The organism is endosymbiont of Galathealinum brachiosum, assembly GCA_003349885.1.
GTDB lineage: Bacteria > Pseudomonadota > Gammaproteobacteria > SZUA-229 > SZUA-229 > SZUA-229.
In genome coordinates this window covers 1-115,343 of record QFXC01000002.1, presented here as the reverse complement: position 1 = coordinate 115,343, position 115,343 = coordinate 1, and the positions used below count along the sequence as shown (strand labels likewise).

Sequence of the window (115,343 nt, the reverse complement as noted above, 5' to 3'; positions counted from 1 at the left end):
TATTATTGAAGAGCTAAATCGAAATAAAGTTAGTTTTGGCTTCGATGAGGTAAGTATTCAGACAGCTCTCAGTAAAGCGCTAAATATTACAGGGCAACACCCTGTAAGCTGTGTATCAGATGTGGTAGTGGCTAATGGTCTGGAGTCTGAACCCTGTAAGGATGCCAAACTCATTATCAGTCTTGATAAAAATACTATTGGTGCCGAGATTCATGGCGGTTACATTGATTATCATGAGCAAGGTTATCCCTGGAATGTGAGTGAAGGTGACAGGGCAGGATACTTACTGAAAGCTAAACCAGGTGTTGAAGGAAAAACAGTACGTGGTGTTGCAATAAAAGTAAAGAAACCCAGAGAAATAAAATTAAAACTGCAAGGATTGCACATAGACGAAAAAGGCCGTTTGGTTGCAGACATGGACGGTGCATTAATCGTGAGCAATTTCACGCTAAAGGTTATCGATTTGTTAGTTATCGATAAAGTAGATTATGAAAAAGGTAATATTAATAGCAATATACCTGTCCATGTAAAAGGTTCTATCCGACCTGGCTTTATAATCGAAAGTGATGATAGTGTCATTATCGAATATAACGTAGAAGACAGCACTATTCGAGCTGAAGGTGATATTGTTATTAAAGGAGGTATTAGAGGCGTTAAAAGTCGAGTTTATTCTCCTTCAAATATAAATGTCGGTTTTATAGAAAACGCGAAAGTTTTTGTTAATGGTGTGCTCACTGTTACTGGCAGTATTCTCAATAGTACTGTTGCTTCTAATGACACTATTAGAGTCGGCGTGGGTAATCCCAAACACAGTATGGTTGCTGGAGGCGAAATTACGGCTAACAATCATCTGGAAGTTTCTGAGTTAGGATCAGATGGTTTCGTTAAAACAGTTGTTCATATTGGTGTCGCCCAGGAAGAAAGGCGAAAAATTCGGCTCATTGATGATGATATAGAGAAAAATATATTAAACCTGAAAAAAGTTGATCAGCTTGAAACACGTCATCGAATAATGCCAGTCAAAGAAACAAAGGATATTATTTTTAAACTTCAGATAACACGTAAAGCTCTGGTCGATACTAAACAGAAACTGGAAGAAAAAAAATTAAAATTAATTGAAGAAATAAAAGATAAAAATGTTGGTAATGTTCGTGTCAACAAATTCACCTATCCTGGAGTGATTATATTTATTCAGGATAAAAGATATAAAGTGAGTAAAAAACTGGAAGCAGGAAGTTTTGTGTATGACAGGAAAAGCGACAAGGTAAGGTTTATTAAAGATTGAAAACTGGTGTCAATTAATTTTCTGATTATTTATTGTATTAAAAAATAACCCGCTGCATGTATGGGTAATGCTTAATAAATCAAATGTTTTTCAGGCTATCTAGTCGTTCATCAAGAATATGTTCAAGTTCAATTTCTCTTAGGGATGTTCTCAGGTGTGTTTTAACCCGGGCTAATAATTCCTGATTGTTGAATGGTTTAATTACATAATCGGCAGCACCACTATTCAGGGCTTTTACAATATAATCTTTATCTGAGATTGATGAAATAACAATAACGGGTATTTTTTCAATATCTTTATTGCTTTTAATTTCATTTAAAACATCAAAGCCAGACATCTCAGGCATTATCAGATCGAGTAGAATTAAATCTATCTGTTCATTTTTAAGAATGCTAAGAGCCTTTTTTCCATGGTCAGCTAAAATAACGGCCATATTATTTTTTTCAAGAAGTTTTTGAGCATGCATGAGGATGAGTTTATCATCATCAATAACTAATGCTTTAAGACCTTTAGGTTTTATATTCAGGTGTTTTTTAGATTTTCTTTCCCTGTTAGATTTAAACAGGTTGCTTTGTAATCTTTTAAGTCTAATTCTTAATCCATTGATGTTTTCAAACAGGTGCCCCATTTCCCCAATGGACTCAGAGGAAACACGATTATCAAATCGACCATGAGATATCATTTGAATTTTATGAGTCAGTTTTTCAAGTGGTCGTGAAATGACTTTTTCAAGTAACCATGAGAGTAAAACGCTAGAGATAATTACTATTAATGCAGATATTGCGGTTATTTCAACAACGCGTCTGGCCAGATAGTTTTCGATTTGTTCTGTGGACAGGCTAATTCTTACAAAGCCGACTTCCGTTTTATTGTCAGGGGAGTAGATCGGAGATTTAAAATATTTTAATGTTTCAGGTCGTAGCTTCTCTCTTATTGAACCACTATTTATTGTTAGAAAAGGCGTGTTGTTTTTGTAAAATGATACGTGATTAATAATTTTCTTATCGGCTATCAGTTTATTGGCATAACGGGTTAATAAATCGTGATCAGCTGTGGAAACAGGTCTGATAGCATAAGCAGATAGTGATGAGGCGATATTGTCTCCCTGATAATTAAGTTCATTTATCAGGCCTGACTTTTCTGAATTGTACAGGCTGATACCAGTAACAATACTTATTATAGAAAGAGATATCATTACTGGAATAATGATTTTAGATTTTATGTTTGCATCCTTCCAGTAGTTATGTAAGAAAGTCATAACAGCTCCGATTTATCTGCAATAAAATTTGTCTTTATATTAATGTTAGTAGAATAGTGATTAATTTAAAGCACTATAAGCCTGTTTATCTGATTTTTCAGCTTAGTTATGATGATTGAGCTGGAAAATAAATGGCACAACACTATTTCTAAATATGATCAAACGAGTTAGTGATACGGTTAAGCAGTAATGCAGTGAAGAAAAAAGGTGTTTATATATCCTGGAAGTTATTTACAGTAAGAAACTAATCTATATCAACTTCATTAAATTGATAAAATCTAATATAGGTATAACGTATTGAATTCAAAGTTTATTTCAAAAATTAAAATCCAGTTACTTAATCTTAGCATTTAAATCATTTTGATCAAGATCAATTAAGAAATTCTTATGTAATTAAATGAACGAAAATGAACGAACAAATGACTAACGCTATTTTTCCAGCCGTATTAAAAATGTACCTGTAGCAATATAAAAATTAACTACCAGAACAACCCAAAAGGCCTGGAGGAAAAAATGAAAAAAATAGCATTACTTATCTTTAGTCTGGCTTTCAGCTTCGCACTACCCACGAGTGTTGTTGCTCAAAGTAAAGCGCTTGCTGATGTAAATAACGCATGTGGTTATGAGGTTATTGCAGACTGTTCCGGATGTCACTACGGTGATATTTCACCCACATGGGAGCAAACGACATATCAAACAGAAGGTGCCTGTGCTTTCTGTCCTGAAGTTGCCAGTTGCTCTGCAACACCTCCAACCGAGGCAGAACTACTTGCTGATGCACGTAGTACCGCCAGTGATTATTTTAAATCGTTGTTTAAAAGTTTCATTATGGCAATGAAGGGCACGGGAATGATGAACCCAGATGGCAGCATCAATAATCCGAATATATTTGCGGAAGTGTTTCCACGTTGCCCGGAGTTAGGTCCCGAAATTGCCTCGAACTTTTCCCGTTCAACAGGTTATCTGGTAAGGCGTGTTACTGAACGCACTCGTAATTCACGAAACATTCCAGATGAATGGGAATTGAAACAGTTGAAACAGTTTGTAGAAATGGCTGCTGATGGCGATACACGAACCCAGTTTGATATCCCCAAACCAGATGGCACTATTTTGCCAACTAAAGAGTTCGAGTCCTACGCTATGGTGACAGAAGGAAAGGGTAACGATACTAATAGTTATTTCCGTTATATGCGTTCCATCACCATGCCAGGTATGCCAAGCGAGGCACCATTCCTGCCTTGCCTGAAATGCCATGGTACATATGATCAATTAGGCCCCGGAGTTGCAGATGCAGTTCAGACAGAATATCCACATGATCTGTCTATGGGATACAAAAAAGGTGATGTCCGAGGTGCATGGACAGTTAAGATACCACTTGATTTCAGAGTGCATGGGAAATAAAGCAACTTAGCGTTAAATATAAAGGGGGGAGGTGACATAAGGTAATTAGTAACTTTTTGTTGCCGACTTCTTTTTATTTTATTTAATACTATGAAGCAACTATTTAAGACAATAATGGGAGATGCTGCTAAATAATTTGCTAATCACAACAGACCCAATAAATCGACGAAAAACCGCGCCATATATCGATTGTTTCTAATGTTCTAGGCGTCTTTGTCCCTGATTAATACTGGATAACGACGAATGTGACTATTCAGAACGTTGTAATTAACCCTAATCCTCTAAGACCCACACAAGGAGGTATTAACTTATATTGGAATTGTTATATTTATTAAGTTATTATTTAATACTATGCGACGGAGTGTTAAATGATCCAAAACAATTCTAAATCCATATTTACTTCTCTTTTTTGGATTGTTGTAGTCGCATCGCTGTTTATTTCCTATCTTCTTTTATCCCCTGGTAATGGCACTATACATATCGGCCTCAATGACTGGACCGGATATGATCCTTTACGTATTGCTGAACACAAGGGCTTTTTTCTCAAGCATGGCGTAAATGTGAAAGTTGATCGATTTAAATCGGCTGAAGATGAAATGCAGGCCATGCGAGAAGGTCGATTACAGGGGGCTGGCTTTACATTAGATGAGGCGGTTAACCTGCATCAATCTGGATATCCTCTTAAAGCGGTATTGGTGGTCGACTTTTCTATGGGGGGAGACATGATTATTGGGCAGGAGTCAATCGAAAGAATCGATCAAATTAAAGGTAAACGTATTGGCTTTGAAGGAACCTTAGTCGGTGAGTTTTTGCTGCATCGAGCGTTACGGAATAACCTGATCAAATCATCAGATATAGAACTGGTTCAAGTTAAGGGTGAAGACTGGATATCCGCTTTTAGTAATAAAAAAATTGATGCTTTGGTATGTTATAACCCTGATGCAACAACATTAATTAATCACAATAAGGCAAATCTTTTGTTTAGTTCTAAAGATATTCCTTATGAAATAATTGACGTGCTTGTATTTGAAGAGGGTTTTTATAATAAAAATAAAAAAGATGTCATTAATATTGCTAAAGCCTGGTTTGATGCGGTTGAGTTAGATGTTGATGACGCGGCAAAAATTGTTGCTGCTGAAAAAAACATTACTGTTGAGGAGTATAAAAGAGGTTTGACTCAGTTGATTGCTCCAGGTTTGCAACAAAACAAAAAAATATTCAAGCCTGAAAGTAAGAGTAATATCTATAAGTACTCTCAGGTGATTATAGATTTTATGCTTGATAGAGGGTTAATAAATAATAGAGTTGATACTGATAGTTTTTTTTCTAATGAAGTGGTTGAAGGAATAAAATAATAAGAATGTTTTCAATGTTTAAATTTAAATCAATACGTTCTCGCCAAATGTTTTGGCTGTCTATTGTTGGGATTTTACCGGTTATTTTATTTTCTACAGTTTTTTTCTTGCAACATCTTAATGCTATAAAAGCTGAAAATTTGTCGCATCTTGTTGCGATTCGAGATTTAAAAGTTCAACAAATAAATCAATGGCTTACTGAAAGAGTAGGCGATGTTTATGCTATGTCTTCAGTCACGCAACAATATTTATTTGAAAATAAAAATACATCTTCTCATATTAAAAATGATTTAAGGAATATATTGAAGGTTTATCGTGATAAGTATGAGTCATACGAAGAAATATTTATGATTGATAAAAGATCTGGCAGTATATTTGTATCAACGGATTCTGATCAAGAAAATAAAAATAAGTCTGATGATTTGTATTTTTCTGAGGTTATACGTACTAAAAAAGAATACATTAAAGATGTTTATTATTCGGACACGCTAAACAAGACATCGATGAGTTTTTCTATTCCTGTATATAATAATGATATTGATAAAGAAATGAATTATGTTCTTGTTGCGAGGATATCGCTTGATTATTCGTTGTTTAAAATTATCAAAGAAAACACAGCAATGGGAGCTACAGGTGAAATATTAATTGTTAATAGCAGCGCTCTTGCTTTGAATGAATTGAGGCATTCATCAGAGTCATCTCTTAAATTAAAAATAACTGCCTTACCCGCTGTGAATGCAGCTAATGGTAAAACGGGAGTAATTGAAAGTAATGACTATCGAAATATTCCTGTATTGGCAGCATATACTTATTTACCCAGAACTGGCTGGGGGGTAATTTCCAAAAAAGATTTAAGTCAGATCTATGGGCCAACTTATACGTTTGTTAAATACGCATTTTTTATAACATTTGTGTTTTCTTTGTTCATTATAGCTGCTGCAGTATTTTTGTCAGGGAAATTGACATTGCCTCTCATACGCATGGCTGATGTTGCTAAACGTATACGAAGAGGTGAATCGGGTCTTAGAAATGAAGTTTCTGAGATGGATGAAATCGGTTATTTAGCTTTGTCATTTAATGAAATGTCAGAGGCACTTGAAAAAGAGAAAAAATTATTAAAGAGTCATTTACAAAATACAGTTGATTCAATGCCTTCTGTATTGATTGGTATTGATGTTAATAAGAATATTATTATCTGGAATGAGCAGGCTCAGGAATTATCGGGTCATACTGAAGAGCAGGCGGTTAACCATAATCTCTATGATGTAATGTTATTGCTTAAAGAATATGATAATCAAATTAGTGCTGTAATTTTAGGTGGTGATCCAAATATAATACGCAAAGTTAAATTTAAAAAAGGAAGTTATAAAAAAACATATGATTTGACTATCTATCCTTTAAGTGAAGGTGAAACAATAGGTGCTGTAATAAGAATAGATGATATTACTGCACAACTGGATAAAGATGAAATTATTCGTCATTCACAAAAAATGGATGCATTAGGGCAGTTAACAGGTGGTGTAGCTCATGATTTCAATAATATGCTGGGTGTTATTCTTGGTTATACTGAATTGTTGAAACTTGGAATAGATAAAGAGGATAAGTTTTATAATTATGTTTCAGAGATTTATGTGGCTGCTGAAAGGGCTAAAAATCTGACTTCAAAATTGCTTAATTTTTCCCGTAAAGGTGGTAGTCAGGATGTGGTTGTCGCCAATATTAATGACCTGATTCTTGGCGAGCGATCAATGTTGGAAAAAACACTGACGGTAGCAATTGAATTAAGGGTCGAGTTGGCTAATGAAATATGGCCTGTTTGTATTGATAAAAACTTACTTGAAGATGCTGTTTTGAATATGTCTATTAATTCTAAACATGCCATGCCAGATGGTGGGGTGTTGACCATCACAACTCAAAATATTTATATTCAAAATCAAAATCAAAATCAAATTGATATAAAACCGGGTGAATACGTCATGTTAACCATAAGTGATACTGGTCATGGCATGTCTGATGATGTGCAGGGTAGAATATTTGACCCTTTCTATACAACAAAAGGGCAAGGTGGAACGGGGCTTGGTTTAAGTCAGGTGTATGGTTTTGTGCAACAGTCTAAAGGAACTATTCATGTATATTCAGAACCAGGAATTGGTACTCGTATATCGCTCTATTTCCCGCGTAGTGACAAAGAATCAGGTAATGATAAAAAAGAAATTGCGGATTTTATAGAAGGAGATAGTTTAAATGGGAATGAAACTATTCTAATTGTTGATGATGAGAAATCATTGTTAATTCTGGCGTCAAATATACTTGAGTCAGTCGGTTATAAAGTGTTTACAGCTTTAAATGCTGATGAAGCGCTTAATATATTAAGTTCTAATTCTGAATCAATAGAACTGGTGTTAACCGATGTAATAATGCCAAAAATGAGTGGTTATGAGTTGGCCTGGGTAATAAAGGATAAGTACCCTAAAATAAAAATCCAGATAGTGAGTGGTTTTATTAATAAATCAGAGGAAAATTATTTTGATCAGGATTTATATAATGAAAGGCTGACTAAACCCTACAATAAAAATGAATTATTGAGAAAACTTCGTAATCAGCTGTCGTAAAATAATTTAATTTTGAAAAACTGAAAAACCAGGTCAGATCTCTAATATTAGAAATAATTGAGATTTGATTCTGGTTTTTCTGGTTTATATATACGGAATATTTCTGATATAGAGCTAAAAACTGTTTAGGATGTATCAGGGCATTTTTAATGCTATTAACAATACACCTGATGGGGTACAGGCAGGTGATACCATCAGTTGCAATCAATTATTGCCTGAAGGTAATGTAATAGATAGTGATATTGGCTGTGCAATACCCGATTCTGATGGTTTGAGAAATGTTTTTATTCCTACTACGCTATGGTTATTTGGTCAGGCTTAATAGCTTTAGTAGGATTTACGAGGCGTAAAATCAACTAATTAACAAGAGGGGAAGTCCAATTTGTCTTCTTCTTACTATTAAGTCATTTCCTTGAAATAAAAAATAAAAGATATGTTCTTATTGTTAATGCTTATGTTTAACTGGACTTTTTATAAAGAGGGGATTACTCTTCCTGCTCAAGGACGGTACAGATGATTGTAATATCATATTGTCTTGAGTTTTGTCATGGAAGTCTGTCCCACTAGTTATAAATTTTACTAATGAGACTTAAAGATAATAAATATTATTTCTCAGTTTCTTAAACTGAGCTCCATTCTTCTCTGATATTTTTGTCCTGATCAAATTACTTCGATTGATATGATCAGTGAAATTAATGTCTTGAATATTGGGGGTTCAGTCAATGTTAGTTTATATTACCAACAGAACGTTAAAGAAAACGCCAAAAACCGGTGTAGTGACACTTAGTCACGAGCAGATACTTACAAAGCTTCGTAAACCTGGCAACCAGAAGGATGCTATTTACACGGGTTTAGCTGAAGGTGATTATCAAAAAATCAATTTTTACCCTAAAGGTAAAGAGCAAGATTTATTTAACTCTATTTCTGAAGAAGAGCTAGCTAAGCCCTGGGTTGTTTTTTTACATGGCTTTCATCAGGATGTGAGTGAAACAATTGAAAAAGCGCATAAGCTTAATAAAATTCATGGCGTCAATGTGGTGTTGTTTTCATGGCCATCCCGTCCTAATCCCATTAAGTCATTCGATAAAAAAGATATTAAAGCACAGCTTAAACAATATCTTATATCAACTATTGGTTACGCTGCCCGACCCAGCTTAGTTAGCTTTGCAGCGGGTGAGTTGAAAAAAATGCTTGATGATTATTATACTAACTATAAGCCGGCGCGAATTAATGCTGAAGCTTCAACAACTGATTTTTATGCTGCACTGAAATTAATTAATACTCATCTTCGCCCTCATGTGAAATCATCGCAGATGACAATGATTGTTCATAGCATGGGTAACTATTTACTAAAACGAACAATAGCTGATAAGGGTGCTCTTCCGCTTATTTTTAAAAATATCATTTGTCATCAGGCCGATATTAAAGCGTCTGATCATTCATCATGGATACCTGTGCTTTATGGTTATGTAACTCAGGATCTGTATATAACAATTAATAAGTATGATGTGGTTTTAGGTGCGTCTTCTGTTTATCGATTGTCGCAGAGAATACTTGATATCGAAAGAATGGGGAGTTCGACAACAATTCGTGCGAAGCGTAATCATCAGGGATATATTAATAACACAGTTAAATATATTGATTTTACAGATGGACGTGGCATTGAGAATAAGCATGAAATATTTACCTGTCCTGGCCAGGGTAGAGATTATAAAGGAAGTTATGACCCGCTAGAAATTGATCAATATGTAGTAGATTTATTTACTCGAATTCTTGCTGGCAAGAAGGATGGCTTACCTAATAAAAAAGGAAATAAAGCAGCAGGTTTTGCCTGTATGAAGACCATCCCTAATATTTATAAACCAGATCTTATTGTCGAAGATCCAGATTTATGCCAGTGGTCTGATGAGTGGGATTGCCTGATTTCGTCGTTGAAAGCATTTGTAGACCCTTATAGAGATGGAATAGATGATGGACCTGATCCTGATTTTGACGATTTTTAGACTTAATTACTAGATACTTTATTGCTTCTTAATTCAGATAAATACTATTACTTGTGAGTAAAATAAAAATGAAAAAAATTGAACTGTTTTATGCAACTAACCGTGCTCATACCGGTAAGAAAAGAAATAACCCAGATAGCTATGGATCAAAACCGAGTAGTGATGGAGGCGAGAATTTACGTTTTGGTCGAGTTACACTTGATAATCTTGACGATAAAAAAATAAATGAATGTTTAAAAGATAAATTAGATTACGGTGTAGGTAATGGTGTTGACCTTAGTGATTATTATCTTTCGCAAATAAAAAATGTAACTATTCATGCTATTGAGGATGGCCTTGATACAGATATACCTGATATTTCGCAAAAGAATAATAAATTGGGTTCAGTGCAAACATTTCTTTCATTAAAGAAAAAAATGAGTAAAAGTTGTGATGTGGTTATATATATCCACGGATATAGTGTTAGTTGGGAAGATGCCGTTGCATCAGCTATGGCATTACAAACTACGTTAAATGTTGATAGTAAAAAGGTTGATGGTAAAGAAGTTGTTGTAATCTTATTCTCATGGCCTTCCGATGGTCAAAAATACCCTATATATTCTTATAAATCAGATCGTGCAGATGCGGAGTTCTCTGGCAGCGCCTTTGGTCGAGGCATATTAAAATTACGAGATTTTCTGATGAAGGAGAGAACACGTGAAGATGGTGTGATGTTATGTAATCAGGAAGTGCACCTGTTATGCCATTCTATGGGTAATTATGTGTTACAAAACACTTTAAAGCGTTTAATCGAATTTAATCATGGCATGAGACTGCCTCGACTGTTTGATCAAATATTTATGTGCTCACCTGATGTAGATGATGACGCATTAGAAAAAGGGAAACCGTTAGCAAGGCTGCAGGAGCTGGCTACAAATGTAAATATTTATCATAATAGCGGTGATGTCGCTATGTACATATCTGATTATACCAAACAAAATTCTGATCGACTTGGCTTAAATGGAGTTGAAAAAGTGGCTCAGCTTAGTCAAAAAGTACATCAGATTGATTGTTCTAAAATTGTGACCGGTATGGTTGAGCATAGTTATTATTTAAACGGAAATGTAAATGAGGATATCAGGCATAGTATTGCCGGTGTAAATCAAGATGACACTATTACTCGACAGAGAACTGCTCGTCAAAATGCATGGCCAAATGTATGGGTGATGAAATAATCAAATATAGATGAAATATGAACTAATTATTTATAATAGTTTGAACTTCACGCAATAAAAAGGAAGATTTAATACAGGCATACTTTTCTTCATGTTTTTCAGGTGTTACAAAGACAGGTGCCAGAGCATAATTGTTTCTAATATTAGAGAGTATTGTGCTCTGGCACCATTTGTTACAATTGGTTACAAAATCCGCTTCAGAAAACATACCCCCTAATATTAGAGACAATTGTTCTCTTACCCCAATGAGTTTTCTGATTAATATTATCTATTTAGGCGTTCTATGAATATGGGCGTTATCTCTTTGATTTTATTGGTTTTAATAAGGTATAACAGCGCCCCTGATGTTGGTTTATATACGTTTGAATTAAGTTAAGATTAAGTTCTCAAAATAACCATAACCCGAGTATTAACGGGTGGTTTGACAGGTACAGTTGCGAGTTATTAGTTACTCTTCAAGTGGTTATTTTTTATAAGTAAATGAGTTACGGTGAATTTACTACTAAAGTGATCTATTATTAATAATGATGACTGTTTATTGGGGGCTATAGAGCATAAACATCAAATATTTGTAGTTATTGCGCGATTTTAAAAAATAATGCTAAATAGAATTAAGATTAACCCGGCTTCATTCATAACGCCCTTATTCCTTGTATTGTGTCTATCAGTTATTCGTTTGCAATATGGCGTTTTATTATTTCATACCCTGGCAGAACTCTTTTCAGTTATGGTCGGAGTGCTCATGCTAGTAATAGCATGGAACACTCGAAGATTTACGCATAATGATTTTCTTGTTTACCTTGGAACGGGTTATTTTTGGGTGGCTATGCTTGATACATGGCATACCTTCACTGTAAATGGGATACCCTTTTTTAATATTACTGATTCAGAGGTCACGCTTCATTTTTGGATCTATACCCGTCTTTTCGAAGCCTTGCTCTTGCTATCAGCATCAATATTTTTAAAACGAAAGCTTAAAGCTAAATTAGCCTTTGTTTCAGGTGGCTTACTTAGCCTGGTTATAATCTGGGTGTCATTTTCCTTAACATCACCCGTTATGCTTACCTCTGAGGGCTTAACAGCATTTAAAATTGGGGTTGAGATACTGGTTATTGTCTTGCTGCTGCTGGCTATTTTTATCTATTTTTCTAAAAAAGAGCTTTTAACACCAAGGGTACTTCATTATTTACTGGCTTCATTAACGCTAACAATATGTGCAGAGTTATTCTTTACTCTTTATACCGATTTTCATGGTGTACCATTTGTTATTGGTCACTTATTTAAGTTTCTATCATTCTGGATGATTTACCAGGCTATAGTTCAAACCACTTTAAAAGAACCATTTTCAATAATGGCACAAGCTTCAAATAGTTATGATGCTATACCTCATCCTGCAATAGTGGTTGATAGGCATGGGTTAATTACACAGGTTAATAATGCAGCTGAAGATATGGCGAATAAATCAGCTCAGGCATTATTTCAAAAGCCTGTTCATCGTTATTTTCATGCACCTAACGTTACAGAAGAAACATGTGAGCTGTGCCAGGCTATCAAAGATTGTAAAACATTAAATAACCACGTTGTGTTTTTTCCTGAAACTGAGAAATGGTTTATTGTTTCACTAGCGGCTATTAAGTTAGGAGACAGTATTGATGGAATGGTTCAATCTCTCACAGACATTACAGAACGTAAAAAATCTGAAATAGCTTTTCGTGATAGTGAATCTCACATGAAAACATTAGTGCAGACTCTACCTGATTTAATCTGGTTGAAAGATCCTGATGGTGTTTATTTATCCTGTAATGAGCGTTTCGAGCTTTTATTTGGTGTTAGTGAATCAGACCTCATTGGGAAAACCGATTATGACTTTGTTGATAAAGATATTGCCGATTTTTTCCGAAAACATGATAAAGCAGCGATGTCAGCTGGTGAACCGACAATAAATGAAGAGGAGTTGACCTTTTCAAATGATGGACACAAAGAGCTGGTTGAAACGATTAAAACACCCATGTTTTCACCTGCTGGAGAGTTAATAGGCGTTTTAGGAATAGCGCGTGATATAACTGATAGAAGGCAAGCTGAAAAATCACTGATTCGTGTTCAGAAAATGGATGCTATAGGTCAACTTACGGGTGGTATTGCTCATGATTTTAATAACCTTCTAGGTGTCATACTTGGTAATCTTGAATTACTTGAGCTTCAAATAGAAGATCATGATAAAGCGCATAAACGAATTAAAAGTATTTATGAGTCAGGAAAACGTGCAGCAAACTTAACAAAACAATTACTCGGTTTTTCTCGTAATCAGGCATCTCAATTATCAGTTGTTAAAATTAACGATGTGATTGAATCAATGACTGATATGATTTCACGATCAATTACACCTGAGATTAAAATTGAACAACATTTTTTCGATGAACTGTGGAAAACGGAAATTGATGCAGGAGAATTTAAAGACAGTGTGCTTAATCTGTGTATCAATGCTCGTGATGCAATAACTGGTCACGGAAAACTTATTATTGCAACAGAGAACGTAACACTGAATAAAGAATATAGTGAGCATACTCCCGGCTTGAATCCCGGGAAATATGTGAAATTAACAGTTACTGATAATGGCGTAGGTATACCAGAAAATTTAACAGAACGAGTTTTTGAACCATTTTTTACTACTAAAGATCAGGGTAAAGGTACGGGGCTTGGGCTGGCGATGGTTTATGGATTTGTTAAACGTTCAAATGGTTATATAAAGTGCAATTCAGAAGAAGGTGTTGGTACTTCTTTCATAATATATTTACCTAAATCAGAATTAAAAGAGATACCTGTAGTAGAAAACATTATATCAAAAGAGAGTACTCCCCGGAGCCACGAAACTATCCTGGTTGTTGATGATGAAACTGGGTTATTAAATCTGGCTAAGGATATATTGGAAATGCAGGGTTATAGAGTGTTAACTGCAAGCGATGGTATAAAGGCGCTAGATATTCTTGCTAAAGAACACTCTATCGACTTACTATTTAGTGATGTTGTTATGCCAAATGGAATGAGTGGTTATGAGTTAGCGGAACAGGCAACGAAAAACAACCCTAAACTCAAGGTGCTGATGACTTCAGGGTATACGGAAGATGTTATACCTAATAAAGAACAAACTCAATTTAGTGATACCTTGCTTCGAAAACCATATACACACGCTGAGCTGACAGGAAGAATACGCGCGCTAATAGATGAGTTAGATGAAAAATTAGAGATTAATTAAGTTATATGATGCTATAAATAGCCACACTATTATTGGCATAAACGCTTGATAGGCAGGGGAATTACGAGAAAAAACATGTTTTCAGGGTAATTTAAAATAATTTAAGAGGGCGGTGACAACTGGGAGTTATTAGTATTTCGAATGGTCGTCAACCCAATTAATATTTTTCATTAAATCACCCAAACGAGTGATGCTAATAAGCTAAGAAATAACGATAATTAAGTTATAAATATAACTAAGAATATATAAAGTAATAATAAACGCTAATACATGTTCAAATTGTTGATTATTTTTAATCGCAATTGCGCATAAATGAATAAAAGATGTAGATATAAAAATGAAAGAGTTTAATCAACGTGCTCACGCTCGGGTGTCATACCCTACAGCTGATCGACCTTCTTTAGTTTTCGATATTGAAAGCTATGATGTGGTCGATATATCAAAATATGGTCTTAAAGTTTTCACCGATAATGATCTTGCATTCTTAAAGAATGATAGTGTTATTGCCTTAATTGTTTTTCTGGATGGACGAGAATTTAATCTTACAGGGCATGTTGTCAGGTTAGGTCATAATTATGCCGGATTGCAATTAGATACACCGTTACCGCTGGACGTGATTGAGGCTGAGGCGATGCACTAAATTAACAAGAAAAAATAAGGTCAGGGAACAATTGTCTCTAATATTAGGGAGTATTGCTGTCTGACCCTAATAATTTAATAATTCATGAACGATTTAATCGTTGATTCTGGTTTGTTCTTTTAACAAACTGTTTTTCTTATCGCACGTATACTTTACTTGAATCATATGGGCGCTATAAATTATATATAGCGTTGATTAAATTCTTAAAAGAGTTATCTAGCCTTTTCTTCGTTGCTCCCTGTTACCACTAAAGAGAATACAAAATGAATAAACAAAGTTATGACATTATTGGTGATATTCACGGCCAGGCAGATGAGCTGATTAGTCTCATCACACTTCTAGGTTATAAAGATGATGGTAAAAGTTATACGCACCCTGAAAGAAAAATAATATTTCTGGGCGATTTTATAGATCGAGGTTCAAAACAGCGTGAAGTGCTGGATATTGTAAAAGCGATGATTGAAAATGGATCGGCATTATCCGTAATGGGTAACCATGAGTTTAATGCGATAGCTTATTTCACAAAAAACAGCGCGACCGGTGAATATCTTCGTAAACATAGCAGCAAAAATATCAAACAACATAAAGCCTTTCTGGATGTTTATGAAACCAATGATAAAGAGTATGCGTGTGTTATTAACTGGTTTAAAACATTACCGCTCTGGTTAGAACTGGATGGGCTTAGAATTGTTCATGCCTGTTGGGATTATAAATGGATTAATAAAATACTGGATATCAGTAATGGAAGTACATATTTAACGGATGAATTATTAAATAAAGCCACAATAGAAGGTAACTGGGAATTTGATGCTATTGAAACGTTACTCAAAGGAAAAGAGATACCACTAAAAAATGGTTTTAGTTTTAAAGATAAAGACGGAAATGAGCGCCATAACATTCGTGTGCGCTGGTGGGATCAAAGTGCATCTACCTATCAAAGTGCTTTTATGGGGCCTGAAAGCGCCAGAACGCATATACCGGATGATGAAATAGAAGGTGATCACCTAATTGAATACACACATAGTGAACCACCTGTATTTCTCGGGCACTACTGGATGGAAGGCGAGCCAAAGGTTCTGTCTAAGAATATAGCCTGTTTAGATTTTAGCATAGCTAAACCAGGTGGAAAACTTGTTGCTTATCGCTGGGACGGTGAGACGGAATTGATTGATGAAAAGTATGTATGGGTAGAGCGAAACTAATATCCTTCTGTTATTGGTTTATTTGTGTCGATTAATTTATATTTTTTATAAGATTGGTACTCAGCTCAGGATAATGATAGCTGGGAACGAGTCCTGCTTAATTATTCAGGGGGGGGCATTTATATGCATAATTTTATAAACAGATTTCTATCTGTAGGTCTGCTCAGCGGGCATTACGTGATACTTAGCATGAGTTTATAAAGAGTTCGAGATGGAGTCACCCATTTTACTGGGCACCCTTTGTAGTGGTAGGCAAGGGTTAGTGAATAATAAAGACATTATTTTCAGTAAGCTCTGATTCATCTTATTATGTTCGAAAATGCCGGGTTTTAGTTTGAATAAAGCGAATAGTGTTATATGGTCAGTTGTTAAATCAATTAATATCTGCCACTGATTATCATGGACTGAAATCAGGATTTAACCTGATATTTTTTTGTATCTATTATAATTGGCTGTTCTGGTAAACAGTCTGTCTAAATTTTAGCTGGTTGATAAGAATGAAAACAAACAAAAATAAGGCATCTCACCGCCTGTTGTTATTAATATCTATCTCACTATTTTGTGTGTTTCTGATATTCAGTTGTACGACACAGCTTAATGTTGTTATGCCCGGTCACTCGTATAACGGTGCATTACCATTGCTGACACTAGAACAGCAGAAAATAAAAAAACAACTTCATCGTCATGTATATGAATTGAGTGAATTCATTGGTGTTCGTAATATGCATGAATACGATAATCTTTTACGTGCAGCGGACTATATAGACATTGAACTGTCACAAATGGATTATAAAGTTACGCGGCAGCAATATATGCTTAATAATAGAGCAGTTGACAATATTGTTGCTGAAAAAATTGGTATTGATAAACCCGATGAGATTATCATTATTGGTGCCCATTACGATTCACTTCAGTACACCGTAGGAGCAAATGATAATGCTTCCGGTGTGGCGGGGATTCTTGAAATTGCACGTCTGTTTAAATCTATGCAGTTTTCACGAACGGTTCGTTTTGTTGCGTTTGCAAATGAAGAGCCGCCTTATTTTAAAGAAGAAAGCATGGGGAGCTATCAATATGCCCAGCATGTCAATTCGATGAATGAAAATGTTATAGCGATGTTTTCTATAGAGTCTATCGGCAGTTTCTCATCTAAAGCCAAAAGCCAGCGCTATCCCGTTTTATTTAATCTGTTTTATCCTGATACAGGAAATTTTATCGCTTTTATTTCAAATCCCGCTTCACGTCATTTAATGTATCAATCTCTAGAGATATTTAGAGAAGAGGCAAAATTTCCTACTGAAGGTCTGGTTGCGCCAGAATACATCCCAGGGGTGGACTGGTCAGATCACATGTCTTTCTGGAATGAAGGTTATGCAGCGGTAATGATTAGTGATACGGCTATATATCGTGACAGGAATTATCATACTTCTTCTGATACTATTGATCACATTGATTTTGAGAGCACCACACGTGTGGTTAGCGGATTGAGTGCTATGTTTTCGAAACTGCTTGGGCAAATAGAAAATTAATTAATTTTGGAGTAAATGTGCGTAATAAAATTATTTTTGCTGTTATCGTATTGATAGTTACAGCTGTAATATTAATCAGTAATACGTTTTTTAAACATCCAGACCCATTTCAGGATGCTTTACTACCTTCTGGCGAAGCCATACCACTTAATGCTGGGATGGATAGTTATGTAGGTTCACCCGACACCATAATGAATCTTGGTGCAACCAATGTTGATGAGCTGTTGCCTGACTCAGGATTAAAAAATATACGCCCCGGTGAATTGTATGTTGCAAAATCTGTTGTCAATATAAAACGCCTGTTTGAAAATTTTGCACCCATTATTGAGCAACGCGGTGAAACAGATCGAGCCAGGGCGATGCGTGTTATTGCAAACTCCGCAACTGATAAATACGTATTTCAACGACCTGCGCATCAATTTCGAATTAATGGTGAATTAGATAATCGTGTGCTTTTCTATGGCGCAGACAATGAACTTGAAAACGGCCCCGGGCTGACTCATATAAACAGCCTGACTCATGACATTGGTTTACCTGTGGTCAAGGTAATGACAAAATTCAATCTGGCTCAGGGAGGTGATTTACTCCAGATATTGAAATCAGGAGGTGGCGCCAAGCATGTAGGCGGTTTTACTTCAGGCTGGTATAAGGGCAATCCTGTCGCCATACTCAGTGACTGGCCGTATGACTACGGCGTGCTGGGGGATGATAATCGATATTACAATGCACACCTTCTGGCGATTGACTATCAGGCAGGAACACGCAAAACAATTCCAGATAATGTACTGCAGGCCTATACCGATAACTACAAACTATGGGATGTGTTCTCGGGTATGGTTATACCTTTTGCCCTGGCTTCAAATGTTAAGGAGTATCAGGATTACAGTCGTAACCCCCTCGAAGTGGTTGATCGTGAATCTCTGAATAAGCTGGCTGAAATTAGTGCAACACTCGACACCAGTCGTATTAAATTTACCAGTTACTGTGCAGAGGGTATCTGGAATGTTGGCAATCTGGCCGTTAATCATCTTATTTTTCGAGGCCGTTACCCGGCTATTGATAAGTTAATAGAAACATTTCAAGCTGCACCTGCATATCGTGATATGCAAGAAGGTGAACGTAGAAAACAACCGCAAATTGGCTGGAACTGGTTATACAACCAGGGGATGATAACGGGAGATCAGCACCGATCTATGATGTTAACTCGTCGAGTTGCAACTTATCTGGACTGGGTGCCAGAGTTGCCTAACTGGTCTGAATATGAGCCTTATCATGCAGAAGGCCTGATAGGCGAACCGTTCAATCTTGCGCAAATGGTTCGCATGGTACTGCGAACATTTTATCCACGTGAAGCGGTATCAAAAGCAATCATTGATGAAGTTACGCAACTGTATAAAACAGATGATGCGGATCTGAAGCAGGCTATTGAAATTTTTCTTTCAGGTCGTTCGCCTGATAGTTTAATTGGAGGTAAGGAGCTTGCAACGCGTGCTCTTTATATGGCCAGCGGAGAACTGGTTTATGCGCTGAAATCTAAAGAATTCAAAGATTTGATTTTTGATCGTCTGGGTTATGAATATATTATTGAGTTAGAAGATCAGGAGAGGGTAGATAATATGTACGAGGAATATCTCGAGGCTATTATGGACCCGGAGTTATTTGATCGTGATGACCTTGATGTTCGAATGGAAGAGCTCAGTAAACGTATTTCATTATTGAAGGTTAATATGCAGGTTTATGGACCTGATGACACAACCAAACGCACCGCTGAAAAGGTTATGCCATTCTTTATCTGGGCGCCACCACAGGGCTGGGTATTTTGGGCGCAGCATCCACAACTATATAACTCTCAGGCTATTCGTTATATTGCAACTGCACAGCATTTCGAACAGAGCGAACGTTATGCTGAAGAAAATGCTGAGTGATACTTAAATAGTTTATTTGTGGTAGAAAAAAGGGGGCAGGGAACAATGGTTCTGATATTAGGCTGTATTGTTCTCTGACCTGGATTAATTTCCCAATTTTGTTAAAGATAAATCTACGGGTACACGTTTTAACTCACCCATTTCATCAACAGACTCTTCAAGGCAGCTGAGTTGACTATCATCTTTAAAATTTGCCTGCTGGCAATATTCTTTCTTATATAATATATTATTTTTATTTATGTTATATACATATACCGTGTGAATATAATGATTAGCTGCCATACCGGTCATGCATTGAAATGTTATAAGCTGTTTATTTTGATCAGTTGCTTTAAAATCCCAGCATTGCTTTAAGATGAGCTGTTTATTGGTTGAATTTTTATTAATAAAATATATAACAGATTGCCTGCCTTCAACTTCATTGTTGATGTCACCATTAAACTGTTTTTCAATTAAAAATGATGAGTTGTCGTTTAGGCTAACAAGTTCAGATTTCATGTCGTCAAACGACCAGTTAATTACATCATCAGGCAGATTAAATATTGATGAATGTATAAAAGAGTAATGCTTGCTTAATAGTGAGTTTTCTTTTATATCGCATTTTCTAAGATAAGCATCGGGCACCCTTGTTTTGGTCTCTTTTAATGCTTTTTTAGCAGCGGAGTTATCATTGGATAGCTGGCTCACATACAAGACCAGACCGGGTTTTAAATTAGTGCAATCATTACTACTTATCACTTTCAGGTTTTTAAACTGTTTGCTTAAGGCAGTGTGTTTGTTTATAGCCCTGATTTCTTCAGTTTCCGTAGCAATAATACTTAAGTAAACTAAATCATCCCGGTTGTCGGGGGCAGCGCTTAGTGCGATGCCTGACACTGGAAAAATAATAGAGCAAATAATCAGCTGTTGTATTCGTTTTATAACTAAATTGTCTTTAATAAAATTCACATGCTTTCCGCTTGTTTACTTTCAAGTTTAATGCTTTTTAGTTTACTGTTGGGGTGCATTTGAACGTGTGCCCAATCTTTAAAGGACGTCCAGTCGCCACCCCAGTACAGATTGTTGTCTTTTGCTGCTTTACCCAGTGCTTCCCAGAATTTTTTAGTCTCAGGTTTGTCAGACCAGGCATAACGTGAATCAATAATATCAACTGCATAAGAGTTGGGTATACCACCTTTTAACGTTGCATTATGAAAGCTAAATTTAACTTTAGATCGCTTCTTGTTGTATAACTCTAGTTGAACAGCTACAGATCGCCACCCATAAAATATTTTGGGTTTAAATCCTTCGTTTTTAAGCGCTTTAACCACGGCTTTTACTTTGGTTCTAAACTGAGCGTTTAAGCTTTGCAGCTTTTTATCCTGTGACCAACGAGCACTATCTCCCTCCCAGTATTTCATTGTGACTTTGGGTGTGAGTTTATGTGGTGTCACTTTATAGTTCTCATAGAGTGATTTAAATGTTTTACCACCTGAATCAACTCGGCCATCAGGTTTTTTCATTTTAAGCACAATTGACTGATACTTCGTAATTAGTTTAATTGTCTTTGGGCCTATTAAACCATCAACAATCAGACGTTTTTCACCAGGCATGCGCTTAATTTTATGGTTAAGAAGGTCCTGAATAAGATGAACGTCTTCGCGAATGTTCTTCCCAGATTTACCTACAGAACTCAGAATTCCTTTCATTTGATATCCCTCATATTAATTTTCAATGGTTTTTTCTTATATCGTTATGGATAAAACAGGTAGCCATAAGCTGATTATTGTATGTGTATAGTAAATGAAAAGTCATGCCCTTGTGTATCAGATTAATCTGAAATTACTAAAAATGTGAATAAGTCAGTAGAAATTCACAAACCGTCCCACCTCACGCTTTATGGTGAGAGCGAGCACTACCGTGATACAGTCAATTCTATGGGTGGCTTTTGACTCTGCATAACAGCCAATAGTGAGGCGTTTTCTCATATATTAAAAAAATGACCCTAAACACATATATTTATACCCACCTGGTTTAAAATCACGGCTCTTTTTGTATGGATATATATAGCCACCATTGATGCCCCGGGTCTATTAAAGGCCGTGCTTGCAACCGTGAGGCAGCAGTTACTGCAAGGTAATATTAAAGATGAACTGTTGCTACAGTAGGAAATAGATGCTGCAGAATATAAAAAATGGAACGATAATTTAAAATGAGAGTTTACAAAATTAAAAATGATCGTGAAAATTATTATTCACTCATCATTAAAAACGTTGAACTAGGCAGTAAAATGCCTAATTACAGCCCAGGATTTGATGCTACATCCCGTATTAACGACTGGGTGAAACCAGGTGCTTCATTTTATGAGAGCAGCGGTTATATTGGCGATGGTATTAAATTTCCCGATGTTTCAACCTGGATAACCGGTAACCTTGTGTTAAATGAAAAGGCTTATAATCTCTTAAATGAGAACCTGAGGGTATCAGGTGAGTTTTTGCCAATATCGATAGAAGGCATTGATTATTATGTGTTTAATACATTAAAAGTGATTGATGATAATTTAATCAATACTGAAAATTCAGAAGACAATATTGAACTAGGTGTGAACATGGGCTTAAAAAATGTATCTTTTAAAGACAGTGATTTAGATGGAGCCGTTTTATTTAAATCGAATATAGATAAGCTAGTAAGTACATATTGCACAGAACAGTTTAAAGAATTATTAATAGTAAATGGTTTTAATGGCCTGCTGTTTGAAGAGGTTATGAGTAGTTAAATTACACTAGCATTCTTAAATGCATCAATTATGAAAAATATGATAGGTAAAAAGTTTGAGGTTTCCGGTATGGTTATAGAGATACTTTCTGACCAGGGTGAGAAGTGGGAAACACTGAATAACACCACGAGAGAAACCGTGTATTTTGATAAGAAATTTCTTCTAAATGCTATAAAGCTCGGAAAAGCTGAAGAGATACCCGTTACTGATGTTAATAAGTGAGCGAAACCTTCTTTAAATTACATTGAGTCTTTCCACATTGCATAGGGGCGATCTATAGTCTGTGCTAACTGCTTTAAACTGAAAGAACGAGCTTCTTCAGCGATTTTCATTCCATCGATATACACTTTCACAACGGGCAGGGTAAATACGCTGTGCTGTGCACAGATCTCCGGTGATTTCTCGCAATCTACATAAACACCAGACATATCTGGAAATTGTTGTTCGAGCATCGATGTTAACTGTGGCCTGATGCTCTGACACACACTGCAGTGTTGACCGCCGAAAAGAATAAATAAAGCACCGGTAGCTTTCATCTCGTTCAGTAACTCGATGTCGGTAATGTATTGCATGTGTTGTAGCCTGAGCATTAAGAGGTATTGGGGTAGAGTAAATTAACAGAACAGATTCATCAATGATCTGATGTATATATCAGAGCCAAATTATTTATTTTTCCATATGATAGTTACTGGTTAAAACATTAAAAGGGAATGTTCCCGAAGTTGATATACCTTTTAGAGTGTCACCGGTTATTAGATTAATTACCAGTACAAATATTAAAGATATTACGTTTAGTAGTATGTTTGGAGATTAAAAATTTAAAGCTGAGCTTAAATACACAGCAAAATAGTTGAGTGGAGAGTGACGGGCGGCGTAACTAATTTAATGATTAAACTAGCTACGCCATAGTTTCTTTAGTATTGATGAGTACAGTGATTCAACTAAAATATATCTAACTATTTACTTGCATCGACTCATAAAACGAGCAGCTTTTCCACTACACATATCATTTGCATGTGAGCTTGTTTCATATGCCTCATTGCTTGCTATTGTTTTGTTTTTAACGGGTTCTTTATCAGCAGTTTTAGCTTTAACGGCTTTCGCTTCTGCCATGTCTTTCTTCATAGTCTCAAGTTCTTTTCTTTCGCGTGCAATTTTATTACGCTCTGCTTCAAGGCGTTTAAGCTCTGACTTATTGTTTGCAAGTTGCTTGTTAGGAGTACTTTTTGGTGCCTTAGTTTTTGCGGCCTTTTTCTGGGGTTGTTTTTTGTCTTTAGCCTGTTTTATTTCTTTTTCTTCTTCTTTATTAAGTTCTACTAACTGTGTTTTCTTTTTTTGTTTTTCTTTCTTAGCGAATATTTTACGTTCAACCCTGTTAACATGAGCTTCAGCATCTGAATCACCCCGGTTAAAAGCTAATTTAAAATAACGTTTAGATTTTTTCAGGCTTCTTTTCACGCCTGTGCCATTTTCATGTAACTTGCCAAGAATTAATAAAGCGCTTTCATCGCCATTTTTAGCGTCAGTATAAACAGTCTTTAACCATGCTTTATCTGAGGCTTTAAAGCCGGTTTTCTTAATATCAATGTATTTAAGGTATCTATTGGCAGCGGGATTGTTGTTTGATGATGATTTTTTATACCACGTCATAGCAAGTGAATTATCTTTAGCTACACCACGCCCTGTCTCATACATGCCCGCCAGTCTATATTGAGCCTGTGCATCCCCACCGTTGGCGAGTTTTTGCTGAAACTCAAAAACCTTAATATCATAATTAGTAGCAAAACTTGTAGAAACGGATACTAATAATATGGATAGACATTTAATAAAGAAACTAACAGTTTGAATTTTCATAATTTTCATCAATATTTTCCTTAAGCTACGCAAAGACTTTATTTTTAAGTAAGTCTTAATCTTAATTTACAAATCATTGATCATTTATTATGAAAGCAACCTGAATAGAACGATTATAGAAATCGTGGGCTGCTTTTGTTAACTAAATATAGATGACATAGGTCAATTCTAAAAGGGCTATCCGATAGGAGGTAGCATTTTACCGAGCTCTATAACTCGAATGGGGGATAAAATCATCGAAATTGGAAGAAATAGCGTTAGATCAGGGTATATCGTAGGCGGGTTAAGCGAAGCGGATTCACAGTGTTTTATTCGCCTTGCAAAGAATCTTAACTTGCTGATTCAGCCATAAATGCCTAAATATTATAAATTACGGCCTTATTCTTTAATATCCAATGTTATTTTCTGTTAAACACGTTAATACATTATCAATTAGGTCTTCGTCACTAATTGATGTAATGGCTAACAGTTTTATTTCGCCTGGTAATGACTTAAGTGCTTTTATTATTGCCAGTGATTCGATTACACCGAAGTTATGGCTTGAAAAGCTGTTTTCAACTGAGTTTACCTTTGTAACATCAATCCAGAAAAAGGCCTGTTTTGAGCTGTCTGGTTTTGTGGCATCTATAATTACTACATGTTTGTAACTTTTAATGCATTTAGCCAGTAGCAAACCTGGTCTATCGAGTTTGCTTAAACTCAACCCATTTTCTTTTAGTTTCTGAATAGTTTTGTTTTTCTCTAATGTATCTATGGCTAACCAGCCGGCATCATCATCCTGATTAGGCGAGCCTATACCTAAAATAATAGTTTCTGATAAATTTACATTCTCAAAACTCAGTTCAGTGCGGGTTTGTTTTTTTATACTTTCAGATAAACCATCACGTATTAGATTTAAATTCAGGAAATGAGTTGCACAGGAAATGCAGGGGTCGTAATTACGAATAACTTTTTCAGCGTGTAACTGTAATTGTTTTTTAGGCTTGTGCAGGCCAAAATTCATTAATGAATTTTTTATATCCTGTTCTATACGAGGTTGGTTCTGGCTGGTGGGGGGAATGATAATCGCTTTTTTAACACAGCCATTTTTATCCATATCAAAACAGTGCCATAATATTCCTCGGGGGGCTTCGCTGCAACCATAACCCGTGCCTGCTGCGGGCTTAACTTCCATGCAGGGTTGATCTGTTGTTTTATAATTAGTTAACAGTTTTTCTGCTTCTAATATAGAAAAATAAATTTCAATGGCACGAGCGATAACACTGTGAAACATGTTTTTAGAAGGGAATTGGGCTTTCAGCCCCTGCATTATCTGTTTTACTTCATTGGGTAACTGCGCTTTATTTAAATTTATTCGTGCCAGTGGTCCAACTAAATAGGGTTTACCATCTAATAAACAATGCAGAGCTGTACTATGCTCTACGTGTTTTTCTTTAAAATGTTTTTCAAATTCACTTATCGGAATATCAAGCCCGTTATCGCTAATTAAGCGGCCTTCGTTGTAGGGGTATTCATTGTTGTGATGCAGTGCAACTGAAACAAAGTCCTGATTATCTTCGGGTAAATCCAGAGTGTCTACCCAGTTAATTAAATCAATGGCGTCCTGTTTAGCATCACTTACACGTTGCAGTAATTCGTTTACAGCCTGCTGCTCAGGAGCCTTGCTAAAACCACCGAGTTTAGTGCCAACGGGGTGCACAGATCTTGCACCGAACAGAGAGACCAGGTCATTGCCCAGGGCCTGTAATTTTAAACCGCGTCTTACTTCAGCAGAATATTTAGCAGACATTTCAATCACGCTATTAAAACCAAGATAATCCGGTGCAGCTAATAAGTGAATATGTAAACTATGGCTCTGTAACCATTCACCGCAATAAAATAACCGGCGCATATCACGAATCCAGGGTGTAATTTTTACCCCGAAAACAGATTCAATCGCCTGCACCGCACTCATCTGATATGCCACCGGGCAAATACCGCATATGCGTGCAACCGTATCCGGCACATCATAATAATTACGGCCTTCAAGAAATTTCTCAAAATAACGTGGGGGTTCATAAATACGCAATTGAAGCTGGGTGATCTGTTTATTTTCAATGGTCAGATCAAGCGCGCCTTCGCCTTCAACTCGCGCCAGCACCGGTACATTTATTTTTATGGTTTCCTTTGTCATGATTTAAGGTACCTTAGTTTTTCAGCCGAATTCCCTGTTGTTGAAATTGCTTCGCAGCACTATTAATAAATAAAAAGCGTCGTGCAACTTCTTCTTTAACTAGTCCAAAACCCAATAGTCGGTTTGCCAGTGCGTTTGTATTGGGGTTTTCTGAAGGGCCGTAACAACCGTAACAGTCTCTGCCAACACTTGGGCACAAAGCTCCACAGCCGGTGCGGGTAACCGGGCCCATGCAGGCTTCATTTTTTGTCACCATCACACAAACCGATTGCTGGCGTTTACACTCCATGCAAACCTTGTCGTTTTCTTCTTTGGGTAATACACCAAATAACAATGCACGAATGGCGCTGAGAATCTGTTGCTCATTTACAGGGCAGCCCCATAATTCCAGATCAACTTTTACGTGCTCTTTAATAGGTGTGCTGTTATCCAGACTATCAATAACAGATGGATTTGCATAAATATCTGCAATCCACTCTTTGGTATTTGCCATATTGCGTAATGCCTGCAAACCACCGGATGTTGCACAGGCACCAATGGTCATAATGTAAGTGCTGTTATCACGAATTTTCTGTAAACGTGCAAGGTCTTTCGAAGTAGAAACGCTGCCTTCAATAATAGCGATATCCACTATTGCATTTTCATCAAGCGGACCGGCTTCAGCAAAATGTTTTATATCAACCAGTTGAGTCAAAACCAGTAGAGGTTCCCCCATATTAATGAGAGCAAGCTGACAGCCATCGCAGGAACTGAACTTATGCACTGCAACAGAAGGTTTAGTCGTTTCCTGTTTACTCATAGCAAAACCTGCCTTATATACTCGGCTTTAAAAACCCTTAATACCAAACAAATCACTTATTTTATCAAAACTAAAAACCGGCCCGTCTTTACATATAAATTTGCTGCCATACTGGCAATGTCCGCAATGCCCCAAAGCGCATTGCATATTTCTTTCCATAGATAAAAACAGTTGTGAAGCCGTCACGTTATTATCCAGCATGTGATCACAAACCACGTGCATCATGCCTTCTGGCCCGCACATCATAACTATTACATTGTCCGGGTTAAATATCATCTGATCAAAAAGTGAGGTAACCGGTCCAACATGCCACGGCCATAAAACTTCACCCACATCCGCGGCCAGCAGCACATTTGTGTCAGGCATTTCGCGCCATTTATCATAACGATTTTTCCAGATAAAATCGGCGCTGTGTTTAACACCCTGCACAATATTTAAATGACCATATTGTTCACGGCGTTGCTCAATATAGTTAATAACCGAAACCACCGGTGCACAACCCAAACCACCGGTAACAATAACCACGTCTTTCTTTTTAGCTTTCTGCATTGGCCAGCCACGACCATAGGGGCCACGTAAACCAATTCGATCACCTGTTTTAAGGTTAGCCATTCCACGGGTAACTCGCCCTACAACACGAATGGTATGGTCGATAATATGACAATCATCCGGATCAGAAACAATTGAAATAGCAATTTCACCCACACCATATAAATACAGCATATTGAACTGGCCGGGTTCAAACGCGTAGGATTCCTGAATGTTTGAATTGGTAAATTTTAAGCGCAGGGTAAATAAATCCGGGGCTTCCTGAATACGTTCAAGAATAATCGCTTCATGGGGCTGATGTGGGTTAACGTTTAGCTCAGCACGGGTTTTAATATTTAAATCAGTCACGGCGTCTCTCCTTAAACTCTGCAACTGATTCAGTTACGTCTATACCCACGGGGCACCAGGTAATGCAACGCCCACAACCTACACAACCAGAACGACCATACTGCTCATGCCAGTATGAGAACTTGTGGCTTAACCACTGTCGATAACGCTGACTGGTTTCGCTTCGAATAGTAATACCATGAATGTAACTATGCCCCTGACTAAAACAGGAATCCCATTCACGACTATGAACAGATGAAGTGCCATCAAGCGTGGGTGTTTCATTTTCACTGTAACAAAAACAGGTAGGGCAAACCGATGTGCAGTTACCACAGCTAAGGCATTTTGCTGCAATGTTATGCCACACATCATTTTTTAAATCATCAGATAAATGTGACTTAATATCAAAAGCCGGTAGCTGTCTTTGTTGTTTTGAGGCATGGGCTTTAATTGATTTAGCTTCGGCAAGTAACTCATCTGTGCAATCCTGCAGGTTAAGCCCAGTAAGAATCTTTTTTCCGGCTTTAGTGTTTGCATCAATTAAAAAACCATTCTCTAATTCTGTTAATGCTATATCAAAACAATCATCTTCAGCGTCATCATCCACAAATGGCCCGTCGCCAGTAGAGTGACAAAAACAGGTATCAGCCGGATGACCGCAATTCACCGCAATTACCAGTAAATTTTCACGTCGGGTTTTGTAACAGGGGTCAACAGACTGCTGTTGTAGAAAATGCATATCCTGAATTTTCATTGCAGCAATATCACAGGCCCTGGCACCAATAATAGCCATGGGTTTAATATCGGGTTTAGTGGTTTTAAATGAAATATTGCCGTCAACAGACTGCGAACTCTCCCAGAGTTTTTCTTCAGGAGCAAACAACAAAGGTTTAATAGCCTGAGGGCCATTAGCCCAGTTGAAATATTTTGAGGAAGCCGTGCTCTCTAGCGAATAACGTCCCGGTGCCTGTACATCATGAATACCCCGGGGAAACTGCTCAACAGATGATACAGGGCCAAACACAATTGCCCCATCACGAACCTGTGGGCCAATGCAGAGATAACCTTCATCCTGTAAACAGTCCAGCAAACTCTGTAATTGATTCGACTTAAAAAAGTAACGCTGCGTAATCATTTGAAAAGCCTTTAAATAGCCAGTGATTAAAACACTCTATCTATGTTATTTATAATAGAAGAAAAACCCCACAGAACAAGAAAGTAAATCAATAAAGGGGTAAATAAGAAAATAGTGAAGCAGGGTGGGTGAAAAATGTCATTCTCAAACTGACAGGGTTGAGGTGTGGAGTTACTTTATCGCTTATGTCTCATTTGGCTGTCACTCTTTCATCCCTTTATACAGTTTTAGGGTATTAAATGATCTAATCATTTTATACCGTCGTATCAGCATGCTTCTAGCTGGCAATGCCTCTGGTTCGAATTAATTGTTGCAGGCAATAAAAAAGGGTAAGACCATATGGCCTTACCCCCTTTATTTACATTTAAAATAAATGTAAACCTGACCTGCTTAATAAAAACAGGCCATTATTTAATCGTAATTAAAGTGCTACGATGTTCTCTGCCTGTGGGCCTTTCTGACCGTCAGTAACAGTGAATTCCACTTTTTGGCCTTCAGTTAATGTTTTGAAACCTGAACCAGTAATTGCACTGAAATGAGCAAAAACGTCTGCGCCATTTTCCTGTTCGATAAAGCCAAAACCTTTAGATTCGTTAAACCATTTTACGGTGCCAGTTGTAGTAGACATAGTTGTATCCTATTTAAGTAGTAATATATAAATTGTGCTTCAAATTGAAGCTGTTTAGCTGAATGTGTTGATACTAATTATGAATAACAGGACGAGAAACTATAATGTGACATCGAAAAGGTGTTGCATAAATACTAAGAACTACTTCAAAGCTGGAGGCATAATACCCTAATTGAGTCTTTTTGTCACTTTTTATGCATATCAGGGTAAAAGGGCGGTGTGAATGGGCCAATATTAAGGCCAGACGGGGGTGTCAGGGTAACAGTACAATGGTTTCTAATTGTAGTGTGATTTTTGACGGGTATTAATAGTTTTAAATCACATGATTCTTTCCGCATCGTACAGGGCTGTTCCATAGCCTGTGCTAACTGCTTTAAACTAAAAGCACGAACTTCTTCAGCGATATTCATACCATCGATATAAGCTTTCACTACAAGCAGGGTAAATACATTGTGTTGCGCACCGCCAAACAGAATAAATAAAACACTGTTGGCTTCCAATTCATTCAGTAACTCAAAGTCGGTAATGTGTTGCATGTGCCTGGCGTACGAATCAGATAGATAATGTGGTTTGTATCGTTAATATATAAATTTAAGTAAGCGCATAACAGGCAACTTCCTAACTAGATATCAGATTAATCTGATAATGCTAAAAGTGTGAGCAAATTGGTATGTTTTTATAATTTGACATCCACAAAAGCATTATATAATGTTTTTGTGGACTATTATTTGACCGTGCTGTTAGTCTTTATTTGGTTTTGTATACAATTAAAGTCAATGAAGCATAATACAATTCATAAAAATGATGTTAATTAAAAGTCATGTATTGTGCTAAATTATTTTAAAATAAAAAGGGATTTATATGAGTAACATAGCAGATAAAATCGAACGAAATCAAAATCTTGTATCAAGCATTAATCAGCCATTAGCTGTAGTAGGTTTAGAAAAAATCGGACGGAAAATGGCAGGTAAATTATTAACACCTGCCGTTTGGGCAGCCAACTATTCTGTAAATGGAAAGACACCAGATAAAATTGACGTAAGTCTGTTTGGAACAGGTTTACTGGGTGGTGCAGCAGGGCCAGCATCAATTATAACAGGCCTGGTTAAGGCTGTAGTTGATGATAATGTAGAGCATCGCCTTAAACAGGTGCGTAGCAGTGAAAAACCAGAAGTAAGAATGAGTATAAAACCGACTGATGCCTTCAGTTTCTCGGCTCCAGCCATTAATGCTATGAAAATCGCAAGTATGGGAGGTACTGCCTGGCAGCACAAAAATGGCTTATGGGTTTATATAACGGCCGGTAAAAATTTATTAGTGCCTAACTTTAAACCTCAGAGTTTTGTTAAGATATATCGCCCCGTTTGGCCATTACAGCCAATGGGCGGAGGTAAATTCAGAATGACGGCTAAAAAATAATGCGTTATTTAATATTATTGATTTCTCTATTTGCAACTCTGCCTGTATATGCTGGACAGAATGATTTTGATAAAATTTGTAGTTATTTTGAACAGCTTGATAATGTCATAACTCAGAAAAAAATGACAAAACAGCAGGGAGCAAACTTTATAACTGGTTATGTGAATAAGGAACTTAAAGAGAGTAGTGCAGCGAGACAAGCATGGGAGGTCATTGTGTACGCTGTGCCAGAGGAACGTTATGATATTTATAAAGATACTGCGGATGAAATATTAAAATATAGCTGGAAGTGTGAAGCTATGAAAAAACATATATCAAAAACTGGTGATTAAATTTATCGGTTTATAACCATTCAGTAAGCGCTAAACAATTCATATCCTGGTTACCTGCTTTGATGGTAACTGAATTAATAACCCGTTCAATTTCAGTTAGTAAATAAACTTGATTATTGTTAAGTATAAAATCTAGCTCAGTGCCTGTGTTTGATAATGTATCTAAGTTTATCCATCTAATGCGTTTAATCTGATTGTCGCTATCAATGCTTTTAATTACGCAGGCATAAACCGTTTCATCTTTTTGATAACAAACGGTATCAGCCTTCATATTCTTTATTTGAATATAATTATTAATACTTTTAATAATTACAGGTAGTGCGGGTCTATTTTTATTTGTACATTTAGGTCTAAGTTCTGCTGCATACTCACCGTTAGCTTTAAACTGGAAATAATCAAACATAGGGCCCTTATCAGTTTGTTTGCTCCAGTTGTTATCTAAAGAAATACTATAGTCTTTGTAAATATATTGAAATCTTTTATTCTTCGATTCTGAATGATTAAAATTGTGCTTTATAGGGTTAGTTTTGCTGTAATAACCAGTATGTATTGCAATTTTATTTTTTATGGTATTTTCATAAGATTGACTAGCAATTATTATGATTAAAAAACAGGATAGTGAGATTATTGCTACAGTTAGTTTATATGTTCTTATTTTAACCAGAAGAAAGCTAAGTAAAAGCGATAATACCAAAATGAAAGCATATGAAACGCTAAGAGCTGTTTCAGACGGGTTGTTAATATCGATATAATAAACAACAAAAGGCCACACTGAGAAAAATGCGATACCAAATACAGAGCCAATGATTAATCGAGCATAGGGTGATTTTTCTTTTTTAAATAAAAAACCGGCAAGAATAACAAGTGTGAGTAGAGTGATTGCTTGCATAATTTATGAATAATTCTTTTATAGAGTGTTTTAAGTGATTGATTATAAAACATTAGTTATTAACAGACAAAGTCACATGTATTTTAATTTTATCCAACGCTCGTCACCGCATAAGCCTCTATAGGGTTATAATGACTTTAAAGCCTTCACTCCCGTCGTACCAGTATGCTTCTAGCTAGCGACTTTATCCTGGCCGCAGCGAATGAGTCTTGCTCTGGCACTAATTAATTGGGTAAGAGCCAGTGCCAGTAAGTTAAGGCTATTTACTTTGTAGGTGCTGCCTGTGCAACCAGCTTCCATTAATGCTCTGGTGGTGTTTTCCCTGCACAGTACTGGTGCATATTAACTACATGATTTCATAGTGACTTTTTTTGTGCACCTAAAGGAGCACCTACATAAAAAAGCTTAATTTACTGATATTGGGGTAAGAGCGCAATGGTGTACTCCAGGCCACGATTATTGGTAACTATGATGCCAGATCTTAACTGGTTAAAAATATGTTGCTATGATTTGTACTATCTTTATATAGTAATTAAACGAGATTATTCATGACATTATTGTTTGTTTACCTGTTTATAGCCATCGGCATTTCTTTTCTGTGCTCTATACTCGAGGCTGTTCTGCTATCCATTACTCCTAGTTATGTGGAGAATCTCAAGTCCAGCCATTCCCATTCTGGTGAGTTATTAGCCAGAGTTAAAAATCAGCTTGATGTTTCATTATCGAGCATTCTGATTTTAAATACCTTTGCCCACACCATTGGTGCGGTTGGTGTAGGCTCACAGGCGGTGCGTATTTATGGTGAGCGATGGGAAACATTAATTGCCATTTTATTAACCCTGGTTATTTTATATTTTTCAGAAATTATTCCTAAAACACTGGGTGCAACCTATTGGCGTAAACTATCTGTGCCCAGTGCCTTTATTATTCTATGGTTAGTTAGGCTGGTGTATCCACTGGTGTGGCTGGCGACACGTTTAACTCGGTTATTTACCCGTGACAAAGAGAATGAAATTAGCCGAGAAGAAATACTGGCGCTGGCTACATTAGGTTATAAAGGTGGTACGCTGGGTTCACAGGAAACAGAATATTTATCCAATATTCTTAACTTACGAGAAATTCGTACAGAGCAGGTGTTAACACCACGCAGTGTGGTGCATATGTTAAATGAATCAATGACAGTTACCGATGCGCTTGACCAGGAAAAGACCCGGCATTTTACCCGTATGCCGATTTATCGTGACGATATTGATGACATTATTGGCCATGTCAATGATTTTGACTTGTACGAAGCAGAGCGTGCTGGTCATGGTGCGGGTTTAATTAAGCAACATGTCAAACCCATACTGCGTGTTTCCGAAAAATTACCGGTACATAAATTACTGGATTATTTTATTAAACAAAAAGTACATATGTGCCTTGTTGAAGATGAGTTTGGACAAACAGCAGGTATAGTGACACTCGAAGATGCCATTGAAACATTGCTAGGCCGTGAAATTGTTGATGAGAGCGACCAGGTGGAAGATATGCAGGAACTGGCCAGGGAGCGATACCGTAATCGGTTACGTGTCGATAAAAAAAATCATGTTGATGAATAATTAATGTGTTTAAAAGCAAAAATTAATAGTGCAAGAGCATAATGGGTTCTAATATTAAAGAGTATTGTTATCAGGTATCAATTAGTTTTAAATTACATTGATTTATCCTCATTGCATAAGGCCGCACTACAGTCTGTGCATAACTGCTTTATGCCGATAACACGAGCTTCTTCAGTAGTTACGAAAAAGCCCGATTAAGAAATAACCGGGCTTCATATATTGAGATAATTAGTTAATTAAGAATTATGCTTCTTAAAGGTCTCAATTAAAGCAGTTGGTTTTTTCTTTTTAGTTTTTTTGTTCAGCACATAAACCACTGTTTCGCCTTTAGGGCCTGAACCAATTTCTGTGTAGAAAAAGTTAGGGTGGCCAAATTGGCGCACTGTTTTCATGTCTGAAAAGTTATTGAATGCATAAATACGTCCGTGGCGCAGGGTTTCAGCATAAAAGTTATCAGCAGGCATTATTTTATTTTCATAGAGTTTAACAGCGGGTGTGTTTGTGCCTTTCTTTTTATCTTTTTTGGCCAGGCCATATACCATAGTCTCACCATTTGGGCCGGTGCCTATACGGGTTAGGCGGTAAGCAGTTTCACCAACACTTAAAAATTCTTTATATAACTTTCTATCGTAAAATACGTAGATACGTCCATCTTCATGGACTTCATAAATTTCATTAACAGTTTCAGCTGAGGACGCTGTAGCGGCGGCATCTTTTACCTCGTTACACGCAGCCAGGCCAAATGCTAAAGCTAGACCTACGATGATATTTGAAATGCCTGTAATCTGGTTTTTAAGTTTCATGATTGCTTTTCTCTGGTTTAATAAATTGCGGGTATTGTAGGCTTAAGATATGACAGTTTTATTAAGAAATATAAAGAGTATAAAGAGTGCCAGAGCACAATTTTTTCTAATATTAGAGAGTATTGTGCTCTGGCACCAATTAATTTTATTTTCAATACTTTAGTTTGATTGCTTCGGGTAAGAAAGCTTTATCCGTAGGTGATAGCTGTTTACCTGAAAATGCGTTATCTATTGCTATATAAATCATTGGCTCAAGAATAACGCTATCATAATAATAAGTGGCTTTTCCCTGTTTTATAAAAACACTGTAATTTCCATCAATGTTTATGTTGAGCGATGATAGTTTTTTATTGAATGCTTTACTTGTATTGTGTACTACATAAATATTCGCTTTATTATCAGTGAAATCATTCAGATAAGCAGACCAGTCTGCGTATTGTTCACTTGTTTTGTCAGTGTTTTTTATTTGGTAAACAATAACAATTTTTCCCTGTCGTATGCTTTTATCAATATTTGAAATTGATTTATCAGTCTGTAATGAAGGAATATCTGAATTAGCGCATCCACTGACAGCGATGAGCGCCAGAAATATAAATATTTTTTTAAGGAATGAGTTGTTTTTCAATAGGATCACCAGATGATAGCTGTTTTTGATTAAGAAACATTAATAGGTGTCAGAGCACAATTGCTTCTAGTATTAGGCAGTATTGTGCTCTGGCACCAATTAATTTTTAAATTAACAGGTTGTTGAAAGCAGTGTCCTCAATATTATGTTAATGAGTTAAAAGTCTACTTCAGTAAACTCATCATCCTTAGAAAGCCGGCTAATCATAACTAGTTTTGAGCCCTTACCAAATGCATTTAGTACATGCCAGTCAATTCTGATAATGGCATCTTGAATAGAGTCGTTATTGAAATCACCAGTAGAAAGTATCTGGTATAACAATGTATCCGTCTCTGTTGTTACATCAATAGAGCCATCATCCATTGTTTTATATTCTAGTTTTTTCTGATGACTCGATAATGTTTTATTTGCTCTGGTTGATTTGTCATAAGTATTTACAAAAGGGTAGGCAGTTGCAGGTAAATTACCAATATTCTTCTTAACTAATAACTCACTGAGGTATGTAGTCGTTGAGGCTTTTGCTTTGGTATATAATTTCAGCGCCTTACAGTTAGCTTTAAGCATGGTATATAGATGAAACTCATGCATTGCTACATCAGTTTCTTTTAAAGCGTCTACCTGTGTGCAATTAGTGAAATGCAGGTTTTTCTCATCGGGTGATGTTAAATCGTAGTCAAGTATGGCTTCTTTATAGTTTTCAACTTTAGTTGACTCAAGCCCGGTAAAGTAAACACTATTAAACTCAGGCGTTATATTGTCTGATGCATTTGAACACGCTGAAAAAAATGCAAGTAAAGGTAAAAATAGTGTTAATTTTATCATGGCTTTGTGGTTGCCTGTTTACTAAGCTATAGCTGAGAAACAGGATTTAGTGTATCCAGATATGAGGATTTTTGTATAACATAGTGCCATTCGGGTCAGAGCCCATATGTTCAGTAGTCTATCGATTAATCATGCCCTGTATATCAAGCGCAGTCTCCATATCACTTAAGTGTGTACGAATAGAACCATCTTTACTTACAATCCATTGTGCTATGTAGCTACCTGCGCCATCTGAAAAACGACCGGCTACTTTATAAAAATCACCCCAGTAGTGCTCAACACTAATACGTTGTGATATGTTTTCAGACGTTACTCCGGGTTCAAACATACCTGTGATATTTAAATCAATGTCATGTCCATTAATCTTAAAGTAAAAGCGTTTTGTAATAATGGCTGGTTTTTTCCCATCTGAACCAAAGAAAAGATGGCCATCAATAACACAGAGGTAGTCGCCGCAGAATTTTAACTTATGCTCATCAGTCTTAAAAGTTGATGCAATAAAATGCAGGCTTCCCACATCTTTAACTGTCATAGAAGACACTTTTTCACTAGCAGTGCATGACGTGCCCAGGCTGATCAGGCTAATGAGTATAATTAGCTGTTTAAGCATATTTATTTGCTCCGGGTATGTTTACCTTTGCGGGTAATGTTGCTGAAATTGTCAGAGTAGCATCGCCCGTTTTGCCTGTTTTAAGTAAATCATAGCGATTTTTTATTTTAGTCATTAATGTAGTCGATTGAATTTGTATTAATGGATCGCCTTTATTTAAAGCATTTGTTGAAAGGTTATTAAATGATACAGGTAACATGCAGCCTTGTATAAACATAGATTTATGTGCGCGGTGTATTTGAATATTAGAGCGGTGCCCTGTGTTTTGTAGTTCTAATCGCCAGCCTTTCGGCCCGTCAGCTCTTGGTTTTACATTATAGTCACCAATTTTTACTCGACTATGGTTGTTTTTAGATTTACCAGTATGTGGACCCGAACTAAACGTATCCCAGGGTAGCTCGTATGTAAAACATAGCTTTTCCCATTGCCCCTGTGTGTTTTGAATAAACATCTCGCCCCAGTTATCATCACTTTGGAATGTTCTGCGTACCACGTGAATAAAATTCCAGCTCATTTTGTGCTCCCTTTTAAGAATAAAATGTAAATATAAGGCATGTATGCCAGTTAAAATTATGTCTGTCATAATAAATGATAATATTTATGTAAGGTATCAGATTAATCTGATAATGCTAAAAGTGTGAACAATTAAGCTAATACCAACTTCCCGTCACCTCCTAACGCACCTATAGGGGATCCAGTGACCTCAAGTTCCTTATCCCATCGTACCAGCATGCTTTTAGCTGGTATCTAGTGGCTTCATCCTGTCATCCTGACCGAAGCGAAGCGTAGTGGAAGGATCTTGCTTCTATGTCCGTAACGCGTCCGTATTAACTCAACTAATGTTGTGTGATATCAAGCACTTAAATCAATTTAAGCCTTTAAAAGCTTTTTTACTGTGTTAATATTTATCACAGTAAGGGAGCAGGAGGCTCCTGAGTATGGATGATTATAAAAATAATATGTAAAAGGGATGTGCCCCAGTCAATTATTGGGGTATTGATGTGTATGAGTTCCAGTAACATAAATGACCTAAAGCTTCGCCTGCGCGAATTTGCACAAGCTCGTGACTGGGACCAGTTTCACTCACCCAAAAATCTAACCATGGCTCTCAGTGCCGAAGTAGCAGAAATCACAGAACACTTTCAGTGGTTAACTGAAGAACAAAGCCAAAACCTACCCAAAGAAAATCTTGCTGAAGTTGAAACAGAGCTGGCGGATACCTTAATTTACCTCATACGCCTGGCCGATAAGCTTGATATTGATTTAATCGCAGCTGCAAATAATAAAATTGAAGTTAATGAGCAGCGATATCCCGTGGATAAAGCTAAGGGTAGTGCAAAGAAATATACGGAACTCGATAGATGATGTCGGCAAGAAAAAGGCAAGTCTTAACCCTGTATTACCTCTCTAATATTAGAAGCAATTGTGCTCTGGCACCAATTTATTTGAAATCAGTGCTGATGGGTATCAGGTTTATATGATAATTCTAAAAGTGTGAGTTAATAAGCTATTATCAAGGTTTCCTCGTACCAGCATGTCTCTAGTTGATACCCAGAGGCTTTAACCCTCTAATTCCCGTCATTCAGAATGTCCCTATAGGGGATACTGAGGTCTTAGATTTCTAATCTCGTCGTATCACTATGCTTCTAGCTGGTGCTGCAGGGTGGAGGTTAGCGTTTTTTTAAGTCTAATCTTTTAGCTATTTGTAATAGAACCGATGCATATTCAACTAGAGATTGGTTTTATTTTGGTGTAAGATCTGCGCCCTCTATTTGGGTGATTAGCTCAGCTGGTAGAGCGTCGCCCTTACAAGGCGAATGTCGGGGGTTCGACTCCCTCATCACCCACCAAATTACGGACCGGTAGTTCAGCTGGTTAGAATGCCGGCCTGTCACGCCGGAGGTCGCGGGTTCAAATCCCGTCCGGTCCGCCATATTTTTAACCAGCCCAAGATCTTGGGCTGGTACCAATAAGTATTTACATATCAATTTGACATTGTGATGCAATGTTGAGTTTAATGAAAAATGCCTGGACAAAATAAGCACTAATATGCAACCATTTCTGATATACATAAACTTTAGGTTTGAAACTAATAATGAGTAAAAAACCCGTCTTTGTTGATTTGTTTGCTGGCTGTGGTGGCCTGTCTTTAGGGTTAGAGCAAGCAGGCTTTGAGCCAATCTTTGTTAGTGAGCTCAATGCAGATGCAATGGAAAGTTATCTGGTTAATCGTAAAGCTAAAAAAGGGTATCCAAACTTAAAAGATGAAGCGTTTTCTGAGCATAGTATTAAAGACGTCATTGCATCTAATAAGCACTTAGATGCAATCAAATTATTAAAAAAAGATTTTGGTATAAATGAAATTGATTTGGTGGTCGGGGGGCCGCCTTGTCAAGGTTATTCAGGAATAGGTCATCGTCGTTCTCATTCGGTTCATAAGAAAAATATACCGTCTAATCACCTGTATCAAGACATGATTCAAGTCATTGAAGATCTTCAACCTAAAATGTTTTTATTTGAAAATGTTAGAGGAATTCTCACTTCTCGATGGACAAAAAAAGGTGCAAAGGGTGAAATCTGGAAAGATGTTAAGAATGCATTCAAAAATATAGAAGGTTACGATATAAAATGGGATCTTATTCGTGCATATGATTATGGTGTTCCACAGAATCGCCCACGAGTGCTAATGGTGGGTATTCGTAGAAAAAAGATAAAAGTGTCTAAATTATCTAAAATAGACAAACCAGAAGCAAATATAAAAATACACACGGAAAGTGCAATTCAAGCTGGATTTCTTCCGGATAAAATTGAAAACTCTCCACCTGATATAGAAGATTTACTTGGCGATTTGCTTGATAACAAATACGAGCCTAAGAATAAGGCGACACTTAAGTACCCTAAGCCACCTGAAACGGTTATTCAAAAAGAAATGCGTAAAATGAAGTCTTCATCTGGTTATTTAACAGGGGATGAGCTTAAAGAGCATGATTATAGTAAACACTCAGATGCCATTGTTGATAAATTCACTCACATGATTGAAATTGAAATTAACGGTAATAAAAAGAAACTACCAAAAGAAATGACAACTAAAAAGTTTGCTCAGAGAGTTTTGCCTAGAATATGGAAAAATGGAGTGCCGACTATAACAGCAACATCATTGCCTGATGATTATGTTCATTACGAGCAGCCACGTTCATTAACAGTAAGAGAATGGGCTAGATTACAAACTTTTCCAGATTGGTACCAATTTAAAGGTAAAAGAACTACAGGTGGAGTTAGACGAGCAGGCAACCCACGTGAAGGTATTCATGAACGTGAATTACCTAAATATACACAGATAGGTAATGCTGTACCTGTACGGCTTGCACGTGCAATTGGTGATCACTTCATCAGTATTATAAATAATTCTAAAGCATAAATAGCTCTGAATACTTAGTAATTGAAGTAAATTAAAACGGTATTCTTGTAATCTTTTTTGATTTAAAACAGGTTTTATAGTGTTTTTTAAAAAAACATCAGTAAATATTAACTTTTAGTGTGCCTTTAACCCTTGACGGTTTGATAAATGCTTGTGAAGATGTCTCAAGGGTAAAGTATGGATACAGTAATTGGAATATTTACTTTTGGGCTTGGCTATTAAAGATTAATATTATAAATCGATAACATTTTTCTTTTTGTTACCGGTGTTAATCATTTAATTTTTAATAGCGTTAAAGTTAATCATTCTCTTTTATCTGCATTTCCCATATATACAAAATTAACAATTAATTATGCAATAAGTAGTTTTAGTGTTTTTGGGATATGCTAAATGACAATATCTGAAATAAATGATGAATTATCAACTGAAGAAAGATTATATCCAGAAGGCTTAGCCAGATGGGCAGGGCACCGAGATGGCGGAGTACGTAGGCCATTCGTTTTAGACTCCGGTCGACCGACAGGCGATCAAATTGAAACTCCACTTGTTACACGTTTACATGACTGGGTTAGTAGTTTGGTTGCTGGAGAAGATGTACCGCGTGTGCTTCTTTTGGTTGGTGGCCCAGGTAATGGTAAAACAGATGCTGTAGAAGGTTGTATTGAATTCTTTGATACAGCTATGAAAGCAAATGGAAAGCTATTAGAAACATTTGCTTCTAAATATGATGTTAGTGATGGTGAGCTGCCACCGCGCAAAGCTGTTGTTGATTTATCATCCGTATCAAATTCTTTACCCAGCCATTTACAAACTACTATTTCACTCGTACAGGATGCAACTGAAGGGGATTCATCTAAAAATGAAACTCCAGAAGAGCTATTACTGAATGAGTTAGATACACTTCTCAACCCTGATCATACTGGTATTTATCTATGCTGTGTAAATAGAGGGATTTTAGCGCGTACTGCTGAAATTGCACATGAGAAAGGCGTGCATTCTGATGTTTCAGCGTTATTAACGGTGATTACTAAAGGTGTAACGAGTAGACCTAAATCGCCAAGTTGTTGGCCATTAGAAGGCTATTCAGATATCGCATTATGGCCAATGGATGTTGAATCTTTAGTTGATAAAAACATAAATGAAGGGAAGTGGTCGGTTGCTCACCAAATATTTGAGGTGGCACTTGATGACGAAAAGTGGAAAAAACCATGTGCATTAAATACTAGATGCCCATTTTGTCAGAATCGCAAACTTCTTTCTCAAGGTAAAGCGTTAGATTCACTTGTTGATATTCTTCATTACTATGAACTTACTTCGGGCAAGCGATGGACATTTCGTGATCTATTCTCATTAGTACCATACCTTCTCGTTGGGGATCATTCAGAGTTAGAAATTAAGGGTAAACGCCTTTCACCATGTGAGTGGGCAGCAGAGCAATATAGGTTATCAACAGAAGGTAGGTCAGGTAGTGTTGAGCGAGATAGAGCACCTTATTTATTAATGTCACGGCTATATCATCATCGTCTTTTCCCAAAGTGGCCTGATTTTATACGTGGTGAACATCGTGAAGCTAAAAAAGTCCTGTTAAAAAATAGAGACAATGATGAAGGGTTAGCTGCTGCGATGGGTCTCTTTAGGTTTACAGCTAAAGCAAAAGAGTTAACCGCATTATCTTCAGGTGATGTACCTGTTAGGGTGCGAAACTATGTAGGGCCTGAATTAGATCCAGCTCTTGTAACAGGAGATGAAATTCTATTTACACGCAGTAATGTTGATACAACTGTCAGTGATATAGAAGATATGTTTAGTCTATCAATAAAAAATGGAATTGAATTGGTTGGAAGCCAACTTGAAACACTTGAGTTAGATGTATTAAAGCAGCTGCTTAAAGCAGATGAATCACTTGTAGAAGATAAATTTCCGCGAAATAGAACAAAACAGGCACGATTACTTCAATCAACACTTCGACAATTTTCATCAAGGCTTACTAAGCGTAGTCTAGGGACTAAACGAGGTGTATGTAAAAATATTGATACGTTCAGAAAGTATTTGGATGCTACTCGAAACCCTGACGTGTTAAATGATGTACGAAAAGGCCTTCGAAATTTATTGCATGATTCAAATAATAAATTCAGGGCGGGTTTGGCAACTACATTTGGTCAACCTGTTGCGCATCGATCTAAAGATGTTGTTTTATTGATTCAATTTCCGATTACAGTCAGTATTGCCACTTCAGATAGTTCATTTGGTAGGCCAAAAGATTATCTTCCTTATCTATTAGTTGAAAAACATTATGTTGCTCTCACGTTTGATTTGTTTAGGGCATTAAATGAAGTAAATGAAGGGCTTCATGAAGCTTCCTTGCCTAGTGAAATATACTCATTATTAGATAGGGTTAAATCATTAGTTTCAGGAAGGGTCGTGAGAGATAAAAAAATATTATTAGAAGATCCAGAGATAAGGCTTGGCTCATCTACAGATGTAATCGAGTACGTTAATGGGCAATTTGTTTTAAGTAGGGAGGGTGCATAACTATGAGTCTTGAAGAGTTTATTAAATCACCCTGGGCAAAGAGTAGTACTCATAGTGCTTATGAAACAAGTTTTTTACATATGCGTCCAGCACCTGAGTACGCATCTGGTGAAGTTCTCTTGGCCTCAACCTATAGATACATAGGTTTTTCAAAAGATATAATCTCAGAAGGTAAAGTACCCGCGTCAGGTCGTGAATTTCAAAAGAAGTTAGATAAGGGCACAAGGGGTAGAGGTGTGCCTGAAACTAGTATTGATCCTGATACCTGGAAACGTATTGTAACAGGTACGCTTCGAAGCCCTAAACAACCCAATCAAACAGCTAAGCGGTTTTTACAAATAAGCCCAGTTGTACCAGATGCAGCACTTTATTCATTGTCAGCTAGATTATCAGCAAATTCATGGAATCCAGGTGCGCTTATAGCGAGGATTTTACAATTTGGAGAGCCTGTAGAGGCTGATGTTGAAAAGAATGTGGATCAATTATTTCATTCGTTATCAGTTGATGATAATGATGATATTTGGGCGCGTTTTCTTCAACAGGAATTTGAATCTTGGCGAAGTAAAGATACGCAAGGCGCGTGGGCTAAGCCGCGCAAGCTTGAACGAGATGAAGCGGTTAAAGCATGGCACCGGTCTAGTACTTCAATACCTGCGGGACGTTTTACAAAAGATTTTTTACAAGTGTTATCACTTAAAAAATATTTAACACGTAGGCAGTGGGTCAGTATGCTTGAAGCTGTATTAAGGTTAGGTTCAGCTTCGCACATACTGTGGGTTTGTAGAGTAAACGCAGAATGTTTTAAGTTAATGAGAAATGCATTGGATGGTAAAGCAATACCTACTAGTGAAGAAATATCAAATACTTTGGGTTCAGCTCAAGGGTTTTGGCGATATGGTCAATACTCATCGGGAACAATTACAGAGGCTGCTACGGGTTTTGTTAAAGCACGTGTTGGTATCAATTTGTTATTGCACCAATTAGAAGAAACATTTGGCACTAAATTAGATGCTGATTGTTTGTCCAATATAGATAGTATAACTAAGCTTGTTAACTGGTTAAGTGATAAAGAGACAATAGCAAAGTTCGATATTGATGCTTTTCGTAAAAACTATCAAGACGTTATCGAATCTGATCCACGAATAGTGGCAGGTAAAAAAGGAATTTCTTCAAATGTTAAGGAGTTCCTACAACATGTATTAGGGCAGAGACAAACTGCTGAAGCAGGTTTAGATAGTTATGATCAAGGTTATTTTTTAGCTAAGAAAGGCGCTTCAAAATCTGCACGTTGGATTGTTTCACTAGGGCCCGTATCGGTACTGGCCTTAGTGCATGCATGTACACATAATGCAAAAGGCCCACGTACAATTGATAATTTATGCCAACACTTAAGTGAGTACGGGATAGAAATTGATGCACAGGAAGTAACAGATTCTAAGTTGGGACAAACACTTAGAAATCTTGGGTTAGTTCTAGATAGTCCAGATGCCGAAGGCGGTATGGTTTTGATAAATCCATTTGAACTTATGGTAGAAGAGGCTGTTGAATAATGTCAAATATAGTTACCCATTTAGCTAATTATATAAAAAATGAACTTTCATCGGCTATTAATTCATCGCCTGAAGATTCTCTAAGGGTTATTTTTTCAGCGCCACCTAAAGATAAAATAACAGAAATATTTTCGTTTCTGACAGGCGAAAATAATTGTTTAGTGTTGGAAACAGCTCAAGGTAACAGAGATGTACCTGTTTACCTGGTTGATCCAGATGCACAAGACCCATATGAAAGCTCTATGGCTGCACGTTGTACGCCTAACTACTTAGTTACAATTAGAAATTACAATTACCCTGTGTGGCTTGCACTTCAAGAGGTTGGTGCATCTACAAATGCCTCATTAAGCACCGCAGTAAAACCGTTGGGTATCTCAAGTGAAATTTCACATTTCGACTTATGGTTAGAATCTTCAGTAATAAAATACCTAATAGAGCAGTATAAAATATCGCTGAATTATAATGATGTAGAAGATAGCTTTAACGAGGCTATGAACCATGCATTGTATGAAGCATGGTGTGTGGATGAAAGATTTAAGGATAAGAGAACTGCTTGGCGGCTTTTGGAAAAGTTGTTAGGTGTATCTATTCAGCAATATGCAGTACATGAAATTATATCTGCAACGCTAGGTTTACCAAATTGTACTAAATTAGAGCTGGGAAGTAAAAATCACCTTAAAATTATTGGACGTATTTCTGATCTTTTTAAATCTTCTGGTTTGAGATCTGGTTTTGAGGAATTAGAGAAAAATGCAAATGATGATTTGTTACCTCATGTAAGAGAAATGCGAGAGCATATTGAGAAGCAAGGCGTTATAGAAGCGCATGATTTCACTAAAAATCCATTGCAAGTTTATTCTCCAATTAATATAGAAGCTAAAGAAATACCTGAATGGTGGTTTAAATTAGATATTGAAGCATGGACTCAGTTGTTAGATTCTGGTTCAGAAATTAAACCTATAAATGACATTCTAACCGTTAAGTTATATAACCCACTTGTTGCTGTACCTAAAGGTTTAATACCTATAGTTGTTGATTGTGTTGAATTAGAAATATCAAACAAAGATGAAATTGAATCAATTGAAATCATAATTGAATGCTCCGATGGTAACAAAGCTTTAACAGAAATCCATCGTGAAACTATAAAGCCTAATAGTGAATTTATTTTCTCGCATGATAATATCCCTGATCATGATCGATTCGTTAGATATAAAATAAGTGCTGATGGGCACTTGCCAGTAATTATTAAGGTGGTTGTATTAGATTTTTATGGTCCAGGTATAATTGCACTAAGTGCAGGTTCTAATAAAGCGTCACCTTTTAAGGTGAATAAAAAAGCGAGAGATTCAAATAATAAAAAAATTAACAGATATGAATGTGATTTACATCTTCCTGGAATGGGTGGGCATCTACTTGATTTATATGTTTCAAAAAAATCTAGATTAGAAAAAATTATCTATGGTTATGAGGTTGATGCAGAGCATACAGAAGCTATTGAATGCACCATAACGGAAATTAATAGTAATCATTATTCATGTTTGATAGAAACAGATGAAGAGTGTCATTACGAATTAAATGCATATTCGCCTGGTTTAGCAGAAGAAATACCCTATAGAATTTATATTACGGCTGATGAAAGCAAGCAGACAGGTGCAACAAGCGAATTCGATAGATTAGTGGTGATTCACCGGTCATCTGCTTCAGGGACTCATTCAAGCCCGCGAGTTGATCCTTTAACTTGTCGAGTAATGGAGTTAGAAGCATGGGCTCTGGAAAGTGGTAATTCGTATAGGCCTCTGGTAATGGGGCCGGATTATCTCAAAAACTGGAGTAAACCAAACTGGGAAGATTCGCCTAAGTTTTCGGGCTTAGCCATGTTAGTTGACCCTCGGCCTACTACTGATGAGTTCAATGCACCAACAGATTTCCTACTTGCTAGAGCAAAAGTGTTTGCATATTTAGGTACGCCTCAAGAAGAAGCTACGCCAACAGCAAGTACGTTAAAACTCTATGAGAATATGCGAGATGAAGAATTCGTTGTATTAGTTCAGGATTTATTAAACACATATTTAAGTTGGCTTAAATCAGATTACGATAATGCCGCATGGTGTGATGTAATTAGTGTTCATGCGAGTCAGGCTAATTCAAAAGCGTTAGAATCTTTTCCTTATGCAATATTACTATCACCCTATCATCCAATTAAACTAGCTTGGCAATGCTGCGCACAAGAGGTTTTACAAGTTGCACTTGATAATCATGCAAGGTGTCCTGCAGCAAGTGTAATGAGTCCTGCCTCATTTCCAGACTGTTTAGTCTTACCATGTAGAACAGCGACTGGAAATATTACTCGTAAATCATTTGCTGCCATGGCGAGTTCTTCAGATTATTGGGGAGTAATGCTATCAGTAGATTCTAGCGATGCACATGATGCCATTGGTGGCGATAGTATATTTGGTGATGAATTAGGTATTAGTGTTGATGGGCTTGCTAGTGGTTTTAGTGCACAGCAAGTTGTACGGTCACTAGATGAGGTATCACGCCTTGTATCAGCAAAATCAACGCTACGCATTGGTGTATCAAGTGATACAGGTGGTACAGGCAGTTGTAATGAAGGCTTAGATACTTGGTGTTCTGCCAATCTGGGTGCAGAAGAAGATGTATGGCAAGATGCAGGCCTTAAGTCAGTCATCGTTAATGATAAAAGGGATGCTTCTCTACATCCAGAGCAAGCTGTACTAGCATCACTAACATCGCGTACAGATGCAGCCGTACGTTGGTTTACAGGTGCAGGAGTTAAAGATGATCAACAAAATGATCTTTCTATAATTGCTCATCTGAGTACGATGAGTAAAGATTTTGCAGTACAAGGTATTCGTTCAGCTGTTGATGCAAGTGCTCTTACAAGATGGCGTATACGTAAACAATTGCCTAATCAAAATGCTGCTTTTATTGCAGAGTCGAGAATAGGTGAAATACCTTCGAATGTAGAACATGATTCAATAACAGGCAAATTATTAAGTTGTGTTGATGAAGTGGAGCGTCAATGTAAAGAAGATTTTGACAGTTATGTTTTTGCACCTGATATGGCTAAGTTAGCAGATGTTGTTGGCGGTTCACGTTATACAGCATTGTCATCAACAGATGTTGATGCAGCCTGTTTTTTTGGTTCCACAGAAAAGGCTTATCTTTGGGATTATGAGTTACCATCATATGCGCGTCGTGCAGGTGAGAATAGTGGTTATTACCTACTGGCAAAAGAATCACCTGGAATGCTGCAAGCTGTTAGATCAGCTCTTATATTATTAGGTGAGAATAGTGAATTAACTGATGAAAGAATTTCTGAAATATTAGAAGAAATATCACGTAGGGGTATGCCAACACTAAAGCGTTTAACTGCAGGTGGCTCAATGTCACTTGGAGAAATTGGAATGTTAACTGCGCTTCGTATTTTTCAATCTGACTTTGAGCGGGGTGCTACAGCAACAGGGTTATTACCAGTTAAGGATGATGATACATTAAACCTGATTATCTCTGCTGATCCATTCCAGAAACACTTCGATGATTTACGCACAGCTATAGGCTTTAAATATGGTGAGCGTCCAGATCTTTTAGTTTTGAGTATGCAGTTTGTTTCAGGTGAGCCAATTCAAATGCGTATAACGCCTGTAGAAGTTAAAGCAAGAGGTGGCACCATGTCACCTAATGAGCGAGAGGCAGCTTTGTGTCAGGCTAGTCATTTTTCAGAATTTCTTCATGATATACAAACAAAAGCAAAAGAATTTGATTTGTGGGGTATCGCATGGCGTAATCTTCTAGCAACCATGCTAGATTATGGTTTTAGAGTATACGGTCAGCTCGAACAGTTCATGAATCAGAAAGAATGGGCGCAGCAGCATTCATCTATATTAAAATCAATTGCAAATAATGAATTGGATATAGATATAGATACACGAGGAAGGCTTATTGTCATAGATAGCTCAGAGAATGAATCGCTACAAGATATAGATAAAGATGGTTTTAATGAAACCATGCATCTAACACATGCTGAAGCTTTTTCAGTGTTAGCTAGATGTGATAGTGCTTTTTCTAAATCTATAAACTCTAAGATGGGTAATTGGCAGCTATTACCTGAGCTAGACTCGAAAGATACATTAGATATAAAGCCAAAGACTGAACCAAAAACAAATCCAGAAATATCACCTGATGTAGAAACAAAAGTAGAGACAACAGTATTGCCCGAAGTAGAAACGGGTGAACCCACGGAAAAAGAAATCTTAGTAGATGATTCTGTAGCCAAAGTAGAAGCAGAAGTTGAAAAGGCAAAAGAAACAGATAAAGATGAAATAATTACTAGTGATCCATCACCAGAAGGTATTAAATTTAGTGTTGGTGAAACAGTAAATAAGTTTACTAATGAAGAATTGTTCTTTTTTCCTGGTAATACAGCGTTAAATCAGCTTAATGTCGGTATTGTAGGTGATTTAGGAACAGGCAAAACACAGTTAATCCAAGCGCTTGTTCAACAAATGGGTGCTAAACCTGATATGAATAGGGGTAAAAGGCCAAATATATTAATATTTGACTACAAGCGAGACTATTCAAAAGATGACTTTGTTAAAGCAACAGGTGCAAAAGTAGTTTCACCTTTTGATATACCGTTAAATTTGTTTGATATTCGAGATAGCTCTCAAAAAGGCAGGGCATGGCTTGAGAGAACAAAATTCTTCATAGATGTATTAGATAAAATTTATCCAGGTATAGGGCCTGTTCAGCGTTCACGCATAAAGGCTGCAGTTAAAGAGTCGTACGAAATAACAAATGCTAATGGAAAAATAGCACCAACAATTAATGACGTTTTTGATTGTTATAAAGAAGCAATTAAGTCACCAGATACACCATACAATATTATGGATGATCTAGTAGATGGTGGTTACTTTGTATCAGATAGTAAGGATGTTATTCCATTTTCAGAGTTTCTTACAGGTGTAGTAGTCATCGATTTATCAGAAATAGGGCAAGATGATAGAACAAAGAATATGCTCGTTGTTATATTTTTGAACTTGTTTTATGAGCATATGCTTAGAATTGAGAAAAAGCCATTTATTGGTGAAGATCCTAAATTGAGATTTGTTGATACTATGTTGCTTGTTGATGAAGCTGATAACATCATGCAATATGAATTTGATGTTTTGAAAAAGATTTTGTTGCAGGGTAGAGAGTTTGGGGTTGGAGTATTGCTTGCTTCACAGTACTTATCTCATTTTAAGACTTCGCATGAGAATTATTTGGAGCCACTTCTAACCTGGTTTGTACATAAAGTACCAAATGTAACGATAAAAGAGCTTGAAGGTATAGGGTTGACGGCTGTTAATTCAGATGTTGTTGATTCGATTAAATCTTTGGAATGTCATGAGTGTTTGTATAAGACGCTTGGTGTGGATGGACAAGTTATACGTGCTAATCCATTTTTCGAAGTTATTAAAAAAGACAATACTAAATGATGAAAAATCCAAACAGAAACCTAAGGAGTATATAAGTTGACAGAGTTATTGAATTTTAAAGTAAGTTCTTCTTTAAAATCAGTTATTGGACGTGATCTTATTACTAATGACTACGTTGCAATATTTGAGTTGGTAAAGAATTCATTTGATGCAAATGCTAGCCGTGTGGATATAGTATTTAAATACGATGGAAGAGATGTCGAAAAAATTTATGTGATTGATAATGGTAAAGGAATGGATTTTGATGATTTTACTAATAAATGGCTTTTTGTAGCTTATTCAGCAAAAAGAGATGGGACAGAGGATCAAGATAAAAATAGAACATATGCTGGAAACAAGGGAGTAGGTCGTTTTTCATGTGATAGATTAGGTGGTGAGCTTAGGATTCAGGCAAAAACTAAGGGTATGGATCATGTTGATATTTTAGATGTCGACTGGGGGAGTTTTGAAAAAGATTCTACTGAGTTATTTGGCGATATCGCTGTTTTTCATAATGAATCTGAAGACTTTGATTTTCCTAAAGAAGTTGACGCTATTAGTAGTGGTGTAGTAGTAGAGATTTCAAATTTAAGAGAAAAAAAATCATGGGACAGAAAAAAATTATTATCACTTAAAAGACATCTTACTAAGTTAATTAATCCATTTGGTGAAGATGGCAACAGCTTAGATGTTTTCTTGCATAGTAGTTTGGAAGAAAGTGGTGATTTAAAAGAAAAAAAGAAGTTGGGTAATAAAAATAGACAGGCAGAATTAGTAAATGGAATTGTTAAAAACTACATTCTTGAAACTTTAAGGGAAAAAACTACATGGTTGCATGTTTATCTTAAGTCTGATGGTTGGCTTTACAGTGATCTGATTGATCGTGGTACGTTGATATATAAAATTAGAGAAAAAATACCTGAATACGATGAATTGTTAGATAGCGGTTTTAATTGTCAGTTGTTTTATTTGAATAATTCTGCAAAATTAACATTTAAAAAACAAATGGCTTTGTCTGTAGTTAGTTTTGGTTCTTTGTTTTTGTTTCGTAATGGCTTTAGAGTATTTCCTGTTGGTGAGCCAGGTAATGATTATTGGAAAATCGATGTTCGAAAACAACAAGGATACAGTCGTTATCTAGGTACACGAGATATACTGGGTCGAGTTGATATTGCTGGAGAAGAATTCAAATTTAAAGAATCTTCTAGTCGAGATAAAGGTTTGGTAGAAACTATCGCGTCAGATCAATTGCAGGAGTGTGTTAAAAATAAATGCCTTAGACGTTTCGAAAGCTATGTGGTGGGCGTGAATTGGAAAGATAAGTTAGATAAAATACATGAGACTGCTGAGCGACTTGGACTTGATGAAAATAGAACGAAAATCATCAAATTGATTGAAAGTCTTTCAAAGTCTGATAACCTCGATCTTCTTGAATATAATAAAGATATAGTTTCAGTATTAAATGAAAAATCAGTATATTTTGAAAAATCAATTAATAATTTAGAGTCACTTGCTAAAGACTCAAATGATGTGAATTTAAAAAAAGCTGTTTCATCTGCACGCAGAGAGTATGAGAAATTAGAGAAAGAAAAAGATGACGCTTTAAAGATAGCAGAGCAAGAAATTGAAGCGCGAATAAAGGCTGAACACAGAGAGAGTTCTGAACGCCAAGGAAGGGTTGCTGCTGAGACTGAAAAAGAAAAAATTAGCACGGCTTACGAAGACGAGAAAAAGAGGAGTTTATATTTAACATCCAGTGAATCACGTGATAAAGATCAGCTTGAGAGCTTTATGCACCAAATTATCATTTACGCTGTTGAAAATAGACAAAAACTAAAAAATGCCTTTAGGAAGTATTTCTCTTTAAATAAAACTGAAGAAATTTCTAGTGATACAGTTAGAGATATTCTTGATGAGCTATTGGTGTTAATTGAAAAAATAATCACCACCTCTAGGTTCGCTACTTTAGCTAACTATAAGTTAGATTCAGAAAAAGTACATGCTGATATATGTCAACATATTGAACAATATCTAGATAAAATAACTACATCATATCACCATGGTATTAATATAAATGTTATTAATAATACAAAAGGATTTGTTACAAATTTCACACCAATAGAATTGGGTGTTATTCTTGATAATATTGTGAATAATTCGAATAAAGCACGTGCTTCAAGGGTTGATTTTATTATTTCTTCTGCTTTAAATAATGTGTTAAATATTGAAGTGGTTGACAATGGTAACGGTTTAGATAGTAAAGTAATCGAACCACAGAGAATATTTGAAAAAGGATATACGACCACAAGAGGCTCTGGTTTGGGTTTATATCATATAAGAAAACAGTTAGAAAAAATGGGTGGTGAAATATCTCTATCAGATAATCAACCTGATAGAGGGTTAGGGTTAACTATAAATGTAAAAAAATTATGAAATTAACATATAAAATATTATGGTTTGAAGATCAGTTTGAAAACGTTAAAGAATCAGTTTCTAATGTTGAGGATTTTGTCTCCTCTCACGGGTTTATTCCTGAAATAGAAAAAGAAACAAAAATTAGTTATGATGATATTCGAAAGCTTGCATCAACATTATCTAATTATAATCCTTATGATTTAATTATATTTGACTATGATCTGGGCGGTGATAGTGAGGATGGGCTTACTATAGCGAAGGAGTTGCGTAGACAGATTTACACTGACTTAATATTCTATAGTGGAACCAAGCAAAATGTCCTTAGAAAAAAACTTTATGATTCTAAGGTTGATGGAGTCTTTATTATTGATAGAGAAATATTTAATGATCAAGTTGAGGCTTTAATTGAAGATCATATAAAAAAAATATCAGATATTAATAATATCCGTGGTGTGGTTATGTCATCTATGAGTCACACAGATGTAAAAATGAGAGATTCCTTTAACAAGGCATGTACAGCACTCGATCCTATTAAGCGGTCTGAGCTCCTAGAATATATAAAGGAGAAATTAAAAGATAAAGTTTTTAATCAATCCGTAAAAGTTGAAAAAATAACATGTGTAGAAGATGCAATTAAGGATCCTTTTTTGACTGAATTTCAAGTTATTCGTGTTGCCTTCAAAAAGCTCTTTGAAGAAGGATCGGCTCAGCACGAGTTTTTGTCTGAAGGTTCCAATTTATGTAAAACACAATCAGAAAGGAATAAATTGGCACATCAACATGCTAAGCTAACAGATGAAGGTAAATTGATTCTGCATTCACATGGTGGTGATGAAAAAGAATATAATTTTGATGAGTTTAAGCGACTTCGAATGCAGCTATTAAAAATTCAGTCGGATTTTAAAAAGTTTATAAACTAAATCTAATTAGAATACAATTTATCAGGCAGTTCAGAATGAAAATTATTATGGTTTTAAATTTCAATATGCCATTATCAATTGTCAGTACGAAATTATTCCTAATAATAGGATGTGTTGAGCATTGTTCTATAAATAGCAAGTAATAAATGGATGGTATAAATCGAATGAAGAGGATTGGAAGGTGTTGAGTGAATCATAAGAAAAATATAGAAAATCATCTTAATTCTATTGGTGACGTAATTATAGATTATATTAGATTGCAATCTAATGATGGTCAAGCTTCAGTTAAAGCCGCTGTTCTAAAAAAAGATCTTGGTCTTGATTTGCTGTCTTATAGTCCTACAGAAGATGGTCAGAAAGGCTGGTTGATGTCGGTAATGATGGAAAAGTTAGTTAATGAAGGGCGTATTGAATATTTCAAAGTTGGCTCTCGTTATCAAGTCTCATTGCCTTCAAGTCATAATATAACTTAACCTGTTTTAGTGTAAGTAAATAAATATATAGGGTCATGATAGCTTCAAGTAGTACGTTAGTTGCTTCATGTTTATTTTCTTAATGCTTATAAATATAAATGATTTTAAGTAGTAGTCTGAAAAGTATAAAATCACATCTGTAGTTCTATAAAATATTAATTTGACAACTATCTTCCACCTTGCATACACTCAATAAGCGAGCATTAACAACGTGCGCTTCATTATCTATTTTTAATATATGTGGTTTTAATAACTACAGAAAACAACAGGAGAGATCTATCGGCTAACTAACTTTATAAAATAAAAAATCGCAGACCCAAGGTGCTGTAACACCGAAAGCCTGCTAACCACAACCAACTATAACGAGTTGAATATGGCTGAGACACATTCTAAGCTAGGACACCCTATTGCCGGTAGTTTTTTTTCGGCAATCCGTTATTTTTCTTCACACCCTGCGTTTTTACCTGTGCATTTTTCTGTATTCTCAGGTGAGTTTCGGCGCTTTTATTCTTTGATTTCACTTTATCTGTTCGGTTTATTGGAAACCACGGGCGTTATTGTTCGTTTTTTGATCAGGCCTGCTTTAATTCGACTGCGAGATTGTGTGTTGTTGAGGTTTTGCTGTGGGTGGGTTTTGTGTTTTGGCAGTGTGTATTAGTCATGGGTGGTTGAACTTGCTGGAGCCTCGTTTGGGGTTCTGGTTTCCTTTTATATTTGATTTTAAGTCGCTGGGTACCTGCCTTCGCAGGTATGACGTTTTACTTTGTAGGTGCTCCTTTAGGTGCACTAAACATAATGGTTATGAAACTACAAAAGATGTGCACCTGAAGGAGCACCTACAAGAGATGGTTAACTTTTAATAGGGAGTGTTTTTATGTGTGATGATCAATTTGAAAAGTCTTCTTCTAAGCCAGCTAAGCTGGTTGAAATTCCGTTGCGGTTTCATTCTTTTGATGTGGATGATGAGCAAGGTTTACCCACCAGGTTTAATGATACTCAGTATAAGGTGCGCTTGATTCGTTATACGGGGCATCTTGTTCATTTGCTTGATAACCCGCCTGTGTTTAAACCTGTGTGTTGTGGTGATGATGTTCACCCTGATGTGTTTCATGAGCAGGTTGATAATTATTTGTGGGTGATGGGGGAAATTATTAGTGGAATTTTTGAGATGAATCAGGTGGGTGGTAAGGAGAAGGAATGATGTTTTGGGTTTGTATCGTACTTTGAGTTTGGTATGCGTTACCAAGGGGGACCGTGGGAACGAGTAGTGAAGCGTTGGGTTTAGGTGCGAGTTGTGTGTTGTGAGTTTGGTAATTAAATTTGATAAGGATTTATCATCACTTTAAAGCAGCGGTTTTTAGATGCGGTGGTTAAGGGGGAGTTGGGTTCTATTGAAGACAGGGGTGTGGTGGTTACGCTTAAACAGTTTAAGGCTTATTTTTCTGATGTGACTACTGATTACAATAATTCATTTTTACCGGCTTCAACTATTGAGCCAGGGCGGGTTGAAATGAGTCGCACGCGGTTTTTGTATCGGCTTCGTAAAGGGGTTTATCTGGTGCATGGTGATGCGCTTGATGAGTTTATTGAGCAGCAGTTGGTGCGTGATGATGTTGGTGGTGATGGGAGTGGGGAGGTTAAAGAGACTGGGGTTTGTTATGAGTTGTGATGGTTGTTACTAAGCGGTGTGTGTTGTGTAAGTTACATGGCTCGCTTCGCATCGCTTTTGTATCGTCATCTGAAGATAACTCCTACAGTGAGTTGTTAAATATGATTCGAAAAACGTTTGCCATTGTAGATGTAATTAAGGCAGCATTACGTCAGTAAATGAGCAAATAGTACTGGTGCTTATATACGGTTCACTTGCTAAAGCTGAAGATTTATATCGCTAACTTTGAAATATAATCCATATATATCAATATGTTAGCTTAGAGGTTATAAATAAGTTAAATCTAAGGACATAAATTATATTTAATCTTCCCATTTTGGGAAATGAGTGTATAATTCCCAAAATGGGAAGGTAGATCTATATGAGAGTCATAGGACGTGACATACTTGATAAGTTCTCAAAAAAGCATAATCACGGCAAAGGCGCATTAGACGCATGGTTTGATGAGGCGAACAGAGCTCAATGGGTTACACCGCAGGATATTAAAAACAGGTATAACTCCGCTGATTTTCTGGCAGATAACCGGGTAATTTTTAATATTAAAGGTAATCACTATCGCCTTGTAGTGAAAGTGAGGTATCAGAATGGAATCGTCGTTATTGAATGGGTTGGTACGCATGCTGAGTATGATAAGCAAAAGTTTTAAGGAGATGGTTAATGTCTATTCTAAAAGTAATTAAGTCTAAAGCTGAGCATAAATTGGCTGTTGAACGATTGATGGCATTAATGCATTTGAATCCTGCATCTGGTTCTAATGAAGAGAATGAGCTGGAAGTGTTGTCAGTGCTAATTGAACACTATGAGCGTGAACAGTTTCCTGTCGATAAACCTGTGCCTCTTGAAGCTATTAAATTTCGTATGGAGCAGCAGGGGTTGCAGCAAAAAGATATGCTTAAATATTTTGGTTCTGCATCAAAAGTATCAGAAGTGCTTAATGGAAAACGACCATTAAGTTTAAGTATGATTCGTAAGTTACATCAAGGCTTAGGTATACCTGCTGAAGTATTGATTCAGGAAACAGGGCAAGCGTATAAATTAGCGGCTATTCTTAAATCTGATGAAATCAATCAGTTATTTATTAATAAGTAGGTACAGTTGTAACAGGTAGATACGAACATAATAAATGACCCAGAATGCTTCAGGTCTAGCCAATATTATATGTAGTTAGTTACTATTCTGGAACTCGTTTAATTTTAAATTATTTATAAAACCTGATAAATAACTATGAAAATACATATTCTCAGTGATTTACATAATGAGTTTTTAAGAAGTGGTAAGTTTGACCCTTTGCATAAATGGTCTGGTCGTTTACCAGAAACCGATACAGATATTATTGTATTGGCGGGTGATATTGATACAGGTGTTCATGGGGTAGAGTGGGCTATTTCTGAAGCTGAGCGGTTATCTAAAAAAATTATTTATGTATCAGGTAACCATGAATATTATGGGCATGAGTTTAATCACCTGAAAGATAAAATACAAAAGCTTTGTGAAGGTACACAGGTCTCATGTTTAGATTATGGTGAATGCATTGTAGATGATGTTCGGTTTCTGGGTGCTACGTTATGGACAGATTACAAAGCATTCACGGCTATACCAAAAGAGCGGGTAATGCTGAGTATAGAAAATGTGTTGGCCGATCATCGAAAAATACGTTTCAATTCAGATGGACGTTATCTAAAATTTAAACCTCACCATGCACTCACACAACACAATATCGAATTAAACTGGTTGAAGCAAAAACTGTCTGAGCCGTTTAAGGGTAAAACCGTTATTGTTACTCATCATGGGCCTCATCCTGTTTGTCAGCATCCGGCATTTCCGGTAGATGAGTTGACTGCGGCTTTTCACTCAGACTTAAGCTCGTTGATTGAAATGTTTGATATTAACCTGTGGATTTACGGGCATACTCATGCAAATTTAGACAGGGTTATTAGTGATACACGGATTCTTTCAAATCAGGCGGGGTATCCGGGTGAGAATGTAGTTGGGTTTGATGTAAGTTTAGTTGTAGATGTATAATTAACAGGTGCCAGAGTGGGCATCAATTAATTTAATAATTTTTAAATAAACATAACACACGGTCAATAATGTTTAAATTAATCACACTAGGTCTAGTCGTTACAAGTATGCAAGCTGTTCAGCCTGTTATCGTAAAAACACCAGAAATGGAAGTAAACTTTACGCCGAGATCAGCGAACCAAATGGGCTCGTTTTATGAAGCGCGTGGGTTTCCTAAAGAGATGCGTGATGTGATTAAACAACAATGTTTCATCACTATTGGCATACACAATACAAGTAATAAAAAAATCTGGTTAGATATGAGTAACTGGAAATTTACCGCGGGTGGTAAACCCATAATACGAGAACATCGCGACTACTGGAAACAACGCTGGCAAAACATGGGTGTGCCGTTGAGTAAGCAGTCTACATTTCGCTGGACGTTAATTCCTGAAACACTGGATTACCTGCCAGGTGAGCATGAAGGGGGTAATATTCTATTGCCCTTTAGTGATCAGCCGATAAGCGTTACTGCAACGTTCGCGACCGGTGAGAATAAACAAGGTGAACAAATAGTGATTACCACAGATAAATTATATTGTGCCGAAGATGCGCAAGAGAATGCAGAATGAGTATAAAACAAGTATTAACACTAATGGTTTTTGTGCTTGGCGTATTTGTAAACTTATCGATAAATGCAAGTAGCTCAGAGGTGCCCTTTGGTATACGGCATTATGATATTGGTAGTGCACAAAACTTTACCTTAAATGATATTGATGGTGAGCCATTTGAATTAAATGATTCAAAAGGGCGCTGGGTTTTTCTTCACTTCTGGGCAAGCTGGTGTGGTCCTTGTAGAGAAGAGATGCCGGTGATACAAGAGTTAGCTGATAAAATGAAGGGTGAAGCATTTCAAATTGTAATGGTTAATACGGCTGAAGATGAAGATACCGTTTTTGAGTTTTTAGGTTCTATAAATGTTGATTTGAATAGTTTGATGGATGTTGATGGGCTGGTTACCGAAGTATGGAAGCCTCGAGGTTTACCCACATCATTTTTGATAAACCCTAAAGGTGAAGTGAAGTATCAGGCTATTGGTGGGCGCGAATGGATGAGTCCTGTTTATATAGGTTTTTTGAAAAAACTCTTAAAATCTGATGTTAAATTAAAAAGTAAAAAAGTGTCAGAGTGAACCCCCCCAGATTATTTGTTTTATATTGAAAGTTTTCTTCGAGTGCTTACGGCTGGGCATAATTGTTTCTATGATTGAAGAGTATTGTGCTCTGGCACTAATTAATTAAATATACAAAGAAGGCGATAATGGCTTAACTGCCGTTATCACTCGTTACTCTAAATCTGCTAAATAATTAGTTTTTTTGTCTTTGATAAAGTAACAATAGAAGATTTTTTAGCGCTATAATTAATACATGAGCAAAGTTTGGGTTTGTTTGTAGAGAATAATAAAATTAGTGATAGCGAATTAAGCATGAAAGACACCGTAAAAAATGGCTTACGTAAAGAAAATGATGGGGTTACTTCCGTCTATTACGATGGCTACTGGGTAAAATGTTATAAGCCTCCTGTAGATAACCTGACCGCTAAAAAAGATCTGATACAGTCATTAACACGCCGCTTATTTAATCATATGGAACACGGCATTAATATTCCGGGCAGATTGCTTGAAGAAGTGTTTGACGTGTATGAAGCAGAAACCGATCAGAGTAAAAAACGGGTAAAGGGTGCCATGTTAGCAGGGGCTCTGTTTAATCGAGCCGCTGACATCTTTACCAGTCTTGTAGAGTTGGAGGCCAAAGGTGTAGAAATTAAACCAGACAATGATTTAATGAGAACCTGTGGCAAGTGCCTTCAGCAGGCACTGGAATATGGAAAAATGGTTAAACACCGCAATGGTGATGAAGGTATTGATGAGCTTTGGGGAGAACCTTTTAAAGCATTTATTATGCCCATAGAAGAATTCTATGAAAGTCGTTATGTAAAAATCGCAATGACCATGAAAAATCTTGATCAGGTTGCCGCATATATGACGGATAGCATAAAAGAAGATCGCCGTTTTGCCGGTTTAGAGCCGCTAATTTTAAACTATGCGCAAACCGCTAAATACAAATGCGAAACCCTGCGTACTGATGACAATGTGCTGGATGTCTGGTCAGACTTTGTGGTGGCTGGTGAAGCGATTATTGACTTTTCGTCTGTAACAGAAGAGGCTGCAATAAACCATTCACTGATGCGTGAATTCGATATTAAATATCTGATGAAGCACGGCTGCAGGTTAATTGCATTTATTACCCGTGCCAGAACACCAATGCCTGTAAGTACAAAAAAATACTTCAGTGAATGCAAACGATACAGTGAAAAACGGCAATTGCAGTCGCTATAAATTAGTTTAAGTGCTCGCTGAAAATAGATGCCAGAGCACAATTGTTTCTAATATTAGAGAGTATTGTGCTCTGCTAGCAATTCACGCTTAAGGCACAACCAGTTATCCGTTCATTAACTTTATTCATCACATCTGAGCTATTCTTATTTATATAAGCATAGAGGTTAACCACCATGAGCAGATCGCATAATCAGGCAGATATGATTCTGGATACGGCTTTACTCCTGGCAGACAATTGTGGCTGGGAGTCTTTACGGTTACACGATGTAGCAGAGCGGATTGATATTCCGTTGAGTCGTCTTCATATGTTTTACCGTCAGAAAGATGATTTGGTTGAGGCCTGGTATGACAGGGCAGATCAGTCCATGTTGAAGACGGCTGAACCTGCTGATTTTCTGAACCTGAACAAAGCCAGTCGCATTCATTCGCTTATCATGGCCTGGTTAGATGAGCTTGCGAAACACAAAACCGTTTCCAGAGATATGTTGTTATATAAGCTTGAGCCTGCCCATTTACACTTGCAGGTTCTGGGTGTTTTGAGGGTTAGCCGTACTGTGCAGTGGTTTCTTGAAGCAGCACATAGCCAGACAACCCATCTTTCGCGTATTGCTGAGGAGATAGGTCTGACGTCTCTCTATCTACTTACCTTTAGCTACTGGGTTATGGATCGTTCTCAAAATCAGCGCAATACCCGTGAATTTCTCAGACGCCGTTTACAGCAAAGCCGTTCTATTGCTGAGCTGTTTGATATGAATATACACTTGAAGAGAAAATCATCCGATACCGTCGTTGATATTAAAACCCGTAGGGCTTAATAACTCTTCAGTAAATACGATTACTCATGTTTAATTCATTAAGCTCAAATATAAACTCAGATACAAGGTTAGAAATATACATGGCGAAATCGATTCTCTATCGCTGGTTCGGATTTGGAAAAATCCCAGAACGATATCGCAGTGACATGGAAAAAGAAGGTATTATACTTCAGGATGAAGGGCTGTCCATTGTGGTTAGATACAGAAACTTCCGTGCACCTTATGTGTATTATGGCCGAAAAATCTCATTGATTATGGGTTCGGTTGTTCTTACAAAAAATAGTTTTGCGTGCTTCCGAGGAAACGTTATCCCGCCTGTTTTTCACGTGCCTGTCTCACACGAATCGTTTAAGGCATTTGATATTAGTCTTGATGAAAAAGCGCGACTTCGAATAGTGATAGATGCCGCCGCTTTTCAGGAGGGGTGGAAGGGCACCATCGACTGTCGTATACCCTGTGACAATTCAGAAAATTTTCTTCGGGCGCTTACAGCTTTAAAAAATAATATGTAGGGCTACGTTTTTTATGAGTTAGCGATTATTTTATTAAACATAAAATGTATTATCAGTTTGCCTTCGAAGTGACTTTCAATATAAAGCATATCAACTTCTTTTTTTACTATGAAACCTTTTTGATTTCTGGGTGAGGTTGATGCAAGCTGCAGAATTGATGATGGGTAATTTATCTGTAGGCTTAAATGGTATGGGTAGTAACCATCCAGAAACTGTCGATGAAATGGACCGTTAGTTAAACTAAAATGAGTGTTGTTCATTTTTTTTAAAATTTTTACTTCGGCTTTAATGCAGAGTTTTGCATTTTTATTTACGGTATCAAGATGAATAGTCTTATTATCAACGGTTGCCGCTTCAATATTCTGTTGTGTTGTTATGCGTAAATTACGTATTGATTTATATTGATACTCAATGTCAGTTACTGGGACAGGGTCAAGATTCTCGTAACATTGCTCGAGTAGTACCCAGCCTGTTATTAAGCTTTCCTGACTAATAGAAAGTCGATTTATAGAATGAAAGTTGGGTATTTCCGGGGTTTTTTCCAGAAAATTTAATTCGCCTTCATTGACATGCTCGGTTGATAGTTCGTCATCACTATTAAACCATTTTTCAAGCTCGCTGTTAGTGGGCGCTATCTCAGCAACACTATTTAAACTAAATGTTATTGTAAAAATCAGGATGATAAAAACAATTATTTTCATATTATTTACTTCATTAAAAAAGGTCACTTGTGTGAAGTGACCTTTGTTACAGGCAGATAGTCATGTGCTTAAAAAAGTTTAGTCATTGCATTTCTATCTTTATGTACAAGTACGTCTTCATTGGCACCATTTTTTAAATGTGTTTCTTCCGTATAGCTAAATTGCTTATCATTTAACATATCTAGCTCGAATTTATATGACAGCATTTTATGACCTTCATTTAAAGATGGGCTGGATGAAATACCGTATTCATCTGATTCTGCGTTTGCCATCATTTCTATATGATGAGAATCGTCTTCACAGTGACCACCGGCATGGATGGTGACACCATTTTGATTGGTAAAACAACGTACAATTTGATGGTCTTTTGGAGACCATAGCCAGTATCCCAGTTCCTGATGAAATGGCCTGTCTTCACCGGTTGGCCAGGCGCTAGTGGTATAACGTAAACCATACAGTTCACGCGAACCATTTTTTATAGGGCCGACAGGTTCAAAAGTGGTGGTCTCACGGTATTTGGTTTCTACGGGGTTGGTTGTGATACTGGAATAATCGTCATGGCCTGTGTCTCCTTCCCATGAACCAACTAGCTGGGAGAGGGGGCCAAGACGTGCAGGATCGATTGTTTGTTGGTGTTGCATAGCGATCTCCTTTTGTCATTTGGCTATTTATTTTATAGCTTATAAACCACTGTTTGTGGGTGCAGCTCGTCCTGTTTATAGAAATGATAAATAGAGTTAATTATTAAGCTTAAATTTTATTATTATGGGTGTTATTCAGGGTGCGCTAGACTTTGAGGTAATGACAAAAAACGCAGGAGATAGATATGGATCTTATGCATGCGCAAGCAGAATTTGAAGCTGGCCATCTGACAGGTGCGGCAGCTGAACCATCTGAAAAGGGCAATGGTTGGCATTTGTTGTTTCATACACCAACTGGAAAAATAGAAATGTTAACTGATCACTCAGGGCACGAACGCCTCTATCATACTTTGAAGCAGGTGACCGAGGTGGGACGTGATATTGGCTTCGAGTCTATTCGTGTGGAAGAGCATTTTTAATAGAGAGTTCTACGCTAAACTGAAGGGGTGATGACAAGTGATAAATATTCACACCAGTCATTGTCATAAAACCCTTTAAAGAGCGATATGTTTCTAATTTACCCCAGCTAAATATTTTCGGTATCTATCTTCTTAGCTGACTTAATAATAAGGCTTACTGTTATACTTGGCGTCTTTGCTCTTTCTCGCGATCAGTTATTTGCACAATCCTGCCATAGTGTCCTGAGCCGTTCGTTGTTAATTTCCATTATTTATACACCTGAGATTTTATATGCCATTTTCAATGCCTGGATTAAGTGATTCTATTTTAAAAGCGGTGGATGAGCTTGGTTATACCGAGCCCACAGCGATACAGAAACAGGCAGTCCCGGTTATCTTGTCGGGTAAAGATCTGGTTGCCGCTGCGCAAACGGGTACAGGTAAAACGGCCAGTTTTGTATTGCCGATACTCGAGTTGTTAAATACCGAATGCACGCTGCGTGGCAAGCGTATACGTGCGCTCATTCTTGTGCCCACTCGTGAGCTTGCAGTGCAGGTTGAGTCAAATGTTGCACAGTACGGCAAGTATTTAAACCTTAGCTCAATGGCTATGTTTGGTGGTGTTGATACCGAGGCTCAAAAACAACGGTTACTGGAAGGTATTGATATTCTGGTTGCCACCCCGGGGCGGCTGATAGATTTGGCACATCAAAGGTCGATACATTTTGATGAGCTTGAAGTGCTGGTGCTGGATGAAGCCGACAGAATGCTGGATATGGGCTTTATTGACGATATCAATAATATTATTGATCGTTTGCCTGAACAACGTCAGAGTTTATTGTTTTCAGCCACGCTAACGAATGATGTGCGTTTTTTAGCCGATACCGTTAACGACGATGCGGTAGAAATATCGGTATCTCCCGGGTCTGCTACTACACCGAAAATTGATCAGTGGCTGGTCACGGTAGATAAAGACAGGAAGTCTGCATTAATAAGCCATTTAATTAAAGATCTGCAATGGGAACAGGCGCTTATTTTTATTGAGAAAAAACATGCCTGTGCCAAGCTGGTTAGTCAGCTTGAAAAGCGCGGCATTAAAGCTGAGGCCATTCATGGCGGCAGAAGTCAGGCTTCTCGTGAAAGAGTGCTGGGCGAATTTAAATCAGGTGAGCTAAAATTTTTAGTGGCTACAGGTATAGCTGCTCGCGGTATTGATATCGATAACCTTACTCGTGTCATTAATTATGATTTGCCATACCAGACTGAAGATTATATTCATCGAATTGGTCGTACCGGTCGTGCGGGTGCTTGCGGTGAAGCTGTATCATTTGTAACAAAAAATGATTTTAAAAATCTTTGTGCTATCGAAAGTCGTCTGGGGCATATTATTGTACGAAAAGAATTCGAGGGCTTTGATGTTAAAAAAGTGGTGCCTGTTTCTATTTTGAATTACGTACCTAAAAAAAGGCGTTAAGCAACAAGTCCATCATGACTTGCTTCTTCTTCAGGTAATATCCGCTCCTGCACCAGTCTCCATTGTTCATCATTTTCTTTTTCTAATAGTATTTCTATGCCTTGAGCATTTACCGTGCCGTCATTGGCTTCTACCGTTTCAAATGTTTTAAACATAATGTGGGTTTGTGTGCTTTTGAGTGGTTTAAAACCTTTGTAACTAATGCTTTTCAATACATTGTTTTCAAATTCGTGTTGCGTTTGTGCGGCCCAGTCATCATAACCAATGTTTTCAAAATCAGCCATGCCCTGTAAGGTCACTTTTTTTGATATGAGATTCATATGTGCAGCATGATCTTTATTCGCGGCTGTAGAGATTGCTTCTTCTAGCCATTGTTTGGCAATTTGTTCAGACATTGTGCATCCTGTTTTTGGTAGAGTTGTTAATGTAGTTCAGGTTACTGGTACATTTATTTTGGTAACATACTTATATTATGGTTTTCAAGTGTCGATATAGTTGCTGCAGTGTGAGTATTGTACAGTCTATGAGTCGGGCATAAAACAAAATTGTTTTCCGTTCCGATTTCCCGTTCTGATTTAAGGGCTAATGCGCTTATTTAATTAATAAATAACAGGCGTATATTCTCAAAACATAGCCTTTCTGGATAAATAGCGCCACTGACCCGAGGTGATTTTTTCATAGATACCCGGCCTATTCTAATCCGTTTCATCGCTACAATAGTTAAGTTGAAACGTTTACACAGGGTTTCAATTTGATCGGGGTCTGCAAACTCAATTACAAAACGCATGCATTTTTCACTTTTCTTGCTGGCTTTGTATTTTGGCAGTAATTCGTTTTTGCTATGTGCAAGCCAGTTTTGCTGCTCTGAAGTTGTGAGTACGGCATTCATATTAGGGATGTATAGGCTTGTGGTGGAGTGCAGCCTTGAAAAAGGTGAAAAAAGGAAAGGAGGGATTAAAAATTAGCTCCTCTTTCATTTAAAGGACTATAATCCATAAAAATTGACATAAATAAAGGATGTAATTATGGGAATTAACTATCACCAACTAGGCGGCGGTAAGCGATTAAGCGAAATTATTTTTGCAGGAAGTCATGATGCCTCTATCACAAATGGGGGTAAAGCTGTTCAAACACAGGATCTCGATATAGGGAAACAAGCAAATGCCGGTATTCGTCTATTTGATCTACGTATTCTTGCTCAGGGTGGTAAAAACGGCGCTTCATTAGTTGGATACCATGGTAAAGGAAAAAGTACATCTAATGTCCAGCTACAAAGCAGCCATGCCAAGGATGACTACAGTGTTAATGTTAGTAGTGGTATGAAGTATGGAGTGACGGGACTTAAATTGTCCAACATGCTTAAACAGGCAAAATCATTTGTTACTCGTGGTAATTCAAAAGAGTTTCTTATTTTAAAGTTTGATAAGTGTACAAACTATCAGCTGATAGCTGATTACTGTATCAATATTCTTGGTAGCAGTATATTTGTAGATCAGGGTAAAGATTTCGGCAGGCTTACACTTGACGAAGTTTCTAGAAAAGTGATTTGCGTATTTAACGATAAAGCCCTTAAAGATATAACGCAAGGTGCTAAAGATGGCATCCTGGGCTTTAGGTCTCTTAAGGCTAAAAAGGGGCCAGCTAAAGCCTATACTATTGGTTACAAAGGGCTTCAATATTTTGGAAAAGGCGGAACATCAGCTGGGGCTTTCTGGAAAACAAATAAAAGCAAAATGAGTGAAAATTTTAAAAAGCAAAAGAAGCTTATGTTACAAATGGCTAATGCCGATGACCTTCAATCACCCTATGTATTAGGTATGATGTATTGGACTGCTACGGGATCACTTAGCAGTATCAAGAGCAGAAATAATCTGCTGTGGTCGAAGAATACAGGCGTTAATAAAATGGATGAGCTGTGGCGCTGTGGCCTGGAGGCATCTATCGATCATCAGCTCTCGTTGGATAAAATTTTGAAACGAAAATCTAATCAAAAAATGCGTATGAAAGCTTTCTTTCCGAATATAATTATGATTGATTTTGCTTCCGCAGATAAATGCGATACCATTTTTAGTTTAAATAAAGTAAAAGATGATCGACTAGAAAAAGCCTACAATCAATTTAAGGAATTATCCTAATTTACTGAATAATTGTATTAATCTCAGCAACACCCATTAGCGCGTAAGATAATAGGGGGAAGTCCAGAGCACAATTGTTTCTAATGTTTAGAGAGTGTGCACTCCAATACCAATTCTTCTTAGAGTTATATTCTCAAAACATAGCCTTTCTGGATAAATAGCGCCACTGACCAGACGGTAATTTTTTCATAGAAACCCGACCTATTCTAATCCGTTTCATCGCTACAATAGTTAAGTTGAAACGTTTACACAGGGTTTCAATTTGATCGGGGTCTGCAAACTCAATTACAAAACGCATGCATTTTTCGCTTTGCTTGCTGGCTTTGTATTTAGGAAGTGATTCATCTTTACTATGCGCAAGCCAGTTTAGTTTCTCTAGTGTCTCGGACGTATACTCGTCACTAAATTCTACGATGTATTCCTCTTCTTTCTTTTTGTCATTTTCAAGTAGTACGCGTATCACCTTGTAGTCTTTGCTGTATACCATTAAACCCGAAGCTCCATTCTGTAGAATTGAAGCGGGTTTAAGATCATAAAAATGTTTGTTGAGCATGTGCACACCGGAGTAATCTTCATCACAATGGCTCTCGGTGGTGATTAATTGCTGCATTTCAGTTGAATCATCGGTACCAAACCCATCGGGCAAATTGAGCAGTAGCGTTACCGGTTCAATTGGCTCTAACGACGCATTTTCATGCAGTTCTATCTGCTGATTCTGCACTTTAAACTGAGGGCGTTCTTCTACTTCGCCATCTACCAGCACCCAGCCACCTTGAATGTACTTCACTGCATCGCCACGTGAGCAATCAAACAGCTCAACACAACGTTTATCCAGTCGTATTGGCTCACGCATTATCAGCACACCTTAATCGTAAGATTGCATTACCATAGAATGCCTGCAGGGCAGTGGCCTTTGTTCTGGGTTTTATAGATTGTTTCACTTCAGAGTCTCTAGAGTAGTGGTTAGTAACATAAGGTTATTATGTCACGGTTTTTGCGCTGACATAATATAATAATATGAGGTGAATTAATGGGGTCGGTGACTGCTGATAATTATTAGTATTTACAATTGTCACGCCCCCTTTAATACTCAGGCGTCTACTATTGGGCCAGGACGGGTTGTTATGAGTCGAGTTGACCGATTATAGGGGAAAGTCTCCTTTTAACACAATACCTTGAGACTCAGCATAACAAGCTGCAGGTGTGAGAAGAATTATCAGGATCACAAAATATTTGATGGAGATACCTCCCGTGCTTTGTTAGCATGATTATAGAAATTATTGCTAATAATGATGGATAAACGAAAGGTAATGAATAGAATAGAAAAAAATATTAGTTATCTATTAATGCTGTTTTTTCTTATGTTGCCAGTGGCGGATGCATTTGCATTAGATGAACCCCTTTGGTATGAGAAAAACACAAATGATCAGCCAATTATTCATTTATATTTTTTCTGGTCAGAAAAATGCCCCCATTGCCAGGTAGCACGGCCTGATATTGATGAAATAGATCAGCAACTTCCCTGGTTAAAATTACATTCACTCGAATTAGTAAATTACCCAGAAAATGTACAAACCTATATTGATATGGCTGAAAGGTTTGGAAATGATGCGCGCAGCGTACCCACGTTTATGTTTTGTGGAAATTTGATTAGTGGTTATGATAGTAAAGCTACAACAGGTAAATTATTAAAATCTTATTTGCAAGCATGTTATCAATTTGCCAAAGAAAATAATCCAGACAATACAACTAAATTTGTATTAGATCCAAAATATTTAACATCAGTTGATATTCCTATATTGGGTGATATATCAACAGATGATTATTCACTACTGATGTTAACCATTTTTATTGCAGGTATGGATGCATTAAATCCCTGTGCTTTTTTTGTTTTGTTATTTTTGCTGAGTATGATGGTTCATGGTCAGAGTCGGAGCAGAATGGCATTGATAGGTGGTATTTTTGTGTTCTTTTCAGGCGCTATCTATTTCCTGTTTATGTCTGCCTGGCTTAACCTGTTTATATATTTAGGTGAATTACGTCTAATTACACTAATAGCAGGTGCTGTTGCTATTGTTATTTCACTTATAAATATTAAAGATTATTTCTGGTTTAAAAAAGGTGTATCACTAAGTTTGTCTGAAAATGCAAAGCCTAAAATATTTGATCGTATCCGATACCTGTTACGTCTTGATTCAATAGTGGTAGTTGTTCTGGCTACAGTCGTGTTAGCTATTGTGGCAAATAGCTATGAATTGTTATGCACGGCTGGCTTTCCGATGGTGTACACCCGAATATTGACGTTAAAATCATTGCCTGTAGAAAGTTATTACTTATATCTAATGTTGTATAACGTGGTTTATATATTGCCTTTATTAGCTATTGTTGTTTTATTTACTATAAAACTGGGTTCAAGAAAATTATCTCAACAGGAAGGCATTGTATTAAAATTGTTATCAGGTGTAATGATGCTGATGTTGGGAACGTTGTTAGTTGTGTCACCGCAATTGTTAAGTAATGTTGTAGCGGCAGCGGCTATATTGATATTTGCTATAAGCTCAACCTGGTTAATTATTAAATTTACAAATAAAAAACATGACGTATAAATTTTTAAATAATGATTGAGTTCAGAGTAAAAGATAAATAATTATTTTAAATTAGTTAATAGGTGTCAGAGCGAAATTATTATTAATAGCAGTGGATGTTTTTCTCTTGCACCAATTATTATCAAATTGTATTGATGATATTAGTGATTTATATAATGTATATGGAAATAAAATGGGTAGGTAACAACTGAGAATTATTGTCGTTATAATTTATCATCGCCCCTATAATTATTCATTTAGGTAAATATTATGCTTAATGCTATAGCTATCATCATTCACTTAATAGCCATTAATATATGGGTTGGAGGAATGTTTTTTCTTATAGTGGTGTCAGGACCTGCAATTAGCATGCTGGACCAGGAGCAGCAACTTGCAGTGTGGGTTAATATTCTAAAGTCTTTTTTCTTTTGGGTATGGCTGGCTGTATTGACCTTGCTGAGCTCGGGGATTGGTATGCTTATTTACCGTTTTAATGATTTTATGAATGCTCCTGTTTATATTCTTGTAATGGCATGTTTGGGCGTGCTGATGATAGTCGTTTTTTTATTGATATATTTTATTTTTTACCAGAAATTCAAGCGTTCTATTCAAAGTCATGCGCATGAGAGAGCAGAGGGGCATTTACGTGTTATACGTATTCTAGGCTTAATTAATATGTTACTAGGGCTTTGTGTGGTTATTGCGATTGCTGGTGGCCCGTACATTCTATATTAATAAATATATTGATAGAGTATTAAGTTATTAACAGCTTCTTTGCCATATGATTAAGAAATTAAAAGGGTAAATAATTAATGGGGTCGATGGAAAATCGAAAAACAGGGTTAGAGAGTAGTGTTTTCTAATGTTAGCGAAAATTACTGTCTGACCCTGATTTTTTTATATTTATTTTCGACGTTTTTTTACAGCCAGTTTTTTGATTTTAGCAATTTGTTGTTTTTCCCAGCGTTCACCAGCTGCCAACATCATTTTGGCTTTCTTTTCTCCAAGTTGAAGTAGTGCCTGTTCACGTTTTAATGTGGCTTTAAGTTGATCTTTTAATACATCAATTTCAGCTTTGGCTGCTTCTTTTGCAAGTTTAAGTTCTTCCTTAGCGGCTTTTTTAGCAAATTTGAGTGCATTTTTAGTGGTTTTTAAATCATCTTTCAGCTTATTAGCTAAAGCTTTGCGTTTATTTTGAGCCGCTTTACGGTTTGTTATCGCTTTTTTCTTTTTAGTAACGGTCTTCTTCTTCGCGACAGTCTTCTTTTTAACGGCAGGTTTTTTTACAGTTGGCATAGTCATTTCCCCTGATATTTTATATAAAAAGTAATTGTGAACACTGTTAATATAGTGGTTGTGTTTTTATAGTTTATTTATCTATATCAATAAACCATAAAAACACAGGTTTATTGTTAATCTATATATTAATACATCTAATTAATATTAAATAGTACGAGAATCTGATCTGTTTACAATTTAGTGTGTTAATAAAACAACTTAGGCAATAGTTACATCACTGGATAGATAAACATCCTGAATAGCATTCAGTAAATGAATGCCATCCTTCACTGGTTTCTGAAATGCTTTACGGCCTGAGATTAATCCCATGCCGCCGGCCCGTTTATTTATTACCGCAGTACGTATCGCCTGGTGTAAATCATCATCACCTGATGCGCCGCCGGAATTAATCATACCCACACGCCCCATAAAACAGTTGGCAACCTGGTAACGAACCAGGTCAACAGGGTGTTCGCTGGTCAGTTTGTTGTATACATCTGGGTGGGTTTTACCAAAATTAATGGCATTAAATCCACCATTATTCTGTGCCTGTTTCTGTTTTATAATATCAGCGTCAATTGTGGCGGCAAGGTGGTTTGCCTGCCCGGTAAGATCGGCGGCAACATGGTAATCGTTACCACCTTTTTTAAATGCATTGTTACGCAAGTAAGCCCATAATACGGTGACCATACCGAGTTCATGTGCATGTTCAAATGCTTCTGATATTTCCTGTATTTGTCGACGTGACTCAGGCGAGCCGTAATAGATTGTTGCACCGACTGCTGCAGCACCCATATCAAAGGCCTGGTTAACACTGGCAAATAAAGTCTGGTCATAAATATTCGGGTAGGTAAGCAATTCATTATGATTTATTTTAACAATGAAAGGGATTTTATGTGCGTAGTCACGGGCAATTGAATTAAGTACACCCATTGTTGACGCGACTGCATTGCAACCGCCTTCAATGGCTAATTCAATTATGTTTTCAGGATCAAAAAAAGCGGGGTTAGGTGCAAATGAAGCGCCGGCAGAATATTCTACGCCCTGGTCAACCGGTAACAGTGATAAATAACCCGTGCCCGCTAGTCGGCCATGGTTATACAGTGCGCTTAGATTTCGTAATACACTCGGTTTACGGTTTTTTTTAGAAACAACTCTATTTATATAATCGGGTCCCGGAATATGTATATTAGCTTTGGGTATTCCATTACAGGTATGAGAGAGAAGGGACTTTGCTTCTTTACCTAGCAGATCTTCGATGTTAGTCATTTGATTGCATCCTTTATTAATCTAATAATTCATAGTTAGGTATTCGTGTATACCAGCGGTTATACAGGGTAGCTATGACCTGTACACAGTTACTACAAATAATAGTCGTAATATAAACAAAATGACTTTGAAGAACGTTTTTATTTATCTATATCAATAACGTTTATTCTGCTCTATAGATTTATTTATCTGTATCAATAAGCTTACTTTATAGGTGAGGCTAATCTTTAAATATAAATATGCAATTAATAGATATTGTTTATGTCAGGCTTAAACATGCTCACTATTATGACGGGCTTTATTTCTTTACTGATAATGTAGGTATCTATCGAATTTTTGCGTTTAAAAGAATAGGTCTGTTTTGAACTGAGAATATCAGGATAAGAAAAAATATAAACAGGTATCAGACACCGATTAATTATTAGGCATAAACCCATTAAACATTAATTCAGAATCTAGTTTCAAAGCGGATATTTTTAACGCTAGACTAGCTAAAATGTTATATTACTGTTCTTTATAAGCTTAATGAATTTCTTACGTATAAATATAAATAGGTGTCAGAGCGCAATTGTTTCTAATATTAGTGAATATTAGACTCTGATATCGATTCCGAATATAACACCCCATTAAATAGTACCGTTGGTGCAGAGAATATAACATGATTGAAATTGGCTACTATTATGATTTAGAAGTGGTGAAAAAAGTAGATTTTGGTTACTACCTGGATGCCGATAATCTTGGCGAGGTATTATTGCCGATTAAATTTGCACCAGATGACCTGGAAATTGGAGATGAACTTGAGGTTTTTCTATACCTTGACTCTGAAGGCCTACCTATTGCAACGACTCAGGAAGCTTATGCAGCTGTAGAAGAATTCTGCTATTTACGTGTTGTTGATGTTACTAATGTAGGTGCGTTTTTAGACTGGGGTTTAGATAAAGATATACTGGTTCCCTTTGCCGAGCAACATAGACCGATGGAGGTTGGGAAATCTTATCTTGTGTATTTATACGTTAGTGATATAGATGGACGAATCATAGCATCATCTAAAATAGATAAGTTTCTGGATGATGATGCCCCTCACAATTATAAACCTCAACAATCTGTTGATCTTATTATTGCCAATAGCACGCAACTTGGTTACAAGGCCATTATTAATCATGAGCACTGGGGTGTACTGTATAAAAATGAAGTGTTCAAGCAGTTAAGTTTTGGGCAAAGCATTAAAGGTTTCATTAAGCATGTTCGTCCGGATGGGAAAATAGACTTAAGCTTGCAGGGCGGTGATGAAACCCGCACTAAAAACAAACACATTATTTTAGATTATTTAAAATCTCAGCAGGGTTTTGCAACGGTGAACGACAGAACGGACCCCGAGGTCATTACTGAGCTATTTGGCATGAGTAAAGCCGCCTTCAAAAAAGCCATTGGTGGTTTATATAAAGAAAGAATAATTACGATTGAGTCTGATGGTATTCGTCTGAACTCGATTAATAAAGAAACTGAGTAGTGGGGCTTTGATAATAAATGAAGTAGAGCTCAGTTTCTTCTATAATATTGATAGGTGTCAGAGCAAAATAGCACTAATTAAAATTGATACTATTTAACTGTTTTTATAATAAAAAGGAATATGAATTATGTACACACTGACCCATGAAGGCGAAAATGTAGGTAACAGTAAACTTGAGAGAGGAGACCCTTCAATTCGAGCAGTATCGGGTGTATTCAATAATATGGGTGGATCTAAATCACTGGCTAACTGGATTAAAAGTATAGGTGGTGAAGAAGATGAAGGTGTCGTATTTATTGACCTGAATAAAGATTTTAGTTTGCTTGATGAAGCAGGTAATGTGGTTGAGTTTTCAGGTGGTAACTTAATATCAATACCTGATGCGGATGAAATTTATCTTGATGTTACTGGTATAACTGATGAGGTGTATAAAACTTATTTCTCAGAGCATATAAGCGCTATGGGAAATTGATAAGCAGAGCCTGGTAACAATTGTTACATAATTTTAATGGCTTCGGTAATAGTAAATAACAAAAAAGAGGTTGAGTATGGCAGCATGGATTCCTTTAATTAAATCAGCGATGCCTTATGTGGTTCAGGTGTTATCCATTGCAGTACCTGCATTTACATCACGCTCAACTCAAAAAGACACCGACGATATTATTCCAGAGCAGATAGCTGAATTACAAAGTGCCGCTACTCAAAATGCTGAGTCGGTTAAAATATTAGCAGTGCAACTTAAAGGCTCAATGGAAGGCGTCGATGCTGCGGCTATTAAGTTACAACAGGAGTTAGTGTTTCTCAGAAGGTTAAGTTTTATTGCTATTGTTATTTCAGTGGTTAGTGTGCTTCTGGCTGTTTTAAATTAAATATTGAATAAAAGGGGACGGAGGGATTAAAAAATAATCCCTCCGTCCCCTTCGTCCCCTTAAAGTGCTGTTATTCTAATCCCATATTTTGTGTTGCATAAAAAAGGACTCTTTATGGATAAATAAATCAGCCACTTGTTTAGCCTTTTACTGTTTATGGCTTTATCAGCGTGCTCAAACAATACGCTTATACAGGAAGAGTTTTCAGGTTTTATTTCAGATTATTCGAATTTTAAACCTTTTGTTAAATTTCGTTATGAAGGTAACAGGGAAATGAAAACGCGTAATTCTGTATTCTGTTCACACCAGCTGGGTTAATTAATCAGTTTGCCAATTATCAAATGAACCCTAAACCATCATTAAGCTGGTTACTAAAGCAGGTAAAGCTGTTTGAAAATGTCTATATGAAAGAACAAGGTAAAGGTCAGAATGTATATTATAAATTAAAGTGTGTATATTTTAATTTAGTATCAAATTTAGCTAAATTTTTAAGCTTTGTTGTGGTGCTTTTAGTAGGAGACGGAAGAGTGGCAAGTTTAATTCCGAATGCCGTAAGTGTGTCACTGGCACCTGTTTCTTTTCTGGTTTTCAATGGTGTAACAAGAAATTGTCAGTAAATTCAATAGGTTAATAGAGTGCCGGCTGAATTATGACAAATTGACATGAGTCAATTTGTCGCATTGTATGTGTCAAATGAAGCCCTTATAGTTGATTTAACCCCCAGTAGTTAAATGAGAAAGTAATGATTAAATCAGTCACCCCAGTATTGAGTATTTTAAGCTGTCTTATCCTTGTAAGTGCATGTGATAGTAATGACGTATCCAGTGAATCCCCTATAGTCTTAGATTTTGCCGCAAAAGTTAATAATACGGATTTTGTGTGTGGCGATACCTATTCAGGTGTTGGTACAAACAATAATGACTATACAGTTACAGATTTTAGATTATATGTTCATGACGTTCATATTCATGATGAAGCAAGTGGCGTCGAGTACGAAGTAGCGCTTAGTCAGGATGGTGTATTCCAGTTGGATGGACTGGCTCTATTAGATTTTGAAAATGGCTGTAATGCCGGCACGACTCAAACAAATACGATGATAGCGGGTACTGTGACAACACCTCAGAGTGTCGATTTAAGTAATACTGAAGTTTGCTTTACACTGGGTGTGCCAGAAGACATGAACCATACCGATGCCAGCACAGCGGCTTCACCTTTAAACGATGTGAGTATGTTATGGGCATGGAAAATTGGCCGTAAATATTTACGCATTGATGGTGTAGGTGATCCAGCTGGAACCAACCTTCCATTTAATATTCATCTTGGCGCGCAAGGTGATTGTGGAACGGGTGCTGCAACGGTGGCACCGACTCAATCTTGTACGGTTCCAAATACAGTTGAAGTTTGTGTTCAAAATATGAATGTAAATACGGATACGATTGTTATCGACCCGGTGAATGTATTAGAAGCATCTGATATTTCAACTACCCTAGGTGGCACTAACAACAAACATGGTTGCCAGTCATTTGCGAATGATGATGACTGTATTGAAGTAATGCCGCGTCTTGGTCTAGATTATAACTATGGCAACGGTAGCAGCACTTCTGCATACAGTGGTGAACAAAGACTATTCAGTAAACAATAGTTTTTATTGATATTTATAGTAGAGCGTCAATATGAAACAGTTGTTAAATACAATACCTGCCACAATTCTATCAATATTCTTTTCTGCATTATTGACAGGTTGTGGTGGGGGCGGTGAAGCCGGTTCAGATAACGAACCGTTAAGCAAAACTGAATGTGGTGTAGATGGTTTAGTTTCCTATCCAGCAGATTTTCCTGAACCCAGTATTCCATGTGATTTCAGGTTGTCTAACGCAAAAATTGAGTTGGGTCGTTTTTTATTCTATGACCGGAATATGTCATTTAATCAAACACAGTCCTGTGCAGATTGTCATCAGCAGGATAAAGCATTTACAGATGGCCTGGTAACATCTATTGGTTCTGAAGGTGCGGTTCATCCTCGTAATTCAATGAGTATGGGGAATGTTGTATACAATGCGACTCAAAACTGGAGCAATAATGTCATTGTTCATTTGCATGAACAGGCACTGGCCGTTCTGACAAATGAAGATCCAGTTGAGTTAGGCTGGGAAGGCAATGATATTGAAATTGCTAATCGATTCAGGCAGGTATTAGTTGACCCTGTTGCGGGAACCATTGATTACCCAACCTTATTTAATAATGCATTTCCTGATGCAGCAGATCCATTTACAATATTTAAGTTCACAGAAGCTATTGGCGCTTTTGGTGCAACGATGATAACGGGCAATTCAGCTTTCGATAAAACTCAACGTGGTGATGCTAATGCCATGTCGGATTCTGCAAAACGCGGGCGTGAAATATTTTTTAGCGAACGCACTGAATGTTTTCATTGTCATGGTGGTTTCAACTTTAGTGATTCAATAGATCATACTGGTACCGCACTTGACTCTAAACCCTTTCACAATACGGGATTATATAATTTAAATGGTGATGGTTCTTTTCCTGACAACAATCCAGGGTTAATAGAGTTTACTTTAGCGGCGGAAGACGAAGGAAAATTTAGAGCACCGACTTTACGTAATATAGAACTGACTGCACCTTATATGCATGATGGAAGTATTGCATCACTTGAAGAGGTCATCGCGCATTATAAAAGAGGAGGGCGATTAATTTCTACAGGGGAAAATCAGGGGGATGGTGCTTTAAACCCGAATAAGAGTAGTTTTATTTCCGGTTTTATATTAACTGCAGCAGAAGAAGTGGATTTAATTGAATTTTTAAAATCATTAACTGATATGGATTTTGTTTGTAATCCTGAATTATCTGATCCGTTTGAAAATATTCCGATGCATACGGCGTGCCCTTAAATGAAAATATATATGACAAAACCTCATTTAATACTTGTATCTATAAGTATCGTTTTATTTTTACCTAAGCTCAGCTTTGCATGTTCAACCTGTCTGGTAGGTGACCCGACACTTACCGCATTAGGTGCAGAAAAACCTTATGAAAACAGATTAAGATTATCGGTCGATTATTTAAATCGAGATGAAGAAATAGGGGTTGAAGGTGTTGATTTAAAAATAATAGATGAAAATCGACTCAATCTTAATTTAGCGTGGGCACCTAATCGTCGTTGGATGTTTGGCCTAAGCTTGCCCTGGGTAGATCGTGAACTAACTAAAACGACACTTGAAAAAGAAAGTGTTAGTACGCCTGGTGATATTAGTATAAATTTTAAAAACTATTTACAGGAGCATGATAGCTTTCAGTCGCACATGTATGGATTGTTAGGTGGTGTTCGATTTGGAACCGCAGAAGAACAGTTTAATAATGGTCAGGTACTGGATTTTGATGTTCAACCTGGAACAGGTGCTACCACGGTTAATGTAGGAGCCTGGTATGCGCATTTTGAATTTCCCTGGATGATGTATACCAGCACAGCTTATTTTGTATCTGGTGAAGGTTTTCAGGAATTTCAAGCTGGAGATGCCTGGACGTTTAATGCCTTTGGACAATATGCGAAAGATTATGAGCTTGCATTTCAGTTAGGATTAGAAGCGCGCTGGAGTGAAAAAGATCAGTTTAGCTCAGTAGAAGATCCAAATTCGGGCGGTTTTATTGCGTTTATTGCACCTGCGGTAATCTATACGTTGCAAGAAGATTTGCTTCTAAATTTTATTATAAAGTTGCCTGTTGTTAAGGAATTAAATGGTAATCATGAAGAAGGAACGATTATAACATTAGGTGTAACTTATGATTTTGATACCCATTAAAATGAAATTATTATTTTTATCTCTCTCAATGTTGTTATTAACGGCATGTGATATTGGTTCAAATAGTATCACTGAAGGCATTCATGTGGATTTTTCAGCTACGCCAGACACGGTTAGCAATTTGAATGCGGTTGCGGGGCCAAAAACAATTAATGTAAGTGGTTTTGGAACGGTTGTTTTAGATAAAGCTTATCTGGTGTTTTCAAATTTAACCATTGCAGATGAGTGCGATACCCAATTTGTTGCGATGGCAGAAAAAGCCTTGAATTTTATTATACCCGCAGCTAGTGCGCATACTGAAGCTACAGAAAATTCGACGGGTGAACCAGTGGTGATTAATTTATTATTAGCGGACGGAGCTGAAATTGATTTAGGTAATATCACCTTAATAACTGATCAACTATGTGGCGTTAGTATTGATATGGCAGTAGCAGATGAAGATGCTGTCAATCTACCTGCAATCGGTAGCGGTGAACCTGATATGGTAGGGAAAAGTTTATATGTGAGTGGGACCTATAACGGCAATCCATTTATTATATCTAAATCAGTGACATTAATTGGCCGGGATTTATTATTTCTAACCCCGCTAGATTTATCCGCGACTAACCTTAGCGAAGAGGTCTTAATAGCAGTTAATTATGACAGCTGGTTTGATTCATTAGATCCCGCTGGTTTAGGTGATGCTAGTCCGGTACAGGCAGATGTTGATCAGTTTTTTATTAATATCGCCTCGTCTATACATCAAAAAAGTAACTAATCTCATGTGGCTGGTAAATTAGTCCGCCTGATTTACTTCGCTTTCAAACACTGTTTATTCGATCATTTTAATGAGTAAAAGGAGAGTAAAAGGTGAGCGAGTAAAAGGGGTCGGTGACAATTGATAATTATTAGTATTAACATTTGTCACCGACCCCTTTAATTCTTTAATTTTACAGAGAATAATAGCTTAAAAAACAGTGGATTTAAGCGCGTTTCTCTATCATTATTAGTGATAAATATGCGCTGATACTTAAATGTAATAGATATATAATAGTGAGGTTAAAAAGCGTAACGAAGATAAGTTGAAGGTGGTTATGAACCGTAAAAAGAAGATAGAAGGCTTATTCAAAAAACGCCTCAAGCGTGCGCGTGCCAAGCTGGATACACGGCCTAAGCGTAAGCGTTACATTTCGAAGGCTGACAGGGCGAAAGCAGAAGCGTTGCTGGAGGAAGAAAATTCACCAAATGAAAATATTGCTGAACAGAGTAAAGCTGTGGATGTTGACTCAGGCGTTTCTGAATAGGCCGGCCTGTTTAAAATAAAAATCGTCTGTTTTTATTGCGTAACAGGCCATATAGGCAAATTTGTTGAGTTATCATACTCGGGAAAAATCGTGATGTGTTCAATGATGTTTTTAACAACCCAGAATGAAATTTCTTTTTCTGGGTAGAGATAGTCTTTTACATCTTCTGATAAATCTTCATCCACTATAATATCAGGGTGGTTTTTAATAACTGTATTTATATCCATTCCAATAATTTTTAAATCATCCAGTGTCGTATCTTTTGAATTTGAGTTGATGGTTGATAACCGGTAGTGGTCGTCTGAATCGAAATTAAGCGTTAAACCTGCCGACGTATATAACCATGCCTCAGATATAGTGCCGTCAGGCCATTCATCACTGTTAGTCGAGTCAGGTTGGCCAAGAAGATTATAAATAATCTCTTTTGAGCTGCCGAGTATGATGTTATCAATGCCAATGAGTGGTTTTATTTTCATGTTGTTGTAGGTAAAAAGGGGACGGAGGGATTAAATAATAATCCCTCCGTCCCCTTTTTTGTTTTTTATGATTCAGGTTGTTTGATGAGTGTGATTTTATCAATGAATTTTATAAAAGCACCCGGGTTATCATTACTGTGTGCTGATTCATCTGAAATTAAATCATATACAGTGCTTATTCGGTTAAAAATTCTGCTTAGCTGTTTTTTAATTTCAGCTTGTTGAATATCTGAAACAGCGGGTAGTGAGCCTATAGCAAATGGGTATTCTGTTTCACCGGTATCCTGCATATGTTGTAGTAGCGCCACGCCGTTAATAACATTAATGCCCGTGCCTTCAAATATGAAGGTTTCCCTTAAAGGCTGTATCAGGTTATTTATTTTTAGCTCAGGGGGCGTGCGGTACAGGGCTGTTTCTATATCTAAACCAATAACAATGCCAAAATTGTGGCCCTGTTGAATTCGGTTAATCATGCTTGTAGAGGCTTTTACTTCAGCATTTATCTTTGAAACATCGGCTGAAGTCTCCTGAGTTACTTCTTTACCTTCTTTAAATAAACCGGAGGTTTTGCGCAGGTTTTCTAAAAAACTTATCATTTATCACCAATTAATCTTCAATCTTTAGTATTCATTTGTCGGGCTTTGTAGGCCAGCGGCGGTAGATTAGCCTAGATAAACCTACATTGCTATCGACTTATATAGTTTAATGCGGGTTGTGTGAAAATACACTCATAAACAGTCGTCTATTTGTTCGATTTTTAACCAGTGATTTTGCAGGTTTGAATGAATAAACTGAGCAGGGGGCTTATGTATATTAATCACCATACCGCTTTCAGCTCATTACTTGGTATAATAGCGCTTTCAACTAAGTAATTTCTCTATGTCCGCTATTTCCGTCCCCGTTGCCAGAACAGCCCTGTTCGACTATCCAAAATACTGGGCCGAGTGTTATGGCACTGCCGACTTTCTCCCAACCAGCCGCGCTGAGATGGATGCACTGGGCTGGGATTCATGTGACATTATAATTGTTACCGGGGATGCTTATGTCGATCATCCCTCATTTGGCATGGCTATTATTGGCCGCCTGCTTGAAGGGCAGGGCTTTCGTGTTGGCATTATTTCACAGCCTGAATGGGACTCTAAAGACGCTTTCGAAGTGCTGGGCAAACCTAATCTGTTTTTTGGTGTGGCTGCGGGCAATATGGATTCGATGATTAACCGTTATACGGCTGATCGTAAAATTCGTAACGATGATGCTTATACACCTGGTGATATCGGTGGTAAACGGCCTGACCGTTCTTCACTTGTGTATGCGCAGCGTTGCAAAGAGGCCTGGACGGACGTGCCGGTGATTCTGGGTGGCATTGAAGCATCATTACGTCGCATTGCGCATTATGATTACTGGCAGGATAAAGTGCGGCGCTCAATTCTGGTGGATGCAACCGCCGACATGTTGTTATACGGAAATGCGGAACGGGCGATTGTTGAGGTAGCCCATCGGCTTGCACAGGGAGAGAGTATTGAGCAGATTACGGATGTGCGCGGCACCTCATTTGTGCGACGAGATACCCCCGAAGGCTGGATGGAAATTGATTCTACTCGCATCGATCGCCCGGGAAAAATAGATAAAATTGTAAATCCATATATAAATACGCAGGATATGAGCGACTGTGAACGTGAACGCCGTGATAATGCTTTTTATGGTGCTCAGTATAATGAGCAGGGTGAGGAAGTTGAGCTTAAGAAAATAAAACTAGATCGCAGTCAAAGTGTCATCCGTTTGCCTGCATTTGAAAAAGTGAGTAATGATGCGTCTTTATATGCGCATGCCAATCGTGTTTTGCACCTTGAAACCAACCCGGGCAATGCACGTGCGCTGGTGCAGAAACATGGCAAGGTTGATGTCTGGTTAAATTCACCACCCATTCCACTCACCATGGATGAAATGGATTATGTGTTTGCAATGCCATTTGCACGTGTGCCGCACCCGCAATATCAGGGCGAAAAAATTCCTGCTTACGAGATGATTCGTTTTTCAATAAACATAATGCGTGGCTGTTTTGGTGGCTGCACGTTCTGCTCTATTACCGAGCATGAAGGACGTATTGTTCAAAACCGTTCTAAAGAATCTATTATTCATGAAATAGAAGACATTCGTGACAAGGTGCCGGGTTTTACCGGTGTGATTTCAGATTTAGGTGGGCCAACGGCCAATATGTATCGTATTGCCTGTAAAACCCGCGAAATTGAAGCGGCTTGCCGTAAACCGAGTTGTGTTTACCCTGGTATTTGTCATAACTTAATTACCGATCATTCTGCACTTACGGAAATTTATCGAGAAGCACGTCACTTGCCCGGTGTTAAAAAAGTATTGATTGCATCGGGTTTGCGTTATGACCTGGCGATACGTGATCCGGAATATGTGAAAGAGTTAGTTACTCACCATGTGGGTGGTTGTTTAAAAATTGCACCCGAGCATTCAGAAGACGGGCCATTATCGAAAATGATGAAACCCGGCATGGGGAGTTACGATAAATTTAAACGTATGTTTGAAAAATATACGAAGCAGGCGGGTAAAGATCAGTATTTGATTCCGTATTTTATCGCGGCACACCCGGGCACAACCGATGAAGATATGATGAACCTGGCGTTGTGGTTAAAACGTAATGGTTTTAAGGCAGACCAGGTGCAGGCATTTTATCCATCACCTATGGCAACGGCCACGGCAATGTATCACACAGGTAAAAATCCGTTACGTAGTGTTAGTTATAAAAGTGAACCGGTTGAGAGTGTTAAAGACCCGGAGCAGCGTAAATTACATAAGGCTTTTTTGCGTTACCACGATTCAGCAAACTGGCCGCTCTTACGTGAGGCGCTCAAGCGAATGGGGCGTGCCGATTTAATTGGTGATGCAGACCGGCAGTTAATTCCAAAAGATCAGCCAGCGTCTAATAAAGATTACTCCGCCGCGCGCAGAAAAAACTCTGCATCTGCGCATAAACACCGACCCCATTCTAGTAAAGGAAAGGGTAAAAAAATTCTGACCCAGCATACGGGTTTATCGCCGCGGAAGAAGAAATAATATGAAACTGTTTGTCATTGTATTTTCACTGGCTCTATTATTTGTGATTGGTTCAGCAGGTATGATGCGTTATTTTGATAATAAACATCTGTCTAAAAAAACTGAAGATGGAGATGTAAAAGGGGACGGAGGGATTAAAAAATAATCCCTCCGTCCCCTTTTTATGTTATTTCAGTTATAATTCGCCCATTTTTATTGTTAAGTTGTAGTTTTATATGTCTTTAGATTTTCAGGCCCTTCAAGCGCGTTTAGTTCATTTACGTGAGAATAAAATATTCGAAACATTTGTGATCCTCGTCATTCTTGTTTCGGCTTTAGTTATTGGCGCAAAAACGTATGCTATTTCACCTGCTGCGCTTAATATGTTAAAAGTTTTAGATATTGCAGTTACCGCAATATTTCTTTTTGAAATTGTTATTCGCATGTTAGCGGAAAAGAATCTGTTCAGGTTTTTTAGTAAAGCCTGGAATGTATTTGATTTTATAATTGTGATGGCCAGTGTTCTCCCGATAGAAAATGGAGAGGCTGCAATGTTGGGCCGCCTGTTACGAATATTTCGTGTATTGAGGCTTATATCTATCATTCCTGAATTGCGAGTATTACTGGCAGCATTTGTCACGGCTATTCCGCGCATGGGATATGTCTCTTTATTAATGTTTATATTTTTCTATATATATGCCGCGATGGGCAGTATATTTTTTGCAAATATTAACCCTGTGCTCTGGGAAAATATTTCTATATCAATGTTGACGTTATTTCGTATAGCTACATTTGAAGACTGGACAGATGTAATGTATGAAACAATGGAGGTTTACCCGCTTAGCTGGTTATTTTATTTATCATTTATTTTTATTGTTGCATTTGTTTTTTTAAATATGATGATTGGAATAGTATTAGAAACCTTACAAACTGAGCATCAGAAAAATGACCGTGAAAATGGAGAAGGCGAAGCGGGTGAAGTGCATATCATAGAAGCAAGAACGCGAGAGATGGATCAGCGATTAATTAAAATAGAAGGTATGTTAGAAAAAATATCAAAGAATTAATGAGATTGGTGGTGAAGTAATTGATGTTAATAAATTGGATCTAGCCCCATTTATAGTAGTAATATAATGGTTGTCAGCTGGTTTTAGATGAATCAGACATTAGTTTAAATTAAAACAGTTAAGTAAACGTTTGCTAAATACACATGGTAGATATTAAACATATAATAGAGCGCTCTATTGAGCTTGAGAGAGTCCTGGTTCCGTTTCTGGATATGGATCTCTTTGATGACTCTGACCGGTTAACGGTTACGCGCACCGTGTGTAGCATTTCACTCGAGTATGCGAATAGTGCAAGGATATTAATAGAGGCGGGTAATTTTACATCTGCTATTGGTTTGATGCGCTTACAATATGAAGCCATTGTGCGTGCTGTCTGGTTATTATATGCGGCAAGTGATACAGCTGTTTCTAAATTAGCAGTGGAGTTAACACCAGAGACTGAGCAGAAGGCGAGTAATATGCCGATTCTCAGTTTAATGCTTAAACAGATTAATGAAAAAGCGCCCAGGCCGGCCACTCAAATGTTAAATGAGTTTAAAGGTGTGTCGGGTAAAGCAATGAATTCATTTGTGCATTGCGGCATACATGCTGTGAATCGACATGATTCCGGTTACCCGATACATCTCATCATTCAAATTTTACAAAACTCAAATGCTTTATCAATTATGAGCGGCATGTTGCTGGGTATTGTATCGGGTGATAAAAGTGCGGCTACTCGAATAAGTAAGATACAGCGCGAATATAAAGACTGTTTGCCACCTTTGAAATCAGCTTGACCGCTTCGTTTATTCCTTATTGATCAGGCATGGTTATTAGAAAAGGGGACGGAGGGATTATATTATAATCCCTCCGTCCCCTTTTTATAAATATGGCGTATAGTTAATGTTTCAAATGACATTATATTATAAGGAGCGGGTACTAATGCAAAACAAAACGGGTCTACCTGATAAACTTAAATCAGGCATGGAGAGTCTTTCTGGTTTAAGTCTTGATAATGTAAAAGTTCATTATAATAGCCCTAAGCCAGCTCAAATTGGAGCGCTTGCGTATGCGCAGGGAACTGATATTCATATTGGGCCTGGTCAGGAGAGATATTTACCCCATGAAGCCTGGCATGTTGTGCAGCAAAAGCAGGGCAGGGTAAAACCAACATTCCAAATGAATGGTACCGCTGTTCAGGCATCTATGTCAGGGCCAAGTGATGCTCAGGTTATTCGCATTAACGCTGCTTCATCCGGCCTTAATATTGTGAATGATGCAAGCCTTGAACGTGAAGCAGATAAAATGGCAAGAAAAGTATAAGCGCTAATTTTTCAGGGCCGGTTACTAATGATACTTAACGGTGTTATATGTAACCGGCTTTTTATTTGCTGTAATTTATGTTCAACAGTTCATTGTGGTCGCTGACTTCATAGTATTTATACTTTAATCAGTATCAAATTTAATAATTCCTAATATTAGAAAATTCTATGGTTATGCTGATCATTAAATAAGCGTGCACGGAGTTTCAATGTTTGAACTGGTTCAGGTTTAAGTGTTAATTTTTTCTATATAGTTTGACTAGATTTGTTTTTACCCATGCACGGCTGTTCTATAAATGAGAAAGTTATGGCTATCTGTTTTGACATGCAAATTAGTTTTTTAGACGAAACCATTAATGTTCACGAGTTTTCATCTCTTCTTGATGAAAAGGTAACACCCTATAAAAATATTCATTTCCACCCTTTAGACAATGCATTTCATGGCATTGACGGTGTATGTGAGGATCAGTTAAATATTATTCCTAAGAATGTTGGTTTAGCAGTTCCGTTTGATGATGGTGACTTTATGCATAAAGTTGATGATAAGGAATGTTTTAATCTTAGTCTTCATATGTATGAATTTATAAAGGACCTGCCTAAATATCAAATCGCTTTGGTGGGATGGGAAATAGGTAAATTATATGATTTTCTTATTTACAATGAGCAGGGAAAAATTGTAGATATAGAACCAACTGAAGGTCTGGTTATTTCAAATGAACTGTTCTCACTCATAAAAGATAAAGAGGACTGGGTTGTGTTTGACTCGAACCATATGTGGATACCCTGTGAGTCTGCATTGGGTAATTTATTTACTAACTAAATTCATTAAGAGTGTAAGAAGGGGCGGAGAGATTAAAGAATAATCTCTCCGCCCTTTTTGTTTATCAGTTTTTATCTAAGCTGACTCACCCATAAAAAATAATACGTCTTCAATGACTTTTTTATCTTTTAATATGCGGTGATGTCCAAGCCCTTCGGTTTCAATTGTCTGACAATCTGTCCAGTGTTTATCTACCGCTTTGAACTGATGCTGCGGAATTTCTTCATCATTCAGGTCATAAATTAACATGCCTTTGCAGTTGTTCTCTTCTAATAAACTGGCGGGTGACAGGTAATTCCAGACATCATCAACCTCAAGAATATCGATCATTCGCTGTTCAATAATATCGCGAAAACGCTGTGCTAATTTGGGGTTAAGGTTTAATACATCACTGTAGGTCTGGTGCATTTCATGGGCATCGAGATGAGGCCCGATTAATACCATCTGTTTCGGTGAAAAGCCACGTTGTGTTGCCACAACCGCAGCCATACCTCCAAATGAATGTGCCATTACCGTATCAACCTTACCTATCTGTTGTTGAATGGCGACCAGGGTATCGCAAAACTCAAGCAGGTGAGTTTGCTTGCCAGGGTTAACACCGTGTGCCGGTGCATCAAATGAGGCTACCTGATAACCTGCTTTAACCAGCCCGGGTATGAACTTACGAAACTGAAAGCCCGAGCCACTCCAGCCGTGCATCATGACTACCAGCGGGCCTTCGCCCCATAAATGCACCTGTATTATTTTGTCTTTTACCTGAACCTCTGTGCAGCTATCAGCCTGTTGCCAGAACTTAACTGTCCAGGGTTTGGCTTTGGTTTTAAATACGGTAAACCAGATATCACTGATGATTTTTGCTGCCCATTCGTTTCTAACGTGTGAAACAAAATTTAAAACGATGCCGAGCATTTGATAACTAAAGGGAATAACACGTTTATCGCGTGATGCTGATGCTAACTTAGGCTTTCTGGTTTTCATGGTTTTATCAACGGTTAGTGTTTGATGTGACATTTCGAACCCATCCTGTAGTTTGGCTGTAGTTTTTGTCTTTAGACTGGAATTCATTATCTCAGTTGATTTAGGTGTTGATAAGTGTCATATTTGACTTAATACTGGTGAAATTGGACATCGTCATGCGAATCGCGATATTACTCATGGATAATTGCTTTGGTAGTGGAATCCACAGCATTTTAGATACTCTCATCGCCACCAATTACACGTTGGTTAAATCTAACCATAAACCGCTGTTTGAATGGGATACGGTCTCCATCGATGGAAACCCCATAACACCAACTAATGGCCTGACTATTCAGCCTGATTACAGTCTTGAAAATTACCAGAATCTTGATACCCAGCCTGATGTCTGGATATTGCCTTCTGTGTTTCAGTCTTTATCGGCATTTGAGAGAGTAGAGGGTTTTCTGACTTCAGTTGAGCCCGTTATTCCAGTTATACAGAAACATTATGATCGAGGTGGGTTATTAATCAGTATTTGTAGTGGGGCGTTTCTGTTAGCCAAAGCCGGCCTTATGAATAACCTGCCAGCACTGATGCACTGGAAGAGTGAAGCCTTTTATCGACGTTTATTTCCCGGTTTAAAAATAGATACGCATAATGCGGTTGCTGATTACGGCAATATTATTAGTGTTATTGGTGGCAGTATGTCATGTGAACTCATGGTGATGCATCTAGTAGAACGTTTTGCAGGGCACCGCACGGCAGTTGATACGTCAAAATTATTAATGATGCATTTAAATGCACCTTCAACAAAAGCTTTTAGAACCAATGTAGAAACAACCGATCATGCAGATGAGCTTGTGTTACGTGCACAGCGCCACATTGAAAAACATAGCCATGAAGAAATAAATTTTAACAGCCTGTCAAACATGTTAAATATAAGTGACCGGCAACTCACTCGACGTTTTGTAAAATCACTGCAATGTTCGCCTTTACAATATTTACAAACCATTCGTATAAATCGTGCATGCAATTTATTAGAACTCACACAATTACCCTCAACTAAAATTGTTTATGAAGTAGGGTATAAAGACGAAAGTAGTTTTAGGCGTTTGTTTAAAAAACAGATGGAGATGACAATGGAGTCTTATCGTCAACAATTTGGCAGTCGGATGCAGCCAGGGTAAAAGAGGGGGGAAAGCAGAGTGACTGTAGGAGTTAGCTTCAGTTGACAAAGTAAAAAACGATGCGAAATAAGAATAAAGGGGACGGAGGGAATAATTTTTAATCCCTCCGTCCCCTTTTTAATTTACATCGTCAGCCCATGTTGATAGATTTGGATAACTCCTACGTAATTATTTAATCATATTACTTGCTTCCATATCACTAACTACCAGATTTTCAAGTTCTGCGATTATTTCTTCAGTAGAAGTCGGGTTAAAACTTTCTGTTTTAGCTGACCAGATCATTTTTTCAGTAGACACGTTATATAATTTTGTATCTATTTTTAATAGAGAGTCGGTTACCGTGTTTCCCTGAGTATAAACAAACGAATGAGACAGGTTGTAGTAGCCATACATGCCATAATTTCGTCCCATATTTGGAATATAATCAACAGATCCTGCAGTCACACGATCCTTCTGAATTAAACCATGTGTGGTGACAATAAGCACACCATCAGCACCTACTTTTTCAACCACATCAAGGACGGTTTCCTTGTTTCCATTGTTTTTCAAATCTGGTATTAGTGAGTAACTAGTAATGCCTGTTCTATTTTGTGTGGTCAGTAGCTCAGAAAACTCATCTTCAAATTTGCGTCTGTTTTCTTCCTTATTAATCACACCAATAACCAGTATTTTACTTAGAGCGGGGCCTTTGTAGTCCGGATCGTTCCAGTTTTCAATATAATGTGTCGTGCTGCAAGCATTTAGTAATATTGAGCATGCAGTGAATAAGCCGAAAAATATGACTTTATTTATCTTTGAAATCATCTTGCGTTCCATCTGGTTTATTAAAAAAAGGGGACGGAGGGATTAAATTTTAATCCCTCCGTCCCTGTTAAGTTTGCTTAATTATGAAATGCTGGTGGCTGGTTCTTTAAAACCAATAGCTGCTGCGATGCCGGCAACTAATAATCCAGCCAGGATAAAAATAGGGCCTATGCCCGTTTCAAGTAGTGTATTGGCCCATGTTAATTCAAATACAGTAGATAAATATAACATTCCGGAATGCATAATCGTGCCGATAATAAATAACCAGCTAATTAACTGTTTTAACCAGACGGCTACTGCCAAAAAACCTATAACGAGGCCGGTGACAATATTTAATAAAGATTCTAAATTGCCATGTGCATGAGCCCCGCCTTTGATGCGATCTATAGATGATTCAATATGCATTAGTTTGTTTAAACTTAAAATAGTGTCAACGTTTGCTTTTGCTATCTGCTCACCGTTTAATGGCTCAAGATCTTCCTCGAAGTCATTTTGCTTCAATAACTGAATTCGACTAACCGCTGTCTGTTTCTCGCCTGATGCAGCGCCATAGTCTTTATACATATCAACCATAACCGGGCCGAGTGCTGCGGTGAGAACCAGATAGAAAAAACCGAAAACAATGTTCTTTTTACCAATCATGACAAATACTCCAGAAGTTGATAATGCAGACAGATAATAGCAAACTTTTGACGTATTTATTAACTTTGCTCGTGATAACACCTGTAACTTGTAAACTGTAGTGTCTCAGGCATGTTAAGGGGGGAGATTAAAATGCAGACATAAAAAAGACCGCTTTGCTTAAAGCAGTCTTAATATGTTGTTGTTATTTTATTTATTATAGGTATTTATTAGATATTAAAGCAGATTAATAAATGCTTTTTCCATTTCATGTTCTGCTTCTATACGTGAATATTTCATTTCTACAGTGTGTGTTTTACTGTTGGTCGGAGTACTTTTTTTATAATTTTTATCAAGTAGAAGGCTCATAAGTCTTGATGAGTGCTGTGGTGAATAATCAGTGGTTTCGATTTTTTTTGCTGCTACCATAATTTAATACCGCTGTTGATGGTTGTTCTGCTAAGTATAGAGATGTTTTAACTATTTAATTAAGTCTGGTTCACGTTTTTAAGACGAAATTGGGCCTTAATGTAGAGGTGTATCACAAAATAGCTGGTTATGTGTTTATTTACCTGAGCATATCACCATGTGATATGCTTGTGCATTGTGGTGAAATATCACATGCGGTTCAGGTATAATATCCGGTACAACAGTTAAATGAGAGCAGGTTATAGTTAATAGAATTTTTAAATCGATTGTTTGTTTTAGAAATTATTTCTGCGACACTTTCCATATCTGCAATGCGGGATATAAAGTTGAAAAGAATATTGAGCTTGTTGATAACCTGATTAAAAAATAGTTTCATCAAAAGCAGTACTGGATAATTCTAAAGTGTCAAATATCCAACAGGCTGATTTTAATGGTGATGGTATAGATGATCTATCTTCTATATTTATACCTTTTAAAAATATAGGGATTAAAATAAACTTATACAATCAGATTATTGAATTACCCTGATCAAATTTCGTCTGATAAATATCATAAATCAATAGTTATCTTTCATGGAATAAAGGTGGTTGGTTATCAAATGCGACTCAAAGTTTCGTTCTTCTGGATACAACCGGAGTACTTGAAATACCGTAATAGCTGATAAGCTGAATACTTTTAACACATCAATAAATCATAGTTGTACCCTTTTAATTTATATAATTCCACAAGTTATCTAAGCCTATCTTACATCACATGCACGCTAAACTAGGTTATACACCGAAAAGAAGATATAAACTTGAAATATATTCCATTAAGTAATCGTTTTTTAGAATTAGGCAGGCAATTTTATAATAAATGCCGCCCGGTGCCTGTTAGCGCACCGACATTAATTAAATATAACGAAAATCTAGCAACCACGATGGGGTTATCTTCGGATGATTTTTATTCATCTGATGCGGCATTGTTTTTTTCAGGCAACCAGTTGTTTGATAGTTGTGAGCCATTAGCGATGGCATATTCCGGGTCTCAGTTTGGGCAGTTTAATCCCCAGTTGGGTGATGGGCGTGCAATATATCTAGGCGAGGTTAATCATCCGGATGGTGACTGTTATGATATGCAGTTAAAAGGTTCAGGCCGAACGGCTTATTCTCGTAATGGTGACGGGCGCTCGGCACTGGGACCGGTTTTACGTGAATATCTGGTGAGTGAGGCTATGTTTAAATTAAATGTGCCCACTACGCGAGCACTGGCGGCGGTTACTACCGGCGAAGAGGTGGCAAGGGAAAGTTTGACACCGGGTGGCATTCTTACACGTATTGCATCAAGTTTTATTCGTGTGGGTACGTTTCAGTATTTTGCTTCTAGTGGTGACCTTAAGTCTATTAAGAAATTAGCCGATTATGTGATTGAACGAAATTATCAAGCTATTCAGGACGTAGATAATCAGTATCTGGAATTTTTTAAATCTGTAGTTGAACGTCAGGCTAAATTAATTGCGCAGTGGATGCAGTTAGGTTTTATTCATGGTGTGATGAATACGGATAATATGTCGATAGCAGGTGAGACGATTGATTACGGCCCCTGTGCTTTTATGGACGAATTTGATCGCAATCAGGTATATAGCTTTATTGATCGGGGAGGTCGATATGCGTACAGTAATCAACCTTCTATTGGTTTGTGGAATTTAACTCGACTGGCTGAAACATTGGTGCCGTTATTTTCTGATGATACCGATAAGGCAGTTGAGCTAGCAAAGTCTGTGCTGCAATCTTATGAAGGCAGTTATGATAATGCCTGGTTAGCGGGGATGCGTGACAAGTTGGGTTTAACACCTGACGCTGATAATAATGAAGAAGATAAAAGACTCATTGAATCATTATTTGAAATCATGCATGTGAAGCGAGCAGATTTTACACTTACCTTCTTTTATCTTTCTCGTCTTGATATGAAATATTCAAGTTTAGATAAAAAATTTAAAGCGTTATTTGATAATTCAGAATCGATAGAATCCTGGCTGTCAAAGTGGCGCGAAAGATTAACTAAAGAATCGTTAACAAATGAGCAACGCCAGCTTAATATGCAAACAGTTAATCCGGTTTATATCCCTCGTAATCATTTGATTGAAGCAGTAATAAGAGCGGCTGAAGACAATAATGACTTTACTCTGTTTCATGAACTACATTCAGTATTAGAAAATCCGTTTAGTTTACAGGAGGGCATGGATAAATACATGTTGCCACCCGAACCGGAAGAAGTTGTTGAGAATACATTCTGCGGAACATAAATTTAGTTAAAACTCTGTAGGTGCTCCTTCAGGTGCACATTTATGATGTTAATTAATAATTACTCAGTTAATTTTCTGGCAATTTCATCATAGCCTTTTTCAATTGCCCAGTCATAAGCTGTTTTGCCTGTTGCATCTTTTAAGCTGACATCAGCGCCGGCTTCTAACAGAGCCACAACATTATCGTAAAGGCCTTCTTTTGCGGACCAGATTAATGCGCTCCAGCCGAGATCTTTTTCCTGTTCATTTATATTGGCACCCTTGTCAGCCAGTAATTTTATGATACCTGCATTATCAGAACCCGATGCCACCATTAATACTGAATATCCACCCTTATCTTTAGCGTTAACATTTGCACCGGCATCAAGTAATAATTTTGCCACTTCGCCGTGTTTGTTCTGGGCTGACCTCATCAAAGGAGTCCATTCACAGGAGTCTCTCTGGTCAGGGTTGTCTATTTCTTCAAGGAGTGATGCTACTGTGCTTACATCACTGTTTTCAGCGGCTAGATAAAGTGGGGTTCTACCTTTGTCATCACGTATTTTTTCTTCAGTAAAGTCAATCTGAAAGGCGCTGATCAGTATTAATGCTATGGAAATAGAGTATATCCCGGGGTGCCGATAGATAAGTTGTTTGATTATTTCAATATTCATTAATGATTTACAGATAATTACGCTGCGCATTGATTATAGTGTGGTTGACCTGATTAGATGATATTACTGATATACGTGATAAGTCATTGTGAATAATCAATCGAGCTAAACATAGATTATGAAGCCTGGATGCAGGAGGGGCAGTTACTGATTATATAAGACGCGATTATCCGTATTAATATAAAAAGTTGATTTATATACAGCAATATTCTAAATTCGCTATGTTCATGAATTTATTAAGGTAAGCCATGTTTAAACGGACTCATCAGCTGTGTTTATTTCTTTTTATATTACTAAGTAGTGTTAACTCGCAGGCAAATGTATCACCTGTTGTATTACAAACCAGCTTTAAAATAGGCGCATGGCAACCATTACCTGAAAATAAGATTAAATCAGCTTCAGTTGACTCTGCTCTGAGTGAAATATCGAAAACCAGACGTTTTGCATTTTTTACCAGTTCTCAGCAAGGCTTAAAAACCGGAACATTAAAGATTAGTATCAAACTTGTTGAAGCGGCTGAAACAGCGACGGTGAGTATATTATTACAACAGGTAGAAGGTGAGTCTGTTTCCAGCACCCATTCAGAATCTTTAAAGAATAAAGATTTTGACGGAATTTATAAGCAGTTTCAGAAAGCAGGGGAGATGGCGGGTAAGAAAATAGTAAAAACACTTGAGTCGCATCCGCAAGCAGTGGCTAACATAAAAGTTCATCCCCGTGATCAGGCTCGAATACGCTATCTGGAAAGTCAGATAATCAATATTAATAACAAAATCATACAACAACCAGAAAATGACTCTGTTCGAAGTGAAGCCAAACTTGAGTTTATTTTAAATGAATTATCTTCAATGAGAAATGCATATGCTGATCTGGCTAAAAAAGAAGATATTCAAAAGCAGGGTGTAAAAATAGATAAGGTATTAACTGAGGTTGGAGCCCTAAGTAAAAAAATAGATAATAAACCCTCAACTCAGATCAATGTAAATCAGAGTTATGTAATTGAAAACCCGTTATTAGGTCAGAATAAAATATCCGGTAAAGCTGAGCCCGGCCGTGACGATGAAAAAGCGCAGCAACTTTATAATGAATCGCAGGACTTTAAACGATCTAAAAAATATAGAAAGGCTGAATATAATTTACTTAAAGCGATGAGATTATCAATATCATCTGATTTGAGTAGTTTAATACTGGATGAGTTAAATTACTCTTTACCCATGTTTGAAGCACAGGCTCTGGCTATTGATCTTGGGAGAGATTTTCAGAAGTATAGCCGCACGGGTAAAGATAAAATAATGTTGAGTCAAATTAACACTATATATAAGAAAGCCCTGAAAAATAATCAACATGACTTTCAGCGAACCAGAGAAATACAGCAAAAACTAGATCAGCATCATACTACCAGTCATGCAATGAATGCGGTTGTGTCGTCGCAGTACAAAATGCATGCACATACCATACATATGTATATGAGACAGAATCAGGCGATGATGGGGGAGTACCCGGATAAACAGAAGTTTAAAGAACTGCTTAAACAGGCCGGCCTGAGATATGAGGTGATTTCCTATCAGGTGTCTGCAGATAAATACACAGCCAGGTTGAATTCAGGCTCGGGTGGGGGCTTTAGTTTGAAGGTGGATGAGTATGGTCAGCTTGAAGTTAACTAGAAAACCCATTATAAGTAATCGCACCAGATAACATCATTGTCTATTTTTGAATAAGCATTACTTGTTGTATTGCAGTGGTAAATAGCATATTCCCATCTATTGATTAACATTTCTCTATTAAACAAACAGTCTAGTAGTCTTTTCTGTCCTTTTATTAATTCTCTAATAATATCATCTTGCTGGTTGTCGGGATTAAACTGTACGATTACTTCGTCCAGCTCAGGGTGATTAATGATGTATGCAATTACAATATTTTCAGCATAAGTGACATTAATATGAGGTTGTCCGGGTTTCAGGTCTATAACGCCTTCAGACCAGCCAGTTAGTGGTGAATTATTATCAACTTCAATCATATTTTAAGCTTTAATTATCTAGTAGTAGTTATATAAGACTGACTTTTTCATAAAGTATCAGGGTTAATATATAGATATTTGCATATGATCGTTATCGGGTCTTTAAACCTGGATAATATTAATCTTTTTTAAATAATACCCTGATGTTTTTCCATAACACTCGTCCTGTTAATTAACTGTTTTATAAATATTTATAAAACTCAATTTAACTAACTTATGGGTGTTTACCATGTTTAAAAATATAATAACATTAATAGCTGCTTTTGCTTCATTCGCTGTGATGTCTGACTTATCAGCAAACATTAATGAAGCAGAGGCTTTGCACCAGGTTTCTGATGTAAAAATATATTCTTCTGATAATTGCGGTCCCTGTTTAGAATTAAAAAAATCATTAAAGAATCTGGGAATTAAAGATGGTTTTGAATATGTCGCATATAACGGTGAAACACGATATGTGAATATTGAAATAGTTGATGTAACGGATACAAGTTATGAAGAGGATGTTAAGTTAGGAAAATTGACAGATTATGTGCCTGAAATTCACCTGATTGATAATGGCAAAACGTTATTTGCAGGAGCGATGAGCCGCTATTATGGGCTTGATGAGGATTTACAGGAACGTAGAGTGATTGAATATTTAATAAATAGTGGTTATACAGAAACTTATCTGCAGGAAGTTGAGGAATTTGATGATGAATTGACGAGTTTAATTACCCGGTTTTATGATGAACAGGATGATACTGTTCAAGGTGTATTAACATCAAGTATATATGTTATTGACAGAGTTGAAGGCGATACACTTGATCTGTTTATGAAAAGTATGAGTGATAATTAGATTTTATAATTACTCTTAAATGCATTGAATATGTATATATATCAAAGGTTTATTGTGTTGTTCTGAGATTGATTGTAGATAAATGCCGGTTTAGTGAAAAGCTTACTATTAGTATTTAATATGTGTAGTGCTCGTTCATAAAAAAATTCTATATAAAATGTCAGAACAATATACTTTGAATGTGCTATTACTAAAGTAAGTCGCACGTAATATTGATACAGTCAGCAGCAGCTTATACAGGACAGTATTATGCAAAATGAAAATAATCGTTCTCACTTCAGGCTTTCTTATCCACATTCTGTTTGTCCCAAACTTATCATGGATCATGATCAATACGATATTGAAAACGTATCAGAGTGCGGCGTTAAAGTTATCGCCGGAGATGATATGGAATTTATGGTAGATGATTCTTTTCTGGCTACTATTCATTTTTCAGATGGGAAAGAATTCGGGCTAGGTGGGCAGGTTGTGCGCACTGAGGGAAATTATGTCTGCCTGCATCTTGATGCTCCTTTACCAAAAAGTATTTTACGTAAAGAAGTGCTGCTTGTGATGCATAATTACCCTTATCATTAAGCGTTAACTTTACTTGTTACAGTAAAACTCGTCTTTTACATCAATCAAGTCGGATTCGTTCGGCTTAATTTGTTTGCCTGTGTTCAAATTACCTTATAATGGCGTAAATTAATTTTCCTGAATCAATGAAGCCGTTTTAGAAGTATGAATCCGTCATCTCGCCTGGGCCCGCGCCTTAATACCATTCTTGAATTTATAACACGTGTACAACAGGATAAACCTTATCCATGTATATGGGACTGTTGTTGTGATCATGGTTATCTTGGGATTAAAATTCTTAGTGAAAACCTGTGTGAGAAACTGGTATTTGTCGATCAGTTGCCACACTTAATAGAGCAGTTATCAAATAGGTTAACTCCTTTTTGTACGGACAATGACAAAATTGGTAATTATGAATTAATAACCGCTGATGCCGGCGATTTATGTTTTGATGCTCAGCAACGTCACCTTGTGATACTGGCTGGCGTGGGCGGGGAGACATCGGTAGAGATAGTGACAGGCATTGAACAAAATCACCCTGATGTACAGGTTGATTATATCTTTTGCCCCAGTGCCAGTCATAATGCATTGCGAGAGTATCTGGCGATAAATGATTTTGGACTGATGTTTGAAACACTAACGTGTGAGAAGCAACGTTATTATGAAATAATGTATGTAAAGGGAAAATCAGCCAAAGATGAACTGCCCCGCGTTACGTTAACATGCACATTGTGGGAAGAGGATAATGAGGATCATCAACGTTATCTAGCGAAAATTAATGCACCCAGAGCGTCTAAAAAACCGAAACGTAAAAGGTGTAAAATATAACTTACTGTCCTGTTAGCTTAATCTTGTATCGTCATTTTCGAATGCTTTTGTCGAAATCCAGCGACTATACAGACTTAATGCACTAGATATCCGACACAAACATTCGCAGATGACAGAATTCAGTTATATTTATTTAACCGCTTTCAGAATAACAAACTTTTTATTACTGGCAATCATTTCACAACGACCGAATAGTTTCTTCAATTTAATATGATAACCAAGGTGGCGATTGCCCACGATTATAATTTCACCGCCGGTTTTAAGTTTATCTTTGGCTTCTTTAAACATTTGCCATGCAATAAAATCACCCACTACATGATTCTGGTGGAAGGGTGGGTTGTTTATAATTAAATCCAGTGAGTTATTATCTATACCTTGCAAACAGTCCGTCACTTTAAAGTCGCATCGTGAAGCATCTTCAACGAGTTGCTTAACATTTATTTTTGCAGATTCTACAGCCATATAAGACTCATCTACAAAACTGACTTTTGCCATTGGGTTCAGGTGCGCAGCAGTTATACCTAACACGCCATTGCCACAGGCTAGATCGAGTATCTGACTATACTTTGTCGATTGAGGAATGAACTCCAGCATGAACCGGCTGCCCAGATCTAATTTTTCACGCGAGAAAACATTAGCATGATTACTAAATGTTTCGTCGGTTATATCTATTTTATATTTTGTTGGATAGGGTGACTTGCCGGGTTTAAGTGCAGAATCGAATTTACAGTGAACAAGTCGCGCTTTTTTTCTGGCTAATGATGTTGTGGTTGTTCCTAGAATACGCTCAAATAATTTAAGTGTTGAGCTATGAATGTGCTTGCTCATAGCGGCGGCAAGAATAACGGTTTTTTCATCGCAATAATCACGAATTCGGTATAACTCATCTTCGAGCATGGCCAGATTTTTCGGTATTTTTATAATGACAAGATCATAAGTGCCTTGCAGTGGCTGGAAATTATTCTGTAGTGTAATGTTTCCTTCATTGATCTCATTCGTTTTTGCATTTTCAATAATGCCCTGATGTGAAATAAATGAATCTGAAATAGTGCAGGGTTTGTAGAGCGCAAGTGAAACACTTAATGCGCCGAATGCATCATTTAAAATAAGTGGCCTGGATGATTCGTTCAGTAATGCCTGTTCATGTAGATGTACTAAAATAAATTCATCTGCCGCATCCCAGGCGCGTAGTTGGTCTTTGGGGCGAATTGGGTAACGATTTAATGTAAATTTGCCCTGAGGGGCTTCAAGTATATTCATGGGGGGTAGTTTAAACTGTTGGGCTTAGTAATGTGTTATTAATTGTTGGTTGCATACCTGAAGTTGTTTAATTCAAGATATAAAAGCACGCTATAACGCTAATTTACATCGTAAGCAGAAATTTCCCCTTTAAATATTTGTAATAACCCTTATATTTAGTCATATATATTGAGTCTTCAGGCTCATGTGTCGTTTTAAAATTAATTAGTTTTAGAGGTAAAGATGTTACGTATTGGTCTATTTTTATTAACAAATATCGCAATCATGATAATTATCAGTCTGGTTTTCAGTCTGTTAGGTCTCGAATCTACGCTGGCTCAAAACGGGGTTGATCTAAACCTTGAAGCATTGTTAATCATGTCTACCGTTATTGGTATGTCTGGATCGTTTATCTCTCTGGCTATGTCCAAGTGGTCTGCCAAGCGTATGATGGGTGCAGTGGTAATTACTGATGCAAAAGATAATACTCAGCGCTGGTTATTACAAACGGTTGAAAGACAGGCTCAACAGGCCGGTATCAAAATGCCTGAAGTGGCTATTTTTGATTCTGCCGATGTAAATGCCTTTGCTACCGGCATGAATAAAAATGCAGCGTTAGTTGCGGTTAGTACCGGTTTACTGGCAAATATGAAGCAGGGTGAAATAGAAGCCGTATTAGCTCACGAAGTAAGTCATGTGGCCAATGGTGATATGGTTACACTGGCGCTGGTGCAGGGCATTGTTAATACGTTTGTTATCTTCTTCTCCCGTATAGTGGGCCATCTGGTTGATAGAGTGGTGTTTAAAACACAAAGAGGTTATGGGCCTGCTTATTACATAACCAGTATTGTGGCGCAAATTGTTTTTGGTATTCTGGCCAGTTCTATTGTGATGTATTTTTCCAGACGTCGAGAGTTTAGAGCGGACGCGGGTGGAGCACATTTAGCGGGCTCAGGTAATATGGTTGCTGCATTGCAGCGTTTACAGAGTATTCATCAACCGGCTCATATGCCGGACCAGCTCGCAGCATTTGGTATTAATGCCAGCGTAGCAAGTGGTATTCGTAAACTGTTTATGAGTCACCCGCCTTTAGAGGAACGTATTGCGGCGTTGCAGGCTGCGAGATAGTTTTTCACCCACTGAATGCCTGTTTCGGGGCTCTCGCTTTTTTAGTGTTTATGTCGCTGCTTTCCAATATCTGTATAGGAGAGCAGTGAGGTACGTTATATTGATATTGCATTATGATTAAAACACTATGTCCATTTTCAAAGCCCATTATTGGCAACTGGTGTAAATGCCAGTACGCTAACCTGGATGATCGTTGTGCCGGAAAAATGACCTGTTTACAGGCCGATGATTACATTTCCGATTGTTATGATCTGGTTGATGTTTTTAAAGAGCAGTCGCGCTTTATTCTGGGTTTAAACCAGCACGAGCAGGCTTTAACTCACATGCAATTAATGAAAATTCGTTGTGGTGGGCTTCTTGGAATGCAGCGAATATTGTCTGACCAGCTGGATGAGGTGCCGGATGTATTAGGTGTTAAACATCTGGCTGAACAGAAATATGGAGATGTATCGAATTTTCCATTTAATGAAATTGTCAGAGATATTAAAGATTTCACTCATCGTAAAAAACGAGGTTAATTTCAATAATAAAAATGTGACAGATAACCATATTATAAAAGATCATCAGGTATAGAATAAAACATAAAATTATAGTTAATAAACAGGAAATGGATTGTTTATGTCTTTAGCTACTCACTCGTTAAATAATAAAACTAAATGTGAAGTCTGTGATATTGAGGTATTAAACTTCGATGGATTTAATGTCAGAGATATAAAATATTCTGTATGTCGATCACCCGAATGTCAGCGGGTGATGAGTAAGAAATCAACACTCAACAAATACATGTTTCAATCACATCTTGAGTTTAATCGTAAAATTATTACGAAACAGCGAAAGAGGGATGCAGCAAGAAAAAAACGCCGTGATGATATACAGGCCAGAGAATTACAGGAGTTACATACAATTAAGGAAACCGTGTTAGGTGCTAATCCAGCGATTTCTGAATCCAGCGTATCATTTTTAACTATTCCTTCAGGTGGCTCTCTAACATTACCAGTGACTGATGAGCGTAGGGCTGGATATATAAGTCATCTGAAATCGATAATTGAAGAGGCTGGTGAATATAATCAAGCTTCTGAGCTGGTTTATGATGAGCATCATGATGCTCAAAGCAAGCACCTTATCGTTGAGCAGCGATTTGAGGTTGTTTCCGGCCTTAAGGAAATAAGTGATCGGTTATGCGGGCAGTGTAAAGGGGGCTGCTGTGCGTCGGGTAAGGAGCATGCCTATTTATCGGTTTTTTCTATTCGTCGTTATATGGATGAGAACCCGCAAGTATCATCTGAAGAACTGTTAAAAATGTATGTCGATAATATAGCTGAAGAATCGATAGAGAACTCATGCATCAATCAGACATTAACAGGTTGTGCATTAAGCCGGGATTTGCGCTCTGATATCTGCAATGGATATTACTGTGATACCTTAAAGTCTTTTCACAAAAAAATGGAAAATAAAGATGCCATTCCGATTGTCGTGGCAATAAAACGCGCTTCAACCTACTGGAATCGTTTCGATGAAGCAGTATGTAATGATATTGTTGATGTCACTGTATTACATGAAATGTATGAATATAAGGTCGACTGGTAACAGGCGCGTTTATAACACCTATGAGATAGTTTATTATTGAACTATAATACTACTGGAAAGTCTGTTCTGTCATACCTGATAAGATAATAAAGTAACCCGGACTGTTACATATAACAATAATTCAATGACAGTTTTAATAGCTTTGGCAAGGCGCCGACATTACTTTAAGATGATGTGTATTACCTGATGTGAGGCGTTATGAATAAAGTTGTATTAATGGGTGTTTTTGTTTTTATCAGTTTGTTTTTTCAAAGCAAAATAAGCATTGCTGATGAGCTTAGTGTTCCGTCAGCTGATGATTCTGAAATTTTAGTTAACACCTTTCCCGCGGATGGAAAATATTTAATTATCTGGTTGCCACCAGAATATGGTTTTCGCAAAGCCCACACCTTATTTTCCCGGTCATTATCTGAATCAGGTGTTGAAGTCTGGCAAGCAGATATTATCGAATCGTTATTTATGCTTAGAGGGGCAGAACCTTTAAGGTCGCTTGATGGTCGTTTTATTGCTGATGTTATTGAGTATGCTCATAAAACAACAGGCAAAAAAATTATACTGGCGGGTGATTCTTATGGTGCTTTAGCCGCATTGACCGGTGCGCATCAGTTGCAGAAAAGAGTGAATACGAAAGCTGATCTTGTCGGGGCTATTCTTTTTTCACCTTATACCTACGCTTATATTCCTTCACTTGGTATGGCGCCTGAATATATGCCGGTTATTTCTTCTACCAATATTCCCCTTATGATTTATCAGGCAAAAGGTAGCGGGGCAATTGGTCAGTTTGATTCGTTACTGGAATTGCTGCAAAAAAATGATAACCCTGTTTACACTAAATATGTGCCTGAAGTGATGAGTCTTTTTTATAAAGAAGAGCCCTCTAAAGCGATGCTGAAACAGGCTGGCCCTTTGCCTCGTAATGTTGTAAAGATGCTTTCAGTACTGGATAAGCATAAAGTGCCTGACAATGCAGTCGCTTTGTCATCACGTAGCAAATCAGGCTCGGGTATTGATATTTACCTTAAAGAGTTTAAAGGTAATGTTAAACCCATTGCGATTGAGCTTGCTGATGTATACGGCAACAGGGTAGTTAAAAAAGATTTTAAAGATCAGATTACACTGGTTAATTTCTGGGCGACCTGGTGCGGGCCCTGTGTTGAAGAAATTCCCTCTTTAAATCGCTTAAAAGAAAAAATGGATGGCTTGCCGTTTGAGCTTATTTCAATTAATTACGCTGAAGATAAAGATAAAATAGCCAGATTTATGAAACAGGTAAATGTTGAATATCCTGTTTTGCTGGATAATGATGGTGATTTTGCGAAGCAATGGAAGGTTATTACCTATCCATCTACCTTTGTTATCGGCCTGGATGGAGAGATAAAGTTTGGTGTTAATGCGGCAATTGAGTGGGATAGCCCTGAGTTAATTCAAAAGATGGAATCACTAATGAAAACCCGGAAAAAATAGTCAGTGCTTATAGTGTAAGCGTATTTTCCAGTTAGCATTCTTGATAGTTGTCTGGTTCGCTTACCGGTTCTACAGATTAAAATAACCAGTTTTTCCTTCTTCAGCGCGTCGTACGTCTTACAAAACTCCCCCCTGTTCAATCATTGCTTTTAGCCAGATTGATATAAAGGGGAGAGCGACAACCAGACAGTATAAAAACGAATAGAAAAAAAGCTTAAACTTTTTAAAAACATTATAAATAATTCCAGTTTATGATTCGTTGCCTTGTGGTTTACTTACCAGATACAACCAGACATAACCGCTAATACCAGCTAATAAAGATGCAAACAGAATGCCTGTTTTGGCCATTAGTAATAAATCTTCATTATGTGAAAAACCCAGTTGTGCGACAAAGATAGACATTGTAAAACCAATGCCTGCAAGTAATGAAACCCCGGCAATTTGAGTGAAGCGAGTATCCTTGGGTAATTCTGCTATGCCCATTTTTAAGACCAACCAGCAGGCACCTGTAATACCGATAAATTTACCCAGAATAAGTCCGAGAGAAACACCGAGCATTACCGGGTGACTGAAAGTTTCACCGAGTGAACTCATTTCTAAAGGTATGCCTGCATTGGCCAGTGCAAAAATAGGAATAATTAAATAAGCCACCGGCATATGCCAGTCATGTTCCAGGCGTTGTAAAGGTGCCTGCACACTGTGCACACCGTTTTCAAGTGTTCGTACTACCGAGCGTAAAGCATCATTGGTCATAATGCTTTTGTCTGGTTGGTGGCTGTCATCAAAGCGTTGCATTAAACCTCTAACATGTTGACTGAAACGTTCTGGGTTATATTTTGGCGTTGCTGGAACCGAGAGCGCACCCAAAATACCTGCCAGCGTTGCATGCACACCGGATTGTAATAATGCATACCAGAGTAATGCTGCAAGAATAAAATAAGGCGTGGTTTTACGAATTCCAGCCAGATTTAACATCATCAACATGAGGAATATACCACCGGCTATTGCCAGTGGCATCATTGAGATTGTTTCAGTGTAGAATATGGCAATAACCAGCACAGCGCCCAGGTCATCTACAATAGCCAGTGCAACTAAAAATGTAATTAATGCTTTGGGAACCCGACTTGCCAGTAATGCGAGTGCGCCGATTGCGAATGCAATATCCGTAGCCATGGGAACACCCCAGCCAAGTGCCGCATCGCCTGATGGGTTGATAGCAAAATAAATTAATGCAGGTACGACCATACCACCTATTGCCGCGGCAATAGGTAATGTGGCATTACGTATTTTTGCAAGTTCTCCAACCAGTAATTCTCGTTTCAATTCCAGTCCGACAACAAAGAAAAACAGTGCCATCAGGGCATCGTTAATCCAGTGGTGCAGGCTCATTCCTAATGACCAGCTGCCAACTTCAACACTGACCGGTGTATGGATGAAATGTAAATAGGCATCTGCAAATGGGCCATTTGCCAGTATAAGGGCGATTACAGCCATTGCCATTAAGAGTAATCCACTGGTTGTCTGGCGATGAATAAATTCATCAAATGGAGTTAAAATTTTATCAAAACTTTTTTCCCAGCGAGCGTTATAAACACCTGTCTTCATATTTCTTATTTTCATAATTTTTAAACTCTAATTAATTATTTATGGTTAATAAATAACCTTTCACTGGCCGCATCAATCACGGCACAAACGACTGGATGTTTGACTTTGCGTTCTACAGATATTGCATAAAATTGTTCTTTAACTTCATCCGTTCTGCCAATTAAAGAAACCTGATACTGTAACTCTACTTCCTTTTCAATAACGGCCGGAGCAATGAAAATGCCGGAGCCTTCTTTTCCAAAGGCTTTCATTAATGCACTATCGTCAAACTCGGCAACTGTACGGGGATGAATTCGCAGTTTATTCAGCCACTTATCAATGCCCGATCGTAACTGTGTTCCGCTGCTGGGTAAAAGCATGGGAGCGCCATCCAGACACTGGGGAAAGTCACCCTTGAGTGTTTTTATGATTTTATCTGTTGCAAAGAAACTCACCTCGCACTCGCCAAGTTTGTGACTGAAACCCCGTGTACTGACGGTTGATGGAATAGGGCAGTCAGCCAGAACCAGATCCAGATGATGTACAGCCAGTTCTGCTAATAGTGTATCCAAACTGGCTTCACGGCAGTTCATGCGAACGGGATCGGACATTTGCAAAGCCGGTTTTAAAATTTGATGGGCAATTGACTTCGGCAATACATCGACCACCCCGACACGAAATAACTGGGGGCGCTCATCAGGTAACTGATGTAAAACCTCCTCAAGCTCACTACCAAGGGAAAAAATCTCATTGGCATAACTCAGGACGAGTCGTCCATTTTCCGTTAGTTCCAGATTACGACCAACCCGTGTAAACAGCTCTACACCAAGGTGTTTCTCTAGTACGTTAAGTTGTCCGCTAATCGTTTGAGGTGTCAGGTGCAGGCGTTCACTGGCACGGGCAACGCCGCCTTCACGGGCAACTGCCCAGAAATAATGTAGATGTTTGTAATTAACCATAGCTGTAAGTCACTTCGGTATTTTCGAGCATAATTACAATATTAATCGAATTTTCTTTACTGTCAAAGGAAATTATTATTGTTTTATATTAGGCATAAAACAAGTTCTGAGGAGGGCTATATGCAAATTGATATACAGGCACGCCATTTTTCACTGACTGATGCTCTACGTAATCATGCTGAGCGTAAATTACGTTTTACATTAACCTGCTGTGATGAGCATATACAGAAAATTGTAATGCGGTTATCTGATGTTAATGGTCCACGAGGGGGATCAGATATGCATTGTCATGTACAGGTCGTGCTTGCGGGATTGCCTGATGTTGTAATCGAAGATACAGAGTCTGACATGTATGTTGCTATTAACAGGGCGATTGAACGAGCGGGTAGAACGCTGATACGTAAAATTGATCGCCAGCACACATTATCAAAACAGGCGAATACAAAAGCATTTGAAATTGAGCAACCGGTTACTGATGAAACAGTAAATGAAATGAACAGGGGTTTATAAAGTGAATGATGTAAGTAATAACACGGCAACTTATAACCAGAGCACAACGCTCGCGACTAATAAAGTTATTAGAAATACATATAACCTGCTGTCTATGACTTTGCTTTTCAGTGCATTGGTGGCGGGTGTTTCTATGTCGCTTAATTTACCTCACCCGGGGTTGTTATTAACATTGGGTGGGTATTTTGGTCTGTTGTTTTTAACCACCAAATTTCGTCATAGTGCTAAAGGTCTGGGTTTTGTCTTTGCTCTCACCGGTTTTATGGGATACACCCTGGGGCCTGTTCTAAATAGTTATCTTGCATTACCTAATGGTGGGCAGATAGTGATGACAGCAATGGGTGCAACCGGCATTATTTTTCTATCTCTATCGGCTTATGCATTAAGCAGTCGTAAAAACTTTAGTTTTATGAGTGGTTTTCTGATGGTGGGTATTCTAGTGGCTTTCTTCACCGGGTTAGCGGCAGTATTTTTAGAAATGCCCGCTTTATCATTAACCGTATCGGCCATGTTTGTGTTGTTAATGTCGGGTCTTATTTTGTATCAGACCAGTGAATTAATTCATGGTGGTGAAACTAATTATATTATGGCTACGGTTACATTATATGTTTCTATATTTAATCTGTTTACCAGTTTGCTTCACTTGCTTGGAGTAATGGGAGGGGATGATTAATTTATAAGCAGATATAATGTGTTTTAGGGGCACTGTATCTTCGATGGACGCATCCGGGGATGACAGTGTCGCTAATTATTTTATTGAATAAAAACATGAATTAAGACATCTAAATTTCATTTTATCTATATTTTTTAAATTCTCGTCATTCTCGAAAAGTATCTATTGGTAAAGCAGTGATTAGCGCGTTTAAAGCTTCCATCTTTCCGATAAAAAATACCCCTATTTAACGAAACAACTAATTTAGAACCCCCTATGTTACAAATTGAAATATATAAACTGGTCAAGTCGGCCATTTTCGAAAAAATAATCATTTCCCTGATTCTATTAAATGCACTTATTCTTGGTTTGGAAACTGATCCTGATTTGGTAAGTAAATACGGATACTGGTTTGAATTGGCTCATCAGTTTATTCTGATGTCGTTTATTATTGAGGCAATGTTAAAAATAAGCGCTGTTGTACCACGACTGAAGCTGTATTTTGGTGACGGCTGGAATCTGTTTGATTTTAGTGTGATAGTGCTTTCATTAATCCCTGCAACAGGTGAGCTGGCGATGGTTGCCCGGCTAGCTCGTTTGCTCAGGGTGTTAAGGTTAATATCAACATTGCCGAAACTACGCCTGATTGTTTCCACACTTATGCGCAGTATTCCCAGCATGGGACATGTGATGTTGTTAATGTCTATTATTTTTTATGTTTATGCCATTGCAGGTTATCACCTGTTTCATACTCATGACCCTCAGCACTGGGGGCATCTGGGAGTTGCAGCGCTTACCCTGTTTCGAGTGGTTACACTGGAAGACTGGACAGATGTAATGTACACCGCGATGGAACATTATGAATGGGCCTGGGTATACTTTATTAGCTTCATATTTGTTGGTACGTTTGTCATTGTTAATTTATTTATAGCGGTGGTATTAAATAATCTGGAAGAAGCAAAAGTTGAACAGCTTGAAAAACTGCGTCAGCCAATTTCACATGATGAAATGTTGAAAGAACTGGCTGAAACTCAAAAGATGCTGATTAAACTGAGGGAGCGAATGGAAAGGGTGGATTAACTGTAATGTTGTTATTGACGTATCTCAATTTAGTCATATGAATCGGAGTTAATCTATCATTACGGTTGATTGCTCCTTCACAGATATAAGAAATTCTGGAATAGATGTGGGTATGCTTAAATAAATCAGGTTAGAATAAGCCATGATTAACGAAACCACACTACAGAAAACGGTTAGTAAGCAGCGAAACATGCTTGCGGAATTACTATTTGATTCAATGTCAGAAATGGCGACGGATTGCGCTTCCATTATGGATGACCGTAAAGCGCTGGAAACCCTGCTTACAGCAGAAATGGGTAAAGCCCAATATTGTAAGTATTTATGGGTTGTTGATCAGCACGGCATACAGATAACTGAAGATGTTACCCGCACCGGTTTTAAAGACGGGCAAGTTGGCCGTGACCGTATCGCACGGCCTTACTTACAGCGTGCTTTAAAAGGTGATGATTATTACCTGTCAGAAGCGTATATAAGTCGTAATCGTAAACGCCCATCTTTAACTGCAGTAAAGGCCATTGTTGATGCAGATGGGAATGCAATCGGTTTTCTGGGGGCTGATTTTGATTTGCGTGAATTACCGCATACCGTTGAAGAGTCAGAAGATGAAAAAATCTGGTTACAGGTAAAAGGTGACCCGGCTATTCGAAGCGGCCTGTTTTCACAGCAGCGTACACAAAGTGCAATGGATGCACAAATTGATGATGTGCTGAGTCTGGTGGAAGAGCTTGTTTTAACCAGAGGAATTTTTCATGCAAAATTGCATTTCTCAAGTAGTCGAGCCACATTCTGGTTAGTTGATAATCCGTATAGTTATCATATATTAAATTTCGATGAGCTTAGTGATCCGGATATTTGTCTTGCTTATCGTCAGCAGGAGTATTTTGACAAAGCCATTGTAAAACCAGAAAAAATTTCACAGATATTTCAGCAGTTTAAAGCCTTACGTTTTGCCGATGAAACTATTTATTTACGTGCTGCTTCATTGAATGTTGTTAATGGAATGGTGGGTTTAAATTTTTCATGTGATGGCTCACATTATATGAGTTATGAAGAGTTTCTGGATAAAAATATGGCGTTCTGGTTTGGAAGTTAAAATATGAGCCGGTTTTCTACTGCCCGTGAAGATAAAATAAATATTGCGGTTAAAAGACTTAATAACATTCTGCCACTTAAACAAAGTCAGTTATCGTTGTCTCCATTAATGAATCGGCTATATCAGGAGATTTTATTTTCATACATTGATATTGGGCGTAGTTTAAATCGGGCAGAAATAATAAGTCGAGTTGACAGTATTGAAGAAGTGATTGAGCTTTTCAAAGAGAAAGATCTGGTTGTGTTTGATGAGATAGGTGAACCGATAGGGGCCTATCCATTTACGATGGAGTCACGTGTTCATCAGTTATCTGTTAACGGGTATCAGTTAAACAGTATGTGTGCATTAGATGCTTTAGCTGTTAGCCCTATGTTTAATAAACCGGTTGAAATTACATCTAAATGCCATGTAACGGATGAAAGGGTTTGTGTAAAACAGTCTGCATTTAATATTTTAAACTTAGATGAAGTTACAGACCTGTGTTTTGGTATCAACTGGGGGAGTGCTTCAGGTAGTTGTTGTTGCGCGAATAGTTTGTGTGGTGAGATGGTTTTTCTAAAGGGAGAGGATGTTTGTTCTGGCTGGTTGAATGAAGATTTAGAGAATAGAGAAGTATTTAATTTAATGGATGCGATAAAATTTGCATCTCTATTCTTTAAACCTGTGATTGAAAATGAAATTTAATTTTGATATGCCTGATCAGCGTTATAGTTACCGTGTTTAGTCTCTGATTGCATAATCAGTCAGGTTATCTAGTGCTGATGATATTTTATTGGTTATCTCAGGGATGTATTGTATTCCCAGATTATTAATGATATTTTTAGTTTGGTGATATCCTACCCATGTGTCACCATCTTTATCTTCCCACGCTAAAACTTTCATTGGTAATTCAAGACCAGTTAATTGATTGTGTTGCATTAATGGCGTGCCAATTTTTGGGTTACCAAATATTATTAATTGAGTTGGGCGCAATTCCATGTCGACAGATGCAGCTGCAGTAGTATGATCTATTTTTGCTACTATTTTAATTCCTTTTTTATTTAAAATATTTTCAAGACGATTTATAGTTGTGCTTACATTGAAATTGCTTTTCTTTGTGATCATGGTTTTTCTCTTTAAAAAATGGAAAAATGTGTATTTTTCGGCGTGTTATTAACCAAAGACTTCGTGGTTATGTTTTTATTGACTAATTTAGTTTTAATAGAGTCTTTTTCATATTCTAATATTGTTTCTACGTCCATTGGTCCGTATTCTCTTATCGCTTTCACATAATTGACTAATAATTCGATATCTATTGTGTTTATATTTGAAAGTTTAAGCATTTTTATTTCTTGTTTATTTAGGTAATATCTGGCAATCCATCCTGTAAATGGTTCATTAATTAAATTATTATTTGTTCCGTTTTTAATCCAGTCACGAATGCTTTCATGATTGCCAGTATTAGTAAGTAGATCAAAGTCGTTTCCGAACCAGCCTGGTATATAGTTTTTTAATGCGCCTTTGTTAGCCTGTCCACCCTGACCATATAAACCATGACAGGTAAAGCAGCGATGCTTTTCTGCAAGTTGTTCTCCCTTTATTAGTGAGTTGTTACTTTTTTTTATTCTATCTGACAGATTGTTGCTAACCTTAATGGCTGTTAAATATGCATTTAAATACTCTTTTTCTATGTGTAAATCATTATGGTTCGCTGCGTAATCCTCCGCTGTTATTGTTTTTTGTTTAATATTAAAATGACAGCTATTACACTGATTATCTAACATGTAATTAGCTGCAGTAGAAATGGGTGAGGCTTCTGGTGTCAGACCTGATGTATTTAATAAAATAATCAGATAAAGTCCAATGCTGAAGCCTGTAATTAATGCGATTAATATTAAATATAACTTTATAGTTTCTAGTTTCATTATCTACTCCTTTTTATCTTAAAAAGGCAGGATTTTACAAATCATTACATGAATGATCCGTAAAATCCTTATTTTTAAATTAAGAAAAAATTATAATTTTGAATCTACTCCTCCGGTCGCTTTTTCACCTGTTGCTTTACCTGCACGAAGTACGGGGTAATACTTTGTGAACACTAAGTCATCATTGGCATTTGCCTGATGACAGGTGCTGCAGCTCGCTTCTGGTTGAGCTTTGGCAGATGAAGCTAATGTTTTATGGTCAGGTGAAGAGAAGCTAAAGAATGCCCAGTTTCCCACTTCTTTTGAGAAACGCTTGCTGTCTTTTATTAAGGCTTCTAAACCCAGATATTCACCCATGAAATACCCTTTACCACTTGCTGCTGATTTACTACCAACACTAACCAGTTCTTTTATTATCACTGTGCCGTCCTTGAATTTTCCAGTTTTTTTCCAGTGTTTCCAGCTGTCAGGTGAAATGTAAACATTGTGAAATTCTGGAAAAGCGGCTTTCCCATTATTCATGTCATTAGGCGTAAGGGGGGTACCTACATATATCCATTCACGAAACCCTGATGGGCGTATTAATTCATTCTTACTGTTATATTTCGCCATACCATCATCTGCAATCGCATTTAATGGAAGAATAAATGAAGATGTTATGGTTATTAATGCAGCAGAAATAATACTGCGCTTAAATTTTCTGCTGGATGATGGTGTATTGATGTGTTTCATTGGTATCGCCTCATGTAGTTTATTAACTAGACTTAATAATATGAGTTATACCTGGTTGGCTCTATGTGTGATCGTCGAAGCTTTATGTTTAATCGTCTTTATTGAGTACTACAGAGGTTTATCGTATCGATATTGTAGAAGCTTGCTTTTATATATTATAAATCTACAATTCATTAGAAACGTATGTTAAAACTATTTAAACATATAGATATAATTAAACATCGGCTAAATATGATAATTCGTCTTTGTTCTGGAATTGATTAATGGATTTATTAAGTGATTTATTAAGTACATTTCGTCTCTCTGCTTCTATTTTTCATAATGCCCAATATTATGGTGACTGGTCTATTCATCAGGAATACAAAGGCATTACTTTCCATATGATTTCACATGGAAAGTGCTGGTTACATATTGATAATTCTTCTCAGCATATTAAAGCTTCTACGGGTGATATTCTGTTGTTTCCCAGAGAAGTCGCTCATTCATTTAGTAAAACTAAAGAATCAGGTAGTGAAACGATTGATGTCTGTCCTCTGGATTATTCCTCAGGTGTTAAGAAGGGAAGTACCGGGCTTTTCTGTGGACACATGTATTTTGATCATTCAGGTATAGAGCCTTTATTAAAAAACTTACCTGAAGTTATTATTCTAAGACGTCATAAGGGCAATGATCAGTGGATTAAGCCCCTGTTAGTGATACTTGAAAATGAACATCAGAGAGATAATTCTGGTCAAAAAATAGTTTTTGATAAATTAGCTGAAATAATTTTTGTTCAATCTATTCGTGCTTATATTGCTGATAATGATCAGGATGTAGGAATCATAGCGGCACTTTCAGATACTAAACTGAGCAAAGCACTCACATTAATTCATGAGCAGCCATCTACTAAATGGACTGTTGACTCTTTGGCATCAAATATTGGAATGTCACGTTCAAATTTTGCTGAGCATTTTAAACGTGTATTGAATCAATCACCTATAAAATATCTGGAATGGTGGCGTATGCAGCTGGCCTGGAATGCATTGGCTGATAAAAAAGAAACTATAATTGAAGTAGCACTGGTGTCTGGTTATTCTTCTGAAGCAGCATTTTCAAAGGCTTTTAAGCGAGTTCATGGTGTTAACCCGGGGCAGGTGCGTAGATAATTATATGTTTTTTATATTTATAGTTCTTTTTACTTAGTAAGGACTTTTTTTGAAGAAAGCAGTCAGATTTTAGTTCCGGTTGTTAGCTGGTCATTTTTTACTAACTAAGATTAAGAGCTTTCCATGTAGCTAAACCGGCAAACAATAGAAAAACGATGCCGCTAATTCGGTGTAACCAGAACAGAGGTAAGCGCTGAAGAATGGTGCGACCGGCCCAGACGCCAAGAGCTGAAATCATGATTAATGCAACGGTTGCGCCAATCCAGACAGCTATAGGTGACATACTGGTTGCTAAACCAGCAACGGCAATTTGTGTTTTATCACCAAACTCAGCGACAAGAATTAATAAAAATGTCGTAAAAAAAATACTACTTCCAGTTTTCTTTAGATCTTCACCTGAATTCTCTTCTTCTTTGCTTTGAAGGGAGTGAATACCAAATGCTGCAAATAAGACAGCAACGATAGCAGCCATTAACTGTTCTGGTATCCAGTTTGAGATGCTTGCGCCAAATAAAACGGCCAGTGTATTGAGTATTATAAACGCAAGGCTCGCACCTAATATTACAGGCCAGTGTCGATGACGTACCGCCAGAGTCATGCAAACCAGCTGGCTTTTGTCACCAATTTCTGCGAGAGATATAAGGATAAAGCTTGAAATTGATATTGAAAAAAATTCGGGTGTTAACATGTTGTTAGTTCAGTTGATCCGGTGTTTGAGTCTTTAAGAGGGGGGTAATTATACGTATAAAAATTGTAAATAAGTTTAAAATTCACTTGACGTATACCGACCGGTCTAGTAATGTCTATTCATGGTTAAAGATAAAGACACAAAGCAACTCATACTTGATACCGCAGCTACGCTGTTTTATATGCAAAGTTATACGGCAGTAGGGGTGGCGAAAATCTGTAAAGAAGCGGGTGTTTCGAAAGGTAGCTTCTTTCACTTTTTTGGTAGTAAGCAGGATCTTGCTGTAGCGGTACTAGATCAATTCAGTAATCATCTGGGTGCGACATTAATATCTGAAAGCATCGCAGCTAATCTTCCGCCAATGGAGCGTTTAGACAGTTTCATCAACATGTTATACGAGATGCAGAAGAGCTTTGTAACTGATACGGGGCACCTGCCAGGTTGTCCTTTCGGAAATATGGCAATGGAGCAGGCGACTCTTGATGAGGTTATACGCAAGAAAGTAGAGCAATGTTTAATCGATTTAGCAGAGCCGTTCAGGAGAGTGGTAACAGATGCGGTTAAAAATGGAGAGATGCCGGAAGTTAATGAAGAGGCAACAGCTGATGCCATGTTGAGTTACATAGAGGGTATACAGCTTATTGCTAAATCCAGGAACGATGCTGAAGTTATACGTATATTGGGGCCAGCTATAAAATCTATACGCGTGCCTGTTTAAATTTAAAAATGACTTCCTGAATCGGCGTCATTTTTTTTGATCAAGAACTATACCGACCGGTCTATTATTTAGAGGTTCTGGTTTTAAAGAATTTAAACCTGATGAATTAATCGCGGGTTTATAAACAAACTCAACAAATTGTTGCTGAGTCAATTTTACTGAGGAGAAGATTATGCCATTAACTATTACTTTTACAGAAGGTACGTTACCTGAAGGAAGTGAAAAAAAGGCGGTTACAGAAATGACGAACACAATGCTGAAATGGCATGGGTTAACGGGTAACCAGGTTATGACATCGAATATAACAGCAATGATTCAAAGTTTACCTAAGTCTCAAACCTATTCAGGTGGTGAAGAGGTATCAGCGATCTGGGTTGAATGGAAAACACCTTCGTTTGCATTTAATAACAGAGAACTTCAGCAGGGATATTTTAAAGAAGCAACCGAAATTATGTTTGAAATGGCGGCAGGAAAAGTACCCAGAAATAATATTTACATCAATGTGGTTCATGCGGTTGATGGTGCATGGAACTTCGAAGGCGAAGCAATGAGCAATGAAGAAATAGGTAATGCTATTTCAAACGCTTAAGTATTTACTTTGAGTATATTTAATAATTTAAATTGAGGATATAAATCATGTTAAATAAAACATTATCGGTTGTAATACTAAGTGCATTTAGCGCAGCGTCATATGCTTCATCAAACCTATGTAAAGAAGTAGGTGGGATGGGTCTGGCTGAAGCGATTAATGAAACAAATCTGGTTGCAGCTTTAAGTGGTGATTTTACAGGTGCGCGTGCAGAAATTATCGGGCAGAAAAAAACCAGTACAGGTCTGGTGCTGGAAATGGAGCATTTCTTTATAAATGATAAAAATGGTCTTATTCGAACACGTGATAAAGCAACATTAACAACGGTGCCAGGTAAAGACGAAACTTATATGCTGGAGATTGCATATAAGATCGTTGACTCACGAGGTACTTATGAAGGTTATCGAGGTGGTTTTAATAGTTTCGGTTTGATTAAGTTAGAAAAGGGGGAAGTGATTCTCCGTTATCAGGGTGAAATTTGTAAATGATATTAGAGGGAGTTGGGTCAGTTAGTTATCAAAACTAGCTGACCAACCCTGATTTCTGATGAATTAAGGTGGGTAAGTTTATGAAAAGAATTTTACATACGATGTTAAGGGTGAGTGATTTAGATAACTCGATAAAGTTTTATACAGAAATAATGGGTATGAAATTATTACGCACACTGGAACAGTCAGAGGAGGATTATACACTTGTGTTTCTTGGTTACGGCGCTGAAATAAATACAGCCGTTCTGGAATTAACCTACAACCATGGAGTAACAGAATATAACATGGGTAATGCTTATGGGCATATTGCTGTGAGTGTTGAAAATATAGTTGAAGAGAGTCGGTGCATTAAAGAAAAGGGCGGTGAGTTTTCTCTTGAGGTAACGCCGTTAAATGGCAGTAATGAATTGATTGCTTTTGTTGTTGATCCGGATGGATATCAAATTGAATTAATTGAACATAAATAATTATTTAAAATAAATTATAAAAATAGTTTGAAATTAAAAAAGAATTAAAGGAATTAAAGGGGGGTAATTAAAGAATTAAAGGGGTCGGTGACAACTGAGAATTATTATCATTTAGGTATTGACAATGTCAGAGTGGGCATCTAGATTAATACTCTCTCAAATGCTCAAAATGACAAGGAGCTGTCATGCCAAGAAAGCCAAGGATGTATCTACCTGATGTACCATGTCACGTTATTCAACGGGGTAACAATAGAGAAGATAGTTTTTATTCAGAAGAAGATTA

114 protein-coding genes, 2 tRNA genes and 1 pseudogene (1 of these 117 running past the window's edge) are annotated in these 115,343 nt (G+C 37.3%); 77 read left to right on the top strand and 40 right to left on the bottom strand.

All coding sequences use genetic code 11. The features are described 5' to 3' along the window. Window positions 1–1,285 carry the 3' portion of a hypothetical protein gene (locus DIZ80_00595; protein ID RDH86005.1) on the top strand. It extends 716 nt beyond the left edge of the window, so 1,285 of the gene's 2,001 nt are visible here — the last part of the coding sequence; the start codon falls outside the window, past its left edge; its stop codon occupies window positions 1,283–1,285. Between the two features lie 79 nt (window positions 1,286–1,364). Here DIZ80_00595 and DIZ80_00590 read toward each other — a convergent pair whose 3' ends face one another. Next, window positions 1,365–2,543: a hypothetical protein gene (locus DIZ80_00590; protein RDH86004.1), complete on the bottom strand. Its 1,179-nt coding sequence runs from the start codon at window positions 2,541–2,543 to the stop codon at window positions 1,365–1,367. A gap of 513 nt (window positions 2,544–3,056) precedes the next feature. Here DIZ80_00590 and DIZ80_00585 point away from each other — a divergent pair. The 6 genes from DIZ80_00585 (at window position 3,057) to DIZ80_00560 (ending at window position 11,128) form a co-directional block, all read left to right on the top strand. Further along, complete coding sequence (locus DIZ80_00585; GenBank protein RDH86003.1) at window positions 3,057–3,944, top strand: hypothetical protein; 888 nt, start codon at window positions 3,057–3,059, stop codon at window positions 3,942–3,944. A gap of 368 nt (window positions 3,945–4,312) precedes the next feature. Then, window positions 4,313–5,299, top strand: coding sequence for a hypothetical protein (locus DIZ80_00580; GenBank protein RDH86002.1), 987 nt, complete (start codon window positions 4,313–4,315; stop codon window positions 5,297–5,299). A gap of 5 nt (window positions 5,300–5,304) precedes the next feature. Continuing rightward, window positions 5,305–7,911, top strand: a complete 2,607-nt coding sequence (locus DIZ80_00575) for a hypothetical protein (protein ID RDH86001.1) — start codon at window positions 5,305–5,307, stop codon at window positions 7,909–7,911. Between the two features lie 130 nt (window positions 7,912–8,041). Beyond that, window positions 8,042–8,233, top strand: a complete 192-nt coding sequence (locus tag DIZ80_00570) for a hypothetical protein (GenBank protein RDH86000.1) — start codon at window positions 8,042–8,044, stop codon at window positions 8,231–8,233. Window positions 8,234–8,633: 400 nt separating this feature from the next. Then, window positions 8,634–9,914 carry a hypothetical protein gene (locus DIZ80_00565; GenBank protein RDH85999.1) on the top strand — a complete coding sequence of 427 codons (1,281 nt, stop codon included), beginning with the start codon at window positions 8,634–8,636 and terminating at the stop codon, window positions 9,912–9,914. A 68-nt stretch (window positions 9,915–9,982) separates the two neighbouring features. Continuing rightward, complete coding sequence (locus DIZ80_00560; protein ID RDH85998.1) at window positions 9,983–11,128, top strand: hypothetical protein; 1,146 nt, start codon at window positions 9,983–9,985, stop codon at window positions 11,126–11,128. A gap of 22 nt (window positions 11,129–11,150) precedes the next feature. Here DIZ80_00560 and DIZ80_00555 read toward each other — a convergent pair whose 3' ends face one another. Further along, window positions 11,151–11,336: a hypothetical protein gene (locus DIZ80_00555; GenBank protein ID RDH85997.1), complete on the bottom strand. Its 186-nt coding sequence runs from the start codon at window positions 11,334–11,336 to the stop codon at window positions 11,151–11,153. Window positions 11,337–11,726: 390 nt separating this feature from the next. On the opposite strand from DIZ80_00555, the gene DIZ80_00550 reads away from it, so the two are divergent. The 5 genes from DIZ80_00550 to DIZ80_00530 all read left to right on the top strand — a co-directional run bounded on the left by DIZ80_00550 (window position 11,727) and on the right by DIZ80_00530 (window position 19,677). Further along, window positions 11,727–14,381 (top strand): hypothetical protein, encoded by a 2,655-nt coding sequence (locus DIZ80_00550; protein RDH85996.1) that lies wholly within the window; start codon window positions 11,727–11,729, stop codon window positions 14,379–14,381. Window positions 14,382–14,718: 337 nt separating this feature from the next. Beyond that, entirely contained in the window at window positions 14,719–15,021 is a 303-nt protein-coding gene (locus DIZ80_00545; protein RDH85995.1) for a hypothetical protein, read from the top strand. 263 nt (window positions 15,022–15,284) lie between these two features. After that, window positions 15,285–16,223 (top strand): hypothetical protein, encoded by a 939-nt coding sequence (locus DIZ80_00540; GenBank protein ID RDH85994.1) that lies wholly within the window; start codon window positions 15,285–15,287, stop codon window positions 16,221–16,223. Window positions 16,224–16,720: 497 nt separating this feature from the next. Next, the gene (locus DIZ80_00535; GenBank protein RDH85993.1) at window positions 16,721–17,752 is read left to right on the top strand and encodes an aminopeptidase; all 1,032 of its coding nucleotides are present in this window, start codon (window positions 16,721–16,723) and stop codon (window positions 17,750–17,752) included. Between the two features lie 17 nt (window positions 17,753–17,769). Next, complete coding sequence (locus DIZ80_00530) at window positions 17,770–19,677, top strand: hypothetical protein (GenBank protein ID RDH85992.1); 1,908 nt, start codon at window positions 17,770–17,772, stop codon at window positions 19,675–19,677. 84 nt (window positions 19,678–19,761) lie between these two features. Here the strand turns inward: DIZ80_00530 and DIZ80_00525 are convergent, their stop codons facing one another. Beyond that, window positions 19,762–20,625, bottom strand: a complete 864-nt coding sequence (locus DIZ80_00525) for a hypothetical protein (protein ID RDH85991.1) — start codon at window positions 20,623–20,625, stop codon at window positions 19,762–19,764. Then, window positions 20,622–21,365: a peptidoglycan-binding protein gene (locus DIZ80_00520; protein ID RDH85990.1), complete on the bottom strand. Its 744-nt coding sequence runs from the start codon at window positions 21,363–21,365 to the stop codon at window positions 20,622–20,624. Before DIZ80_00520 ends, DIZ80_00525 begins: the two co-directional genes overlap by 4 nt. Before the next feature lie 503 nt (window positions 21,366–21,868). Between DIZ80_00520 and DIZ80_00515 the strand changes: the two genes are divergently transcribed. Together DIZ80_00515 and DIZ80_00510 are read left to right on the top strand one after the other, a co-directional pair. Further along, window positions 21,869–22,432, top strand: coding sequence for a hypothetical protein (locus DIZ80_00515; GenBank protein RDH85989.1), 564 nt, complete (start codon window positions 21,869–21,871; stop codon window positions 22,430–22,432). Between the two features lie 30 nt (window positions 22,433–22,462). Next, window positions 22,463–22,654: a hypothetical protein gene (locus DIZ80_00510; GenBank protein RDH85988.1), complete on the top strand. Its 192-nt coding sequence runs from the start codon at window positions 22,463–22,465 to the stop codon at window positions 22,652–22,654. Window positions 22,655–22,671: 17 nt separating this feature from the next. Here the strand turns inward: DIZ80_00510 and DIZ80_00505 are convergent, their stop codons facing one another. From DIZ80_00505 to DIZ80_00470, 8 genes and pseudogenes are all read right to left on the bottom strand, one after another. Further along, window positions 22,672–23,022 (bottom strand): thioredoxin, encoded by a 351-nt coding sequence (locus DIZ80_00505; GenBank protein ID RDH85987.1) that lies wholly within the window; start codon window positions 23,020–23,022, stop codon window positions 22,672–22,674. A 370-nt stretch (window positions 23,023–23,392) separates the two neighbouring features. After that, complete coding sequence (locus DIZ80_00500; protein RDH85986.1) at window positions 23,393–24,295, bottom strand: hypothetical protein; 903 nt, start codon at window positions 24,293–24,295, stop codon at window positions 23,393–23,395. Between the two features lie 874 nt (window positions 24,296–25,169). Continuing rightward, window positions 25,170–26,459, bottom strand: a pseudogene (locus DIZ80_00495) (Ni/Fe hydrogenase subunit alpha). A gap of 13 nt (window positions 26,460–26,472) precedes the next feature. Further along, window positions 26,473–27,258 carry a sulfhydrogenase subunit delta gene (locus tag DIZ80_00490; GenBank protein RDH85985.1) on the bottom strand — a complete coding sequence of 262 codons (786 nt, stop codon included), beginning with the start codon at window positions 27,256–27,258 and terminating at the stop codon, window positions 26,473–26,475. Window positions 27,259–27,285: 27 nt separating this feature from the next. After that, window positions 27,286–28,140, bottom strand: a complete 855-nt coding sequence (locus DIZ80_00485; protein RDH86156.1) for a Ni/Fe hydrogenase subunit gamma — start codon at window positions 28,138–28,140, stop codon at window positions 27,286–27,288. A gap of 7 nt (window positions 28,141–28,147) precedes the next feature. Next, entirely contained in the window at window positions 28,148–29,269 is a 1,122-nt protein-coding gene (locus DIZ80_00480; GenBank protein RDH85984.1) for a sulfite reductase subunit A, read from the bottom strand. Window positions 29,270–29,690: 421 nt separating this feature from the next. Further along, a complete protein-coding gene (locus DIZ80_00475) occupies window positions 29,691–29,897 on the bottom strand; it encodes a cold-shock protein (protein ID RDH85983.1) in 207 nt (68 codons plus the stop codon). Window positions 29,898–30,082: 185 nt separating this feature from the next. Continuing rightward, on the bottom strand, window positions 30,083–30,433 hold the full coding sequence (locus tag DIZ80_00470) for a hypothetical protein (GenBank protein ID RDH85982.1): 351 nt from the start codon (window positions 30,431–30,433) through the stop codon (window positions 30,083–30,085). 325 nt (window positions 30,434–30,758) lie between these two features. Here DIZ80_00470 and DIZ80_00465 point away from each other — a divergent pair, with 325 nt between their 5' ends. Beyond that, window positions 30,759–31,316, top strand: a complete 558-nt coding sequence (locus tag DIZ80_00465; protein RDH85981.1) for a hypothetical protein — start codon at window positions 30,759–30,761, stop codon at window positions 31,314–31,316. Next, complete coding sequence (locus tag DIZ80_00460; protein ID RDH85980.1) at window positions 31,316–31,648, top strand: hypothetical protein; 333 nt, start codon at window positions 31,316–31,318, stop codon at window positions 31,646–31,648. The genes DIZ80_00465 and DIZ80_00460 overlap by 1 nt, the downstream gene beginning before the upstream one ends. A gap of 10 nt (window positions 31,649–31,658) precedes the next feature. On the opposite strand, the gene DIZ80_00455 is transcribed toward DIZ80_00460, so the two are convergent. After that, complete coding sequence (locus tag DIZ80_00455) at window positions 31,659–32,537, bottom strand: hypothetical protein (protein ID RDH85979.1); 879 nt, start codon at window positions 32,535–32,537, stop codon at window positions 31,659–31,661. Window positions 32,538–33,085: 548 nt separating this feature from the next. Between DIZ80_00455 and DIZ80_00450 the strand changes: the two genes are divergently transcribed. Further along, on the top strand, window positions 33,086–34,135 hold the full coding sequence (locus DIZ80_00450; GenBank protein RDH85978.1) for a transporter: 1,050 nt from the start codon (window positions 33,086–33,088) through the stop codon (window positions 34,133–34,135). A 236-nt stretch (window positions 34,136–34,371) separates the two neighbouring features. Here DIZ80_00450 and DIZ80_00445 read toward each other — a convergent pair whose 3' ends face one another. The 5 genes from DIZ80_00445 to DIZ80_00425 form a co-directional block, all read right to left on the bottom strand. Continuing rightward, the gene (locus tag DIZ80_00445; protein RDH85977.1) at window positions 34,372–34,938 is read right to left on the bottom strand and encodes a hypothetical protein; all 567 of its coding nucleotides are present in this window, start codon (window positions 34,936–34,938) and stop codon (window positions 34,372–34,374) included. A gap of 151 nt (window positions 34,939–35,089) precedes the next feature. Further along, on the bottom strand, window positions 35,090–35,563 hold the full coding sequence (locus DIZ80_00440) for a hypothetical protein (GenBank protein RDH85976.1): 474 nt from the start codon (window positions 35,561–35,563) through the stop codon (window positions 35,090–35,092). Window positions 35,564–35,719: 156 nt separating this feature from the next. Next, window positions 35,720–36,385, bottom strand: coding sequence for a hypothetical protein (locus tag DIZ80_00435; protein ID RDH85975.1), 666 nt, complete (start codon window positions 36,383–36,385; stop codon window positions 35,720–35,722). A 118-nt stretch (window positions 36,386–36,503) separates the two neighbouring features. After that, complete coding sequence (locus DIZ80_00430) at window positions 36,504–36,995, bottom strand: hypothetical protein (GenBank protein RDH85974.1); 492 nt, start codon at window positions 36,993–36,995, stop codon at window positions 36,504–36,506. Beyond that, window positions 36,988–37,509 (bottom strand): hypothetical protein, encoded by a 522-nt coding sequence (locus DIZ80_00425; protein ID RDH85973.1) that lies wholly within the window; start codon window positions 37,507–37,509, stop codon window positions 36,988–36,990. The genes DIZ80_00430 and DIZ80_00425 overlap by 8 nt, the downstream gene beginning before the upstream one ends. Before the next feature lie 491 nt (window positions 37,510–38,000). Here DIZ80_00425 and DIZ80_00420 point away from each other — a divergent pair, with 491 nt between their 5' ends. The 20 genes from DIZ80_00420 to DIZ80_00325 all read left to right on the top strand — a co-directional run bounded on the left by DIZ80_00420 (window position 38,001) and on the right by DIZ80_00325 (window position 61,178). Next, the gene (locus DIZ80_00420; GenBank protein RDH86155.1) at window positions 38,001–38,360 is read left to right on the top strand and encodes a nucleotide pyrophosphohydrolase; all 360 of its coding nucleotides are present in this window, start codon (window positions 38,001–38,003) and stop codon (window positions 38,358–38,360) included. Between the two features lie 409 nt (window positions 38,361–38,769). Next, window positions 38,770–38,845: transfer RNA gene (locus tag DIZ80_00415), tRNA-Val, on the top strand. A 6-nt stretch (window positions 38,846–38,851) separates the two neighbouring features. Further along, a tRNA-Asp gene (locus tag DIZ80_00410) sits at window positions 38,852–38,928 on the top strand. A gap of 162 nt (window positions 38,929–39,090) precedes the next feature. Next, on the top strand, window positions 39,091–40,413 hold the full coding sequence (locus DIZ80_00405; GenBank protein RDH85972.1) for a DNA (cytosine-5-)-methyltransferase: 1,323 nt from the start codon (window positions 39,091–39,093) through the stop codon (window positions 40,411–40,413). Between the two features lie 390 nt (window positions 40,414–40,803). Next, on the top strand, window positions 40,804–42,945 hold the full coding sequence (locus tag DIZ80_00400; GenBank protein RDH85971.1) for a hypothetical protein: 2,142 nt from the start codon (window positions 40,804–40,806) through the stop codon (window positions 42,943–42,945). Between the two features lie 2 nt (window positions 42,946–42,947). Then, window positions 42,948–44,495: a hypothetical protein gene (locus tag DIZ80_00395; protein RDH85970.1), complete on the top strand. Its 1,548-nt coding sequence runs from the start codon at window positions 42,948–42,950 to the stop codon at window positions 44,493–44,495. Continuing rightward, window positions 44,495–49,996, top strand: a complete 5,502-nt coding sequence (locus DIZ80_00390) for a hypothetical protein (protein ID RDH85969.1) — start codon at window positions 44,495–44,497, stop codon at window positions 49,994–49,996. The genes DIZ80_00395 and DIZ80_00390 overlap by 1 nt, the downstream gene beginning before the upstream one ends. A gap of 36 nt (window positions 49,997–50,032) precedes the next feature. Further along, window positions 50,033–52,408: an ATP-binding protein gene (locus DIZ80_00385; protein ID RDH85968.1), complete on the top strand. Its 2,376-nt coding sequence runs from the start codon at window positions 50,033–50,035 to the stop codon at window positions 52,406–52,408. After that, window positions 52,405–53,310: a hypothetical protein gene (locus tag DIZ80_00380; protein RDH85967.1), complete on the top strand. Its 906-nt coding sequence runs from the start codon at window positions 52,405–52,407 to the stop codon at window positions 53,308–53,310. Before DIZ80_00385 ends, DIZ80_00380 begins: the two co-directional genes overlap by 4 nt. Window positions 53,311–53,498: 188 nt before the next feature. Then, a complete protein-coding gene (locus DIZ80_00375; protein RDH85966.1) occupies window positions 53,499–53,783 on the top strand; it encodes a hypothetical protein in 285 nt (94 codons plus the stop codon). Between the two features lie 874 nt (window positions 53,784–54,657). Then, window positions 54,658–54,984: a hypothetical protein gene (locus tag DIZ80_00370; GenBank protein RDH85965.1), complete on the top strand. Its 327-nt coding sequence runs from the start codon at window positions 54,658–54,660 to the stop codon at window positions 54,982–54,984. A 165-nt stretch (window positions 54,985–55,149) separates the two neighbouring features. Continuing rightward, window positions 55,150–55,452 carry a hypothetical protein gene (locus tag DIZ80_00365; GenBank protein RDH85964.1) on the top strand — a complete coding sequence of 101 codons (303 nt, stop codon included), beginning with the start codon at window positions 55,150–55,152 and terminating at the stop codon, window positions 55,450–55,452. A 361-nt stretch (window positions 55,453–55,813) separates the two neighbouring features. Continuing rightward, window positions 55,814–56,098 carry a type II toxin-antitoxin system HigB family toxin gene (locus DIZ80_00360; GenBank protein RDH85963.1) on the top strand — a complete coding sequence of 95 codons (285 nt, stop codon included), beginning with the start codon at window positions 55,814–55,816 and terminating at the stop codon, window positions 56,096–56,098. 11 nt (window positions 56,099–56,109) lie between these two features. Beyond that, on the top strand, window positions 56,110–56,541 hold the full coding sequence (locus tag DIZ80_00355) for a hypothetical protein (protein RDH85962.1): 432 nt from the start codon (window positions 56,110–56,112) through the stop codon (window positions 56,539–56,541). 135 nt (window positions 56,542–56,676) lie between these two features. Then, window positions 56,677–57,474: a metallophosphoesterase gene (locus DIZ80_00350; protein ID RDH85961.1), complete on the top strand. Its 798-nt coding sequence runs from the start codon at window positions 56,677–56,679 to the stop codon at window positions 57,472–57,474. A gap of 107 nt (window positions 57,475–57,581) precedes the next feature. Then, on the top strand, window positions 57,582–58,085 hold the full coding sequence (locus DIZ80_00345) for a hypothetical protein (GenBank protein ID RDH85960.1): 504 nt from the start codon (window positions 57,582–57,584) through the stop codon (window positions 58,083–58,085). Further along, window positions 58,082–58,645 (top strand): alkyl hydroperoxide reductase, encoded by a 564-nt coding sequence (locus DIZ80_00340; GenBank protein RDH85959.1) that lies wholly within the window; start codon window positions 58,082–58,084, stop codon window positions 58,643–58,645. Before DIZ80_00345 ends, DIZ80_00340 begins: the two co-directional genes overlap by 4 nt. A gap of 294 nt (window positions 58,646–58,939) precedes the next feature. Next, window positions 58,940–59,851, top strand: coding sequence for a hypothetical protein (locus DIZ80_00335; protein ID RDH86154.1), 912 nt, complete (start codon window positions 58,940–58,942; stop codon window positions 59,849–59,851). Between the two features lie 173 nt (window positions 59,852–60,024). After that, a complete protein-coding gene (locus DIZ80_00330) occupies window positions 60,025–60,666 on the top strand; it encodes a TetR family transcriptional regulator (protein ID RDH85958.1) in 642 nt (213 codons plus the stop codon). Window positions 60,667–60,746: 80 nt separating this feature from the next. Then, on the top strand, window positions 60,747–61,178 hold the full coding sequence (locus DIZ80_00325; protein RDH85957.1) for a hypothetical protein: 432 nt from the start codon (window positions 60,747–60,749) through the stop codon (window positions 61,176–61,178). Window positions 61,179–61,189: 11 nt separating this feature from the next. On the opposite strand, the gene DIZ80_00320 is transcribed toward DIZ80_00325, so the two are convergent. After that, window positions 61,190–61,879 carry a hypothetical protein gene (locus DIZ80_00320; protein ID RDH85956.1) on the bottom strand — a complete coding sequence of 230 codons (690 nt, stop codon included), beginning with the start codon at window positions 61,877–61,879 and terminating at the stop codon, window positions 61,190–61,192. Window positions 61,880–61,947: 68 nt separating this feature from the next. Next, window positions 61,948–62,520 carry an FABP family protein gene (locus DIZ80_00315; GenBank protein RDH85955.1) on the bottom strand — a complete coding sequence of 191 codons (573 nt, stop codon included), beginning with the start codon at window positions 62,518–62,520 and terminating at the stop codon, window positions 61,948–61,950. A 185-nt stretch (window positions 62,521–62,705) separates the two neighbouring features. Here DIZ80_00315 and DIZ80_00310 point away from each other — a divergent pair, with 185 nt between their 5' ends. Both DIZ80_00310 and DIZ80_00305 read left to right on the top strand, forming a co-directional pair. After that, window positions 62,706–62,939 carry a hypothetical protein gene (locus tag DIZ80_00310; GenBank protein RDH85954.1) on the top strand — a complete coding sequence of 78 codons (234 nt, stop codon included), beginning with the start codon at window positions 62,706–62,708 and terminating at the stop codon, window positions 62,937–62,939. Window positions 62,940–63,210: 271 nt separating this feature from the next. Continuing rightward, a complete protein-coding gene (locus DIZ80_00305) occupies window positions 63,211–64,392 on the top strand; it encodes a DEAD/DEAH box helicase (protein ID RDH85953.1) in 1,182 nt (393 codons plus the stop codon). Here DIZ80_00305 and DIZ80_00300 read toward each other — a convergent pair. Beyond that, the gene (locus tag DIZ80_00300; GenBank protein ID RDH85952.1) at window positions 64,389–64,787 is read right to left on the bottom strand and encodes a hypothetical protein; all 399 of its coding nucleotides are present in this window, start codon (window positions 64,785–64,787) and stop codon (window positions 64,389–64,391) included. The two genes, DIZ80_00305 and DIZ80_00300, sit on opposite strands and share 4 nt — an antisense overlap. A gap of 200 nt (window positions 64,788–64,987) precedes the next feature. Then, entirely contained in the window at window positions 64,988–65,281 is a 294-nt protein-coding gene (locus DIZ80_00295) for a hypothetical protein (GenBank protein ID RDH85951.1), read from the bottom strand. A 136-nt stretch (window positions 65,282–65,417) separates the two neighbouring features. On the opposite strand from DIZ80_00295, the gene DIZ80_00290 reads away from it, so the two are divergent. Further along, window positions 65,418–66,527, top strand: coding sequence for a hypothetical protein (locus DIZ80_00290; GenBank protein RDH85950.1), 1,110 nt, complete (start codon window positions 65,418–65,420; stop codon window positions 66,525–66,527). A 133-nt stretch (window positions 66,528–66,660) separates the two neighbouring features. Here DIZ80_00290 and DIZ80_00285 read toward each other — a convergent pair whose 3' ends face one another. Then, complete coding sequence (locus tag DIZ80_00285) at window positions 66,661–67,380, bottom strand: RNA-binding protein (protein ID RDH85949.1); 720 nt, start codon at window positions 67,378–67,380, stop codon at window positions 66,661–66,663. A 457-nt stretch (window positions 67,381–67,837) separates the two neighbouring features. Between DIZ80_00285 and DIZ80_00280 the strand changes: the two genes are divergently transcribed. Both DIZ80_00280 and DIZ80_00275 read left to right on the top strand, forming a co-directional pair. After that, window positions 67,838–69,133, top strand: a complete 1,296-nt coding sequence (locus DIZ80_00280; protein RDH85948.1) for a hypothetical protein — start codon at window positions 67,838–67,840, stop codon at window positions 69,131–69,133. Between the two features lie 249 nt (window positions 69,134–69,382). After that, complete coding sequence (locus DIZ80_00275; protein ID RDH85947.1) at window positions 69,383–69,847, top strand: hypothetical protein; 465 nt, start codon at window positions 69,383–69,385, stop codon at window positions 69,845–69,847. A 168-nt stretch (window positions 69,848–70,015) separates the two neighbouring features. Here DIZ80_00275 and DIZ80_00270 read toward each other — a convergent pair whose 3' ends face one another. Both DIZ80_00270 and DIZ80_00265 read right to left on the bottom strand, forming a co-directional pair. Then, window positions 70,016–70,408, bottom strand: a complete 393-nt coding sequence (locus tag DIZ80_00270) for a hypothetical protein (protein RDH85946.1) — start codon at window positions 70,406–70,408, stop codon at window positions 70,016–70,018. Between the two features lie 201 nt (window positions 70,409–70,609). Further along, a complete protein-coding gene (locus DIZ80_00265) occupies window positions 70,610–71,659 on the bottom strand; it encodes a class I fructose-bisphosphate aldolase (protein ID RDH85945.1) in 1,050 nt (349 codons plus the stop codon). Window positions 71,660–72,317: 658 nt separating this feature from the next. Here DIZ80_00265 and DIZ80_00260 point away from each other — a divergent pair. The 9 genes from DIZ80_00260 to DIZ80_00220 all read left to right on the top strand — a co-directional run bounded on the left by DIZ80_00260 (window position 72,318) and on the right by DIZ80_00220 (window position 79,139). Beyond that, window positions 72,318–73,169 carry a GntR family transcriptional regulator gene (locus DIZ80_00260; GenBank protein ID RDH85944.1) on the top strand — a complete coding sequence of 284 codons (852 nt, stop codon included), beginning with the start codon at window positions 72,318–72,320 and terminating at the stop codon, window positions 73,167–73,169. Window positions 73,170–73,296: 127 nt separating this feature from the next. Next, window positions 73,297–73,641: a hypothetical protein gene (locus DIZ80_00255; protein ID RDH85943.1), complete on the top strand. Its 345-nt coding sequence runs from the start codon at window positions 73,297–73,299 to the stop codon at window positions 73,639–73,641. 76 nt (window positions 73,642–73,717) lie between these two features. Continuing rightward, complete coding sequence (locus DIZ80_00250) at window positions 73,718–74,038, top strand: hypothetical protein (GenBank protein ID RDH85942.1); 321 nt, start codon at window positions 73,718–73,720, stop codon at window positions 74,036–74,038. Between the two features lie 341 nt (window positions 74,039–74,379). After that, window positions 74,380–74,655 (top strand): hypothetical protein, encoded by a 276-nt coding sequence (locus DIZ80_00245; GenBank protein ID RDH85941.1) that lies wholly within the window; start codon window positions 74,380–74,382, stop codon window positions 74,653–74,655. Between the two features lie 125 nt (window positions 74,656–74,780). Beyond that, entirely contained in the window at window positions 74,781–75,680 is a 900-nt protein-coding gene (locus DIZ80_00240) for a metallo-mystery pair system four-Cys motif protein (protein ID RDH85940.1), read from the top strand. A gap of 31 nt (window positions 75,681–75,711) precedes the next feature. Continuing rightward, window positions 75,712–76,947, top strand: coding sequence for a di-heme enzyme (locus DIZ80_00235; GenBank protein ID RDH85939.1), 1,236 nt, complete (start codon window positions 75,712–75,714; stop codon window positions 76,945–76,947). Next, a complete protein-coding gene (locus DIZ80_00230) occupies window positions 76,948–77,856 on the top strand; it encodes a hypothetical protein (protein ID RDH85938.1) in 909 nt (302 codons plus the stop codon). Then, window positions 77,837–78,613, top strand: coding sequence for a hypothetical protein (locus tag DIZ80_00225; GenBank protein ID RDH85937.1), 777 nt, complete (start codon window positions 77,837–77,839; stop codon window positions 78,611–78,613). Before DIZ80_00230 ends, DIZ80_00225 begins: the two co-directional genes overlap by 20 nt. A 316-nt stretch (window positions 78,614–78,929) precedes the next feature. Then, on the top strand, window positions 78,930–79,139 hold the full coding sequence (locus tag DIZ80_00220) for a DUF2986 domain-containing protein (GenBank protein ID RDH85936.1): 210 nt from the start codon (window positions 78,930–78,932) through the stop codon (window positions 79,137–79,139). A 32-nt stretch (window positions 79,140–79,171) separates the two neighbouring features. Here DIZ80_00220 and DIZ80_00215 read toward each other — a convergent pair whose 3' ends face one another. After that, on the bottom strand, window positions 79,172–79,615 hold the full coding sequence (locus DIZ80_00215; GenBank protein RDH85935.1) for a hypothetical protein: 444 nt from the start codon (window positions 79,613–79,615) through the stop codon (window positions 79,172–79,174). Window positions 79,616–79,680: 65 nt separating this feature from the next. Further along, entirely contained in the window at window positions 79,681–80,211 is a 531-nt protein-coding gene (locus DIZ80_00210) for a hypothetical protein (GenBank protein RDH85934.1), read from the bottom strand. Between the two features lie 283 nt (window positions 80,212–80,494). On the opposite strand from DIZ80_00210, the gene DIZ80_00205 reads away from it, so the two are divergent. The 5 genes from DIZ80_00205 (at window position 80,495) to DIZ80_00185 (ending at window position 85,863) form a co-directional block, all read left to right on the top strand. Then, complete coding sequence (locus tag DIZ80_00205) at window positions 80,495–82,696, top strand: YgiQ family radical SAM protein (protein ID RDH85933.1); 2,202 nt, start codon at window positions 80,495–80,497, stop codon at window positions 82,694–82,696. A 215-nt stretch (window positions 82,697–82,911) separates the two neighbouring features. Then, complete coding sequence (locus DIZ80_00200; GenBank protein ID RDH85932.1) at window positions 82,912–83,742, top strand: ion transporter; 831 nt, start codon at window positions 82,912–82,914, stop codon at window positions 83,740–83,742. Window positions 83,743–83,999: 257 nt separating this feature from the next. After that, entirely contained in the window at window positions 84,000–84,518 is a 519-nt protein-coding gene (locus tag DIZ80_00195; protein ID RDH86153.1) for a hypothetical protein, read from the top strand. A gap of 106 nt (window positions 84,519–84,624) precedes the next feature. Next, window positions 84,625–85,044: a hypothetical protein gene (locus DIZ80_00190; GenBank protein ID RDH85931.1), complete on the top strand. Its 420-nt coding sequence runs from the start codon at window positions 84,625–84,627 to the stop codon at window positions 85,042–85,044. A 276-nt stretch (window positions 85,045–85,320) separates the two neighbouring features. Further along, a complete protein-coding gene (locus tag DIZ80_00185; GenBank protein ID RDH85930.1) occupies window positions 85,321–85,863 on the top strand; it encodes a hypothetical protein in 543 nt (180 codons plus the stop codon). A 75-nt stretch (window positions 85,864–85,938) separates the two neighbouring features. On the opposite strand, the gene DIZ80_00180 is transcribed toward DIZ80_00185, so the two are convergent. Next, window positions 85,939–86,928 carry a hypothetical protein gene (locus DIZ80_00180; GenBank protein ID RDH85929.1) on the bottom strand — a complete coding sequence of 330 codons (990 nt, stop codon included), beginning with the start codon at window positions 86,926–86,928 and terminating at the stop codon, window positions 85,939–85,941. Window positions 86,929–86,996: 68 nt separating this feature from the next. Between DIZ80_00180 and DIZ80_00175 the strand changes: the two genes are divergently transcribed. Further along, window positions 86,997–88,007 (top strand): hypothetical protein, encoded by a 1,011-nt coding sequence (locus DIZ80_00175; GenBank protein RDH85928.1) that lies wholly within the window; start codon window positions 86,997–86,999, stop codon window positions 88,005–88,007. A 168-nt stretch (window positions 88,008–88,175) separates the two neighbouring features. Here DIZ80_00175 and DIZ80_00170 read toward each other — a convergent pair whose 3' ends face one another. From DIZ80_00170 to DIZ80_00160, 3 genes are all read right to left on the bottom strand, one after another. After that, a complete protein-coding gene (locus tag DIZ80_00170; GenBank protein RDH85927.1) occupies window positions 88,176–88,811 on the bottom strand; it encodes a hypothetical protein in 636 nt (211 codons plus the stop codon). An 81-nt stretch (window positions 88,812–88,892) separates the two neighbouring features. Next, entirely contained in the window at window positions 88,893–89,453 is a 561-nt protein-coding gene (locus DIZ80_00165) for a hypothetical protein (protein RDH85926.1), read from the bottom strand. 216 nt (window positions 89,454–89,669) lie between these two features. Further along, window positions 89,670–89,861 (bottom strand): hypothetical protein, encoded by a 192-nt coding sequence (locus DIZ80_00160; GenBank protein RDH85925.1) that lies wholly within the window; start codon window positions 89,859–89,861, stop codon window positions 89,670–89,672. A 796-nt stretch (window positions 89,862–90,657) separates the two neighbouring features. Here DIZ80_00160 and DIZ80_00155 point away from each other — a divergent pair. Next, window positions 90,658–92,145 (top strand): YdiU family protein, encoded by a 1,488-nt coding sequence (locus DIZ80_00155; GenBank protein RDH85924.1) that lies wholly within the window; start codon window positions 90,658–90,660, stop codon window positions 92,143–92,145. 59 nt (window positions 92,146–92,204) lie between these two features. Here DIZ80_00155 and DIZ80_00150 read toward each other — a convergent pair whose 3' ends face one another. Beyond that, a complete protein-coding gene (locus tag DIZ80_00150) occupies window positions 92,205–92,828 on the bottom strand; it encodes a hypothetical protein (GenBank protein ID RDH85923.1) in 624 nt (207 codons plus the stop codon). A 218-nt stretch (window positions 92,829–93,046) separates the two neighbouring features. Here DIZ80_00150 and DIZ80_00145 point away from each other — a divergent pair, with 218 nt between their 5' ends. Beyond that, window positions 93,047–94,462, top strand: a complete 1,416-nt coding sequence (locus tag DIZ80_00145; protein RDH85922.1) for a hypothetical protein — start codon at window positions 93,047–93,049, stop codon at window positions 94,460–94,462. Window positions 94,463–94,470: 8 nt separating this feature from the next. Here DIZ80_00145 and DIZ80_00140 read toward each other — a convergent pair whose 3' ends face one another. Next, window positions 94,471–94,815, bottom strand: a complete 345-nt coding sequence (locus tag DIZ80_00140; GenBank protein ID RDH85921.1) for a hypothetical protein — start codon at window positions 94,813–94,815, stop codon at window positions 94,471–94,473. 229 nt (window positions 94,816–95,044) lie between these two features. Between DIZ80_00140 and DIZ80_00135 the strand changes: the two genes are divergently transcribed. The 3 genes from DIZ80_00135 (at window position 95,045) to DIZ80_00125 (ending at window position 97,033) form a co-directional block, all read left to right on the top strand. Then, a complete protein-coding gene (locus tag DIZ80_00135) occupies window positions 95,045–95,650 on the top strand; it encodes a hypothetical protein (GenBank protein ID RDH85920.1) in 606 nt (201 codons plus the stop codon). 249 nt (window positions 95,651–95,899) lie between these two features. Continuing rightward, the gene (locus DIZ80_00130; protein ID RDH85919.1) at window positions 95,900–96,226 is read left to right on the top strand and encodes a hypothetical protein; all 327 of its coding nucleotides are present in this window, start codon (window positions 95,900–95,902) and stop codon (window positions 96,224–96,226) included. A 144-nt stretch (window positions 96,227–96,370) separates the two neighbouring features. Then, the gene (locus tag DIZ80_00125) at window positions 96,371–97,033 is read left to right on the top strand and encodes a hypothetical protein (GenBank protein RDH85918.1); all 663 of its coding nucleotides are present in this window, start codon (window positions 96,371–96,373) and stop codon (window positions 97,031–97,033) included. A gap of 129 nt (window positions 97,034–97,162) precedes the next feature. On the opposite strand, the gene DIZ80_00120 is transcribed toward DIZ80_00125, so the two are convergent. Next, window positions 97,163–98,293 (bottom strand): 50S rRNA methyltransferase, encoded by a 1,131-nt coding sequence (locus DIZ80_00120; GenBank protein ID RDH85917.1) that lies wholly within the window; start codon window positions 98,291–98,293, stop codon window positions 97,163–97,165. Window positions 98,294–98,515: 222 nt separating this feature from the next. Here DIZ80_00120 and DIZ80_00115 point away from each other — a divergent pair, with 222 nt between their 5' ends. The 4 genes from DIZ80_00115 to DIZ80_00100 all read left to right on the top strand — a co-directional run bounded on the left by DIZ80_00115 (window position 98,516) and on the right by DIZ80_00100 (window position 102,451). Next, window positions 98,516–99,400, top strand: a complete 885-nt coding sequence (locus tag DIZ80_00115) for a protease HtpX (GenBank protein ID RDH85916.1) — start codon at window positions 98,516–98,518, stop codon at window positions 99,398–99,400. A gap of 113 nt (window positions 99,401–99,513) precedes the next feature. Continuing rightward, complete coding sequence (locus tag DIZ80_00110) at window positions 99,514–99,918, top strand: hypothetical protein (protein ID RDH85915.1); 405 nt, start codon at window positions 99,514–99,516, stop codon at window positions 99,916–99,918. Between the two features lie 100 nt (window positions 99,919–100,018). Further along, window positions 100,019–100,987: a hypothetical protein gene (locus DIZ80_00105; GenBank protein ID RDH85914.1), complete on the top strand. Its 969-nt coding sequence runs from the start codon at window positions 100,019–100,021 to the stop codon at window positions 100,985–100,987. A 198-nt stretch (window positions 100,988–101,185) separates the two neighbouring features. Beyond that, window positions 101,186–102,451, top strand: a complete 1,266-nt coding sequence (locus DIZ80_00100) for a hypothetical protein (GenBank protein ID RDH85913.1) — start codon at window positions 101,186–101,188, stop codon at window positions 102,449–102,451. 249 nt (window positions 102,452–102,700) lie between these two features. On the opposite strand, the gene nhaA is transcribed toward DIZ80_00100, so the two are convergent. Both nhaA and DIZ80_00090 read right to left on the bottom strand, forming a co-directional pair. Further along, window positions 102,701–104,056 carry a Na+/H+ antiporter NhaA gene (gene nhaA / locus DIZ80_00095; GenBank protein RDH86152.1) on the bottom strand — a complete coding sequence of 452 codons (1,356 nt, stop codon included), beginning with the start codon at window positions 104,054–104,056 and terminating at the stop codon, window positions 102,701–102,703. Between the two features lie 35 nt (window positions 104,057–104,091). Continuing rightward, entirely contained in the window at window positions 104,092–104,994 is a 903-nt protein-coding gene (locus DIZ80_00090; protein RDH85912.1) for a transcriptional activator NhaR, read from the bottom strand. 120 nt (window positions 104,995–105,114) lie between these two features. Here DIZ80_00090 and DIZ80_00085 point away from each other — a divergent pair, with 120 nt between their 5' ends. The 5 genes from DIZ80_00085 to DIZ80_00065 all read left to right on the top strand — a co-directional run bounded on the left by DIZ80_00085 (window position 105,115) and on the right by DIZ80_00065 (window position 109,013). Continuing rightward, window positions 105,115–105,504 carry a 30S ribosomal protein S30 gene (locus DIZ80_00085; protein RDH85911.1) on the top strand — a complete coding sequence of 130 codons (390 nt, stop codon included), beginning with the start codon at window positions 105,115–105,117 and terminating at the stop codon, window positions 105,502–105,504. A gap of 94 nt (window positions 105,505–105,598) precedes the next feature. Then, on the top strand, window positions 105,599–106,177 hold the full coding sequence (locus DIZ80_00080) for a BAX inhibitor protein (protein RDH86151.1): 579 nt from the start codon (window positions 105,599–105,601) through the stop codon (window positions 106,175–106,177). Window positions 106,178–106,432: 255 nt separating this feature from the next. Further along, window positions 106,433–107,236, top strand: coding sequence for an ion transporter (locus DIZ80_00075; GenBank protein RDH85910.1), 804 nt, complete (start codon window positions 106,433–106,435; stop codon window positions 107,234–107,236). Window positions 107,237–107,378: 142 nt separating this feature from the next. After that, the gene (locus DIZ80_00070; protein RDH85909.1) at window positions 107,379–108,329 is read left to right on the top strand and encodes a hypothetical protein; all 951 of its coding nucleotides are present in this window, start codon (window positions 107,379–107,381) and stop codon (window positions 108,327–108,329) included. 3 nt (window positions 108,330–108,332) lie between these two features. Then, window positions 108,333–109,013, top strand: a complete 681-nt coding sequence (locus tag DIZ80_00065; protein ID RDH85908.1) for a hypothetical protein — start codon at window positions 108,333–108,335, stop codon at window positions 109,011–109,013. Between the two features lie 36 nt (window positions 109,014–109,049). Here the strand turns inward: DIZ80_00065 and DIZ80_00060 are convergent, their stop codons facing one another. The 3 genes from DIZ80_00060 to DIZ80_00050 all read right to left on the bottom strand — a co-directional run bounded on the left by DIZ80_00060 (window position 109,050) and on the right by DIZ80_00050 (window position 110,965). Further along, the gene (locus DIZ80_00060; GenBank protein RDH85907.1) at window positions 109,050–109,433 is read right to left on the bottom strand and encodes a camphor resistance protein CrcB; all 384 of its coding nucleotides are present in this window, start codon (window positions 109,431–109,433) and stop codon (window positions 109,050–109,052) included. Between the two features lie 11 nt (window positions 109,434–109,444). Then, window positions 109,445–110,233, bottom strand: coding sequence for a hypothetical protein (locus tag DIZ80_00055; GenBank protein RDH85906.1), 789 nt, complete (start codon window positions 110,231–110,233; stop codon window positions 109,445–109,447). A gap of 90 nt (window positions 110,234–110,323) precedes the next feature. Next, complete coding sequence (locus tag DIZ80_00050) at window positions 110,324–110,965, bottom strand: cytochrome P460 (protein RDH85905.1); 642 nt, start codon at window positions 110,963–110,965, stop codon at window positions 110,324–110,326. A gap of 263 nt (window positions 110,966–111,228) precedes the next feature. Between DIZ80_00050 and DIZ80_00045 the strand changes: the two genes are divergently transcribed. Next, window positions 111,229–112,110: a hypothetical protein gene (locus DIZ80_00045; GenBank protein RDH85904.1), complete on the top strand. Its 882-nt coding sequence runs from the start codon at window positions 111,229–111,231 to the stop codon at window positions 112,108–112,110. Between the two features lie 100 nt (window positions 112,111–112,210). On the opposite strand, the gene DIZ80_00040 is transcribed toward DIZ80_00045, so the two are convergent. Beyond that, on the bottom strand, window positions 112,211–112,798 hold the full coding sequence (locus tag DIZ80_00040; GenBank protein ID RDH85903.1) for a UPF0016 domain-containing protein: 588 nt from the start codon (window positions 112,796–112,798) through the stop codon (window positions 112,211–112,213). A 121-nt stretch (window positions 112,799–112,919) separates the two neighbouring features. On the opposite strand from DIZ80_00040, the gene DIZ80_00035 reads away from it, so the two are divergent. The 5 genes from DIZ80_00035 to DIZ80_00015 all read left to right on the top strand — a co-directional run. Further along, window positions 112,920–113,516, top strand: coding sequence for a TetR/AcrR family transcriptional regulator (locus tag DIZ80_00035; protein ID RDH85902.1), 597 nt, complete (start codon window positions 112,920–112,922; stop codon window positions 113,514–113,516). Between the two features lie 172 nt (window positions 113,517–113,688). Then, window positions 113,689–114,105 carry a 4-oxalocrotonate tautomerase gene (locus DIZ80_00030; GenBank protein RDH85901.1) on the top strand — a complete coding sequence of 139 codons (417 nt, stop codon included), beginning with the start codon at window positions 113,689–113,691 and terminating at the stop codon, window positions 114,103–114,105. 47 nt (window positions 114,106–114,152) lie between these two features. Beyond that, entirely contained in the window at window positions 114,153–114,593 is a 441-nt protein-coding gene (locus DIZ80_00025; protein RDH85900.1) for a hypothetical protein, read from the top strand. An 80-nt stretch (window positions 114,594–114,673) separates the two neighbouring features. Next, entirely contained in the window at window positions 114,674–115,060 is a 387-nt protein-coding gene (gene gloA / locus DIZ80_00020) for a lactoylglutathione lyase (GenBank protein RDH85899.1), read from the top strand. Window positions 115,061–115,245: 185 nt separating this feature from the next. Beyond that, a partial coding sequence (locus DIZ80_00015) for a transposase (GenBank protein RDH85898.1) occupies window positions 115,246–115,343 on the top strand: 98 nt, incomplete at its 3' end.

What these genes read in the sequence shown, in the direction of transcription:
- DIZ80_00250 (RDH85942.1), top strand. Translation starts at nt 73,718, where the DNA reads ATGGCAGCATGGATTCCTTTAATTAAATCAGCGATGCCTTATGTGGTT.
- DIZ80_00325 (RDH85957.1), top strand. Translation starts at nt 60,747, where the DNA reads ATGGCGAAATCGATTCTCTATCGCTGGTTCGGATTTGGAAAAATCCCA.
- DIZ80_00240 (RDH85940.1), top strand. Translation starts at nt 74,781, where the DNA reads ATGATTAAATCAGTCACCCCAGTATTGAGTATTTTAAGCTGTCTTATC.
- DIZ80_00070 (RDH85909.1), top strand. Translation starts at nt 107,379, where the DNA reads ATGATTAACGAAACCACACTACAGAAAACGGTTAGTAAGCAGCGAAAC.
- DIZ80_00340 (RDH85959.1), top strand. Translation starts at nt 58,082, where the DNA reads ATGAGTATAAAACAAGTATTAACACTAATGGTTTTTGTGCTTGGCGTA.
- DIZ80_00135 (RDH85920.1), top strand. Translation starts at nt 95,045, where the DNA reads ATGTTTAAAAATATAATAACATTAATAGCTGCTTTTGCTTCATTCGCT.
- DIZ80_00295 (RDH85951.1), bottom strand. Translation starts at nt 65,281, where the DNA reads ATGAATGCCGTACTCACAACTTCAGAGCAGCAAAACTGGCTTGCACAT.
- DIZ80_00360 (RDH85963.1), top strand. Translation starts at nt 55,814, where the DNA reads ATGAGAGTCATAGGACGTGACATACTTGATAAGTTCTCAAAAAAGCAT.
- DIZ80_00545 (RDH85995.1), top strand. Translation starts at nt 14,719, where the DNA reads ATGAAAGAGTTTAATCAACGTGCTCACGCTCGGGTGTCATACCCTACA.
- DIZ80_00150 (RDH85923.1), bottom strand. Translation starts at nt 92,828, where the DNA reads ATGCGCAGCGTAATTATCTGTAAATCATTAATGAATATTGAAATAATC.
- DIZ80_00380 (RDH85967.1), top strand. Translation starts at nt 52,405, where the DNA reads ATGAAATTAACATATAAAATATTATGGTTTGAAGATCAGTTTGAAAAC.
- DIZ80_00500 (RDH85986.1), bottom strand. Translation starts at nt 24,295, where the DNA reads ATGAAAATTATGAAAATTCAAACTGTTAGTTTCTTTATTAAATGTCTA.
- DIZ80_00510 (RDH85988.1), top strand. Translation starts at nt 22,463, where the DNA reads ATGAAAAATATGATAGGTAAAAAGTTTGAGGTTTCCGGTATGGTTATA.
- DIZ80_00045 (RDH85904.1), top strand. Translation starts at nt 111,229, where the DNA reads ATGGATTTATTAAGTGATTTATTAAGTACATTTCGTCTCTCTGCTTCT.
- DIZ80_00445 (RDH85977.1), bottom strand. Translation starts at nt 34,938, where the DNA reads ATGAAACTTAAAAACCAGATTACAGGCATTTCAAATATCATCGTAGGT.
- DIZ80_00540 (RDH85994.1), top strand. Translation starts at nt 15,285, where the DNA reads ATGAATAAACAAAGTTATGACATTATTGGTGATATTCACGGCCAGGCA.
- DIZ80_00520 (RDH85990.1), bottom strand. Translation starts at nt 21,365, where the DNA reads ATGAAAGGAATTCTGAGTTCTGTAGGTAAATCTGGGAAGAACATTCGC.
- DIZ80_00320 (RDH85956.1), bottom strand. Translation starts at nt 61,879, where the DNA reads ATGAAAATAATTGTTTTTATCATCCTGATTTTTACAATAACATTTAGT.
- DIZ80_00280 (RDH85948.1), top strand. Translation starts at nt 67,838, where the DNA reads ATGAATAGAATAGAAAAAAATATTAGTTATCTATTAATGCTGTTTTTT.
- DIZ80_00465 (RDH85981.1), top strand. Translation starts at nt 30,759, where the DNA reads ATGAGTAACATAGCAGATAAAATCGAACGAAATCAAAATCTTGTATCA.
- DIZ80_00050 (RDH85905.1), bottom strand. Translation starts at nt 110,965, where the DNA reads ATGAAACACATCAATACACCATCATCCAGCAGAAAATTTAAGCGCAGT.
- DIZ80_00350 (RDH85961.1), top strand. Translation starts at nt 56,677, where the DNA reads ATGAAAATACATATTCTCAGTGATTTACATAATGAGTTTTTAAGAAGT.
- DIZ80_00030 (RDH85901.1), top strand. Translation starts at nt 113,689, where the DNA reads ATGCCATTAACTATTACTTTTACAGAAGGTACGTTACCTGAAGGAAGT.
- DIZ80_00140 (RDH85921.1), bottom strand. Translation starts at nt 94,815, where the DNA reads ATGATTGAAGTTGATAATAATTCACCACTAACTGGCTGGTCTGAAGGC.
- DIZ80_00490 (RDH85985.1), bottom strand. Translation starts at nt 27,258, where the DNA reads ATGAGTAAACAGGAAACGACTAAACCTTCTGTTGCAGTGCATAAGTTC.
- DIZ80_00040 (RDH85903.1), bottom strand. Translation starts at nt 112,798, where the DNA reads ATGTTAACACCCGAATTTTTTTCAATATCAATTTCAAGCTTTATCCTT.
- DIZ80_00055 (RDH85906.1), bottom strand. Translation starts at nt 110,233, where the DNA reads ATGAAACTAGAAACTATAAAGTTATATTTAATATTAATCGCATTAATT.
- DIZ80_00260 (RDH85944.1), top strand. Translation starts at nt 72,318, where the DNA reads ATGATTGAAATTGGCTACTATTATGATTTAGAAGTGGTGAAAAAAGTA.
- DIZ80_00455 (RDH85979.1), bottom strand. Translation starts at nt 32,537, where the DNA reads ATGCAAGCAATCACTCTACTCACACTTGTTATTCTTGCCGGTTTTTTA.
- DIZ80_00450 (RDH85978.1), top strand. Translation starts at nt 33,086, where the DNA reads ATGACATTATTGTTTGTTTACCTGTTTATAGCCATCGGCATTTCTTTT.
- DIZ80_00180 (RDH85929.1), bottom strand. Translation starts at nt 86,928, where the DNA reads ATGAATTCCAGTCTAAAGACAAAAACTACAGCCAAACTACAGGATGGG.
- DIZ80_00475 (RDH85983.1), bottom strand. Translation starts at nt 29,897, where the DNA reads ATGTCTACTACAACTGGCACCGTAAAATGGTTTAACGAATCTAAAGGT.
- DIZ80_00345 (RDH85960.1), top strand. Translation starts at nt 57,582, where the DNA reads ATGCAAGCTGTTCAGCCTGTTATCGTAAAAACACCAGAAATGGAAGTA.
- DIZ80_00160 (RDH85925.1), bottom strand. Translation starts at nt 89,861, where the DNA reads ATGGTAGCAGCAAAAAAAATCGAAACCACTGATTATTCACCACAGCAC.
- DIZ80_00165 (RDH85926.1), bottom strand. Translation starts at nt 89,453, where the DNA reads ATGATTGGTAAAAAGAACATTGTTTTCGGTTTTTTCTATCTGGTTCTC.
- DIZ80_00200 (RDH85932.1), top strand. Translation starts at nt 82,912, where the DNA reads ATGTCTTTAGATTTTCAGGCCCTTCAAGCGCGTTTAGTTCATTTACGT.
- DIZ80_00035 (RDH85902.1), top strand. Translation starts at nt 112,920, where the DNA reads ATGGTTAAAGATAAAGACACAAAGCAACTCATACTTGATACCGCAGCT.
- DIZ80_00235 (RDH85939.1), top strand. Translation starts at nt 75,712, where the DNA reads ATGAAACAGTTGTTAAATACAATACCTGCCACAATTCTATCAATATTC.
- gloA (RDH85899.1), top strand. Translation starts at nt 114,674, where the DNA reads ATGAAAAGAATTTTACATACGATGTTAAGGGTGAGTGATTTAGATAAC.
- DIZ80_00290 (RDH85950.1), top strand. Translation starts at nt 65,418, where the DNA reads ATGGGAATTAACTATCACCAACTAGGCGGCGGTAAGCGATTAAGCGAA.
- DIZ80_00370 (RDH85965.1), top strand. Translation starts at nt 54,658, where the DNA reads ATGTGTGATGATCAATTTGAAAAGTCTTCTTCTAAGCCAGCTAAGCTG.
- DIZ80_00065 (RDH85908.1), top strand. Translation starts at nt 108,333, where the DNA reads ATGAGCCGGTTTTCTACTGCCCGTGAAGATAAAATAAATATTGCGGTT.
- DIZ80_00305 (RDH85953.1), top strand. Translation starts at nt 63,211, where the DNA reads ATGCCATTTTCAATGCCTGGATTAAGTGATTCTATTTTAAAAGCGGTG.
- DIZ80_00255 (RDH85943.1), top strand. Translation starts at nt 73,297, where the DNA reads ATGTACACACTGACCCATGAAGGCGAAAATGTAGGTAACAGTAAACTT.
- DIZ80_00555 (RDH85997.1), bottom strand. Translation starts at nt 11,336, where the DNA reads ATGTTTTCTGAAGCGGATTTTGTAACCAATTGTAACAAATGGTGCCAG.
- DIZ80_00110 (RDH85915.1), top strand. Translation starts at nt 99,514, where the DNA reads ATGATTAAAACACTATGTCCATTTTCAAAGCCCATTATTGGCAACTGG.
- DIZ80_00570 (RDH86000.1), top strand. Translation starts at nt 8,042, where the DNA reads ATGTATCAGGGCATTTTTAATGCTATTAACAATACACCTGATGGGGTA.
- DIZ80_00425 (RDH85973.1), bottom strand. Translation starts at nt 37,509, where the DNA reads ATGAGCTGGAATTTTATTCACGTGGTACGCAGAACATTCCAAAGTGAT.
- DIZ80_00355 (RDH85962.1), top strand. Translation starts at nt 56,110, where the DNA reads ATGTCTATTCTAAAAGTAATTAAGTCTAAAGCTGAGCATAAATTGGCT.
- DIZ80_00170 (RDH85927.1), bottom strand. Translation starts at nt 88,811, where the DNA reads ATGATTTCAAAGATAAATAAAGTCATATTTTTCGGCTTATTCACTGCA.
- DIZ80_00060 (RDH85907.1), bottom strand. Translation starts at nt 109,433, where the DNA reads ATGATCACAAAGAAAAGCAATTTCAATGTAAGCACAACTATAAATCGT.
- DIZ80_00230 (RDH85938.1), top strand. Translation starts at nt 76,948, where the DNA reads ATGAAAATATATATGACAAAACCTCATTTAATACTTGTATCTATAAGT.
- DIZ80_00190 (RDH85931.1), top strand. Translation starts at nt 84,625, where the DNA reads ATGTTTCAAATGACATTATATTATAAGGAGCGGGTACTAATGCAAAAC.
- DIZ80_00265 (RDH85945.1), bottom strand. Translation starts at nt 71,659, where the DNA reads ATGACTAACATCGAAGATCTGCTAGGTAAAGAAGCAAAGTCCCTTCTC.
- DIZ80_00100 (RDH85913.1), top strand. Translation starts at nt 101,186, where the DNA reads ATGAATAAAGTTGTATTAATGGGTGTTTTTGTTTTTATCAGTTTGTTT.
- DIZ80_00125 (RDH85918.1), top strand. Translation starts at nt 96,371, where the DNA reads ATGAATCCGTCATCTCGCCTGGGCCCGCGCCTTAATACCATTCTTGAA.
- nhaA (RDH86152.1), bottom strand. Translation starts at nt 104,056, where the DNA reads ATGAAGACAGGTGTTTATAACGCTCGCTGGGAAAAAAGTTTTGATAAA.
- DIZ80_00470 (RDH85982.1), bottom strand. Translation starts at nt 30,433, where the DNA reads ATGCAACACATTACCGACTTTGAGTTACTGAATGAATTGGAAGCCAAC.
- DIZ80_00535 (RDH85993.1), top strand. Translation starts at nt 16,721, where the DNA reads ATGAAAACAAACAAAAATAAGGCATCTCACCGCCTGTTGTTATTAATA.
- DIZ80_00145 (RDH85922.1), top strand. Translation starts at nt 93,047, where the DNA reads ATGTTTAAACGGACTCATCAGCTGTGTTTATTTCTTTTTATATTACTA.
- DIZ80_00300 (RDH85952.1), bottom strand. Translation starts at nt 64,787, where the DNA reads ATGTCTGAACAAATTGCCAAACAATGGCTAGAAGAAGCAATCTCTACA.
- DIZ80_00205 (RDH85933.1), top strand. Translation starts at nt 80,495, where the DNA reads ATGTCCGCTATTTCCGTCCCCGTTGCCAGAACAGCCCTGTTCGACTAT.
- DIZ80_00575 (RDH86001.1), top strand. Translation starts at nt 5,305, where the DNA reads ATGTTTTCAATGTTTAAATTTAAATCAATACGTTCTCGCCAAATGTTT.
- DIZ80_00185 (RDH85930.1), top strand. Translation starts at nt 85,321, where the DNA reads ATGCACGGCTGTTCTATAAATGAGAAAGTTATGGCTATCTGTTTTGAC.
- DIZ80_00075 (RDH85910.1), top strand. Translation starts at nt 106,433, where the DNA reads ATGTTACAAATTGAAATATATAAACTGGTCAAGTCGGCCATTTTCGAA.
- DIZ80_00080 (RDH86151.1), top strand. Translation starts at nt 105,599, where the DNA reads ATGACTTTGCTTTTCAGTGCATTGGTGGCGGGTGTTTCTATGTCGCTT.
- DIZ80_00515 (RDH85989.1), top strand. Translation starts at nt 21,869, where the DNA reads ATGAGAGTTTACAAAATTAAAAATGATCGTGAAAATTATTATTCACTC.
- DIZ80_00585 (RDH86003.1), top strand. Translation starts at nt 3,057, where the DNA reads ATGAAAAAAATAGCATTACTTATCTTTAGTCTGGCTTTCAGCTTCGCA.
- DIZ80_00480 (RDH85984.1), bottom strand. Translation starts at nt 29,269, where the DNA reads ATGATTACGCAGCGTTACTTTTTTAAGTCGAATCAATTACAGAGTTTG.
- DIZ80_00120 (RDH85917.1), bottom strand. Translation starts at nt 98,293, where the DNA reads ATGAATATACTTGAAGCCCCTCAGGGCAAATTTACATTAAATCGTTAC.
- DIZ80_00215 (RDH85935.1), bottom strand. Translation starts at nt 79,615, where the DNA reads ATGAAAATAAAACCACTCATTGGCATTGATAACATCATACTCGGCAGC.
- DIZ80_00335 (RDH86154.1), top strand. Translation starts at nt 58,940, where the DNA reads ATGAAAGACACCGTAAAAAATGGCTTACGTAAAGAAAATGATGGGGTT.
- DIZ80_00590 (RDH86004.1), bottom strand. Translation starts at nt 2,543, where the DNA reads ATGACTTTCTTACATAACTACTGGAAGGATGCAAACATAAAATCTAAA.
- DIZ80_00245 (RDH85941.1), top strand. Translation starts at nt 74,380, where the DNA reads ATGAACCCTAAACCATCATTAAGCTGGTTACTAAAGCAGGTAAAGCTG.
- DIZ80_00460 (RDH85980.1), top strand. Translation starts at nt 31,316, where the DNA reads ATGCGTTATTTAATATTATTGATTTCTCTATTTGCAACTCTGCCTGTA.
- DIZ80_00275 (RDH85947.1), top strand. Translation starts at nt 69,383, where the DNA reads ATGCTTAATGCTATAGCTATCATCATTCACTTAATAGCCATTAATATA.
- DIZ80_00025 (RDH85900.1), top strand. Translation starts at nt 114,153, where the DNA reads ATGTTAAATAAAACATTATCGGTTGTAATACTAAGTGCATTTAGCGCA.
- DIZ80_00400 (RDH85971.1), top strand. Translation starts at nt 40,804, where the DNA reads ATGACAATATCTGAAATAAATGATGAATTATCAACTGAAGAAAGATTA.
- DIZ80_00315 (RDH85955.1), bottom strand. Translation starts at nt 62,520, where the DNA reads ATGCAACACCAACAAACAATCGATCCTGCACGTCTTGGCCCCCTCTCC.
- DIZ80_00565 (RDH85999.1), top strand. Translation starts at nt 8,634, where the DNA reads ATGTTAGTTTATATTACCAACAGAACGTTAAAGAAAACGCCAAAAACC.
- DIZ80_00270 (RDH85946.1), bottom strand. Translation starts at nt 70,408, where the DNA reads ATGCCAACTGTAAAAAAACCTGCCGTTAAAAAGAAGACTGTCGCGAAG.
- DIZ80_00220 (RDH85936.1), top strand. Translation starts at nt 78,930, where the DNA reads ATGAACCGTAAAAAGAAGATAGAAGGCTTATTCAAAAAACGCCTCAAG.
- DIZ80_00130 (RDH85919.1), top strand. Translation starts at nt 95,900, where the DNA reads ATGCAAAATGAAAATAATCGTTCTCACTTCAGGCTTTCTTATCCACAT.
- DIZ80_00560 (RDH85998.1), top strand. Translation starts at nt 9,983, where the DNA reads ATGAAAAAAATTGAACTGTTTTATGCAACTAACCGTGCTCATACCGGT.
- DIZ80_00175 (RDH85928.1), top strand. Translation starts at nt 86,997, where the DNA reads ATGCGAATCGCGATATTACTCATGGATAATTGCTTTGGTAGTGGAATC.
- DIZ80_00580 (RDH86002.1), top strand. Translation starts at nt 4,313, where the DNA reads ATGATCCAAAACAATTCTAAATCCATATTTACTTCTCTTTTTTGGATT.
- DIZ80_00395 (RDH85970.1), top strand. Translation starts at nt 42,948, where the DNA reads ATGAGTCTTGAAGAGTTTATTAAATCACCCTGGGCAAAGAGTAGTACT.
- DIZ80_00085 (RDH85911.1), top strand. Translation starts at nt 105,115, where the DNA reads ATGCAAATTGATATACAGGCACGCCATTTTTCACTGACTGATGCTCTA.
- DIZ80_00210 (RDH85934.1), bottom strand. Translation starts at nt 80,211, where the DNA reads ATGATAAGTTTTTTAGAAAACCTGCGCAAAACCTCCGGTTTATTTAAA.
- DIZ80_00330 (RDH85958.1), top strand. Translation starts at nt 60,025, where the DNA reads ATGAGCAGATCGCATAATCAGGCAGATATGATTCTGGATACGGCTTTA.
- DIZ80_00285 (RDH85949.1), bottom strand. Translation starts at nt 67,380, where the DNA reads ATGCGTGAGCCAATACGACTGGATAAACGTTGTGTTGAGCTGTTTGAT.
- DIZ80_00405 (RDH85972.1), top strand. Translation starts at nt 39,091, where the DNA reads ATGAGTAAAAAACCCGTCTTTGTTGATTTGTTTGCTGGCTGTGGTGGC.
- DIZ80_00430 (RDH85974.1), bottom strand. Translation starts at nt 36,995, where the DNA reads ATGCTTAAACAGCTAATTATACTCATTAGCCTGATCAGCCTGGGCACG.
- DIZ80_00090 (RDH85912.1), bottom strand. Translation starts at nt 104,994, where the DNA reads ATGGTTAATTACAAACATCTACATTATTTCTGGGCAGTTGCCCGTGAA.
- DIZ80_00390 (RDH85969.1), top strand. Translation starts at nt 44,495, where the DNA reads ATGTCAAATATAGTTACCCATTTAGCTAATTATATAAAAAATGAACTT.
- DIZ80_00115 (RDH85916.1), top strand. Translation starts at nt 98,516, where the DNA reads ATGTTACGTATTGGTCTATTTTTATTAACAAATATCGCAATCATGATA.
- DIZ80_00105 (RDH85914.1), top strand. Translation starts at nt 100,019, where the DNA reads ATGTCTTTAGCTACTCACTCGTTAAATAATAAAACTAAATGTGAAGTC.
- DIZ80_00225 (RDH85937.1), top strand. Translation starts at nt 77,837, where the DNA reads ATGATTTTGATACCCATTAAAATGAAATTATTATTTTTATCTCTCTCA.
- DIZ80_00505 (RDH85987.1), bottom strand. Translation starts at nt 23,022, where the DNA reads ATGCTCAGGCTACAACACATGCAATACATTACCGACATCGAGTTACTG.
- DIZ80_00435 (RDH85975.1), bottom strand. Translation starts at nt 36,385, where the DNA reads ATGATAAAATTAACACTATTTTTACCTTTACTTGCATTTTTTTCAGCG.
- DIZ80_00310 (RDH85954.1), top strand. Translation starts at nt 62,706, where the DNA reads ATGGATCTTATGCATGCGCAAGCAGAATTTGAAGCTGGCCATCTGACA.
- DIZ80_00550 (RDH85996.1), top strand. Translation starts at nt 11,727, where the DNA reads ATGCTAAATAGAATTAAGATTAACCCGGCTTCATTCATAACGCCCTTA.
- DIZ80_00420 (RDH86155.1), top strand. Translation starts at nt 38,001, where the DNA reads ATGAGTTCCAGTAACATAAATGACCTAAAGCTTCGCCTGCGCGAATTT.